This is a genomic window from Candidatus Kaistella beijingensis, assembly GCF_020084865.1.
Taxonomy (GTDB): Bacteria; Bacteroidota; Bacteroidia; order Flavobacteriales; family Weeksellaceae; genus Kaistella; species Kaistella beijingensis.
In genome coordinates this window covers 2,018,500-2,133,842 of the sequence record NZ_CP071953.1, presented here as the reverse complement: position 1 = coordinate 2,133,842, position 115,343 = coordinate 2,018,500, and the positions used below count along the sequence as shown (strand labels likewise).

Sequence of the window (115,343 nt, the reverse complement as noted above, 5' to 3'; positions counted from 1 at the left end):
GGGATTAGATGGATTGCTTCATTTTTATTCTGATTATCAATTTGAAAATGAGTTTTCTAGAAACTTTTTGGAAAAATTCCCATACGAAAAAATTAAACCGATGCTGTATTTTTCAGATTGGGCAGAAGAAATTTCGGATTATTACAAGGACGCAAAATACCACGGAAATACGGCAACTTTTCCAGGATTTTATGCGCCGCAGGGAAGACAGTTACGCTTAAGAGCAATCGATGACCAGTTTTTGGAAACTTTGAATGATTTAGGCGTAACCAATTTTGAAATGGAAACTTCTGCGATTTATGGACTTTCCAAATTATTGGGACACAAAGCTTTAACCGTTAATTGCGTCATTGCCAACAGAAGGCGTGGCGAATTTTCTGCGGATCACCACACTTCGGAGAAAAATATGATTGAATGGGTTTTGGAGCGGATCATCAAATAAAAAAAAACTTAAAAATAAAATGCGGCTTAGTTTAGCCGCATTTTTTATTGATTTCTCACCCAGCATTCCTGAAGGTGATCATTCACCATTCCCGTAGCCTGCATGTGTGCATAAACAACAGTAGAGCCCAGAAACTTGAAACCGCGTTTCTTTAAATCTTTTGCCAAAGCATCGGAAATTTCTGTCGTCGCCGGAACCTGTTTTAATTCTGAAAATTGGTTAACGATTGGTTTTCCGCCGACAAAACTCCAGATGTATTCTGAGAAGGTTCCGAACTCTTTCTGAACTTCCATAAACCTTCTCGCATTATTAACTGTTGCCAAAATTTTTAGGCGGTTACGGATAATCCCGGAATTTTGCATCAACTCTTCCACTTTTACGTCGTCATACGCTGCAATTTTTCGATAATTATACCCATCAAAGGCTGTCTTGAAATTTTCACGCCGTTTCAGTATCGTGTACCAGGACAATCCTGCCTGGAAACTTTCGAGCACCAAAAATTCAAAAAATGTTTTGTCATCATAGACGGGCTTTCCCCATTCATTATCATGATAAGCTCTGTACAAATCATCCTTTTCGCACCACGCACAACGAATTTTTTCCATGAACCAAATATAGTTTTTGATCGGCTTACTTCAAAATTATCTGCTTATTACAACTCGCAATTGGACAATTAAGAAAAATTTATAGAAAATTTAACATCTATTTAAAAGTTTAGGAACAGATGTTGCAAATTAACATAATATCAAATTAATTTTTCACCAATTGCTAACTAAAAAAAAATATTATTATGGACAGACAAGATTTCAACAAAGCAGAAGATGCAGTGAACGACGTAAAATGGACTGTAAACGATTATGCTGATAGAGCAAAAGATTATATCCGCGAGCAAAAAGAAAAAAACGCTAAACCTACCGCTGAAGGTTGGTTAGAAAGAGCGAAAGAAAATGTTTCCGAGGCTTGGGAAGATACTAAAGATGCTGTTTCTGATGCTTGGGAAAAAACAAAAGATTTGGCAGACAATACTTGGGAGAAAACCAAAGATGCTGCTGAGGATGCAAAAGCCGAAGTAAGAAAGGCTACCAATTAACAGAGAAATTCAAAATAAAAAAGAGAAACCTAAAGAAATTTGGGTTTCTTTTTTTATGCTGAAAACAATAAATATTTTAAATTTGTGAAAAATAATAATATTATGTCATACGGATTATTAAAAGGCAAAAAAGGAATTATTTTCGGTGCGCTGAACGATCAGTCGATTGCATGGAAAGTTGCCGAAAAATGCCACGAGGAAGGAGCTGAATTTATCTTATCAAACGCTCCTATCGCAATGAGAATGGGAGAAATAGATGAGTTGGCAAAAAAAACAGGTTCAGATGTTGTTCCGGCAGATGCCACATCAGTGGAAGATTTAGATAAACTTTTTGCACATGCTGAAGAAAAGTTCGGAAAAATCGATTTCATCCTGCACTCCATCGGTATGTCCGTAAACATTAGAAAAGGAAAACCATATACCGACCTAAATTATGATTTCCTTGAAAAAGGCTGGGACGTGTCTTCTGTTTCTTTTCACAAAGTAATGAAAGCAGCTTGGGACAGAGACATCATGAACGAATGGGGTTCTATCCTTGCTTTAACTTATATCGCTGCACAAAGAACTTTCCCGAATTACGGAGATATGGCCGATAATAAATCGTATCTTGAAAGTATCGCAAGAAGTTTCGGATACTATTGGGGAGAAAGAAAAGTGCGCGTAAACACTATTTCTCAATCTCCTGTAATGACTAAAGCAGGTGCCGGGGTGAAAGGAATCAGCGGATTCTTCAATTTCGCGGACAGCATGTCTCCACTGGGAAATGCCGATGCCTCGGATTGTGCAAACTATTGTGTAAGTCTTTTCTCGGATCTTACCAGAAAAGTGACGATGCAGAACCTTTTCCACGATGGAGGGTTTAGCAGCACTGGAGTTTCACAGAAAATCGTTGATAAATTTGAAGATTTATAATAGAAACAATTGATCAAATGAAAATCCGCCCTTTTTTTGGAGCGGATTTTTTTATTAAAATCTCCAATTTTTACAATTCCTCAATCTCCTTTACAAACAATTGCGTGATTTCATCCGTAGTTGCCCAAGAAGTGATAATTCGTATCGCTGTATGTTCTTCATCAATTTTTTTCCAAACGTAAAAATCAAAATTTTCAGAAAGTTTGGTTATTTGGTTTTGATTTAAAATCGGAAAGATTTGGTTGGTGTAAGTTTCCGATAAAAATTCACAACCGATTTCTTTAAAAGCAGATTTTATCTTCATCGCCTTTTGATTCGCGTGCTTTGCCAAATCAAAATAAAGATGGTCCTTTAATAATTCCTGAAACTGAATTCCAAGAAGTCGACCTTTTGCGAGCATCGCTCCTTTTTGCTTTAAATGAAAACCGAATTCTTTTTGAAGATTTTCGTTATTAATAACAATTGCTTCACCAATCAAAGCTCCGTTTTTAGTACCGCCGAGATAAAATGCGTCGGTATATTTTGCTATATCTTCTAAAGTCAAATCATTGGTTTCGGCAGTTAAAGCATGAGCTAATCTTGCGCCGTCCATGAAAAGAAAAAGATTTTTTTTCTGACAGAACTGATGTAAATCCTGCAATTCTTTTTTGGAATAAATTGTCCCAACTTCCGTGGAATTTGAGATGTAAACCAATTTCTGTTTCACCTGATGCGGAATATTTTGGTGAACATCAATCACTTTTTGAATATCTAAAGGTCGAAGTTTCCCATCCACAGTTTCCACACCGTGAACTTTATGTCCGGTCGCTTCAATCGCACCGCTTTCGTTGGTGAAAATATGTCCTGTTTCGGCAGAAACCACACTTTCATGTGGACGAAGAAAAGCTGACATGACAATCAAATTCGCTTGCGTTCCGCCCGAAACAAAATGAACTTTTGCCTTTGGATTGTTGATTATTTCCTGAATCAAATTTTCAGCGTTCTTGCAGTAATCATCTAATCCGTAACCATTCTGCTGTGTAAAGTTACTTTGAACCAAAGCCTCCAAAATTCTTGGATGTGCTCCTTCTGCATAATCGTTTTTGAAAGAATATTTCATGTGCTAAAATTAGAAAAAAACGGTGATTTCACTCATAATTTACCGTGAAAACACCCGTACTTTAATGTAAAATTATTACAACCTTTGTAGTGTAAAACTAATAACCGAAACTAATAACCATTAAAACATTAAAAGATTATCACCCGCAATTTTCCCATCGAATTTTCATAGCATTTATTTTTTTCAGGTAATTTTTTAATGAAATTCGAAACGCACATAGCTCAATGTGCGTTTCTTGCTTTAAGATTTTATTGTTAGATTTGCATTCCTCACAATCTAACTTTATGGTTTCTCTTACCGAAGAAAATTATTTAAAAGCAATCTTCCATCTTATCAATGACGAAAACACCGTCACGATTAATGAATTAAGCAAATTTTTAAATGTGAAAATGCCGAGTGTAAATAACATGATGAAGAAATTTGCCGATAAAAAATGGGTTATTTACGAAAGTTACAAGCCTTTAAAGATTACTGATTCAGGAAAAAAAGAAGCCGCTTTAATTGTAAGGAAACACCGATTGACTGAAATGTTTTTGGTGGAAAAAATGAATTTCGGTTGGGAAAACGTGCACGAAATTGCGGAACAGCTCGAACACGTTCACTCTGAAATTTTCTTCGACAAGATGGATGAAATCCTCAACTATCCTAAATTCGATCCACATGGTGAACCAATACCCGATAAAGATGGAAACATTATCTCGCAAGATTTGCAGAAATTGAGCAACTGTAAAATAGGTGAAAAGGTAGTTTTTGCTTCTGTGACAAGTTCGGATGATGATTTCCTGAATTATCTCAACACAAGAAATTTGGAGTTAGGCAAAAAAATAGAAATTCTGGAAATTGAAAAATACGACAAATCAATGGCGGTGAAAATTGATAAAAGCCAAGTTGTTTTAAGCAAAATCGTCTGTGAAAAAATTCTCGTGAAACCGTAAAAGTGATTTTTTGGAACATACCATTAATTCACTTAACTTTGTAACATTCACAAAAAAATCAATAAAAATTAAAAATATGTCAAAAGCACTTTCACAAGTTCCTTATGCCGTAAACGAGCCGGTTAGAAGTTATGAACCAGGTTCTGCGGATGTGAAATCCCTTATTTCTACCTACAAAAAAATGTGGAAAGAAAAAGTGGAAATCCCAATGTACATCGGTGGTAAAGAAGTAAAAACCAAGGAAAAAGTACGAATTGAATCTCCACAAGATCATCAGCACGACCTCGGTTTTTATTATCAAGGAGACATGAGTCATGTTGATGCTGCGATTGAAGCTGCATTGGCCGCAAAGAAACAGTGGAATGCTTTAGGTTGGGAACAAAGAGCTTCTATTTTCCTGAAAGCTGCAGATTTATTGGCAGGTCCTTACAGAGACAAACTAAACGCTGCAACCATGATTGGACAGGGAAAAAATGTAATGCAGGCTGAAATTGATTCCGCTTGTGAACTGATTGATTTCCTTCGTTTCAATGTGGAATTCATGACAGAAATGTACGCTGAACAACCAATTTCTGCGGAAGGAGTTTGGAACAGGGCAGAATATCGTCCGTTGGAAGGTTTTTGTTTTGCGGTGACTCCCTTTAACTTTACCGCAATAGCAGGAAATTTGCCGAGTTGTATGGCGATGATGGGAAATGTGGTGGTTTGGAAACCGTCTCATTCTCAAGTATATTCTGCACAGGTGCTTATGGAAATTTTCAAAGAAGCTGGAGTTCCGGATGGCGTGATTAATCTAATTTATACCCCCGGCGCAGAGACTGCGAAAAAAGTTCTTGCTCACCCTGATTTTGCTGGACTTCACTTTACCGGCTCCACTTCCGTTTTCCAGGGAATGTGGAAAATGATTGGCGACAATATCCACAAATACAAAACTTATCCAAGAATTGTAGGTGAAACTGGTGGAAAAGATTTCGTGATGGCTCATCCAAGTGCAGATGCTGCGGCGGTTGCAACGGCTTTGGTTCGCGGAGCGTTTGAATATCAAGGACAGAAATGTTCGGCTGCTTCCAGAGCTTATGTTCCAAAATCTTTGTGGAAAGAAGTTCAAAAAATTATGGGAGATCAATTGAAATCTATCAAAATGGGTTCACCTGAAGATCCTTCAAACTTTGTGAACGCGGTTATTCATCAAGCATCTTTTAATAAATGTAAATCTTACATCGAAGCAGCGCAAAAATCTAAAGACGCAAAAGTAATTTTCGGTGGAAAATGTGATGATAAGAAAGGATGGTTTGTAGAACCTACAGTGATTGAAACTTCAAATCCTCAATATTCATCGATGTGTGAAGAGATTTTCGGACCGATTTTGACGATTTATGTTTACGAAGACGAAAAATGGGCAGAAACTTTGAAACTGGTGGATGAAACTTCACCTTATTCTTTGACAGGTTCTATTTTCGCAAAAGACCGTTACGCAATCGATGAAGCTTATCACGCTTTGGAAAACGCAGCAGGAAACTTCTACATCAACGACAAACCAACGGGAGCTGTTGTAGGACAGCAACCTTTCGGTGGAGCAAGAGCTTCCGGAACGAATGATAAAGCAGGTTCAAAAATGAATTTGTTGAGATGGGTTTCTGTACGCTCGATCAAAGAAACTTTTGTGAGCCCGAAAGATTATAGATATCCTTTCTTAGGCTAAGGTTTAGGTTAAGGTTGAAATAAATCCGTGGAAATTTTCTGCGGATTTTTTTCTTTAAGCAAAGATTATTTTATGTAATGTTAATTTTTAGTAATATTCAAAACAAAACAAAAATTCTGCATACAATTTTCATTAAAACAATTCCGTAAAACCTTTCTGTTACAATGAAAAAATTAATCATCCCTGTACTAATCGCAGGACTTGCGTTGACTTCATGCAAAAAAACTGAAGAAGTGAAAACTGATGACACATCGGTAAACGCAGCTACACCAAAAACTTCTTCTGTTGACAGCACTGCAGTTGTTTCAACAGGAGACACTACAGAAACCTCGGTAGACTGGAACGGAACCTACACTGGAAAAATTCCGTGCGCAGATTGTCCTGGAATTGAAACAAAATTGATTTTGAACAATGACAAAACCTACACTTTAGACGAAAATTATCTTGAGAGAAAAGATGGTAAATTTTCTGAAAAAGGTACTTTCACTTGGAGCATAGACGGTTCTTTCATCACTTTAAACAATGGTGAAAAAGACGCAATGCAGAAAGTATTTTTCGTGGGAGAAAATCAAGTTTTCCAAGCGGAAAAAGTAGGCGACCGTTCTGTAAAACCAGAATATAAATTAGAGAAAAAATAATCTATCTCCAAATAGATCTTAGTAAGTTCCTGCAAAAGCCGGAACTTTTTTCTTTTGAATATTTTAGGCAAAATATTTTAACAAAAATTTATATGACAAACTTGGTTTGTGGCACGCTTTTTACAATTATAAGACTATCAAACAAATTTTTAAAATAACTTAAAACTTAAAATTATGAGCACTAAAAGAAACGGCTTATTAGCATTGTTAGGACTTGGAGCATTGGCTTGGTGGAAATACAAAAACTCAACGCCAGAAGAGCAACAAGCAGTAAAAGACAAAGTAAATTCTGCAAAAGACAATTTCAACAAATGGGGAAATGACTTGAAAAATAAAGCAAACGATTTATCACAACAAGTTCAGCAGAAAGTAGATCAGGCAAAAACAACTGCTGAAAATTCAATGAATCAAAACTAAGAAATCTCACATTCATATAGTTTTTAAACTGCGGCACAATTTGAGTCGCAGTTTTTTTGTTCAGTTTGCTTTTATTTGGTTCAAAAAAATCCCGAAAAATTAATTCGGGATTTTTTGGTATAATTAAAGCTTTAAATTATTTCAAAAGCGCATTGAAAGTATCACCTTGTCGAATATCTCCGGTATTATAACCCTTCATGAACCATTCTTTTCTTTGGGCAGAACTTCCGTGGGTAAACCCTTCCTGATTCACATAACCTTGTGAGCGACGCTGAATATTATCATCTCCTACAGCTTCCGCCGCTGAAATTGCGGATTCAATATCTCCTGGTTCTAAAAAATTTTCTCTATTGTCGGTTTGTCTAGCCCAAACTCCCGCATAGAAATCCGCCTGAAGCTCGGTCGCAACAGAAACTCGGTTCATTTCCGATTCAGAATATCTTCCGCTTGCTCTCAATTGATCCACTTTTCCGGTTGTTCCCAAAAGTGTTTGTACGTGGTGTCCGATTTCATGTGCCATTACATACGCAATGGAAAATTCCGTAACCTGCGCTCCAAATCTTTGTTGAAGTTCACGGAAAAAACTCATGTCCATATAAACGGTTTGGTCTGCAGGACAATAAAAAGGCCCCATTGCTGCTTGCGCAGTTCCGCATCCGGATTGAGTTACGCTTTCGAACATTACCACTTTAGGATCGCGGTATTGCATTCCGTTTTCTTGGAAAATTTTGCTCCAGGTTTGTTCATTTTCTTTGGTAATCATAGAGACGAAATCTCTAACTTTCAGTTCGTCTGGAGTTAGATCACGCTGTTCGGTTTGTGCTCCGCTGCTTCCCATCCCAGAAGAAAGAATCGCAGAAGGATCACCTCCTAAAAAAAATATAATTGCAGCGATAATGAGCGTTCCAAGTCCGCCCCCAACTAAAAGTCCGCCTCCTCCACCGGAACCGCGTCGGTCGTCAACATTTTCGCTTCTGTCGTTTGTCCATTTCATAGTCTAAAAATTTACTTTTTTAAAAGTACAAAATATTTTATTTATTCAGTTTATTTTCTTTCAGCCAATAGGAAACACTTTGATACGCTGAAACACAATCGTCGACCAAATTTTGTACCGATTTCTGCACCGGAATTTCATCGTAATAAAGTTTAAAATTATCCTGTAATTGAGAATTTTGAAGCTTTAATGAATATTGTTTCACTTTTTTTGTGGGTGAAATTATAGTTAGGTAATTGTCTTTAATTAAACCTAAATCCTGATAAGTGGCGATGTACGCTTTCGGTTGGAAATTTTCTTTAAAAACATCCTGACCCAAAAATTTAGTTTTATAATTAAAGTTGAGCAATCCTAACAAAGTAGGCATCACATCGATTTGCGACATGGTGGGGTTGAATTGCTGTGGCTGAATAAATCCTTCCGAAAAAATCATGGCGGGAATTCGGTATTTATCCATCGGAAGTTCAGTTTTTCCGGCACTGGAAGCGCAGTGATCGGCAACAATAACGAAAACAGTATTTTTGTACCAATCTTGTTTTTTTGCCAATTCGAAAAACTTCTTGATGGAGTAATCGGTATATTTTACCCCGCCTTCTCTTGATTTTGCTGTCCCGGGAATATCGATTCTTCCTTCAGGATACGTAAATGGGCGGTGATTGGAAACCGTCATCCAATGATTAAAAAAAGGTTTTCCCGATTTCGCCTCTTGGTTCATCACCTGAATTGCCTTTTTCGCCATATCTTCATCGGCAACTCCCCAAACGTTGGCAAAAGAAATTTCTTCGGTTTTGAAATTATTTCTGTCGATAATATCGTAGCCGTTTCCTTTGTAAAAATCTTCCATATTGTCGAAATAACTGTAACCGCCGTACAAAAATTTTACATCGTAACCTTTTGATTTAAATACACTTCCTGTGGTGAATTTATTTTTATTGTTTTCTCTTTTAATGATACTTTCCCCTGCCGTTGGCGGAATACAAAGCGTTAAAGCTTCCAAACCGCGAACGGTTCTGTTTCCTGTTGCGTATAAGTTGGTGAACATTAAAGATTTTGTCGCCAAACTGTCAAGAAAAGGGGTGATTTTTTGAGTGTTTCCATAATGTTCCATAAAATCTGCTGATAAACTTTCAATGGAAATTAAGACTACATTTTTCTTGAGTTCAGGGTTTTCAGAAACGATTTCTCTTTGTAACGTGGGCGGTTGAAACTGTTTCAGAAAATTTTCTTCTGCAATTTTTTGATTTAAAGTTGGGTAAAACTGAAAATAATCGAGCTCGTTATGGGTGAATGCGTGATAGAATTTCGGCAGTCCATTCGCCTGAATCTCCTGTGCAAAAGTGTTGTCGGATTTAATTTTGTCAAATTGAGGAATTGCAAATAAACTCAATCCGCACAACAAAAGAAAACTTCCCAATAAAATTAATTTCTGTTTAAAATTCAGAAGCGTTAAAAGCTCGTTTTTAGTGTTTTTAAAAATAAACCAAGTAACGAATAAAGTTAAAGCCAAAATCGCCGAAAACAAAGGAACTACAGGATAAGATTCCATGATATTTCCGATGACTTCGTTGGTATAAATCAAGTAATCAACGGCGATAAAATTGTAGCGAACCCCAAATTCATTCCAAAAGAAATATTCGCTCACCGCGTTGAAAATTATCAGTAAGACATACAAAAACAACGTGATGAAGTAAAGGATATTCCGAATCCTGATTCTTTGATTCGGCAAAAACAACATCAACCCGAACAGCAAAGTTTTTAGTCCAACAAATGCAATCGCGACTTCCGGAAATGACCCGCCATATTGCTTGAAAATATTTCCGGGAACAAACGCCGTGTAAATAAAAGCCAAAACAAGCACCCCAAAAATTAAGTACCCGTAAGGCTTTTTGTATTTCGAATTGGAAAGAAAAAGAAAGTAAACCGCCAAAAAACTACTTGCCAAAATAAAGACGAAAATATCAGTTAACAATCCGACACTCAAAATTTTTAAACTTTCTAAAATCCCAAAACTTGCAGTAGTAATCGGATGGAAAATGAAGATAATCCTTAAAATCAAGGAAAGGATGATGTAGAAAATTCCGAGATAAAAGAAGGGTTTTAATTTGGATAGCATGGTGTTTTGTTTGGGGGAAACCTCATAGGTTTCGGAAACCCATGAGGTTTTATAGGTTAAAATTACAAATTTCCGAAACCGATATTTCCCTTTTTCTTTGAAAGATTTCTTTTAAAATCGATCATCTGCAATGCGGTTACGGCGGCTTCAATTCCTTTGTTGCCAAGATTTCCGCCGCTTCTTGCGATGGATTGTTCTTTGGTGTCATCGGTTAAAACACAGAAAATAGTGGGAACATCCGTCAAAATATTACAGTCTTTAATTCCTTGCGCCACTGCGGAACACACGTAATCGAAATGTGGCGTTTCCCCACGAATCACGCAACCGATTGCAATTACCGAATCAAACTTTCTTTCTTTGCACAACTGCATCGAAGCGTAATTCAATTCAAAAGCTCCCGGAACTTTGAAGATTTGGATGTTTTCTTCTTTTACACCTTCCATTTTTAAAGTTTCCAAAGCCCCGTCGCGAAGATTGTATGTCACGAAATCATTCCATTCTGAAACAACAATACCGATTCTGAAAGAACCGGCATCATTGATCTGTAATGGTTTGTAATCTGAAAGATTTACTGTTGCCATTTTTAAAATTCAATATTCAAAATTCTGAATTCAAAATTCAAAATCATTGGTTTTCAATTAGTAATACTTAACCATTTCGATGTAGGAATCCGACATTCCGTTGTCGTAATCCTGATATTTTTCGTCGATGGTAGTGAAGTATTTTTTTGCTTCGGCATTTTTCTTTAAAGCCAATGCAACCAATCCTGCTTTTCTTGTGAAGTAGTAGGAAGTGTAGGGATCGTCTGAAGCCGAAGTTGCTTTATCTAACAAAGAAAGTGCGTCGTCGTTCTTGTTCAAATTTGATTGACAATCAGCCATTGCTCCATATTTTAACGCCATCAAAGTTTTGTTGTCGGAAGAAAATTTATCCAACAAATCATACGCTTCCTGATATTTTCCTTCTTTGAATTTGATTAATCCCGCATTGTAAGCAGAAAGTTTTCCTACTTTAGTTCCTGAAAAATCGTTGTATGTTCCAAGGAAACCTGGATTTGCAGCAGTTTTTCCACCTAAAGCCAAATCATCTTTTCCGTCGGCAAGATTTTTTTGTGCAGCAAGATAACTTAAAGTCGCCTCTTCGTTTCTTGGTCCCACATAAAACTGATTGTAGGCGAAGTATCCCAAAACTGCCACAACCAAAGCTCCGAAAACCATCATTAAGGTTTTCGCATGTTTCTCCAAAAACTGCTCTGTATCGAGTGCGCCCCTATCCAAATCCTTGAAAACTTCTACCGTTTCCTTTCCTTCCATTTCTTTATTGTTCCCGTGCGGTCTATGTTTTGCCATAATCGTATTAAAAATTGAAGTGCAAATTTAACTGTTTTTGAGGGATATACAAAATTATGATGAAAATAAATGGTGTGGGTGAGTTGGTGTGTTTGAGAGTGGGTGAGTTTATCTACTTCTCAATTTTCACATCCACATTAATCGCGGGAACGATACTTGCGGGAAGAACTTTCCACGGTTCAAGGTAACTTCTTTGAAACGCTTTTCCTAAAAATCCTGCACTCACAAAGAAATTGCCATCAAAATCCCTGTCCAACGGTTGGAAGCTGATAAAGTATTTTCCTTTCAGCCAAATGTTTTTTCTTGAAACATCAAATGTGAAAACACCGTCTTTTATCGCACCCTTCGAAATTTCAAAAACAAGGTCTTCTGAATTAACCAATTGATTGGGTTTCCCATCCTTTTCATCATAAATATTGAATCTTGCAGGAATTGGTTCCTCTAAAGTGAATTGCGCAAAATTCAAATTAATTTTCATCAGTTTCGTATTTTTCTTAGTCTCAATCGAAATGGCGATTTCACTTTGCGGCTGGTTGAGTTCTTCTTCGGAATAGCGTTTTTTGGCATTCTTCGAGTTTTTCGAAAGATAATCGATATGAATGCTTTTGGATTTTGAGTTGTAGCCCAAATTTGCATCTTTGAATTTTTTAGGTGTAATCACGATTTCAGGAATATCGCTGATTCTTTCTTCCAAGAAAATCTGATGACTGTTTTGTGAAATAAATTTACCCACCGAAATTTGAAAAGGTTTAAAACCTGCGACTTCTACAATTAAGTTTCCGCTTTTATTCACGTGGGTAAAATCCAAAGAAAAGTTTCCTTTTTCATCGGCAATCGCTCCCAAAGTTTCGTTCAGAATTCCGATTTTGGCGAAAGGAACGGGTTGTTTGGTTTCGTTGGAAATGATGGTTCCGTGAATAGTTTGGGAGGAAAACCAATTGGAAAATAGAAAGAATATTATTAAATAATAAAGGTGTTTGAATTTCATTGTCTTTAGTGTTCAAGTTATTTAATTTAAGTTTTGAGTCAACAAAACCTCAAGTTCTTTCTGTGAAATATTCTTCTTGATAATTTTCCCATTTTCATCTAAAAGAAAATTGGTTGGAAAAACCTTAATCGTCCATTTATCAGATTGTTTAGAGTTTTCGTCGAGATAAATTGTCCAAGGAATTTCAAATTCTTCAATTGTTTTCTGAAGATTAGGTAATGCGAAAGTTTTGTCCGTTGCGATTCCTACCATTTCAAAACCTTTCGGATAAAATTTGCCATAAAGTTCTTTGTATTTAGGAAGTTCTTCTCTACACGGTTTGCAATGGCTGAACCAAAAATCTACTAAAGTATATTTCGCCTTTGGCACTTGAAATTTGACCGACTTTTTCTGTAAATCTGTAATTTGAGGAATTGGAAACTGATTGCCGACGGAAAAAAATTTGGCTTCTTTTATAGCAGAAAAAAGAACTTCTGCAGAATTCTTAGACTTAATATTTCTAGAGAGATTGTTGTGTGTTTTCTCGTAAATTTCTTTGTATCCGTGTTGTTCAAATTTTTCCACCAATTTCCAAAAAGCAACAAAAGATTCGGGATGTTTTTTTGTATATTGAAATAATAATTCATCTTCTTTTGCCGAAATATTTGCGTCAAATTTTGAATTTTCCTCCCAAAATTCTTGTGGAAATTTATCAACACTTCCATATTTCTCAAAAGTGCTTTTACTATAAAGTGCTCTTTTTTCAATCTCTTTATTAACAAGTGAAAAGAAATTAGCAAACTGCTTAATCTCCTTCTCAATGCTTTTATCAGAAGTTGTAACTGTAAATTCCTTTGAATCCTTTGAACCTAAAATGACTTTTTGATTCTTATTATTCAAGAAATAATTATCACTCATGAAAAATGAGTTTTCTTCAATTCTCTCAATAAAAATGTAGGGATAGAAAAAGTTGTCACCAAATTTTTTTATTTTAAAATCAAAATTTTTGTCTTTAACAGAAATCGTGTCTATCAAAGTATTTGATGAATAATATTTTGGGGCAAATTTTGGGGCTAATAAAAGTTCATTAGATTTTCTAAACGAAATTCCTTTGATTGAATAAGCTTGCGAAATACAGATTACGGAATAAAATAAAGCGATTAATAATAATGTTTTTTTCATTTAAGATTCTTTCAAAATCAAATATAAAAACATTTCATCACTCCATTATTTGAAAAACGTTAAACTTTTCACAATAGTGTAAATAGCGGAAAATTCTGTGAAATCGCGATTAGTACCGAGGAAGGCGAGAAAACTTTTGAGAAAGCGTTGGATTTGGTGTATGAAAAATAAAAATTTTAAACTTAATAAATCAATACTCCAAAATCTGATGTACTTCCGCATCAAACTGCTTCAATCGTTCCGTTCCGTGAAGTTCTTTCAAACCAATTAAAAAACTGAACTGAGTTACTTTTGCGCCTTGCTTCTCCACTAATTTTGCGGCGGCTTCTGTCGTTCCTCCGGTTGCGAGAAGGTCATCGTGAACCAGAACTCTTTGTCCGGGTTTTAATTGTCCGGTGCGCATTTCGATTTCAGCGGAACCGTATTCCAAATCATATTTTTGGGCGACGAACGGTGGCGGCAATTTTCCTGCTTTTCTGATGAGGATGAACGGAACTTCCAAAGCAACGGCAACCGCGATTCCGAAAAGGTAACCCCGACTTTCAATTCCACAAACTGCGTCGATTTTTCCATGGCTGAAATTTGCCAAATCTTCAATCACTTCTTCGTACAGTTTCGGATTGAGGAAAATGGGTGTGATGTCTTTAAACTGAATTCCGGGTTTTGGGAAATCAGGGATGTTTTCGATGGTTTGTTCTAACTTTTTGATCAGTTCGGGATTCGACATTCTAATTGATTTTATAGCTTGAGATTTTCCACTCACCGTTTACATTTTTCAGTCCGAAGGTAACTTGCAAAGCGGTTGTTTTTCCTTCCTTGTCTGTTACATCGTAAGTTGCGTTCACACTTGCCGAGTTTGCTGAAGAACTGTTGGTGGAAATATTTTTCACATTAATATTTTTTACGGCTCCAAATCCTGATGTTGGATTAGAAAAGGTTTCATAAGAACCCCAACTAGGATTTTCAGCGGTGTCATAAGCTCCACGAAGATTTTGTGAACTTAGGTTGTTCAAGAATCTTGTCACACTTGCTTTCGGATCTGCTGCAGGTTTTGTAGGATTTGTACCCGAATTATCTGTTGGTAGAGTTGGATCAACGGGAACAACTGTTGGATCGCTTATCGTAGAATTTGCTGGATTTTGATCTGGACTTCCTGAAGGCATTAAAAGAGCTTTAGGATTAACAGGAACTCCGATTTTAGACATTTTAAAAGTCTTTTTGGTGGTTTTTACGGAAACCGTGATGTCGATTTTATTATCTATAATTTTCTGTGAAGGAAGTGAGGCAAATCTTAAATTAAAACCTTTGAAATTATTGTCCTGCATTAAGTTTTTGGAAGTAAGAATTCTGTTTCCGTTACTGAAAACTTCAAGAACGGCTTCCAAACCTGCTCCTGTGAAGATAACAGGCTTCCCTTGAGAATCCACCAATCTCGGAACAATTTGAAGTGCCTGTGTTCCCAAAACATTGTCGGTTGGAACTTCGGTTGCTTCTAGACTTAAAGAACTTGCTGAAACATCATTTGGATCGGATTCTTTTGCCGATTCATTGCCGAAAATATTCATTTCACCCAATGAAGGTGGACCTGTACTTGACCATTCAATTCCATTCTTTTGAGCAACTTGGTCGGCTAAAGAAAGGATTCCCGGAACTTTTAGTCCGTTGATGAGTTTTCCCAAAGCATTCAGTTCATTTACATCGCCATCTGCTTCCACCCCAAAAGTCTTTAAGATATAGAGTGCCTCATTGAATTTCACCTGTTGCAAAGTGCTCAAACTTGAAGCCATATCATTGATGCTCGATTGCAAAGTTTTGGGATTGGTTGCATCCACTTTATCTTTTTTGCAGGCCGCAAAAAGAAAACTTAACAGGAACAGAAAAAGAATTTTTTTCATTGTATTTCGGTTTACTACAAATTTATGAAAATTCCGAATATTGGCTCGTAGGTAAGTTAGTAAGTGTTCTTAACTTCCACAAATTTCCCCCCATTAAAATTACTGATTACTTGCAGCAATTGCGGAAAGTTATCTTTCTCCCAATATTTTTCGCTGTAGTAACTGTTTCCGGTTTTGAATTTTACTGATGTTTTGATTTCATCATTCCCGTAACGAAGATTAGTGGGGAAGAAGTTCTGGTAGACTTTCAGATCATTGAAATCTGGTTCTGAACGAAATTTCATTTTTGCTGAAATCAGAAGTCGAGCTTCCAGGAAATCGCGCAGTTTTTTTTCAGAATCTTTTTCAAAGGCAAGGATATAATCGCCTTTGGCTTGGGTGATCCAAATTCCGAGTAGTTTTTTCACTTTGTCATCAAATCTTGTCGCCTTCATCTCAATCAAATCCTTATTGGTAGTTGTAACCTGGCGCACAGTATAGTTTTTAGAATCTTTCTGATAGTAGCTCAGATCTTTGGTAAGCATGGTTGGTGTAAGGATTCCCAGATTGCCGGTCATTGTATGACTTGCAATAGTTTTGGTAATCTTTTCTGGTTTTGTACGTTCGTAAATACGGTATTGGTAAACAACCGTGTACAGAAATTTTTTGTTCTTATTATCAAACACATGAGTGGCAATTCCATCTGCGTAGCAGTTTGTAATTCCGTTTAAGGTTACGGTTGAGTTAAAGTTGCCTTCGAGGAAAATATATTTTGCGTTGGAATTATCTTGCAGAACAACGGGTTCAATCGTTTTTACGCGATCTTTTAATTTTACTATTTCCCGGTTCAGATCACTAAAAGTTAGTTCTCCAATTTTCTCATTTTCGTAAATGAGCGAATATTTTTCCTGAACCGGCTTCAATGACTCTGAAGTAATTTTTCCTTCAATATCAGATTCTGCGAGTAATTTTCCGGATTGGTCATAAACGAAAATTTGCGGAAGAGGTGTTCCTGAATTTTCCGAAATAAACTGCATCGTCTGCGCATTTACCAGCGAAAAGAACAGTCCTAAAACTAAAGATAGAATTTGTGTTTTCATAAAAAAGACTGATTAATTAAAGAATCAGTCTTTTGAAAAAAATATTTGTTACAAAATCTAGAAAGGATATTCGTAAATCTCTGATTCTTTCAAGAATGGATTTCCTGTTGGGATCAGCTTCAATTTGCTCAATGCCGTCATTACTGCGAAAACAAATAATCCTGCAAAGAATAGCAAAGCACCAACCGTTAATAATAAAACTTCAGGTGTTTTCCAGTAAGGGCCAACTGTTCCCGGCATTACCATGTTGAAATAATTTACCCACTGTCCTAACAGAACGATTACCGCCATAGTTGTTACTACTTTGTAATTTCTCTTGATGCTTGAGCTTACCAAAACCAAAAGTGGAAGCAAGAACACAAAAATCATTACCGGCAAGAAAGTCCAGCTGTAATATTCAAATCTACCAAAGAAATAGTTAACTTCTTCTGGAATGTTTGCGTACCAATACAACATAAATTGTGCGAACCATGTATAGGTCCAAAGCATACTTGTTGCAAACAGGAACACCCCTAAATCATGTAAATGGTTGTCATTGAATTGTGGCAAGAAACCATTTTTCTTTAAATATACACTGATCAAAATGATTACTGCAATTGAAGAAGCTAAAGCACTCACCATCGCGTACCAAATGTACATTGTTGAATACCAGTGAGGGTCGATTGACATTAACCAATCCCATGCCCATGCTGCGGAACAGAACCCGAAGAAAGAGATATAACCAACACTCCAACTGTAATAGTTTGCGTAGATTTTTCTGTTTCCTTTGTTTTCATCAACTTTTTTAGACATTGACTTTAGTTTCCATGCGAAGAAGGATGCTCCAACAACATAGAAAATTGTTCTGAATGCATAGAATGGGATGTTCAAAAACTTTTTCTTCTCGTAAAGAATTGGGTCAAAGTGTGGATCTCCCGGAGTCGTTAAAGAAGAATCCATCCAGTGGAAAAGATGACCTTGATGAGTCACATTTAGTAACATTATGATAATCAATATCGCTCCTCCCCATGGAATATAAGAAGCGATTGCTTCCATCACTCTCAAGATGATGATTGGCCAACCTGCGTGTGCCGCATTTTGAATACTGTAGAAAAATAATGCACAGCAGCTCAAAGCGAACAAAAACACCGCCACCGAGTGAACCGCAGCAAGTGGCTGATTGTGAATCTGCATTTTTGCATGTTCCAAATGAGCTGCGTGATCTTGCGGACCAATTAATTCACTTGAATGCGTAGGTTTATTAAGACCTCCCGCATGAACCGCCTCCATCAAATGCTCAATTTTAGCATCATCAATCCCGTGATTCATAAAGTAGCCTGCTCCAAAAAGCACCAATCCCAGAACGATGAATATGATTGAATATAATCTTAATTTAGGTGAAAAACTATACATTTTTAATTCTTTTTATTTTTTTGGACTGGTTGTTACACTTGCTGCAGGTGTTGCAGGAGCTGTTTCAGCAGCCGGTTTCGCATCAGCTGCAGGTGCAGCTGCCGTTGCGTTTGCTGGAGTTGCAGCAGGAGCAGGATTAATTCCGCCTTTGAATGCATTCATCACATACATAGAAACTCTCCAACGGTCGCCTGGTTTTAGTTGTCCTGCATAAGAACCCATCGCGTTTCTTCCGTTTGTTAAAACATAATGAACAGAACCTACTGTAATTTGACGGTCAGCATACTTTGGAACTCCAGAATAAGCACCGCTTGCTACGATTGGACCTTGACCGTCACCTGCTGTTCCGTGACAAGCCGCACAAGTTTTGTTATATAAATCTTTTCCTCTTGCCAAATCTTTTTCCTGATTTGCTGGATCAAGTGGTGATGCAGTAACTAACTTAGATGCATCGTAACCCGCATTGTACTGATCGGGAGTCATTGCTACGTTTGCAGCTTCATCAGCAACTCCCTCTCTGTTTTGCGCAACGGTTCCGTTCACTGGGCTTAAACCAGTAGCTCCGTCATTTTTTACAAAAGCAGGAATCTCGTTCTCATGTTTTGAATAAGCATCTTGAGCTTTCATCAAAGGATCATAAGCAACCGGAAAATACATATCTGGAAAATAAACCAGAGGTGGATTTTCTTTGCTGCAAGAACTTAATGAAATTGCTGCAAAACCTAAAATAGCCGTGATTTTAAATATATTCTTTGTCATTTTAAGCATCTTTTACAGTTATTTCTTCAACCCCAGTATCAATCAGAACTTGTTTTACTGCATCAACATCATCGGTTACAAATTCCATCATAAACTTGTCATCGGTTGTTCTTGGATCTGGATTTTGTGGCGGACATCCTGGATACATTTTGTTTCTTGCCAAAAAAGTCAGCGACATCATGTGTGCAGCACAGAAAACCATTAATTCAAACATTGGAACCACGAAAGCAGGCATATTGTGCGCCCACAAAAATGCTGGTTTACCACCAATATTTTGTGGCCAGTCGTGATTCATGGTGTACCAAGTTACTAAAGTTCCTATGGTAATTCCGTAAACCGCATACAAGAATGCAGCATCAGAAATCCTAGTTTTTCTTAAACCTAAAGCTTTATCAAGACCGTGAACCGGAAACGGAGTATACACCTCGTTAATTTTAATTCCTTTGTCATTGCAAGCATGCACGCCGTTCAGTAAATCGTCGTCATCGGCGTAGATACCGTATATTTTTTTAGTGGTGCTCATCTTCTTCGTCTTTTGCTTTATAAGTTTCACCTGATATTTTCAAAATAGTCTTCAATTCAGCCTGTGCAATTACAGGGAATGTTCTTGCGTAAAGAAGGAATAATACCGAGAAGAACCCGATTGTTCCCAGGAATACACCTACATCAATGATGGTTGGTTTAAACATCGTCCAACCTGAAGGCAAGTAATCTCTTGCAATGTTGATAACGATGATATCAAATCTTTCAAACCACATCCCGATGTTGATTACCAAAGCGATGATAAACGTTGCGATGATGTTCGTACGGATTCTCTTGAACCAAAATAATGCAGGAATAACAAGGTTACAGATGATCAACGCCCAGAAAGCCCACCAATAAGGTCCTGTTGCTGCACCTGGAGAAAGATAAGTAAAGTCCTCATATCTTGAACCGGAATACCAAGCGATGAAATATTCAGTTGCGTAAGCTACAGTTACCATTCCACCAGTTACGATGATCACGATGTTCATGATCTCGATGTGATACATGGTGATGTAATCTTCAAGGTGACAAACTTTTCTTGCAACCAACAAAAGTGTCTGTACCATCGCAAATCCTGAGAAAATCGCACCTGCAACGAAGTATGGAGGATAAATTGTTGAGTGCCATCCTTTAATTACGGAAGTAGCAAAGTCAAAGGATACCGTGGTGTGAACCGAGAATACTAGTGGAGTTGCCAAACCTGCCAAAACTAATGAAAGTTCCTCAAATCTTTGCCAGTGTTTTGCTTTACCACCCCAACCGAAAGCCAGGAAGGTATAAATTCTTTTTGTCCAAGGCGTTTTTGCACGGTCTCTGATCATCGCAAAGTCAGGGATCAATCCCATAAACCAGAATACGGTTGATACAGAGAAATAAGTGGAGATTGCAAATACGTCCCAAAGTAACGGTGAGTTAAAGTTAGTCCAAAGTGAACCGAACTGGTTTGGTAAAGGGAATACCCAATATCCTACCCAAACTCTACCCATGTGAATTACCGGGAAAATTGCTGCCTGCACAACGGCGAAAATCGTCATCGCTTCTGCAGATCGGTTTACCGACATTCTCCATCTCTGTCTAAATAAAAGGAGAACTGCAGAGATTAAGGTTCCGGCGTGACCAATACCTACCCACCACACAAAGTTGGTGATATCCCATCCCCAGTTGTTGGTTCTGTTAAGTCCCCATGCACCGATACCGGTACCAATGGTGTACGCGATACAGCCAAATCCGTAGATGAATAGTGTTAAAGCTATCCAAAAGGAAACCCACCATAATTTTCCTGCGCGTTCCTCGATAGGTCTTGCGATATCATTTGAAATATCGTGATAAGTCTTATGACCAATAATTAAAGGTTCCCTTATCGGAGCTTCGTAATGTCCTGACATTTTTTACCTATTTATTATTTAAACATTTTGTTCTTTTCTGTTTCTTACTTTAGTGTGGTAGAAAACGTTTGGTTTCGTACCGATTTCCTCAAGTAAAGTATATCTTCTGTTGCTTCCGTAAAGTTCTCGCACTTTTGATGACTTGTCATTAATGTCACCGAAAGTCATTGCACCAGTTGCACAAGCGTTTACGCAAGCTGTTGAGAATTCGCCGTCTTTTACGGTTCTTCCATCTTTTTTCGCTTCAAGAATAACGTTCTGTGTCATTTGGATACACATTGAACATTTTTCCATCACCCCTCTTGTTCTTACTACCACATCTGGATTAAGAACCATTCTTCCTAAATCATTATTTTGATTAAAGTCGAATTTATCATTAAGATTGTAAGTAAACCAGTTGAATCTTCTTACTTTATATGGACAGTTGTTCGCACAATATCTTGTACCAATACATCGGTTGTAAGCCATTTGGTTTTGACCTTGTTTACCGTGAGAAGTTGCCGCAACCGGACAAACTGTTTCACACGGTGCATGGTTACAATGTTGACACATCACCGGTTGGAAAATCACATCTGGATTGTCTGCAGGGTGGTTCAAGATACCGCTGTCTTTGTCAAGGAAATGACCGTACATTCCTGGAACGTCTAAACCTCCGTCAACAGCTTCTGCCTGTGATAATTTTCCGTCCTTGTTCTTGTCAAGATTTTCAGGCATAATCGTTGTGTAGTAACGGTCAATTCTCAACCAATACATATCACGCGACATTCTCACCTCTTCTTTTCCAACAACAGGAACATTGTTTTCAGCTTGACAAGCGATTACACAAGCTCCACAACCTGTACATGAATTCAAATCTACTGAAAGGTTGAAGTGAGGACCATCGGTATCATCGAAAGCATCCCAAAGGTCAATTTTTCCTGCAGGAAGAGCTCCGCCAATGGTGTGGTATTCCAAAGGTTTGTTCCAGCCTAATTTTTCGTCATCGAATTTTACGTGTAAGAAATCATCCAAAGGAACTTCTCTCGCGATTTCGTAACGTCCCATCAAAGTATTTTGCAACTGAATTCCTGCAAACTCATGGTCATCACCTGTTTTTTCAATTTTTACATTTGAAAGAACCGTGTTTGAACCATCAAATAACGGGAACGCGTTCACTCCAGTTTCTGCAACTTTTCCTGAATCTTTCTTACCGTAACCCAGAGCAAGTCCTAAAGAACCTTCCGCTTGTCCAGGCTGAACAAAAACAGGAACATCTTTAATGGTTACTCCGTTTACTGTAAGGTTTACTTTAGAACCATCCAACTGCATTCTTGCATTCAGATTATTTTTGATTCCAAGTTGTTTTGCATCTTTTGGTGACATGGTCAAATAATTATCCCAAGTCATTCTGGTAATCGGATCCGGTAATTCCTGCAACCAAGGGTTGTTTGCCTGAGTTCCATCTCCCATTGAAGTTTTGGTATAAAGAACCAATTCCAATTCAGATGCTTTTAAATTTCCTAACTCGGTTGCAGCTTGAGCAGCATTTCCACCTGTGTAAGAAAGTGTTGCGGTATTTCCTCCTTCAAGAACACCATTATAAAGCGCTTTGTTGAAGGTAGTTTCACCTATTAAGGTAGCAGCATTTGCTTTTAAGTAATCGTAATAATTGTTTGCAGGATTTCCTTTTCCATTCATCCAAACCAATAAAGAATCTTCAATTTGTCTTGATTTGTAAATTTTTTGAATAGTCGGCTGCATTAAAGTATAAACACCAGTTTGTGGTGCCATATCTCCCCAAGATTCCAACCAGTTTGCTACAGGAATTACAGCTTTTGCAGCTTTGTACATTTCATTTTTCTTATCGGCAATCGCAACAATTGTTGGAACTTTTGCCAATAATTTTTTGAAATCTTCTCCTTTGTTGTTAGAATAAATTGGGTTTACATTGTTTGAAATCAACACGCCAACTTGACCAGCGTTCATCCAAGAAAGAAATTCCTGATATCTCGCTCCGTCAAATTCTTTTAAGAAGTTTGCTTTTCCTGTGAAAGCTGTTGAACCTAATTTTTGGTTGATCAAATGAGCCAAAACGTGCGCTCCTTTTGAACCGTCTGCAAAAACAACAGCATTGCTTCCTTTAGCCTGAAGTTCTTTTACAATTTCTGCGGCTTCTTTGCTTGTTGCTCCACCGTTTAAACCGTTATAAACTTCAACTAAAACTTTATTTACTGCACTTGGCTTTAACTTAATTCTTGTATCTGCGTTTGCTCCAGTTAAAGACAAATTTGATTCAATCTGAATGTGTCTCAACATATCTGGGCCTGGCTTTCTTGCAGCTGCGTAAGATGTTTCTAAAGTTCCGCCGTTGAATTCTCCCAAGAAATCTGCTTGGAAAGAAACCACCAACTGCGTTTTAGATAAATCGTAAACGGGCAAAGCTCTTTGACCGAAAACTTCCTGTGCTGCATCCAAAGCTGCTGAATAAGGAACCGCGTCGTACGTTACCAATTCTGCGGTAGGATATTTTGCCTTGAAATCAGCAAATAATTTTTTGAAAGTAGGCGATGCAAAAGAATGCGATAAAAGCACGATTCTTTTTCCCCCTGCTTGAGCATCTGTTAAACCTTTTAAAACGAAATCATCAACTTTGTCGAAAGTTTCGTCTTTCCCGTTTAGTTTTGGCTGTTTTACTTTATCGTTATCATAAAGCGAAAGAACTGAAGCCTGTGCTCTTGCATTGGTTTTACCCAAACCGTTTGCCATTGGATTCGGTTCAATTTTGATTGGTCTTCCTTCCCTTGTCTTTACTAAAACACTTGCGAAATCGTACCCGTCAAAATAAGTGGATGCGTAATAATTAGGAACACCTGGAATAATTTCGTGCGGTTTTACCACATACGGAATTGTTTTGATCACCGGCGCTTCACACGCAGCCAAAGTAACTGCAGCGGTAGAAAATCCTAAAAGTTTAAGGAAATCTCTTCTTGAAGTTCCTGTGGATTCCGACTCATTAGGTTTTAATTCACCTGTTTGTTCATCCACGGGAATTTCCTGAAGGAACTCCTTTTGAGCCAACCTTCCTGTCAAAGTTGGGTCTTCTAATTCGTGAATACTTCTGAATTGTATTTTATTTGAAGCCATTGATACTTCTAATTTTTCGTTATTAATAATGACATTTACCACACTCAAGACCTCCAATTGCATCTACTGTAATCTTACCTTCAGATTTTGGATACTGTTTTTTCAGTTTCTCGTGTAGATTTTTGAAGTACTCTTTATTATAACCGTTGTTCATATCAACTTCTGTTGTTCTGTGACATTCGATACACCATCCCATTGTGAAGTCGTTTGCCATTTGCACCACGTTCATGGTGTCCACTTGTCCGTGACAAGCTTTACAAACCACATCGATTTTAGCCTCAGGATTTTTTTTGTTGTATGAATTGATAATCGCCTGTTCACCTGCAACAACGTGTTGAGCGTGATTAAAGTACACGAAATCAGGCATATTGTGAATTCTTACCCATTCCACTGGTTTGGTTTTTCCAGTATATTGCTGTGTAGCTGGATCCCAACCTGTTGCAGCGTATATTTTTTGAATTTCACCGTCGTAGAAAGCCTTGTCTTTTCCTGGCTCCATGTATTTTCCTTTGTACTCGGAAATATTTCGGTGGCAGTTCATACAAACATTCATGGAAGGAATTTCAGAAACCTTACCATATTTTGCTGATGAGTGACAAAGTTGACAATCGATTTTATTCTCACCTGCGTGAATTTTATGAGAGAAATAAATAGGTTGTTCAGGTTTGTAGCCTTTGTAAACACCAATCCACATCAACCAGTTCCAAATTCCGTATGCAGCAAAGATTCCAAGAAGAACGAGGATTCCCTTTCCTACATAATGGTATTTTTTGTAAAGATCTGCGAATGAATAAGCTCTTGTAGCATTAAGACCCGCTAATTCATCCGTTTGCTGAAGTTTTACGAGCTGTCTTAATTTAAGAAGCAACCAAAGAAGAAGTCCGCCAATCGCAGCCAAAGAAATCAGGATGATTTTAGAATTCATCGACTCTTTTTTAGCCGCTTCAATTGCCTGAACTGAATTTGCGTCAGTAGCAGTTGCAGCATCTGCAGCTGGTTCTGGTGCAGGTGGATTAGTAGTGTACTCTAAAATATCGGTAATATCCTGGTCGGAAAGACTAGGAAACGGAGTCATCGCCGTTTTGTTGAACTTTTCAAAAACTTCGTTTGCATATTTATCTCCAGATTTACGGAGCGCTTCGTTGTCTTTGATCCACTTGTGCAGCCAGTCTGTATCCAGATTCTGCTCTTTTTTGAGTCTGTCTACTACGCCGCCTAAAGCAGGTCCCACAAGTTGTTTGTCTAATGCGTGACACGCCGTACAGTTCGCTTTGAAAAGCTTTTCACCGTTTTTGGCATCTCCTTGAGCGTAAATAGAAGCACTGGTCGATAACAACAGTCCTATTGCAATCAGACCCCTTTTGTAATGCTTTCTCCAACTAATCATTTATAAAATCTTGGGTTGTTAAAATGTATTGAGTTTACTTTTCAATTTGGCAAAAATAAGACTTTTAACAGAAATTTAACAGCAACAGCGTCTGCTTTTCGTCATTTCATTTAATTTGTAACCGTTCTAAATAACAAAGATTGGTATAAATTTTATTTGTATTAAATTTGCCCAAAATAAATAGTTGATGAAATATATTCTTAAAATAATTGCAGTTCTATCCTTATTCTCCATTAATCAAATTGACGCACAGCAAGTTGTAAAAAACGACACGATTGCGGGAACGCCTCTTTCCATTTCTATGGATAAAAGAATTGACGATTTGATAGGCAATATTGAAGATAAATGCGCCACTAAAACCAGCAATACAGGTTCAGGAAAAACTTGGAATGACGATTCGGATTCTACACCTAGAACAACTACACCTAAAATTGTTGTTCCAGAAAGAGAACTTTCCCAAGCTGAAATTTGCCGTAGAAACCCAAGAATTATGGGCTACAAAATTCAGTTAGCGGTGGTAAAAAGCAATGAGGAAGCTAGAGAAGTTGGGATGTATTTCAGAAGAAGATTCCCAAACATGAAAGTGGAAATAGACGCTTCTTTAAGACCAAATTATAAAGTAATGGCTGGAAGTTACCTTACCAAACAAAGTGCGGCAGGAGATTTGTCAAAAATCAGACAGTACTTCAAATCCGCTTTGGCAATTCAATACCGAGTTTTCTGCGTGGAAGCAAAATAATTTGAAAATTACTTTTTATTAGAAATAAAAAAGTTCGGAAAATTTCCGAACTTTTTGTTTATGTTGTGATTACACTAATTCTTCACCAACAGTCTGAAACCTTCACCATGAACGTTGATGATTTCCAAACCGTCATCTTCCTTCAACAGTTTACGGAGCTTCGCGATGTAAACATCCATACTTCGTGCGGTAAAGTAATTTTCCTTTTTCCAAATTTTTCTCAGTGCCAAATCTCTCGGCATGAAATCATTTCTGTGCATGCACAGAAGTTTCAACAATTCGTTTTCCTTTGGTGAAAGTTTGTACTCGTTATCTCCTACTCTCAACTGTCTCAACATCGAGTCAAAGAAAATGTTGCTGATTTTGAACTGTTCCTGTTCGTCATCTTCAACCACTGTACTTCTTTGAAGAATCGCCTTGATTTTATACAGCAAAAGCTCTGTGTCAAAAGGTTTCGTAATATAATCATCGGCTCCGATTTGGTAACCTTTCAAGATATCTTCACGCATATTTCTTGCGGTGAGGAAAATAATCGGGGTGTTTTTATCAATTCTTTTCACGTCTTCCGCCAAAGAAAATCCGTCTTTTTTAGGCATCATCACATCGAAAATACAAATATCGAATTCGTTTTCCGTAAATTCTTTCAACCCTTGTTCGCCGTCTGTAGCGAGGGTAACTTCAAAATTATTTATCGTTAAATAATCTTTCAAAACCGCACCAAAACTTTGGTCGTCTTCTACTAATAAGATTCTGTTGCTCATATCTTTTTTTTTGTTTAAAGTTTAAAATTTGCTTTCGGCGTTCAGCAATAAAAATCGCTCTAACTCTTGTGGAAAATTCACCATTCACCGCGAAGCGAATTCACTATTCACATAATCAACCCATCGGAAGTTTCACCACAAACGTACTTCCCTTCCCTTTCGCGGATTCCACTGAAATCTGACCTTTATGGAGCTCGATGATTTTCTTCACATAAGACAAACCAAGTCCTTGTCCTTTTACATTATGAATATTTCCCGTTTCCTCGCGGAAGAATTTTTCAAAGATTTTGTTTCTATTCTCAATGTCCATTCCCATTCCTTTGTCGGAAATTTCTATCACGTACCAATTACCTTCGTTTCTTGTTCTAACAGTGATTTCGGGATTTTCAGGGGAATACTTATTCGCATTATCGAGCAAGTTCACCAACGCATTTGAAAAGTGAAATTCATCAATTTTAAAAACATATTTCTGCGTGTTGAATTCTTGCGTTAAAGTTCCGTTTCTTTGAGCGACAATCAATCCGAAAGATTCCGTGATTTCTTTGATTAAAGAACGAACATCGGTTTCCTTCAAGAAAAGTTTCACCTCATTTCGTTCTAATTTGGACATGTTCAGGACGTTTTCCACCTGCTTTTTCATGCGCAAGTTTTCCTGTTTAATGAGTCCTGAATAATATTTTACCTTTTCGGGATTGGTCGCGATTTTGTCGTTCGCCAAAGAATCCGTCGCCACAGAAATCGTTGCTAAAGGCGTTTTGAACTCATGCGACATATTATTGATGAAGTCTGTTTTCACCTCAGCAATTTTTTTCTGTCGCATCATGTAATTGATGGAGATGATGTAAATCCCTAAAATCGTAAGAAGCGACATAATGGTTCCCAACAACATTGGCAAATTGTTCTTCGCCAAATAATAATCATCATCCGGAAAAACTAAAGCAAGCGTATAAAGTGTTCTGTCTTTACTATCGGTAAAAAGTGGATACGTGTAACTATCTTTATTTTTTTTCTCATTGAAAATCTTACTGGTAATTTTAGTGAGTTCATTTTTATTGTTCATTACCGCGAAACCGAATTTCGTATTTAAACCATTTAATTTCAATTCTTGGGTTAAAACCGAATCCAATGTTTTTTCGTCCACCCTTTTTTCAATCGGCAAACTGGACGCGCTCAGCTTTGCAAATTCCCTCAACGCATAAGTATTGTTGTTGATGTCTTTGCTCAGTTGCGCCGTCAAAGGTTCGGAAGTATTTTCTTTTTTGATTTTTAAAATTCCTTCATCAGTATAGAGTTTGGTCAACTTCAAACTGTCGCCTCTTCTTGAAATCGGAATGTTTTGACTTTCCACAATACTTTTCTGAAAAGTAATCGTAGAACGGTTTGCCGAATCCGTATTCTGCTGAATATAGGTTTGCGTTGGCTGGGTTCCGTTTCCTGCAACTACGTTTTTACCAAAATTTTTGTATTCCTGATTCAAATATTTATCAACTTCCAGTTGCGCCACTTTTTGGGTGGAAGATTCCATAGCGGAATACACTTTATTAGAAAATTCCTGGTTAAGCGCGGTATACAATTCCTTTATCCAATAAAACTGCAATACAACGAACACAATAAGTGAAATCGTCATCAGCACAGAAATAAACGGAATAAACTTATTATTCATCTCCTATTTTAAATTTCAATTGTTAAAATTACTGATTTTAAGAATATAAAAGCAAATTTAAAACCAATATTTTATTAAATATTTCTTAAAAACGTGACTTTTAACATTTTATTGTAAATAATTGAAATTTCTTTGATTAATGGAAATAAATGTAAATTTGAAACTATAAAATCGCCAATATGAATTCACCAATCACCTTTACCAAAGACGAAGAACAGCTTTCTTTGTACATCATGAAAGTTTACCCAACCGATGTGTCGGTAATTTGGGAAAATTACACCAAAGTAGAATTACTCGAAAAATGGTGGGCTCCAAAACCATGGAAATGCGAAACCCAAAAAATGGATTTTAGAGAAGGCGGAAGCTGGAACTACGCCATGGTAAGTCCCGAAAACGAAAAACATTTTGCGGGATTGAATTATCAGGAAATCAATCCTCACCGAAGCATTGCCGTTTCAGATTTTTTCACCGATGAGAACGGAAATATCAATACCGACTTGCCAAAACTGAATTGGTTGATTGGTTTTACCGGAATCGAACAGGGAACAAAACTGACCTTCAATATTTATTTCAATTCGTTGGACGATATGAAACAGATTTTAGAAATGGGTTTTGAAGAAGGCTTTAAAATGCAGCTCAATCAGTTGGAAGAGATTGTAAGAGGAAATTAGGAGAATTTATTTAGCAGACTGCTTCCTGATTTTTTCTGACAATGACTTCAAAACAATCCTTCATCCATAAAGTATTGAATTACCGCTTTTTTCATTAAAATTTGTTGCTCGTTCGGTTTCAGTTCAGGCAATTTTTCTACCTCATCGAAATGCGGATAACCATCTTCGTCGTAATGAGAAAATTTATAGTAACCAAACGGCTCAAGCAACCTGCAAACTGCGATGTGCAGGATGTTTAACTTGTCGTCTTTCGTGTATTTTTGTTGGCCGCTTCCCAATTCCTGAACGCCGATTAAAAATAAAATCGTGTCAATTTGCGGATGTTTGTCGGTATCGAAATTTTCAACGAAAAATTCTTCAACCTTGCTCCATAATTCTGCTTCAGTCATATACTTTGCTGCCACTAATGCACTAATCATTATAATAAGTGAAAAATTCGTGCATTCGTGGCGATATTAATTATAATTTGTTTTCCAATTTCATCAAAAACGCATATTCCAACGCATCTTCTTTCAGCGACTCAAATCTTCCACTTGCTCCACCGTGTCCTGAACTCATATCGGTTTTGAAAACTAAAATATTTTGATCGGTTTTCAACTCCCGAAGTTTCGCCGTCCATTTGGCGGGTTCCCAATATTGAACCTGTGAATCGTGCAATCCTGTGGTAATCAAAATATTGGGATAGTTTTTCGCTTCTACATTGTCATACGGCGAATACGATTTCACGTACTCGTAATATTTTTTCTTTTTCGGATTTCCCCACTCGTCGAATTCTCCTGTAGTTAACGGAATTTCTTCATCCAACATCGTTGTCACCACATCCACAAAAGGAACTTGCGCTACAACTCCGTTAAAAAGATTGGGTTCATAATTAATGACGGCTCCAACCAAAAGTCCACCTGCAGAACCACCCATTGCGTAAAGATGTTTCGACGAAGTGTAATTTTCTTCCACCAAAAATTTCGCAGCATCGATGAAATCAAAAAAAGTGTTTTTCTTTTTCAGCATTTTTCCGTCTTCATACCATTCTCTTCCCAAATATTCCCCGCCGCGAATATGTGCAATTCCGTAAATAAAACCTCTGTCCAAAATCGACAACCGAACATTGGAAAAACTTGCATCCACTGTATGCCCGTAACTTCCGTAGCCGTAAAGTAGAAGCGGAGTTTCAGCAGATTTTTTGGTGTCTTTGTGATAAACCAAAGAAATCGGAACTTTTGATTTTCCATCTCTTGATGGCGCCCAAATTCTTTCGGAAACATAATTTTCGGGAAGGAATTTTCCGCCTAAAACTTCTTGTTGTTTCAAGAGTTCAGTGGTTTTTTCCTTCATATTATATTCGAAAGTTGAATTGGGTTTTGTCAAGGAAGTGTAACCGTAACGCAATTTTTCGGTGTCGAACTCTAAATTCAAACCGATATATGCGGTATAAGTTGGGTCTGAAAACGGAAGATAATGGGAAGTATTTGTTTGATTATCAATAATTTTGATTTGTAAAAGCCCTTCTTTTCTTTCCTCAAGCACCAAATAATTTCTAAAAATTTCAAACCCTTCCAACAAAACATCTTTTCGGTGCGGAATCACATCTTCCCAATTTTTCATTTCGGGAGTTGCGACTTTGGTTTTCACGATTTTGAAGTTGGTTGCTAGATCTGCATTGGTAATGATGTAGAATTCGTCCTCAAAATGTTCCACCGAATATTCCAAATCATCCATTCTTGGCTGCACGATTTTCCATTCTGCCAAAACATCGTCTGCTGGAATAAATCTCTGTTCGTCGGAAATCGTGCTCGAACTCGAAATAAAAATATATTCAAGCGACTTCGATTTAAAAATATTCACATCAAAAGTGTCATCTTCTTCATGAAAAACCAAAACATCTTGCGAAGAATCCGTCCCGAGTTGATGCATAAAAACTTGAAAAGCGCGCAGATTTTTATCTTTCCTGATGTAGAAAATATGTTCGTTATCATTCGCCCAAACTGCTTTTCCCGTTGTGTTTGCGATTTGGTCCTGAAGAATTTCGCCCGTTTCTAAATTTTTGAACTGAATGTTATAGATTCTCCTTCCCATATTATCCGTGGAAAAAGTCATCAGTTTATTGTTGGGAGAAACTGCGACACTTCCTACTTCAAAGAATTTTTGTCCTTCCGCTAAAATGTTTACATCCAACAAAATTTCTTCCTCCTGTTCTAAAGTCTGAAATTTTCTGCTGAAAATGGGATATTCTTTCCCAATTTCAAAACGAACGATGTACCAATATTCATTGAAAAAATAGGGCAAAGATTGGTCGTCTTCTTTATATCTGGACTTCATTTCATCGAAAAGTTCCTGCTGAAAATTTTCGGTATCCTTCATCACGAAATCACAGTACGCATTCTCCTCTTCCAAATATTGGGTGACTTCGGGATTTTCTCTTTCATTCATCCAAAAATAATTGTCGATGCGCTGATCACCGTGGATTTCTAGAATTTTTTCTATTTTTTTTGCTTTGGGAGCGTTCATTAGTTATAATATTGTTGCGATTTTAAAAATAAAATCCCGTAAAGTTAACATTTAATTAAAATAAAAAACCGTTCTTCAGAACTGAAAAAACGGCTTTTAAATATTTTTATCGAGAAATTATTTATTCATATTTCTGATGTATTTCTCAATCGCCATCGTCATCGACGGAGTTTCTTTGCTTGGAGCCATCACGTCCACTCTTAAACCTGCGTCTTTTGCCGCCTGTTCTGTCGTTGCACCGAAAACGGCAATTTTGGTGTCGTTTTGCTTAAAGTCTTTAAAATTTTGACCTAAAGAACGAATACCTTGCGGACTGAAGAAAACCAACATGTCGTAATCGCTCACTTTTGTATCGCTCAAATCGCTGCAAACTGTTCTGTACATCGTCGCTCTCGTCCAATCAATTGGGGAAGATTCAAGCACTTTTACCACATCGGGACTTAAAACGTCTGCAGCAGGCAAAAGATATTTTTCGCTTGGAAATTTCTTGAAAAGCGGCATTAAATCAGCAAAATTTTTCTCACCAAATGCAATTTTTCTCTTTCTGTAAACGATGTGTTTTTGAAGATAATTTGCAATCGCTTCCGACTGACAAAGGTATCTCATTGAATCAGGAACGGCGAAACGCATTTCCTCTGCAAGACGAAAATAATGGTCCACCGCATTTTTGCTTGTGAAAATCACCCCCGAATATTGCGAAAGGTCAATTTTTTGTGTTCTCAATTCCTTTGCATCTACACCTTCAACGTGGATAAAAGGTTTAAAATCAATCTTGATTTTTTCTTTTTTAGCCATCTCCAGATACGGGGAAGATTCGTTCGGTGCAGGTTGTGAAACCAAAATAGACTTAATTTTCATCTGTTTTACTTACTGTTTTTATTTTCAGATGAGCGTCTCAAATTCCAAATCTGATTTTATACAGAAGGTTTTCGATGCGTTCAATCATCAATAATCATTAAAAAAATAATACTTTCCAAAGCACCAAAACAGGTATAATTTGGAGGGTGCAAATATACAAAAATTTATAATACCATTTTTGAGGCAATATGTTGTTCTTGTTGAAGATATAAAACATCTGTTTGAAAACGAAAAACAATAAAATAACGCCTGCAAAAAAGTCAAAAGCAATAATTTTATCAATATTGTAGAAATAGTTAATCAGACAAAAAATCATCAAAACTACCGAAAAGACAAAGTAAAATTTTGAGGCTGTGAAATAAAAAATCTCCCATTTTTTTACCGTTCCCGTTCCTGCATAGAAAAGGTAAGATAAAATATTTTTGATAAAATAAAATCCAAGAACTGTGATAAAGGTGAATCCAAATTTGTTCAGTTCAAAACCTAAAACTTGTATGTCGCTGATTTTTTTCGGGACGATCGGAATATATTGTGAAACAAAAGTGGAAAAAACAAGCACAAATACAAAGCTGATAATCAGCCAACTCAAAAAATTATTAGAGGCATCAGCAAATTTCTGCAACAAGAATTCCTTCACCGAAGAATCCCTCTGCAACGAAAGAAGCATGAAAATATAAAGGAAAATACAGCCGACCAAAATGAATACCACCCAATCGTTTTGCTGCGTAATTCTTACCAATTTGTAATTTTTTGCAAAAGTAAGGAAAATTCGCTTTCTGAAATCTGCTTTCACTTTCAGTTAAAAATTTTACAAAATATTTAACACAACAAAGCGATTTGCACCCAACTTCCCGCATTCAACATCCCGCATATTTATTTATCTTTGCAAATTAAATTTCAAGTGAAAAAACTCGTCATCATCCCAACTTACAACGAAAAGGAAAATATTGAAAATATTATTTCCGCAGTAGTGGCGTTGAACGAGGATTTTCATATCCTGATTGTGGACGATTCTTCTCCCGACGGAACTGCAGAAATCGTAAAAAGATTACAAAACCTTTATCCAACCCAACTTTTTTTGACCGAAAGAAAAATTAAAGATGGTTTAGGAAAAGCCTACATCCACGGTTTCAAATGGGCGCTTGAAAGAGATTACGACTACATTTTTGAGATGGATGCCGATTTTTCGCACAATCCGAAAGATTTGATTCGCCTTTATGAAGCCTGTAAAAATGCGGATATGACCATCGGTTCAAGATATTCCAAAGGGGTAAATGTGGTGAATTGGCCAATGGGCAGAGTTTTGCTTTCTTATGGCGCGTCGATTTATACGCGAACCATTTTGGGATTTCCCATTCATGATACAACGGCGGGATTTGTCTGTTTTTCAAGAAAAGTTTTGGAGGAAATCGGTTTGGATAAAATTGAATTAAAAGGGTACGGCTTTCAAATTGAAATGAAATTCAGAGCTTTTGCGAAAGGTTTTAAAATCGTTGAAGTTCCCATCATCTTCACCAACAGAGAATTGGGCGAAAGTAAGATGAACGGGGGAATCATTCACGAAGCCGTTTTCGGAGTATTAAATTTAAAATGGAAATCGCTGATCGGAAAATTATGAGAAATTGGATGTTGATGATTTTTTCGTTTTTAATAATGAGTTGTTCTCAATTGATTGATGAACCAAAAAATTTGATTCCGAAAGATAAAATGTCGGAAATTATCGCAGAATTCGCGATGAATGAACAGATGGGAAACATCAATCCGCAAACCGACATGGAAAACGCGACCCGATTTACTTTAAAAAAATATAAAATTAAAGGGATCGATTTCAGCGAGAGTTATAAATATTACACCGCGACAGGAGATTTAGAAAAAATCCTGAACAATGCACAGGAAATTATTTTAGAAAAAGACCCCGCCGCAAAAATGTACATCGAGAAAAAATTAAAAGAAACCAAAAACGTACCTGCATTTGCAAGATAAATATATGTCCAAATTTTTCGAAATCAATAAAACTACCACAGGAAAAGCGAGAGCAGGAACCATTTCTACCAACCACGGTGAAATTCAAACGCCTATTTTTATGCCTGTAGGAACGGTGGCTTCCGTGAAAACGGTTCATCAAAGAGAACTGAAAGAAGACATCAAAGCGCAAATTATTTTAGGAAACACCTATCATCTTTATCTCCGTCCAAAAATGGAGGTGATGCAAGAAGCGGGCGGACTTCACAAATTCATGAATTGGGATTTGCCGATTCTTACGGATTCGGGTGGTTATCAGGTTTTTTCGCTTTCTGCAAGTAGAAAAATGAGCGAGGAAGGTGTGAAATTCAAATCGCATATCGATGGTAGTTTCCACTTTATCTCACCCGAAAAATCAATGGAAATCCAAAGGCAAATCGGTGCAGATATTTTCATGGCTTTTGACGAATGTACTCCTTATCCTTGCGAATACAATTTAGCAAAAACCTCCATGGAAATGACGCACCGATGGTTGAAAAGATGCATCGATTGGACCAATGAAAACCCTGAAATTTATCGGCACAAACAAAGACTTTTTCCTATTGTTCAAGGTTCCACTTATTCGGATTTAAGAAAAATTTCGGCGGAATTTATTTCCGAACAAAACGCAGAAGGAAATGCAATTGGCGGACTTTCTGTTGGTGAACCCGAAGAAGAAATGTACCGAATCACCGATGAAGTCACCGATATTTTACCTAAAGAAAAACCACGATATTTAATGGGAGTTGGAACGCCGTGGAATATTTTGGAATCCATTGGTTTAGGAATCGACATGATGGATTGCGTGATGCCCACAAGAAACGCGAGAAACGCAATGCTTTTTACCTGGAAAGGCGTGATGAACATGAAAAACGAAAAATGGAAAAATGATTTTTCACCTTTGGACGAGTTCGGAACGAGTTATGTAGATTCGGAATATTCCAAAGCGTATGTTCGTCATTTGTTTGTAGCCAAGGAATATTTGGCAAAACAGATTGCTTCGGTTCACAACCTTGCATTTTATTTGGATTTGGTAAAAGTAGCGAGAGAACATATTTTGCAGGGAGATTTTTATGAGTGGAAAGACTCGGTTGTTCCTGTTTTAAAACAAAGGCTTTAAATCAATTGAGAATTAAGAAGGGATAATTAATAATTCCATTGAATAATCAAACTTTAAAATCACCGAAAACCCGACCAATTATCATTTATCAATCATCATTTATAGTATTGTGAAAATCATCGACTTATATATCATCAAAAAATACCTCGGAACTTTCGGGTTCATGTTGGGTTTGTTGACGATTATTGTTTTGGTGATTGATGTTCAGGCAAAAGCTCCAAGAATTGAGTCCAACGGATTTACGGTAAATGAATTCCTCATCAATTTTTATCCGTATTGGATTATCAATCTGATCATTACGTTCATGTCGATTCTAGTTTTTATTTCGGTGATTTTCTTCACTTCGAGGATTGCCAATAATACAGAGATTGTCGCGATTATCAGTTCGGGCGCAAGTTTCCACCGATTTGCGAGACCTTATTTAATTACGTCGGGATTTATTGCGATAGTTGCGTTACTACTGAATCATTTTGTTCTTCCTCTGGCAAACATCAAGAAAAATGAACTTGAACCCTACACTTATAGCGCTCTAAACAGGGATGAATTTACGGGAAGTTCAGAAGTTTCCACACAACTTTCAAAAACCGAATATATTTTTCTGAAGAGTTATAACAAAAAAGAAAAACGCGGTTCAGGATTTATCTATCAGAAATTCGACAAAAACCGAAGATTAATTTACCAACTCAACGCCAACGATTTTTATTGGGAAAACAAAAAAAATCATTTTGTTCTGAACAATTACCTCGAAAAAACCATCAACAAAGACGATACAGAAAAACTCGGAAACGGAAATACCATGAACAAAGGTTTCGGGCATCCTCCTGAAGAACTTTTTCCCGATGTTTTATTAGGTCAGAACAAAACCACCCCCGAACTTATCAGATTTATCGACCGTGAAAAAGAAAAGGGTAACGCAAATTTGAACAATTATTTGAATGAGCTTTATCAAAGGACTTCAATGCCTGTTTCGGTAATCATTCTCACGTTTTTGGGACTGTCTTTATCGTCACAAAAAAAACGTGGCGGACTTGGTCTGAATCTCGCAATCGGAATTGCGTTGGCATTTGTTTTTGTGTTTTCTTTTGAGGTTTTAAAAGTAGTTTCAGCGAACAAAACTTTAACTCCTCTTTTTGCGATGTGGCTTCCCAATTTGGTTTTCGGGCCTGTTGCGCTGTATCTTTATTTTAAGAGAGCGAATCAGTAAAGAAGTTCAATTTCCTTGTGAAAAAATCTCTTTAATCCTTCATTCTCCAAATCCACCCACAAAAATCCGTTTTCGTCTACATTTTGGATGATGCCATTTTGTCTTAATCCCTTAATTTCAAAAACGGAAACCAAATCTTTTCTGAATAAATTTTCATTGAGTTTTGCTAAAAGATTTTCATCAGTAATTCCTTCTGAAATATGATTTAAAATAAACTCATGAAGTTGATTCGTTAAATCTTCAAGATTAAACTGAATTCCCGTCTGCGTCAGTAGAGAACCCGCTTTTGGAAGATTTTCAAAGTTTTCCTGCAGAACATTCAATCCAATTCCGATAATGAAATAAGATTTTTCGTTCATCGTTTTCTTTTCAATTAAAATCCCCGAAACCTTTTTATTTTTAATAATCAAATCATTGGGCCATTTAATTGCAGCCTCCGTTTTTGTCAGATTGGCAAGAAAATCTCTCAGAATTATCGCGGTATGAAAATTGAGTAAATTTCCGCGTACTTTAATTTTTTCCGAAGGAATGGCTAAAGAATACGCAACGTTCAAATTTTCGGGCGATTCCCAAGAATTTCCGTACTGTCCTTTTCCTTGGGTTTGATTAAAAGTACAAATTGCCTGAATTTCTGACTGCCCGTAAAGTAAAAACGATTCTATTTCGTCATTCGTAGAAGCGCATTCTTTAAGGTATAAAACCGAAGCCATTTTAGGAAAACTTTAAGAGTTAGAAACGGTAAATTTGGGATAAATTAAATAAAAAAACAATAAATTTGCAGATTATACAAAATTTTTAATGAGTAAAACTATAGAAAAGCAACTGCTTATCGATAAAATCGTAGACGCAATACAGGATACAAAAGGGGAAGACATTATGGTTTTCGACCTCTCTAAAATAGAAAATTCCGTGGCGGAAACCTTCATTATCTGCAGCGGTAACTCCAATACACAAGTTTCTGCAATCGCAGGAAACATCGAAAAAAAGGTAAGAAACGATTTACAAGACCGTCCATGGCACGTAGAAGGAACAGAAAACGCAATGTGGGTTCTTCTTGATTACGTTTCCGTTGTGGTACACGTTTTCCAACGTTCAATCCGTGAATATTACGAGATTGAGGAACTTTGGGGCGATGCGCAAATCACCAAAATAGAAAATTAACAATTTGATATTTGACGGAAGTTTTTTTCGTCAAAAATTTTATAAAAAAGATATGAACAACAATAAAGGATTTAATTGGTTTTTCCCGATAGCGATTGGCGCGATTCTGCTCTTTTTCTTCTCGAACATGAATAGCGAAACCGCGCTGAACACTATTGATGAGGAAGGATTCTATAAACTGATGAGCGAAGGAAAAGTTCAGGATGTTTTAATTTATAAGGACACCGAAAAAGCAGACGTTTTCCTGACCAAACAGGCAAAAGCTGCAGAAGCAGTACAAACGACTAAAAAAGATAACAGTCCGATGTCGGCTTTCGACTTCAATTTAGGCCCAAAACCTGATTATACTTTCAGCTATGGCGACATCAAATTATTCCTGGAAAAATTTGATAAAATTAAAGCGGAGAACCCACAAATCACCACGACCAAAGATTATGGAATGGGTAAAAATCCAATGACGGAATTGCTTTTCACCGCTTTGTTTTGGATTGCAATTATGGCATTATTCTACTTCGTTATTTTCCGAAGAATGATGGGCGGAAGCGGCGGTCCCGGTGGACAAATTTTCTCCATCGGAAAATCACGTGCAAAACTTTTTGACGAGAAAGATAAAGTACAGGTTACTTTCAAAGATGTCGCAGGTTTAGAAGGGGCAAAAGAAGAAGTTCAGGAAGTGGTGGATTTCCTTAAAAATTCTGAAAAATACACGAAACTCGGCGGTAAAATTCCGAAAGGTGTCTTGTTAGTCGGTCCTCCCGGAACAGGAAAAACATTGTTGGCAAAAGCGGTTGCAGGTGAAGCGAAAGTTCCGTTCTTCTCACTTTCTGGTTCCGATTTCGTTGAAATGTTTGTGGGAGTTGGAGCATCGAGAGTTCGTGATTTATTTGCACAGGCGAAAGCAAAATCCCCCGCAATCATCTTTATTGACGAGATTGACGCGATTGGTAGAGCAAGAGGAAAAGGTAATTTCACGGGCGGAAACGATGAAAGAGAAAACACTTTAAATCAGTTGCTTACCGAAATGGACGGTTTCGGAACCGACACCAACGTTATCGTAATGGCAGCAACAAACCGTGCCGATATTTTGGATAAGGCATTAATGAGAGCAGGAAGATTTGACCGTTCAATTTATGTGGATTTACCGGAACTTCACGAAAGAAAACAAATTTTTGACGTTCATTTAGCGAAAATAAAATTAAGTCCCGATATCGACCGAGAATTTTTGGCAAAACAAACTCCTGGATTTTCGGGTGCAGACATTGCGAATGTTTGTAACGAAGCTGCATTAATCGCTGCAAGAAACGGCCACGAATCCGTAGACAAGCAAGATTTCCTTGATGCAGTTGACAGAATTATCGGCGGACTTGAGAAGAAAAATAAAGCCATAAAACCTTCCGAAAAAAGAAGAGTTGCTTATCACGAAGCAGGTCACGCAACCATTTCTTGGTTGGTGGAACATGCCGCTCCACTTTTGAAAGTGACGATTGTTCCAAGAGGACGTTCACTTGGTGCAGCATGGTATCTTCCTGAAGAAAGACAGTTGACGACGACGGAACAAATGAATGATGAACTTTGTGCAACTTTGGGAGGAAGAGCCGCAGAACAAACGATTTTTGGTAATATTTCTACAGGTGCGCTTTCTGATTTGGAAAGAGTGACGAAGCAAGCTCAAGCAATGGTAACGATTTATGGATTGAACGATAAGCTCGGAAACATCTCTTATTACGACAGTTCGGGACAATCGGAGTACAGTTTCGGGAAACCATATTCTGACCAAACCGCGAAAATGATTGATGAAGAAATTTCAAAAATCATTGAAACCCAATACCAAAGAGCATTACAAATTCTTGCTGAAAACAAAGATAAATTGGATGCTTTAGCAGGTAAACTTTTAGAGAAAGAAGTAATTTTCCGTGAAGATTTGGAGGAAGTTTTCGGACAAAGAGCATGGGATCCTGAATTGACGGAACATCCTGTTTCTGCAACGCAAGACGAAGAACTTTCTGTTCCTGATGAAAGTCCTGCTCCGGAAACGGTTCAGGCTCCAGAATCGAATACACAACTTTAACTAAAATATATTCCTGACTGTTTTCGTTTTACACAAACAGTCAGGATTTTTTTATTAAATTTAATCTATAAGCAAATATTTTCTATTTTTGTATAACTTTCGCATAAAAAGCAGAAATTGAGTCTATTTAAGAAAATTGTCGGTAAAATTTTAAATCAGCCTGAAGAAGAAGAAAATCAGGACCTGATAAAATTGGGGGATCAGTTGAAAAATGCCGATCTTGACTATAAGTTTGCGCAACTTTTTACGCATTCCGGCGGTTTCTTTAATTATTGTGCGGATGAAGCTGAAGCGCTTCAAACACTTAATCATATTCTGAAAATTGAGGACATCAAGTCGGTTTTCTGTTGGGATCACGATTTAAAAAATTTCCTCGATGTGGTGAAAGTTCCTTACACCAAAGAGCTCGAGCTTTTCAACGATTGCGCTTTCATCACTTGCGAATATCTGATTGCTTATGACGGCAGAATTATGCTTTCACACAACAATATTCTTCATTATCATTCCTCGAGATTACCTGAAAAAATTATCATCATGGCGAATGTTTCACAGATTGTGACGAATCTGAACGATGCGATGGGAAAAATCAAACGAAACGGTAACATCAGAAATCTCACGTCAATCAGCGGAAGCAATTCAAAACTCGACACGCCGAATAAAGACAATACCAAACTTTTCTTACTTTTGCTCGAAGACTAATCGCTTTGGGCTTTTTATTATCACCTAAAGCAATGATATTTCTTAACTTTTAATCATTAAAATTTTGGACAAAAATTTAATTCAACGAACTTTTGGTGGACTTCTTTATGCGTTCGTCGTTATATTTTGCACCACTCCACTTGGTTCGGAAATGTTGGGGAAAATTTCACCAAACCTTGTTCAGCAGCAAAATCTTTATTACGGATTGATTACTCTTTTTCTTTTTGTAGGAGCGTGGGAATGCGTGAAGATGATGAAGTTCGATCCAAAAAGTTGGGAAAAATGGCTGGTTTTTCCGGTGATTGTTTTGGTTTTTTACCGGTTTTCAAAAAGATATTTTCAGCATGGATTTTATTTTGATTTTAACTTATCCGAGATACTTGCACTTTCTTTAATCCTCATCGCAGTTATTACGCTTTTCAGATTTCCAAAGGAATTATACTATGATAACGGAAAATTGATTTTTACAGTTATATACACAGCGCTTCCTTTTGGTTTTGCTTTGGGATTACCAAAATTTTATAGTGTTGAAAATACTTTCACCTTAGAAGTTTTCTTTTTATTCATATTGATTTGGAGTAGCGATACATTTGCTTATTTAACCGGAAGATTTTTGGGGAAACATAAAATGGCACCAAAAATTTCACCTAAAAAAACTTGGGAAGGTTTTGCAGGCGGCGTGATTTTAACTTTAATCCTTTCTTTTTTCGTTGAAAAATTTCATCCCGATTTGCGTGGAAATTGGATGGTTGTAGGATTTTTAGTTTCCGTGTTCGCTCCGCTTGGTGATTTGGTGGAAAGTCAGCTGAAGAGAACTTTCGGTGTAAAAGATTCAGGAAACATTATTCCCGGTCACGGTGGAATTCTCGATCGTTTAGACAGTTTTATTATCGTAGCTCCTGTTGTATATTTGTACTTTATTTTAGAAAAATTTATTTAAAAATTTCATGAAACTACATAAAGAATCCAAAGGAACCATCATCGTTGCAAGTATTATTTTTGCTGTTGTAGCTTTCCTTTCCGTTCATTTTCTTCAAAATTGGTCGCTTTTAATCATCATTCCGTTGCTTATTATTTACGGCTTGGTTTTTTGGTTTTTCCGAGTTCCAAACCGTGATATTCAGGACCACCGTGAAAATGTGATCGCACCTGTTGACGGAAAAGTGGTGATGATTAAAGAAGTAGATGAAGACGAATTTCTAAAAGAGAAAGCGATTCAGGTTTCTATCTTTATGTCACCTTTAAATGTTCATATTTGTCGCTTCCCTGTTTCCGGAAAAGTGATTTACAAGAAATATCATCCGGGGAAATATTTGGTTGCATGGCACGAAAAATCCTCTACCGAAAACGAAAGGACAACGGTTGCTGTGGAAAGTTTGACCAACCATAAAGTTGTGTTCCGTCAAATTGCGGGTTATGTGGCGCGAAGAATTGTTTTCTATTGCAAAGAAGGCGATCAAGCTAAAGCAGGACACGAATTTGGTTTCATCAAATTCGGTTCGAGGATGGATGTTTTTCTTCCTTTAGACACGGAAATAATCTGCAAAATTGGTGACAAAACAAAAGGCGGAATTGATGTGATTGCGAAGATGAAGGAATAATTCTCAAGAAAAAATGGCCGCAAAAACTTATCAAAATAATAAAGTCAAGATTTTTCAGTCTTGACTTTTTTTATTATTTTTAAAAAATTCCAAATTCAATCAGAAAATTCCAACATTATGAAATATCCGTTTCTTATATTTTTTGCATTAAGTTTATTCGTTTTTTATTCCTGCGACTTTAATAAAAAAAATGCAGAACTTACCGAACGGGAACAAAAACTTTCACAAAAAGAAAAGAAATTCGCCTTGAAAGAAAATGAATATCAGAATCTTATCAAAATGCGCGACAGTCTGTATTCTAAAAAAGATTCGGTTGAATATGTAATTCTTCCACCAAATATTTTAGGAAAATGGAACGGAAAAATCATCTGCACAGAATCCAACTGTCCTGAAAATAAGATTGGTGACATTAGAAACGATACTTGGGAATTCTCTGAAAACGGTTCTGTAGTTTCCGCAAAAGTGACCAATAAAGCAGGAAACATCAGAATTTACAACGGAATTTACAACGGTTCTGAAATGCGCCTTACATTTAAAAGCGATTCCGCCGCAGCTAAAAAAACTGAAATCAATATTGTTTTGAACGACATTCAAGACACAAAAATAAAAGGAACCCGCGAATTAATTGGTGACAACAACTGTGTTTCAAGTTTTTCTGTTGATTTAGACAAATCTAAAAACTAATTTATGCTGACCATTCTAAGTCTTGCAAATCTCTCATTACCGCTCGAAGACCCCGTTTTGAAGTTTCTTGTGGTATTGATTATCATCCTTTTTGCCCCGATTTTACTCAATAAAATCAAGGTTCCGCATCTTTTGGGATTGATTATTGCAGGTGCGATTATTGGTCCGAACGGATTTAATATTTTGGCGAGAGACAGCAGTATCGTGGTTACGGGAACGACGGGTTTGCTATACATTATGTTTTTGGCAGGTTTGGAAATCGACCTCGCAGAATTCAAGAAAAACAAGTGGAAAAGCATCGGTTTCGGATTTTACACGTTTGCAATTCCCTTTGTGATGGGCGTGATGACCTCACATTTCTTGTTCGATTTTCCTTGGTTGACTTCCATTGTTTTTGCGAGTATTTTTTCCTCACATACATTAATTTCCTATCCAATTGTGAGCAAATTGGGAATTTCGAAATCGCTTCCTGTAAACATTACCGTTGGTGGAACGATGATTACGGATATTCTTGCGTTATTGGTTTTGGCGATTTGCGTTGGGGTAACTCAAGGTGAGGTTAATGCAGCATTTTGGACAAAAATTTCCGTTTCGATGGTGATTTTTTCCATCATTGTTTTGTTTGGATTTCCGATTTTGGGAAGGTGGTTTTTCAAAAAAGTGAGCGATAATATTTCGCAATATATTTTTGTTTTGGTGATGATTTATTTGGCGGCACTTCTCGCAGAAATTGCAGGAGTAGAAGCAATTATCGGAGCTTTCTTTGCAGGACTTGCTTTGAACAGATTGATTCCCCACACTTCCGCTTTGATGAATCGGGTTGAGTTTGTAGGAAACGCGATTTTCATCCCTTTCTTCTTAATCAGTGTAGGAATGATTATCGATTTTAAAGTTTTCTTTAAAGACATTAAAACCATTGAAATCGCAGTATTAATGACGGTTATCGCCGTTTTTGCAAAATATCTTGCGGCGGTTGCAACACAGAAAACGTTCCGTTTGACAAAAGAGCAAGGCGGCGTTATTTTCGGTTTGAGTGCAGCGCATGCTGCAGCAACTTTGGCAATCGTGATGGTGGGATACAATATTATTATTGGTGAAACAGATTCCGGAGAACCAATCCGTTTGTTGGATGAAAGTGTTTTGAACGGAAGTATTTTGCTGATTTTGGTTTCCTGTACTGTTTCCTCTTTTGTCACCCAAAAGAATGCTAAAAAATTGGTCAAAGCAGAAAACGAAAACACCATTACCGAAACAAATCCCGATGACGAAAACATCTTACTCGCTGTAAATCATTTGAATACAGTTGACCCGATGACGAATCTTGCATTACTTTTAAAATCAAAAAGCAATAAAGAAAATCTCTACGTTTTAAATATCATCAATGAGGAAAAAAATGAATCCTCGAAGAAAAACGCAGAAAAATTGTTACACTCCTCGCAAAGTATTGGTGCAGCTGCAGATGTCAAAATTACGCCTTTGACGCGTTACGATGCAGATGTAATCAACGGTGTGAACAATGAAATTAAAGAATATGCCATCACCGATTTGATGATTGGTGTGGATTCTGAAAAGGGATTTTCGCCGAGTTTTGTATATAATCTGTATAGCGGTTATTTGAGCAATCCTTCTGCGAATGTCTTGGTTTATCATTCTGCTCAACCTGTTTCTACGATTCAAAAATATGTCGTGGTTTTTCCGCACGATGCACATTTGGAGGCAGGATTTTTCCATTCTTTGCTAAAAGTTTGGAATATTGCACGAAATTCGGGTTCAAAAGTAGAGTTTTACGGAACTGAAGATACTATTAAAGTTATTGAAAACATCAGGAAGAAAGTCAATATTGATGCAACCGTAATCATTTTCAACGATTGGTCGGAAATGAAAAAGATTTTCGATAAAATGAAAGAAAACGATGCATTCATTTTATTTATGGCAACACGAGAAATGACCTCCTATCTTCCTGAAATGCAGCGTGTTCCTGATTATCTGAATGAAAATTTCAAAAACAGAAATTACTTGCTCATTTTCCCAAATCGTGTAGAAGAAGGCGACTACAGAAAACACACAAGAGACATCGGAAATGCCGCAGATTTCGTAGAAATTGGAAATATTGTGGGGCGGATTTTTAAATAATCCAAAAAAAAGAATCACTTGAAATGGTGATTCTTTTTATATCTGTTTTTTTTGAAGACTAAATCGGCACGAAAATTACCGCAGCAATCGCAGCAACACCAATTGCAATCGTTGAAAGCAAGTCTAATTTTTTCACTTCGCGGATGTCGCTTTTGTTGATGACCACTTCTTCGCCGTTTTTCGTTTTGCCGTAGATTTTTTCGTCGTCCTGTTTCAGCACCTCCATTTTCACTTCTTTGGCGTCATTGGTTTGAATCGTGTATTTTTGATACAGCTCGATTGAATTTTTCTGCAAGGGTTTCACTTGGCTTACTACACGAACCTGACAAGAAGTTGCGGTGAGAACCAAAAGCATAATGAATATGGAAAAGAATTTTTTCATTTCAAAAAGATAATTTGTCAAATTTAATAAAATAATGTTTACGCACTGAATTTATACCACTAAATTTCTTTCAAGTTCAAATCCTGCGCAATTAGCCACGCTTCACTCCAACATGCCTGAAAATTAAAACCGCCTGTAACTGCGTCGATATTTAGAACTTCACCTGCAACATAAAAATTTTCCAAAATTTTGGAAGACATATTTTTAAAGTTAATCTCCTTTAAATCAACTCCGCCCGCTGTTACAAATTCGTCTTTGTAAGTGGATTTTCCTGAAACTTTCATTACGTTTTGACATAAGTTTTCAAGTATTTTGTGCAGTTCTTTTGCTGAAATATTGGAGATATTTTTCTCTAAGTCCACTTTTGAAAGCCAAAGAATTCGGTGCCAAAATCGTGAAGTAATAGCGAAAATTTTTGAACTTCCGATGCTTTTTTTTGGATTTCCTTGCCTAAATTTTTTGAAGATTTCTTCAGCCGATTCTACGTTGATCCCTAAAAAATTAACAAGGACTTCAAACTGATATTTCAACTCAGCCAATTCTACCGCTTTCCAAGCCGAGATCTTCAAAATTGCAGGTCCGGAAAGTCCCCAATGTGTAATCAGCATCGGTCCCGATTCATCCGTTTTCAATTTCGGTATGGAAATTTCGGCATTGTTAAAACTTGTTCCAGGCAAATCTTTCAGCGTTTCATTTTTAATATTAAAAGTGAAAAGTGATGAAACAGGATCGATAATTTTATGTCCTAGATTTTGGATAAGTTTTAAAGATTTCGGCGAACTTCCTGTGGTGTAGATGATGTAATCAGCAAGAAACTCTTCGGAATTGGTTTTCACCAAATATTGATTTTCAATCTTTCCAATTTCTAAAACGACCGATTTAGTTTTAACCTCAAAGTTTTTATTAGAAACCTCTTCAACTAAAGTATTGATAATGGTTTGCGAAGAATTACTTTCAGGAAAAATTCGGTTGTCGTTTTCAATCTTTAGCGGTACATTTCTCTGTTCAAACCAATCCATCGTGTCTCCCGGCTGAAATTTGTGGAAAACACTCAACAATTCCTTATTTCCGCGCGGATAAAAATTTACCAATTCTCGAGGGTCGAAACAAGCGTGAGTAACATTGCATCTTCCACCGCCGGAAATTTTCACCTTTTGTAAAACATCAGAATTTTGTTCGAGGATGGTCACCTCAAATTTTGATTCGTCAAGATTTGCAGCACAGAAAAAACCTGCCGCTCCACCGCCGATGATAATGATTTTCTCTTTCATATTGATCAGCGTTTTTAGCGCTTAAAGCGCTAACAAAGCTTTTTGCAAAAATACGATTTTTCTACCCCATTAATTATAGTTAATTTTGCGCATCCCAATTATTAATTTTTCATTTTTACTTATTCATTAAAATAATATGTCAGATTATCACTATAAATTCGATGTTCGTTGGAGCGACATCGATGCCAACAAACATCTTGCAAATTCAGCGTATGTGGAATATTGTGCACAAACGAGAATGGCTTTTATGAACACCCATAAAATGGGACTTAAAGAACTTTCTAGATGGGGAATTGGTCCGGTTATTTTGCATGAGAGGTATTCTTTTTTCAAGGAAATTTATGCAGACCAGACGGTTTTTGTTTCATTAGAAATTGCGGGAATGTCAGAAGATGCGAGTATTTATCAGTTCATCCACAAATTTTATCTTCCTGATGGAACGCACATGGCAACTGCGGAAGCAACCGGAGTTTGGATTGATATGATGCTTAGAAAAACGACTACTCCACCCGATGACATTTTGGAAGTAATGCAGGAATTCAGCTCGGAAAGTATAAAAATTTTGACTAAAGAGGATTTGCGAAAGCTGCCTTTCAAACCTGAAAACGTAGAGCCTTTTCACAAAAGAAATACCTTCACCTGGCGAAAAAATAAGGAAGAAAATTCTGAAGAATAAATTTGGTTTGTAGCATCATTCATCCATTATCAACCATCATTCATAACTTATGAGCATCCTCGAAGATAAAAACCCACAACTTACCCCAATTTCTGCTTATGGCGAATTTGGACTGATTAAACACCTCACCGGAAACTTTAGTTTTAGTAATGAATCTACGGAAGTTTCCATTGGTGATGATGCTGCAATTATCAATCCCGAAAATAAAAAAGTAGTTGTTACCACCGATGTTTTGGCAGAAGGAGTTCACTTTAATCTGGGATATGTTCCGCTAAAACATTTGGGTTATAAAGCGGTTGTGGTGAATGTAAGTGATATTGCCGCAATGAATGCAACGCCGACACAGATTTTGGTTTCACTGGCGATTTCTAACAGATTTCCTGTGGAAGCTTTGGAGGAAATTTATGAGGGAATTGCTTTGGCGTGCAAACATTACAAAGTTGATTTGGTTGGCGGTGACACAACGAGTTCTACTTCAGGTTTGGTGATGAATATTACTGCAATTGGACTTGAAAACTGTGAAAATTTAGTAAAAAGGAGCGGCGCAAAACCAAACGATTTACTAGTGGTGACGGGAGATTTAGGCGGTGCTTATCTTGGTTTGCAAATTTTGGAACGGGAACATTCCGTATTTCTTGCCAATCCAAATATGCAGCCCGAAATGGAAGGTTACGACTATATTTTGGAAAGACAATTAAAACCCGAAGCAAGAACCGACATCAAAAAAACTTTAGCGGAACTCAACATTCAACCAACTTCGATGATTGATGTTTCCGATGGTTTGTCATCTGAAATTTTGCATTTATCCGACCAAAGCAAAGTGGGTTTCAGAATTTACGAAGATAAAATCCCAATGGATTCTTTGACAATTTCCACCGCGGAAGAGCTGAATTTAAATCCAGTGATGTGCGCTTTAAACGGTGGTGAGGATTATGAATTACTGTTCACGATTTCTCACAAAGATTTTGATAAAATTAAAAATCATCCCGATTTCACGATTATTGGTCACGCTGTAGATTTGGAGCAAGGAAATTTTTTGGTTGCAAGGGGAAGCAATGAATTGGTAGCGCTGAATGCTCAAGGTTGGGATGCTTTTTTGAACAAATAGCCAAGAAACGAGCAAAAAGAACCAAGTAAAAAAGACCTAAATGCTTTCTGTCATTTTGTTGCCAACGAAAGCGGCAAAAACGTGAGGATGAATTAATTCTTCCACATTTACTGAAACATCGTTGGTTTCGATAATAGGTTTTTCAAATTTGGATTCATCGAAGAAAAGGAGTTGCCATGTTCCTTTATCGTATTCTAAATAAGAAAGATTTTCAATCCAATCTCCCGAATTAAGGTAATGTACGGAACCTTTTTCCTTGGTCACGATTCTATCTGCAGGTTGATGGATATGGCCGCAAACGACGTAATCATAATGATTTTCAATGGCGAGTTCAATGGCTTTTTCTTCAAAATCGGCTATAAATTTTACTGCATTTTTCACCGAATTTTTAATTTTTTTCGAAAGTGAAAGTTTTCTCTCTCCAAAACTTTCCAGAACAAAATTGATCGCACGATTCACTAAAATCAGCCAATCATAACCGATTCCGCCAATTTTTGCGATAATTTTTGCTCCGCCTTTCGTGGTATTGTCGAAAATATCTCCGTGGAAAAACCAGGTTTTCTTTCCGTCGATTTCTACCAAATATTTATCGGTGAGAAAAAGATTTCCCATGGTTAAATCTGAATATTTTCTCAAAAATTCATCGTGATTTCCTGTGATATAGATGATTTCGGTGCCGTTCTTCATCATCTTAAAAAACTCGCTCAAAACCGCCATGTGAGAATTGGGAAAATACGTTTTGGAAAAAGCCCAACCATCGATAATGTCGCCATTAAGAATCAATATTTTTGGATTGATGCTTTTCAGGTAAGCCACCAATTCTGTTGCATGACAACCGTAAGTTCCAAGATGAATGTCTGAAAGAACTACAATCGGGATTTTTCGTTTTTCCATTTTAGTTTTTTCAAAGTTAGGATTTCAATATGAAATAAAGGTGTATGGAATATTAATTTTTAGGAGTACAAAAAAATCCCAACCGAAAGATTGGGAAAATTATTAAATGTAGTTGCTTAGAATATAAAAGGACCGGCCCAATCTCCACTGTTTCCGTTCGCGCAATTTGCTTTCACATAAAATCCTTTCCAATTACAATACATGTTTGAAATGGCGATGGAAGTATTTGAAGTAGTAAAAATCTGCGAACTTGGCGGATCGGTGACATTTTGAATAAGAGAAATCGTATAGCTTTGCGGCGAACCGTACGAACTCCACGAAAATCCTCTCGTAGCACCCATTCCAACATTACATGCGCCGGAAATGATATAGCTGTTTAAATTAAAAGGCTTCGGACAAATTACCGCTGCAGTATAGGTGAATTTTTTGTATGGATTTGCATCACCTTCACTACAATATGTTCTCACATAAAAATCATAGGATTGGCCGAGCTGCAAATTGTTGAAATACAGAATACTTTCTCCGTTTCCTCCTTTCAACCTTGTTCCGGATCCAAATACAAACCCAGTTGGCCCAAATTCCACTTCATGATAAGAGAAAGTCCCGCCGCTGTAACCAAGCTGCATAATCATTTGAGTCGGTTCATACTGAAAAAATTGTGCGCTGGTTGTACCTTTGCAGTTGCTTGGTTGTGTGGTAACACTTGATAATTTATAGGGTGCGCTAGTTTGTGAGCTGCTGCAAATTCCGGTGATGTAGAAATCATAAGTTGTTCCGGGATTTAAATCCTGAATAACCAAATAGGTTTTTGAAGTAGTGACCGATTTTCCTGTTCCCGCCAAAAAGCCAGATAACCCATATTCAATCCTAAATGAATTGGCATTGGTTCCGGCCCCAAAATTTAAAGATACATTTGTCGCAAACGATTGGAAACTAACATTGTTCACGATTCCGCAATTGTTTGCGGGAGTTTCATTTTGATCTCTGGAACAACCAAGCAGCACTACTAATGAAAGAATGATAGGTAAAAGTGTAGATTTTAGATTCATATTTTTTTTTTCGGAAAGTAAAATAAATGAAAAATCCTGACTGGAAATGCAATCAGGATTAATTTTATGAAACGCAATCAATTATGCGTTTGGTTCGATAGATACAAAAGATCTGTTATTTGCTTTCTTTCTGAAAACTACTTTACCGTCAACAAGCGCGTGCAAAGTGTGGTCTTTACCCATTCCCACGTTTTCACCTGGGTGGTGTTGAGTTCCTCTTTGTCTCACGATGATGTTTCCCGCGATTGCTTCCTGTCCACCGAAAATCTTAACACCTAATCTTTTAGAGTGCGATTCTCTACCGTTTTTGGAGCTACCAACTCCCTTTTTGTGTGCCATTTCTTGGAATTATTTTTTTGGAGTTAATTTTTCAATATTTTCCTTGATGTAAGCATCGAAATCTTCCGTTGCCAAAACTCTCTTTTCAGTTTTTTCTTTCAACTCTTTACCAAGTTCTACAAGAACTTTTCTGTTGTCTGCAGATTCGGACATACCGTGTTTTTGAAGAAGATAGTTCAATTCGTGTTCTTCGCTGAAGTTTACCGTTGCAGCATCACCTTTTGAAGAAGCTTTTTTCTCCTCTGTCTTTTCAGCTTTTGGAGCAGCCGCTTTTTCAGCTTTAGGTTCTGCTTTTACCGTTTTTGCTTCAGTAGATTCAGCTTTAGCGGTTTCTTTTTTCGCCGTTTTTTTAGCTCCGTCAAATCCGGTGATTCCGGTGATTTGAATTTGAGTTAAAGATTGACGGTGACCGTTTTTCTTTTCGTAACCTTTTCTTCTTTTCTTTTTGAAGACGATTACTTTATCCGCTTTCACGTGGTCAAGGATTTCAGCATCTACAGTGATACCGTTTACAGCCGGGGCGCCGATTGATGTAGTACCGTTCACAGTAAGAAGAACTTTGTCGAAAGAAACTTTCGCTCCTTTGTCTCCTTTCAAACGGTTTACAAACAACTTTTGGTCTTGCTCAACTTTGTATTGAAGCCCTGCTATTTCTACAATTGCAAACATTGTCTATAAATTTTGTTAGTTAATTCGAGGTGCAAAAGTAAGAAATTTTTCTGAAATACAAATAGTTATCCACAAATTTTTGTTGGAAAATGATGTTGGATGCTGGAAGTTTTACAAAATTACTCCCAATTCCTCCCAAACGCTCTCAGTATCAAACCCTCAAACTAAAAATTAGGAGCCGGGAACCTGCTTTCACTACTCGCTTTTTTTCGGCGGCGGCTTCGCCGCCGCCGAAAAAAGAGCTCAAACACGCCGTTCAATCAGGCCTAAAAGTTTTCGCTCCTTTTGAAACCTCAAACAAAAAACAGAAGCCTGATAAAAAACTTCCGTCTTCCATCTTCCATCTTCCATCTTTTTCCTACTTTTGATTTTCAAATAAACTGTATGAAAAGAGACCTCTACATCGATTTTGCAAAGGGTTTTGCCACACTTGCCATTATTTTTATCCATACCGTTTTTTGGTCGGGACAGTTTTACGTTCCAACAGAATGGCGCGTTGCTTCACTTTTGATTGACGTTCCTTTATTTTACGCATTAAGTGGTTTAACTTCGGGCGGAAATGTGGAAAAAACGCTTTATCGACTACTGAAGTTGCAAATTACCTTCATGATTTTCGTGACCTTTCTTTTCTTCCTCGATTATTTTTTCAAGGTTTTCGGATTAAACATTTTCGGGCTCGATTGGATGAAAAGTTTCTACTCCACTTTCGGGGCGAAATATATTCCGCAAAATATTTCGGATGTCCCACAATGGCAAAATCTAGGGAATTGGTATCTTCATCAATACACCAATGCAGATACTTTTCCTGTGGTGATGGGAAGTTTTTGGTATTTAAAAGTATATTTCATCCTTACCGTTTTCGGCGTATTAATTTTACGATTTTTTCCGAACCACCTCAAGTGGTTTATCGCCCTTTGTTTTGGATTGACTTTGATATTCAATTTATTGCCACAATTTTATCCAACCGGACAAGTTGGTTACGTCGCTTTTTACCTCGGATTATTTTTAGTAGCACATCAACTGAAAGGAAAAAAAATTCCGACGAACGCAATTCCGATTCTTTATGGAATCCTCTTCATTATTTTAATATTCCTGTTTTGGAATTTCGGGAAAGAACTCTTCATGAAAATGAACAAGGCCAAGTTCCCACCAAAATTATTATACATCTTTTGGTCGTCTTTCTCTCTTCTAACTTTGTTTGTTCTTTACAACCGATTGAAAATCACTAAAAACAACTTCATCACTTATATCGGAAAAAATGCAATCTTTTATTATTTTGCGCAGGGAATGAGTTCATCACTCGTCTATTTCCTTGTGGTACCTTTAAAAGACAAAATGGAATGGTGGATTTTGATGGTTTTAATTTTCGTTATCAACATCTCGCTTGCCGTAATTATTGCGGAGGGATTGAAAAAATTAGACGCTTTCAGTTGGAGAATTTTAGAATTTTTACGAAAAAAAACCGCTTCAGCTCGATAACTGAACACGGTTTTTAAATTTTTTGGCAGTGGAAAAATTAGTCTCTTTTTCCGTTTCCTCTTGCAACTACAGCAATCAAGATGATTAACAAAAGCGCTCCGATTACCCAATAAACAGGGTTTGTAAACCACTCTTCAGTTGTAGTAGTGGTTTTTGTGGAAGTTGTAGTAACATCAACTTTTGGCGTTGCTTCCTGTGCGAATGCTACGATGCTGAAGAAGAAAGTTAAAAGGAAGATTCCTAATTGTTCCGCTTTTTTTGAAAATAGTGCAGTGTTCATAATTTTATTTTTTTAAATGTTATGTAAGTTAGCTTTCAAGTTTTATGCCATGAAATTCATTTATCTTAAAAAAATCACAACAAATAGAAACCTTAACACCATTATTTATAGTTCACCTATTAAATTTTTGCGTTAAGAAAAATTGAAATTTCTTTCAGCGAGATTTGTCTTAATTATAAATGGATAAAAATTTCCATTGTTTGAGTGGCGGCAATACATTTTCTTAAATAGTAACTTGACTTTCCGCCCGAGTTTTGGAAATTTTCTTGAAAGAAATTTCGATTTTTTAGCAAAAATATCCAGTCTTGATTTTTTGGTTACTTTTGTATCAAAGTAACTACGATAACAATACTTCTTTTTTCAAAAATACAACATGTTCAAACTGAAATTACTTACCGATCCAAGATGGGCCAATATCGCCGAAGGAAATTTAGAGGAAATCCTCACCGACCATGCGTGGTGCGAACAAAAAGCAACAACCAACGCCATCACTTTAATCACGATGCTTCCCGAATATCCTGAAATCGTAACCGAACTTTTGGAAATCGCGCAAGAGGAACTCGACCATTTTCAGCAAGTTCATGAAATCATCAAAAAGCGCGGCTACGAATTCGGAAGAGAAAGAAAAGACGATTATGTGAATCAACTTTTCAAATTCATTGTTCAGGGAAGTCGCGAAGATTATATTATCGACCGAATGCTTTTCGCGGCGATGATTGAAGCGAGAAGTTGCGAACGTTTCAAAGTGTTGACGGAAAACATTAAAGACGAAGAACTGAAAACTTTTTACAAAGAACTGATGATTTCCGAGGCGAATCATTACACGACCTTCATTGGTTTTGCCAGAAAATTGGGCAATCCCGAAAAAGTGAACCAGCGTTGGGAAGAATGGTTGGAATATGAAGCAGAGATCATTAAATCGTACGGTACGAAGGAGACCATTCACGGGTGAAGGATTTTAGTTTAAGGTTTGACGTTTAAAGTTTTTAAGAATTTTCTTACTTTTACTGAATCACATTACAGTTAAAATCTCGAATTTCGAAACCAAATTAAACAATGACCAAATCACGTATCGAACAGAACCTGAACCTATTGGCAAAATCCTTTTTTCAGGGTTTGCTGATAATTGGTCCGTTTGCTTTAACGGTTTGGATTATTTGGTATATCGTTTCGAGCATCGACAATATTATTCCCGCACTTTCAGAAAAAACCTACCCCGGAATTACCTTTCTCATAGTCATTGCAAGCACCACTTTGATTGGTTATCTTGGGAATAAATTCATTATTGGACGAGTTGTTGTGGACAGTTTCGATTACCTCCTCGAACATACTCCCGGAATAAAATTCATCTACACCTCGCTGAAAGATGTGATGACTTCTTTCGTGGGTGATAAAAAGAAATTCAACCAACCAGTTCTCATTAAAACTTCTGAAAACCCCGAAATTTGGCGTGTCGGATTTTTAACGCAGAGTGATTTATCTTCCGTTGGTTATCCCGATTATGTTGCGGTATATTTGCCGCATTCTTACGCCGTTTCAGGTTGGGTGGTTTTTGTTTTGGCGACCAACATCGTAATTCTTGAAAATGTGAGCGCTGCACAAGCAATGAAATTTGCGGTAAGTGGCGGTGTTGCAGGTTTTCATTCGGATGATAATGTTTTTAAAGCACCGGAATGAGAGTTTAAAGTTTACTCACGGAATCAACTTTTATTTGAGTTCGTGAATGCTTCGTATTTGAAGTTTAAGGTTTAAAGTTTTAAACCACTTCAAATTTATTTCAAAATTAACTTTAAACATCAACCTTAAACGGTAAACAAAATGCAACTCCCTTACGCAGAACCCTACAGAATAAAAATGGTGGAAGAAATTCGCCAATCCACCCGTGAACAAAGAGAACAATGGCTGAAAGATGCCAGTTACAATTTATTTAACCTAAAATCCTCGCAGGTTTTCATCGACCTTTTAACCGATTCCGGAACGGGAGCAATGAGCGACAAACAGTGGTCTGCTTTGATGACCGGTGATGAAAGTTATGCGGGTTCGAGAAGTTTTGAGCAACTTCAAGAAACTGTTCAAAATATTTCAGGCTACAAATATCTGCTTCCAACTCACCAAGGAAGAGCCGCAGAAAATGTGCTGTTTTCGGTTTTGGTAAAAGAAGGAGACGTTATTCCAGGAAACTCCCATTTCGACACCACCAAAGGACATATCGAATTCCGAAAAGCTCATGCGATCGACTGTACTGTGGGTGAAGCTTTCGATATTGAAAACCTTTTCCCTTTCAAAGGAAACATCGATTTAGAAAAACTGGAAAATGTTTATAAAACCTATCCTAAAGAAAAAATACCTTTTTGTTTAATTACCATTACGTGTAATTCCTCCGGCGGACAACCTGTTTCACTGGAAAACATGAAAGCGGTGAAAGAACTTTCAGACCGTTATGGGATCCCGATTTATTTCGATTCTGCCCGTTTTGTGGAGAATGCTTACTTCATCAAGAAAAGAGAAAAAGGTCAGGAAAACCGCACCATCAAAGAAATTTGCAAAGAAGTTTTTTCTTATGGAGTTGGGATGACCATGAGTTCCAAGAAAGACGGCCTTGTCAACATCGGTGGATTTATCGCCTTGAATGACGAAAATGTTTTTAATATCGCTTCCAATTTTACCATTATTTACGAAGGCTTCATTACTTATGGTGGAATGGCAGGACGAGATATGGCTGCTTTAGCGGTTGGTTTAAATGAAGCTACAGAATTTGAATATTTGGAAAGCAGAATTTCTCAAGTCGAATATCTCGGAAATAAACTAATAGAATTCGGAATCCCAATTCAGAAGCCTATTGGTGGACATGCGGTGTTTATCGATTCATTAAAATTTTTACCTAATATTCCGCGTGAAGAATATCCAGCGCAGACTTTGGCCAACGAAATTTACAAAGAAGCCGGCATCCGCACCGTTGAAATCGGCACTTTATTAGCCGACCGTGATCCACAGACGAGAGAAAACCGCTACCCAAAACTAGAATTGGTTCGTTTGGCGATTCCGAGAAGAACTTACACGAACAATCACATGGATTATATTGCGGTTGCCATAAAAAACGTTTACGACCGAAGAGAAGAAATTCTGAAAGGCTACAATATTACTTGGGAATCGGAGATTTTACGACATTTTACAGTGAAGTTGGAAGAAGCGTAAAGTTAATCTACCGCGAATGTCTTTGAAAAAAATTTACGATTTTTGGAATTGAAGATGCAGGGAATTCATGTCCGGCATTTTTTTCTTCAATGACTAACTCTGTGTTTTCGATTCCTGTGAAAGTTGTGGTGTCGCCATTGTGAACTGCAGAACTTTCGTCAATCTGCAAATTTTTTTTCACGATGGGAATCGACATTTTTTGTGTGTCGTAAGGAACCAGCGGATCATTTTTTCCCATACTCATCCAAATGGAAACGGGTTTCGCATTTCTTGCCATCATTCCACCTTGTGCGGCGGCTGAACATATTGCCGCAATTTTTTCACCGCGTTCCTTCCATAAAACATTTACAAATCGCGCTCCGTTGGAATGACCGACCAAATAAATTCTACGCTCATCGATGGAGAATTTATTCTGTAAATTTTTCAAGACCTCATCAAAGAACAGCACATCACGATTTCCGTTTTCATTGGGAAACATTTGCCAACCGTTCAAAAGTCCTTTTTTATCGATAACATAACCTGAAGTTCCGGGAATTCCCTGCATGAAAACCACCATTGCTTCTGGAAACTCATGTTGGAAGTTTATTTTTTGCGAGGCATTTTTCGCGTTCCCGCCATGTCCATGGAAGATGAAGACCACTGGAATTTTTTGTGATTTTTGAGATGGTTCAAAAACTAAAGCTTTCCGTTCAACATTGTTGATATTGAAAGTAAATTCTTTCTGAGCGAAGAAACAGGTAGAAACACAGAGAAAAAGTAAAATCTTGAAATTTTTCATCATTCCGTTTTTAATGAATACTAATCGGCTTTTTGAGGTTATTATTTTTTCCAAAACTCGTCTTCGTAATTTTCAACGGCGAAATGTTCTTCACCGTGTAGAATTTCACCGATTTTTTCTAATTCATCTTCTGAAAATGTTTCTTCGAGATATGGGAAAAGCTGCCGTTCTTCAAATCTTGTGTGACCATCAACCAAATCTGCAAGTTCGTTGAATAAAACATAACTATTTTCCTTAGCTTTCACATTAATTTCGTTGATTTTTGCGAGAATTAATTGATGTTCATTCAAAGCACGTTTTACCATTTCATCATTAAAATCTGTAAAAAGCAGCTTTTCTTCGGTTTTAAAATGATGCTGAATATGATTTTGATAAAACCAATTGACGTATTTTGTAATTCTTTCGGGATTGATTTCAGCTTTTACGCCGTTTCGCAATTTCCAACAAAAAAGTAATGTGGCGTGATGTTCGCGAGAAACAGGAACCAGGTTTTCGTTTCTTTTTATGGGTTTGTTCATATTATAATTTTGACTTCAACAAAGTTAAGGATAATTTTTAATCGGACTTTATTATCTTAATATCAATTTAAATGAAAAATCCTTCAAGGTTAATTTTCTTGAAGGATCTTTTAAAACTTTGTCAAAGATTTTAACTTTGACAAGGTGGATGCAAAGTGGGTTTACATTTCCACAGCTTCAGCAGCGTGTTTTTTCACCAATTCCTGCTGAACATTTGGCGGAACGAGTTGATAATCAGAAAAACGCATTGTGAATTTTGCCTTTCCTCCGGTGATGGATCGCAGATGTGAACCGTAGTCGTTCATTTCTGCCAAAGGAACTTCTGCAAGAATTTTTTGATAATGTCCTTCCGTATCCATTCCGGAAATGATTGCGCGTCGTGTTTGCAAATCGCCCATTACATCGCCGGTTGAATCGTCCGGACAAAGAATTTCCACGTGATACATCGGTTCCAAGAGTTGCGGATGCGCTTTTTGGAAGGCTTCTTTAAACGCTCCTGCTGCTGCCAATTGGAAGGAAATATCGTTACTGTCCACACTGTGCATTTTTCCATCATACACAGAAACGCGGATGTTTTGACAAGGAGAACCCGTGAGTGGACCGTTTTTCATTTGCGACATAATTCCTTTTTTTATCGCGCCGATGTAACGGTTGTCTATAGCGCCACCAACGATGCACCAGTAGAATGCAAATTGTCCGCCCCAAGGTAAATCTTCCACGTCTTTTTGGCGGATGTTCATTCCGGTTGGTTCTTCCATTCCCTCGTAGAAATTTTCTACGCGCATATGGATTTCACCGAATTGTCCGGCTCCACCCGATTGTTTTTTGTGGCGATAATCGGCGTCGGCTTTTCCGGTAATGGTTTCTCGGTAGGAAACTTTTGGATTTTTCATTTCCATTTTTACGCCGAATTCTTTTTCCAACCGCTGTTTCACCAAATCAATGTGCAGTTGTCCCTGTCCTCCAAGAATGGCTTCGTGTGTTTCGTGATCGATATCCACTTTCAGCGTCGGGTCTTCTTCTTTAATTTTATTCAGTGCAGCAAAAAGTTTCTCTGTTTCGGCGGAAGATTCTGCGGAAACCGCTTTTCTTACACGGCTTTCAGGAAATTCCATCGGGCGAATTTTTCTATTCAAACCTTTGGAATTTAGTGTATTATTGGTGTGTCCAGATTTTAATTTCACGGTAACGCCCAAATCCCCTGCTTCCAATTGTGCAACTGGCGTTCTGTCTTTACCTTCGGCTACAAAAAGTTGGGAAATTCTTTCCACTTCACCATTATTGGCGTTGATCAGTTCGTCGCCCGGTTTTATAGTTCCGCTCAAAACTTTGAAGTAAGAAACCATTCCAACTTGTGGTTCTGTGGTGGTTTTATAAATGAAAATCGTGGTTTTGTCGTTCGGGTCGTAGGCAACTTCACTACCATCTTCCATCACACGTTTTGGTCTGTCCAAAGGAGACGGAGCAATTTCATTAATGAAGCCCATCAATCTTCCAGTTCCCATATCTTTCAAACCGCTTGTTACGAAAACCGGGAAAAACTGTTGTTTTGCAATGGCAATGGTAATTCCTTTCGCAAGCTCTTCTTCGGAAAGATTTCCTTCCTCAAAATATTTTTCCATTAAACCCTCCTCATTTTCTGCAGCAATTTCTACCAAAGCGTTGTGCATTTCGTTTGCTTTTGACATTTCGCTTTCAGGAATTGGTTTCTTTTCAGGTTTACCGCCGTTTGCAGGGAATTCGTACATCACCATTCTCAACGCATCAATAATCTGATTGAAATTTGCTCCTGAATTATACGGATACTGAATCGGAACCAATTTAGAACCAAATCTATCTTTCGCCTGCTCCAAAGTTTTATCGAAATCAGCTTTCTGATGATCCATTTGATTGATCACGAAAATTGTTGGGGTCTGATTTTTTTCCACGTATTCCCAAACGAGTTCAGTTCCTACTTCTACACCGTTTGCAGCGTTTAACACAATTACAGCGGTATCTGCAACTTTTAACGAAGAAACGACTTCGCCAACGAAATCGTCAAATCCGGGAGTATCGATAATGTTTATTTTGTTATTGCGCCAATTCACGAACATTTGGTGTGAGAAAATGGTTTTTCCTTTCTCATGTTCAATGTCGGTATTGTCACTCACCGTGTTCTGTGATTCTACAGTTCCACGGCGTTTAATCTCTCCGCCTTCGAATAACATGGCTTCAATGAGCGTGGTTTTGCCACTGTCGGAATGACCGAGCATCACCACGTTTCGTAAATTTTGGGTATTGGTACTCATATCTCTATTTATTTAAGTTTCACGTTTGATATGATTTAAAGTTGTTTGATTTTGTTTGATTTAAATTAAACGATCAAATCTTCCTTTTTTTTCGGAAACTAAAGTTACAAAAGATTTAGATTGGTTTTGAGAAATTTTAAATTTTGAAATAATGATTTTTGGCAGTAAAATTTTAACAGCAAACAATCGGATCTAGAATTTTAATTATCAGTAAATTTGCCTATCAATTTTAATCATGAAGCAATTTTCTTCCAAGCGAAGCATCCAGATTTTAGCACATCTTCTAAAAGAGTACGGAATTTTCAACTTTGTAATCTCTCCAGGTTCAAGAAACGCACCTTTAGCAATTCATTTTTCGGAAACAGATGAATTCAATTGTTACAGCATTGTGGATGAAAGAAGTGCGGGTTTCGTAGCTTTGGGAATGGCGAAAAGCGAGAAAAAACCTGTAGCAATAACTTGTACAAGCGGTTCTGCGGCGGCAAATTATTATCCTGCAATTACAGAAGCGTTTTATCAGAACGTTCCTCTTCTGGTTTTAACAGCAGACCGACCAACCGATTTTGTTGATATTTTTGATGGACAAACCATTCGTCAAAAGGATTTGTATTCGCAGCACTCTTATGGAGACTTTCAGCTATTGGAGGATGGAAAAGAAAATGCGGATGAACAAAATTTTGATTTAATCAAGAAAGCCATCGAATTGTGCTTCGAGAAAAAAGGTCCGGTTCACATCAATATTCCTTTGGAAGAACCGCTTTATGAAATGGTTTCTGAACTTCCGACTTTTCCGCCTGTTGAAAAAACGATTCAGAAAAAATCGTTTGAAATTCCATCAAATCTTGTGGCGGAATGGAATACTTCAAAACGAATCATGATTTTGGTCGGAACTCGTGATTACAGCGAAGAACTGGAAATGCAACTCTCACAATTGGTTAAAAATCATAGCGCTGTTGTTTTGTGTGAGGCGAATTCCAATTTAAGAAATGAAAATTTTTTCTCTCATATAGACCGATATATCTATAATTTCAGCGAAGAAGACTATAAAACGTACGCTCCAGAATTGTTGATTACGGTTGGACAAAACGTGGTTTCAAAAAAAATAAAACAGTTTTTGAGAAAGGCAAGACCGAAAAATCATTGGCATATCGATGAAGTTTGGCAACCCGATACTTTCTTTTCTTTAACCGAAAAAATTGAAACTTCCGCTGAAAATTTTTTCTCTAAATTGCTGAATTTCGCGAAATTAGAACCACAACCTTTTTATAATTTGTGGGATGTTTTACGGGATAAAAAAGATTTGAAACATCAGGAATATTGCCTTTTAACCAATTTTTCGGATTTCAAATTTTTTGAATCGCTTTCTTCTAAATTGCCAGAAAATATCAATCTTCATTTCAGCAATTCGTCCGCAATTCGTTATGCGCAACTTTTCGACTTCAACAAAAACAAAGTCTATTGCAACCGAGGAACGAGCGGAATTGACGGCTCCACTTCCACTGCGATGGGATTTGCGATGCGCAATAAAAACCAAACGGTTTTGGTGACGGGAGATTTGAGTTTTTTCTACGACATCAACGGTCTTTGGAACAATTACATCCCACCTTATACCAGAATTATAATTTTCAATAATGGCGGTGGAGATATTTTTAAAATTATTCCAGGACCGAGTTCCACAAATGCTTTGGACGAATTTATTTTGACCAAACATCACAAAAACGCTGAACTTCTTGCGAAACATTTTGGCTTCGGTTACACGAAAGTTGATGAGGAAGACACGCTTTTACGTGTCCTTGAAAATTTCTTTAAACCAGATCTAAAAGCGAAAATTTTGGAAGTAGATACTTCTGCGGTGGAAAATGCGGAAGTTTTGAAAGGATACTTCGAGTTTTTGAAGTAATTGATTTCTCTCGCAGATTTGAGCAAAAAAACCTCCAGCATCCATCTTCCAGCCTCTAAAAATTCATCTGCAAACCAAACTTCACCCCAAATTTTGAAACTTCGGGACGGTCGAGGTAATTTCCGCGCCAGTTGAAATCGAGTCGAAGTAATTTGAAGTTTCCGAAACCAATATTCTCCAAACCAAATCCGTATTCGTAATAAATTTGTTGGTCAGGAGCGGAGTATAGCGTGTTTTCAAAATTGATATTTTTGGATACTTCGCTCAAAGTTCCATACGCACCACGGAAAAAGACGAGTTCCCTCATTTTCAATTTCTTGATCAAAGGAAGATAAGAAATCAACTTTCCGTTAAAATGATGTTCAATATTCAACGTAGAGTAAGCATCTGCAACAAATTCGTAATACTTCAGCAACGCAAAAGTTCCGGGAATCAAGTTGTAGGATTGGTTTCCAGGAATAATATTTTGTAAAGCAAGCGGAACGGTGTTGAAGTTTTTCCCTGCCTCGAAATTGATAATGGTTTTTCCGTAATTCCCTAAAATAATTGGTTGCGAATACAAAAACTGAAGTTTGTTATAATCAAAATCTCCTTTCAAAACATTCTCAAATCCGTGCGTAAATTTTAGAACAAAAACTGGAGAAAGCGTGGTAAACTCATATCGGTCAACGCCATACTGTGAATACTTTGCGCCCGGTTTTGCAATTAAACTGAAAGTCGTGTGAAAATCATTGGTTTCTGATTTCAACTCGCCTTTTTTGTAAAAATCCAAATTGAATTTTGTGGGATTAGCCGACTTAATATTTTGTAAAGACGCATCCAAACGAACCTGAAAATTTTTCACAGGTTCTATGGAAAAAAACAAATTATTCTGTCGCAACCAGCTCAAAGAAGAGTTACTCCCTGAAGAAAAAATCGAGGAAGAAGCGAACGAACGGTTCATAATTCCATCGTCATTGGTTAATTGTGCGCCAAGCTGTATCACGTCATTTCTTCCGCCAAAACCAATTGTGGCGCGGTTTTCACGATTGAACATGTATCTACCTTCAAAACCGTATTTCCATTTTTGGTCTCTGAATCCATACGCAGTGTAACCTTCGATTCGCCAAAGATCGTTGTGTGAAAAATACGTTCTTGCACCCGCTCTCAAACGAAAACCTTCCACCTCGTTATAACCAAAAACGGAAAAAATGTCACCAAAATCAATCGCTTTCCAAGCGTTAATGTAACCTGAATTAACAATTTCCACCGCATTAACAATCCGTTTGAATTTTGGAACCTGCTCCAATTCCGACACCATTTTATAGATGTTCTTTTCAGTTTCTTCCAATGGTTCCGTTCTTTCTTTGTCCCAGAATTCATCGGGTTTTTTCAGGTTTTCGTCACTTAAAGTCTGATTGTTTTCAGCCAAATGTTGGTCATCAAAATCAGTATTGAATAAGTAGTCGCTAAAAACCTGCGTCCTTTTGAAAACCGCACCTTTCGCATCTTTTTTCTTGCTGAAAATTGACATCTCCAACTCGGAATAAGTCCGTTTAGCAATGAAAACCGAATCATTTGGTGCGTCATATTCTGTTTCGAGATAGATTCCATTCACGAAATTCATATTGATTTTGTTGGTCGATTTCAAGGTTGCTTTTACAATATTATACGTGTCTTTCGAGATGTATAAAACCCCTTGAAACGCCAAAACCTCCTTTCTTTTCGGGAAATATTTTATTTCATAGGCATCTGTTCCGTCCACGACAAGCGAATCCGACAAAGTATAATCATAGGTTGCAAATCCATCGGTTCCAACCGGACTTGGAAATCCTATATTAAAGAAATTGAGCGTGTTATCATATAAATTCACTTCCTTGAACTGGTTTTTCGCCGTAGAAGCAATGAGTTCATTATTATTGAATCCCGAAAATTTGTTGGCAAGAATTATTTTGTTTTCCTTTTTTTCGGGCTTGTTTTTTCCGTAGATTTTGTAAAGCGTTTCGTTCAGGAAGACGGGTAAATTCAACTTTTTATCAAAGTCGGAAGAATCGGCATATTTAAAGACAAACTCCAATTTGTTGAAAATTTTCTTGTCCATGAACGCCGAATCAATATTGCTTATCCCGATCTCAATTTTTTCATATTCTTTGAATTGATAATCGTCGTAATTAGCCAAGCCATTGGTTTTCTTTCGTTTCCAAACTTCCTGCATAATGGCGTAAGCTGGATTTTCTTTTTTGTTTTTGTATTTTTTTTTGTTACCGGCGACCAAAACGACCTCCTGAATTTGCTCCACTTTTTCAGGCTGCATTTTCACGGTTAAATTTTCGAAAATTAAATTTTGAAAATTTACAATTTCTGTCTTAAAATTTTTCTTTACAAATGTTGCCGTTGCAACTCCAGAGTCAGATTGTATCTGAAATTTCCCGTCCGCAGAAATCATCTCCGATTTTTCCTTATTATTAATGAAAATCTCAACTCCCGAAATCGGTTTTTGAGTGTTTGCATCAACAATTTTCCCAGAAATCTTATTTTGGGAGTATGAAAAAGTAGCAGTAAAAACTAAAATTAAAAGTTGTAAAACCCGAGCAAAAGGCTTTATTAACTGAATTTCTTTCATTATAAATCAGCAGCAAAAAGTGGGAAAGTTAAAAGCGAAAATCAGACCAAATCGCTGATTTTAAGCGGATTTCAATCAAATCTCAAGATATTCTCCGCTTTCAGGCAGATTGGTGATTTTAGAAATCGGATAAATAAACATGTCGTCGAAATCGTTCATCGAATTAATAATCTGAAAGTGAGAGAATTGCTTAAGATTCTGCGGGGTAATTTCCACTTCTTTAATCTTTTTGTTTTTCAGCAAATGTTGTCGCTGAACACCATTCAGAAGAAATGTATTTGGCGTAAACCATTCCTTTCCCTTTTTGAAAAGCAGATTTGAAAACGAGGTGTCGGTAATATGATTATTTTTTACGATGATGATTTCGTCAGCTTTTGCCTTGATCTTCATTCTTTCAAACTCTTTTCGGTCTTCAAATTTGAAGGAATAATCGTACAAATTATTTTCAACCAACTGGAAATCATTGATTTCCGAAATCGCATACGGAATCATTTGCGTTCTAAAACTTTTATCCAAATCATAAGAAATTCGGAGTTTGAACAAACCGTCTTCATCGTGATTTAAACTTTTGAAAATCTTACCCAAATCGATGGAGCCTTCTTTCCCAAAATTGGCGAAAGTCTCATTGACACGCTTTTGGTGAAGGTCGAGAAGAAATATTTTTTGGTCTTCTATTTTAATGCTTTCAAAGAATTGGGACATAAATTTTGTTTTTCATTTCTTGATATTCGTCGACTAAATTACTCAAATGTGTGATTCCGCCACCACTTTTGAAGTACATTTTTCCATTTTCTTTTTCGATGAACCGAATCATCACACAGGAATCGAGATTTTTCCCGTCAAACCAACCGCAAACTCCAGTATAAAAACCACGTTCGTAAGTTTCCGCCTCCAAAATAATTTCCAAAGTTTTTGCTTTTGGCGCACCGAGAATCGAACCTGCAGGAAGTAAAGTTTTTATCACGCTTCCAATTTTATTTTGAAAATCCGGTTTCAATTTTCCCGAAATTTCAGAACTCATCGCATACAGATTTTTCTGTTTGGTTTTAATGAAGTCTATTCGTTGAAATTCAATCACTTGAACTTCATCGGCAACCATGCTCAAATCGTTTCGCAGTAAATCGACGACAGTGTAGTGTTCCGCTTTTTCCTTCACATCATTCTTTAAAACCTCCACTGCGTTTTCTTTTGTAGCATCAATTGTTCCCTTCATTGGATGCGTAAAAATTTCATTTTCAATAATTTCAACAAAAGTTTCAGGGGAAAAAAATACGAATTTGTCTGGATACAAAACTTTGTATTTCGCTTTTGAAAAATGAAAAATTTCTTCTAAAGAAAAATTGGTTTCAATTTCGGTTTTGCAGGTATAATTGGTGAGATAAGAATTTCCGAGTTTAAGGTTTTTTTGAACAACATCAAATCCTTTTTTATACGTTTCCTTTGATTGCGGGAAAGAATGAAGTTCAAGGATTTTATTTGATTTGTGTGGGAAACTGAAGTTTGTAAACTTTTCAAAATCAATTAACAAGCTCGATGCTGATAATTCATTTTCTGTAAAAACTTCCACTTTTTCCATTAAGAAATCCACCATAAAAAAGAAAGGAACTTTCTGCTGTGAAAGTTCATCCATTCGATTAAAATTCGGGTGAAATATGGAATTCATTGGTGCAAAAATACAGCTTTTAGAGTTTAGCCAAGTTCTTTTCCTTACTTTTGCCGCATGGAAAAAAATTATCCTCAACAATCTGGAATCAAGGCGATACTTTTAGACGCTTTTAATTATTGGAACAGAACCATCTCGTTTCAGGTCATGTACAGTTTGCTCTACTTCTCGCTGTTTTTTCTTGGCTATTTTTACCTTTTCAGATATTTTGGACTTTGGGATGAATTTGCACAATATCAAGATTTGGCAAGAACCGATTTCCCCGCCTTCAACCAAAAAATGCAGGAAATTGCCCAACTTCCACAAACGAGAAATTTTGCGTTGGCTGTGTTCGGACTTTTCGCACTTATCAATCCTTTAAATGTGGGTTTTTACAAAATTTATAGAAAACTCGATTTAAAAGAAAAACCTCAAATGAACGACCTTTTCGCCGGTTATCTAGGTTTCGATTTTTTCAAATTTTTTGGATTTTACCTGTTTTGGATGATTATTTTCACTTATGCCAATTCATTGCTGATTTTGGGAATTGTTTGGGTTTTCATTACCCTATTCTCCATTCCCCTGATGTTTTTTATGGATGTGAAAACCTTTGAGGGAATTGGTTTGACCATTAAAGGTTTGAAGCGTGATTTTGTAACAATTTTAATTTCAGTGATTGTTGCTTTGCTCTTTAGTTTAAGCGGAATTCTTCTTTTCGGATTTGGTTTCCTGTTCACTTTCCCGTTTTGGAATGCGGTGATTTATTCTCTTTACAAAAATTATTATCACGAAAATGAAGGAAATTTAAAGCAGATTTAATTCATTATTTCAGTAAAAATTCTAAATTTGAGCAACATTAAAAAATATAAACGATGGACTTTCAAGAATTTAGTCAACAAAATCAGCCGCAGAAATCCACTTCGGAAATAATTTCCCACGCTTTTGAAACGTATAAAGGCGTCTTCCTGTACGCAATTTTGGCGATGGTGCTTTACTTTGTGGCATCAATGCTTATTCAGCCGATTTCAGGATTTGATTCTCGTGCATTTTCGGAAGAAATTACTTCTGCAGATGGGGATTTCACTTCAATTGATATTTGGTCGATTCCAGGTATGAAGCTTTATTATGGTCTCTCAGGACTTTTGGGATTGCTCTTGGCGCCGCTTTATGTAGGTGTGATTTATGTGGCGAACAAATACAATTTTAAACAACCTGTCAACTTTTCGGATTTATTTATCGGTTACAAGCAAAATTTTTTAAACATTGTTATTTACAGCTTGATCTCTAGTATTATATTTACGGTTACTTTCATGATGTGTTTACTTCCAGGATTATTGGTAATGCCGTTCCTGATGTTGGGTTACCCAATCTTGCTGTTTGAGAACGCTAGTTTTGCCGACGCTTTAAGCAAATCTTTCAACATTGCCAAAGAAAATTATGGAACCTTTTTAGGTGTTTCGTTACTTTCTTTATTAATCAGTATTTCAGGAATTTTACTTTGCGGAATTGGAATTATTGCAACAATGCCTTTCTTTTTGGTAGCGATGTACTCCATTTATTGCGCATTTTTAGGAAGACCGCGACAAATTGAATTCAAAAATTAATTTTAGGCAACAAGTCAATAATTATCGTACTTTTGAAAGCAACAGAATTTCCTGTTGCTTTTTTTAAATAGAAAATATGCCGAACCGAAAACACCAAATCAGCGGAGTGAAAATAAAGCAGATTTTTTTGCTTCTCGTCATCATCGTACTTATCGGGTTGATTTGCACGAACCTATCGATGTTTATCCCATCGGTTTTGGGAGCGATTACGCTTTATATTATTACACGAAAATACAATCTTTACCTACAAGAAGTCAAAGAATGGAAACCGTGGCTTGCTTCCACCGTTTTAATTTTGGCGACTTTATTTATCTTGATTTTGCCAATATATTTCATCGGAGATTTGCTGATTGAAAAATTGGGAAATGCTTCAGCTTATATGCAGAAATTCAATGTTTTTGTAGATAAAATTCATGATTTCGTTTACCAGAAAACGGGCTTTGATATTTTAAGCAAAGACAATTTAGACGAGCTTAAAAAGAATGTTGGAAAACTCTCCACGAATGCATTAAGTGGAACTTTCAATACGTTGACCGTGGTGATGTCAATGTATTTCATTCTCTACTTCATGTTAGAGAAACCAAGGCTTTTTGAAAGATTGATCAAAACTTCTGCTCCATTAAAAAAAGCAAACGTAAATTTACTGGGGGAAAAAATTCAAAAAATGGTCATTGCAAACGCGATCGGAATTCCGGTTGTGGCGGTTGGACAAGGTTTGGTTGCGTTGATTGGTTATCTGATTTTTGGTGCACCAAGTGCGGTTTTACTTTTCGCTTTAACCTGCGTTGCATCAATGTTGCCCATTGTAGGAGCTGCGATTGTTTACGTTCCGGTTTGTATTTTTATGATTGCGGAAGGAAATATTGGTCCCGGTTTAGGTTTGGCTGCCTATTGTTTGATTGCAGTTGGATTAACCGATAACTTATTGAGATTCACTCTTTTGAAAAGATTAGAAAACATTCATCCTTTAAATACCGTTTTTGGAATTATCATGGGAATGAATCTTTTCGGTTTTATGGGTTTGATTTTCGGACCGATTTTGATTTCAATTACCGTTCTTTTAATTCAGGTTTATCGGGACGAATTCAGCAGCGACGAGAATGAATTGATTATGCCGGAACCGAAGGAGATTGAGAAAAAGATTGATTTAACTATCTAATTGGTGCAAATTGGCGCAAGGTGCAATTGTTGCAAAGGTTAGAAGTAGAATTTTTTAAATTTTTCGAACTTTTAAAATACTTCGATTAAATCTCCGAAAACAAAATCAAATTAAATCAAACCAAATCAAATAATGTCAAACGAATTTCCGAATCCCGAAATACTAAAAGAAATCTGCGAAGTTGAAATGCCTTTCGGAAAATATAAAGGTACCATTCTCGCCGATTTGCCTATCAATTATTTGGAGTGGTTTCAGCGCGAAGGAATGCCAAAAGGAAAATTGGGAATGCAACTTTCAACAATTTATGAAATAAAATTAAATGGTTTGTTGGATTTGTTGACACCAATTCGTGGAAAAGTAGATTATGCAAAACCGAAGAAGAGGGTTTATAAGTTTTGATGTAATTTCTCACAGATTTAAACAGAAATAATCAAAATCTGTCAATCGCATTGTGAGCAATCAACCCTTCAACACCGAAATCTCATCCCTTAATTTCGCAGCCGTAATAAAATCCAAATTTTTTGCTGCTTTTTCCATCGCTTTCTGTTTTTCGGCAATCACTTTTTCTAAATCTTCGCTTCCGTAACTTGCTCTTTCTTCTGCCACTTTCTGCAAAATTTCTTTTTGGGTATATTTTGAATCCGGGAAATCTTTGCTTCTTCCCACCAAAACTTCGGAGATTTTTTTGTTTAAAGCCGTTGGAACCAATCCGTGTTTTTTATTGTATTCCATCTGCTTTTCACGGCGGTAATTGGTTTCGTCAATCGTTGCCTGCATTGATTTGGTGATTTTGTCGGCATACATAATCGCTTTCCCATTGATATTTCTTGCAGCTCGACCAACCGTCTGAATCATCGAACGGCGCGAACGAAGCATTCCTTCTTTATCAGCATCCAAAATCGCCACCAACGAAACTTCCGGTAAATCGAGACCTTCACGCAAAAGGTTTACTCCAACCAACACATCGAAAAGTCCGACACGCAAATCCTGCATAATCTGAATGCGTTCCAAAGTTTCGACATCGGAATGAATGTAACGTGTTCTGATTCCGAATTTTGTAAAATATTTGGTAAGTTCTTCCGCCATTTTTTTGGTTAAAGTCGTCACCAAAGTTCGTTCGTCAACTTCCGCTCGTTTTTGAATTTCTTCCATTAAATCATCAACTTGGTTTAAGGAAGGTCGAATTTCAATCACAGGATCCAAAAGTCCTGTGGGACGAATAATTTGCTCGATATATTCACCCCCGCTTTTTTCAAGTTCATAATCAGCGGGAGTTGCGGAAACATAAATCACCTGATTTTGCATCCCTTCAAATTCCTCAAATTTCAAAGGTCGGTTATCCATTGCCGCAGGAAGTCGGAAACCGTGTTCCACCAAAACTTCTTTTCTGCTTCTGTCTCCGCCGTACATCGCATGAACTTGTGGAATCGTTACGTGACTTTCATCAATCACCATCAAATAATCCTTTGGAAAATAATCGAGAAGACAGAACGGACGCGAATCGGGAAGTCGTCCATCAAAATATCTTGAATAATTTTCAATTCCGCTGCAATAACCGAGCTCCTTCATCATTTCCAAATCGAGTTCGGTTCTTTCCTGCAAACGTTTTGCTTCAAATGGTTTTTCGATTTCATTAAAGAAATCCACCTGTTTTACCATATCGTCCTGAATTTCACGAATCGCATTTTGTTGCGTTTCTTTAGAAGTCACAAACAAATTCGCGGGATAAATTTGAATTTGGTCAAAATTCGCCATCACATTTCCGGAAACAGGGTCGAAACTTTGAATGGTTTCAATCTCATCGCCAAAAAACTGAATTCGAATCGCATTGTCCGCATAAGCTGGATAAACATCCACAACATCGCCTTTTACCCGAAATGTTCCGCGCTGAAATTCGTTTAAAGTTCTCGCATACAAAGCATTCACCAAAGAATGAAGCAAATTCGTGCGCGACATTTTCTGATTTTTCTCAATGGAGATCAATGACTTATTAAATTCGGTCGGATTTCCGATACCGTAAATGCAGGAAACCGAAGCAACAATCAAAACATCTCTTCTTCCAGAAAGCAAACTCGCCGTTGCCGAAAGTCGCAGTTTTTCTACTTCTTCGTTGATGGACAAATCTTTTTCGATATAGGTGTTTGTCGAAGCGATAAATGCTTCCGGTTGATAGTAATCGTAATAACTCACGAAATATTCCACGGCATTTTCAGGGAAAAATTCTTTAAATTCCATGAAAAGTTGCGCCGCCAAAGTTTTGTTGTGCGCCAAAACTAAAGTTGGTTTCTGCACATTATTCACCACATTTGCTACTGTAAAAGTTTTCCCGGAACCGGTCACGCCGAGAAGCGTTTGGTATTTTTCGCCAATTTCGAGACCGTTTGTCAATTTTTCGATTGCTTGCGGTTGGTCGCCGGTTGGTTGATATTCTGATTGAAGTTGGAAGTGCATCATTTTTTTAACGTAAAAAACACAGAAGTAGTTTGTGATTGAGTCTCACAAAAATACAAAATTGTAAATGGAAATTTACTACACTTTTCCTCGGAACAATTTTTGATACCACTAAAACCAATCACAACCCATTTTATATGAAATCTCTATTCAGCAAAGGCATTCCGCTTTTCGGCTTAATTCTTTTAATTTCATGCGGCGGAAATTCGAAATCTCAAAATACTCAAAACGAAACCGTTGTCGAAAACGGCAAACTTCCAAATCCCGAAACTTCAACCCCAAATTCACCCGAATATAAACCGGCATTTTCAGGGCAAACAAGAATTGAAGGCATTAAAACCTCAACTCCATATCAAGTTGAAGCCATTAATTCTGAATTAGGAAAACCTTGGGGAATTACCAATTTACCCGACGGAAGATTTTTAATTACAGAAAAATCGGGCTTTATGAATATCGTTTCTGCGGATGGAAAAACCATTTCTAAAGTCGAAGGTTTTCCAAAAGTAGATTCTCGCGGACAAGGCGGACTTTTGGATGTTGCGCTTGACCCTGATTTTAATAACAGTCGAATGATTTTCTTTAGCTTTTCTGAACCTGTTTCCGGTGGAAATCACACTGCAGTTGGAAAGGGAAAACTTTCAGCGGACGAAAAAAATATTGAAAATCCAACCGTGATTTTCCAGGCAACGCCAACTTATTGCGGAAGATTGCATTACGGAAGTCGATTGGTATTTGATAAAGACGGAAATCTTTTCGTGAGCACCGGTGAACGTTCAGATTTGCAGACACGGGCTTTTGCCCAGAAACAGGATTCTTATTTAGGAAAAGTTTTAAAAATCACCAAAGACGGAAAACCTGCTCCCGGAAATCCAAATATTTCAGGATGGAAACCTGAAATTTATTCCACCGGTCACCGAAATCCGCAAGGAATGGCGATGGATGAAAAGGGACAACTTTGGGAAGCGGAAATGGGACCGAGAGGCGGCGACGAACTCAATTTGATCCAACCCGGAAAAAATTACGGATGGGGCGACGTAACCTACGGAATTGAATACAGCGGCAAAAAAATCAACAACGGAACCACGCAAAAAGCAGGAACAGAACAGCCTGTTTATTATTGGTATCCATCGATTTCCATGAGTGGAATTACTTTCTATACCGGGAACATTTCGGAGTGGAAAAACAATCTTTTTCTTGGCTGTTTAGGTGGTGAGAAAATTATCCGACTAGTTATTAACGACAATAAAGTTATTGGTGAAGAATGGCTTTTGGAAGATAAAAAAGACCGAATTAGAGATGTTCTCAATGGAAACGATGGAAATCTCTATGCTGTTTCCGACAGTGGAAAACTGTATAAGATTTCTAAAAAATAAAGTTTTATCTTTGCACCCTTAAATTTTAAATAACAATTATGAAAAAATTAGTAGTTGCTTTGATGATTGGTGCTTTCGGTTTTGCTAATGCACAAACTGACGCTTTCAAAGGTTCAGGTGATTTAAAGGCACAGGTTGGTGCAAACTTCCAAAAATGGGGAACTGGAATTCAAGCTTCTTTGGACTATGGTTTAGGTGAAAGTTTCTCCATCGGAGCAGTTGGTGGATACGTTTTAGGATTCAAAGAATTTACAGGAGTTGATAAACCATCTGCTGATCAAAGATTTGACTTGAAAGCAAGAGCAAGCGCTCATCTTGGTGACGTGATTGGACTTCCTCAAAATGTTGATCTTTACCCTGGTTTGGATTTAGGTTTGAAAAACTTCGGTGGTCACGTTGGAGCAAGAGTTTTCTTTGATAAAGGATTTGGTCTTTTCACGGAAATCCAATTCCCAATCGCTAAGTTCAAGAAAGAAGCCGCAGTTTACGAACTGTTAAACAACCAGTTCAATGTTGCTGTAGGAGCATCTTTCGACATTTCTAAAAAATAATTCTGTGCGAATTTTGTATAAAACCATCAGCAAAAGTTGATGGTTTTTTTTATTTTTAAACTGTAAATTGCTTTAATACAATTTAATATTCTTTTAAATAAACCAATTCATTCCCAAATTCATCATTAAGGTTTTTAAGAACTTTTGCGGTTTTTGTTTTCTCGAAAAGTTGGTCAACGAAAAAGTTAGTTTCAAAAAACTGACGGTGAATTCCTTTCAGCATTTCCATGAATAAATCCATTCCCACTTTGTTATTGTGCAAATCCATTTTGGTTTCTAATGGTTCGTTTGGGAAAAGTTCTTCGTGCAAATCGGTCATTCTTTTACAGAAGTCCAACGATTTTTTTGGCGACGAAATTTTGCAGCAATACATCATAATCAAACAACTCCAAAGTGCGTGACGAAAAGCATTCCCGATTCCGTTGTTGGAATTGGTTTCGGGAAAATACTTTTGTGCAATCGCAAAGCTTTTTACAGTTGCATAAAATCCCAAAATTGAAAACAAAGGATGAGGAACTGTCAATCTTAGAAGTTTGACAATCTTAGCAAAACTCAATGTCTTTAAAGTGTTGATGAAAATTCTTGCTATCCTCATAAAAGAAATCCCACCTAAATTAGGTGAGATTTTTATGGTTTTGTTACAAATAAATCAAGCGTTGGTCAACAAATTCACGGTTTGTGAAACTTTTTGTTTCATATCGGTTCTTTTCACAATGAAATCTACGAAGCCCTTTTCCTGCAAAAATTCTGAAGTTTGGAAACCTTCCGGCAAATCTTTTCCAATGGTTTCACGGATTACTCTTGGTCCCGCAAAACCAATCAAAGCTCCCGGTTCTGCCATGATAATATCGGCGGTCATTGCGAAAGACGCGGTAATTCCACCGAAAGTTGGGTCACACAAATAAGCGATATATAAAAGTCCAGCTTCTGAAAGCTGCGCCAATTTCGACTGAACTTTCGCCAACTGCATCAATGAATACGTCGCTTCCTGCATTCTTGCTCCACCTGACTGACAAATAATCATGTAAGGAAGTTTGTTTGCGATACAGTAATCCACCGCTCTTCTAATTTTTTCGCCCATCACAGAACCTAAAGAACCACCGATGAATGCGAAATCCATACAGGAAACTACCATTTCGGTTCCGTTCACTTTTCCGACAGCATTTCGGATGGAATCGTTCAGTTTGGTTTTGGCTTTTACTTCCTTTAAACGGTCGGAATATGCTTTTGTATCTTTAAAGTTGAGCATGTCCACACTTTCCACGTTGGCGTCGAGCTCAGTGTATTTATTGTCATCAAAAAGAATCGAATAAAACTCGTTGCTGCCGATTCTCACGTGGAAACCGTCTTCCGGAGAAACGTAATTGTTGGCTTTGAGTTCCTCGTGCTCAATAATTTTTCCGGTCGGAGTTTGATGCCAAAGTCCTTTTGGAACGTCCTTTTTATCTTCCGTGGAAGTAGTGATATTTTTTTCTTTTCTTCTAAACCAATCGAATGCCATGGGAAATTTTGTTTAAAGTTTAAAGATCCACTTTATAGGTAGAATCTAAATAATTTCAGGTTCAAAGTTAAAAAAAGAAATCTTCTCCGAGAAGAAAATTTCTTTTTAAATGTATCAAAAATTCTTATAGAGTATTGATGTTGTTCAAATCTTCAAACGCCTGAACTAATCTTGCGCCGAAAGTTTCCTCACCTTTTCTCACCCAAACTCTTGGATCGTAATATTTTTTGTTTGGTTTATCGTCTCCATCAGGATTTCCGATTTGCGATTTTAAAAATTCGATATTATTGACCATGTAATCTCTAATTCCCTCAGTATAAGCGAATTGTAAATCGGTGTCGATATTCATTTTAATTACGCCATAATCAATTGCCTCTCTGATTTCTTCCAAAGACGAACCTGAACCACCGTGGAAGACGAAGTTAATCGGCTCTTCTCCTGTTCCGAATTTTTCCTGAACATATTTTTGAGAATTATCCAAAATCTTCGGCGTCAGTTTCACGTTGCCCGGTTTGTAAACGCCATGTACGTTTCCGAAAGCTGCAGCAATCGTAAAGTTTGGAGAAATCGCTTTCAATCTTTCATAAGCATAGGCAACTTCATCGGGTTGTGTGTAGAGTTTGGAAGAATCTACACCTGTGTTATCAACGCCATCTTCTTCACCTCCGGTTACGCCTAATTCAATTTCCAAAGTCATTCCCATTTTTGCCATTCTTTCGAAATATTTGCAGGAAATGTCAAGGTTTTCTTCAATCGGTTCTTCCGACAAATCCAACATGTGCGATGAATAAAGAGATTTTCCTGTTCTTGCAAAAAATTCTTCGTTGGCATCCATTAAACCATCAATCCATGGGAGAAGTTTTTTGGCGCAGTGGTCGGTATGAAGAATTACGGTTGCTCCGTAAGCTTCAGCAAGCGTGTGAATATGTTGTGCACCCGCGATTCCGCCAAGAATTGCCGCTCTTTGTCCGTCGTTGTTCAAACCTTTTCCTGCGTTGAAAGCTGCACCACCATTTGAAAACTGAATAATAACCGGCGAATTGAGTTTTGCTGCGGTTTCCATGGTCGCGTTCACATTGCTCGAACCGATAACATTTACCGCCGGAAGTGCAAATTTATTTTCTTTGGCGTACTGAAAGATATCTGTAACCATTTGTCCTGTGGCAACACCTGCCGGAAACTTTCTGCTCATAATTGAAGTTTTTTAATAGAATTATTTTTTGTTGTTTTTAGAAACGTAAAGTTACGGATTTTGCGGGAATTAATTTGGATTCTGAAGCATGAAAATTATTCTGTTGAGATTTCTCAATTCGTTCGAAATGACAATTGTCTTTTATATGAGAAATGCGGCGAGGATTGGCGCGGCTTCGCCGCACCAATCCTCGCCGTCGACAAATAATAATTGAACTGTCATTTCGAACGAAGTAAGAAACCTTTAAAATGAAAAAAATGAAAAGAAAATAAGCGACTAATTTCTCTTGTCATTTCCCCAAAGCAGTTTTTGACGAATGGTTTCGTAAAAACTTAAGTTGTTTGGATGAATTAATGAAATCTGAAACTTCGCCTTCCTTAAGATGACTTCCACATCCGTTTCCATGTGAAAAAGGCGGGAATCGAGCGAGAGTGTGTATTGCGGAACACGGCTTCTTACTTTCAAACGAATTTCCACTTTATCGTTGACGATGAGCGGACGAACATTCAAATTATGCGGAGCAATAGGCGTGATGACAAAATTTTCATTATTTGGCGTGATGATAGGACCGCCGCAACTTAAAGAATACGCAGTAGAACCTGTAGGTGTTGAAATTATGACGCCGTCTCCCCAAAAAACATTCAGAAATTCGTTGTCGATGTAGGATTCCACGGTAATCATTGCGGTGGTTTCTTTTCTGGAAATCGTTAAATCATTCAATGCAAAAGGAAAAAACATTGATTTATTGGGCGATACAATTTCTATGACAGAACGTTTGCTGATTTTTACTTCACCTTTAATAATATCGTCGAGTTCAAGGAAAACTTCTTCTTTGGTAAAACTTGCGAGAAAACCGAGTCGTCCCGTGTTCACTCCAACCACCGGAATTTCCAAATCCTGCACGAAAAGTAGCGAGTTGACAATCGTTCCATCTCCCCCGAAAGTGAAAAACAGATCCACTTTCTTTGTCTTTAAATCTTCTTTTCCTGCAAAGGTTTCGAAAATTTTCGAAAACTGCATCGCATTCGCCATCTCCTCATACAAAACCGCCTGAACTCCACGTTTTTCGAGTTCAGAAACGAATTTGCTTAAATACAGAAAAGTATCTAAATCGCTTTTTTGTGAATAAATGGCAGCTTTCATTAATTACAATTTTCTAAATTTTTATTAACCCAATGAGCGCAAAATCATTTTAATCAAAACTCTAAATATTTTTGGAAAAAGCCGAAACGGTCTTTCAGCAGTTCTTCTTTTTCGTCGTCGTAATATTTGTGAACCACGTTGTAGCCGTATCTTTCAAAAGTTTCATCAATGGAACTTAAATTGTCGCTGCTAATTTTCAAAGTCACCTGAATATCGTCCTCAATAATTGAACTGATGTAGCAACCATAAATTTTGGCGTTGTTCGACTCCACAATTTTGCAGATTTCAGTCATGGAATAATTCTTCTCATTCACCTGTACCACCAACAATGCTCCGTTCTCCGAGAACAAAGGATATTTCGAAAACTCGCTGAAAATATCGTCGCATGAAAGGTAGCCTCTGTATTTTTCGTCTTTGGAAATAATGGGAACCACATTCGCATTGAAAGTATGGAAAAGCTTGATGGAATCTAAAATATGGCCATCGTCAAGAATTGCAAATTTCTCGAAATGAATGGCAAGAGAAGCCAAATTCCCTTCCGGACTTTCCTCCAAAAACGACTGACTTATCGCACCTTGATAAATTCCCTTCTTCTTCACGAAAACATGGGTGTAGCCAAATTCTTGGGCAATTTCGTTGGCTTCTTCTATGGAATCGCTGATGTTGAACGCGGGGTAATCTTTGGAAATATAATCTTTGATAAACATTAGTCAAATTTAGGAAAAATCTTAATTAGAGCGGCATTAATAAAAATAATTTAAAATTTAAAGGAAAAAATTTGCAACATAATAAAACAATTATATATCTTTGTCGCCTTTCATTTTTACTTTTTATTAGATTTATTTCAAACTGCGCTGTCTTTTGACAATGCAGTTTTTTATTTTTCGTCTAAAGGTTTCGCTCGTAGAAATATCAAGCCCGCCAAAATGATCATGCCACCAAAACCTTGCATTAATGTTAGTTTCTCTCCATCTAAAACGCCCCAAATTACAGCAACAATCGGCATTAGTAAAGTTACCGTGGACGCGAAAAGCGGCGTGGAAATGTTGAGCAATCTGTAATTCATCATCATTGCTAAACCCGTCCCGAAAATGGAAAGTAAACTGACAAATCCAAGTCCCACTAATAAGTTTTTATCCGCTTTAAAATCATTAAAAAATCCTGCAAATACCAGTGAAATTAGCGATGGCAGAATTAAGACAAAAGAAAAAACAAATGCGGAAAGAGTTTTTGCGGGAATAGCGTTCAGTTTTGACTTCACCGTTGTCGTACTAATCGCGTAACAAAGCGTTGCAAGAAGAAGCAGTAAAATCGGAATCAATTTGATTTCTCCTCCTTCACCACCTGAAATCGCCAAAATGCAAGCTCCTGTAAAACTAATGGCAACTCCGAATAATTGGCGTTTGGTGGTTTTAAATTTCCAAATTAAAGCGCCTACAATAATGACAAAAATAGGCATCATTGAATTGATAATTCCCGCAATGCTACTGCTGACTTTGGTTTCCGCAATCGGGAAAAGAAACATCGGGATGAAATTTCCTGTTAAAGCGGCGAGAATCAACCATTTAAAATGCTTTTTCGGGAATTTTTTGATGTTCATTATGGCGAGTGGAAGTAAAATAATTCCTGCGATCAAAACCCGTAAAGCACCGACTTCATAAGGGTTGAAATGGTCGAGTGATTTTTTGATTAAGATGAATGAAGAACCCCAAATAATGGAGAGTATCGCAAGCAAAACCCATTTTTCTTTTTCCGGATTCATTGGTTTTCTTTTAAAATTTTTAAATAGTCCAGTTTGGGAATCATCGTTGCACCGAGACTTTCCAAATGTTCGGTATGAATTTGACAATCAATTAATTGCAGTTCTTCTGAATTTTTTTGCACGAAATTGATAAAGCCCGCTTTCGAGGCGTTACTTACTTTTGAAAACATACTTTCTCCGCAAAAAACTTTTCCGATTTGAACGCCGTAAAATCCACCGACCAATTCTTTATTTTGCCAAATCTCCACACTTTTTGCGATTCCGTTTTGGTGAAGAATTTCGAACGAATTAATCAACTCATTGGAAATCCAAGTTCCATCTTGGTCCTTTCTATAAGCGTTCTTGCATTCTTCCATCACTCTTCTGAAACATTGATTTTCGGTAAAAGTGAAAACTTCATCGCGTAGAATTTTCTTCATGGATTTAGAGACCTTCAATTGGTTCGGAAAAATGACAAACCTCGGATTTGGACACCACCACAGAATTTCTTCACCTTCATTAAACCATGGAAAAAGCCCAAGTTGATAAGCAAAAAGTAATCTTTCTGGTGATAAATCGCCGCCAATTGCCATCAAACCACTTTCTGATTCTAGAAAGTGCGGGTCTGGAAAAGAAATTTCGTTGGGACTCAGATAAACCATTTTTAAAAAAATTAAATCCTGTTTTAGAAACAGGATTTACAATATTTTGTTTGAATTTTAGAAAGGCAAATCGTCTTCCTCTTCCTCAAAAACATTTTTCTCTGCAACAGGTTTTGTTTCAGTTGGTTTCGCATCAACAGGTTCGTTGAAATTTGCTGCACCGTCTAATTTTTCAACCCTCCAACCGATAATGGAGTTGAAATATTTTACCTCACCTTGCGGCGAAGTCCATTCTCTTCCTCTCAAATTAATTCCGACCTTTACTTTATCGCCTTCTTTTAGGTTGTTGAGCAAATCTCCTTTCTCTTGTAAGAATTCGATATTAATAGGTTGCGGATACTGTTCTTCGGTGGTAAGTACCATTTCTCTCTTTTGAAATCCACTTGCAAAGGTCTGAATATCAGTGATTTTTTTTACTGTTCCCTGTAGTTCCATAATAAATTGTTAAAGATGTAAAAGTATGAAATTAAGCAGAGAAAATGAAGCGTGATTTTTAAAAATTTCAAAAAAGATAAAAAATGCGGAATTTTTTTGTTTTAAACGGTAAAAAGTTTTTATATTTGCACTCACTAAAAAAGAGAAGAAGATTTTTGCGGATGTGGTGTAATTGGTAGCCACGCCAGACTTAGGATCTGGTGCCGTGAGGCGTGGGGGTTCGAGTCCCTTCATCCGCACTTTTAAAATATAAATTTCTAAATTTTTTTAGAAATTTTTTTGCGAAAATAGCTCAGCTGGTAGAGCACGACCTTGCCAAGGTCGGGGTCGCGGGTTCGAATCCCGTTTTTCGCTCATCTACTTTTGCCTTGGTGGTGGAACTGGTAGACACGCAGGACTTAAAATCCTGTGTCCGCAAGGACGTACGGGTTCAAGTCCCGTCCGAGGTACACAAAACCCTCTGAATCGTTTGATTTCAGAGGGTTTTTGTTTACTACTGCGTTAAAATATCCAAAATTAACCGATTCTATTTTCAAAAATTTCACTTTTGGAATTATTCTTGAAGTTTCCTTAACTTTAAAATCCATTAAATCACAATATTATGACAGCACATAACTTAAAAACACTATCAGAAGTTCTAAACGTTTTGCGCGATAGAGGAATTACCAAAGAAATCCGCATGAACGAACAAAAACAAATGGTTTTGCAAGACAGCAAAAAAATTTATCAACCTCAAGATTTGTGCATTGTGAAATCATACCGTTTTGAAGGAAACAGCAGTCCAGATGATAACGCAGTGCTTTATGTTTTGGAAGACAAAGACGGTGAAAAAGCAACTATCTTAGATTCCTACGGTTCTGAAAGCAATTATACCGGTCCGGAATTCGATAATTTTTTACGGGAAATTCCCGTTGAGGAAAAAGAAGAATATAACATCGACTAAAACAAAAAGGTCTGTCTGAAAAGCGCGATCTGTTCTAGTTTTTTGTTATTATTTTGTAGGCATTTTTTGAAAGTTCTTATTTCATTCCTTATTGATGGAAAGCAGTCGCTTCTTCGATAAAATCCAATAAATTTGGCAGGAAAAGAAAATTTTGCTCGAAATTGTATTTTACAAAGGTTATCTTTTAACCGAATAACATTCAGTAATTTACCAAAAATGTTGGAATTGGGAAAATCATTATGACTTCCCGTTTTACATTCCATATAAAAAAGGCTGCATCATTTTTGAGACAGCCTTTTTATATTAATTTGTAAAAAATTCTTAGTAGCTTTCTTCTTCTCCTTTCATTTTCTCCGCATTTTCCGCCATGATTACCGCATCGATCATTTCCTGCAAATCGCCATTCATATAAGCATCCAAATTATAAATGGATTTGTTGATTCTGTGGTCGGTAACTCTTCCTTGAGGATAATTGTACGTCTTAATTTTTGCGGAACGGTCGCCCGTGGAAACCATCGATTTTCTTTGTGCGGCAACATCACCCTGAACTTTTTGAAGCTCGATATCGTATAATTTTGTTCGGAGCATTTCCATTGCCAATTCGCGGTTTGCCAACTGAGAACGTGCTTGCTGACAAACAACCACCAATCCTGAAGGTTTGTGCGTCAACTGAACTTTTGTTTCTACTTTGTTTACGTTTTGTCCGCCTGCTCCTCCTGAACGTGAAGTCTGCATTTCGATATCTGCAGGATTCAATTCAAAATCAACTTCCTCTGCTTCCGGCAAAACTGCGACTGTAATTGCAGAGGTGTGCACTCTTCCTTGAGATTCAGTTTCCGGAACACGTTGAACACGATGAACGCCGGATTCAAATTTCATGATTCCGTAAACTCCGTCACCTTCAACTTTCAAAATCAATTCTTTGTAACCTTTTGAAGCTTCATTGGAATCGGTAATTTCGTGTTTCCAACCTTTTGATTTAAAATACATTGCGTAAGCTCTGTACACATCTTCCACAAAAATTGCGGCTTCGTCTCCTCCAGTTCCAGCTCGTAATTCCACAATCACGTTTTTGTCGTCTGCAGGATCTTTTGGGATTAAAAGGACTTTTAATTCTTCTTCCAGGCCGGGAATTTTTTCGATGGCTTCGTTTTTTTCGATTTTGGCGAGTTCCACAAAGTCCTTATCAGACCCGTCTGCAATTATTTCGTCGGATTCTTCAATCGTATTTAAAGCTTGTTTGTATTGATCGAAAACAGCAACAATTTTTCCAAGGTCGCTGTATTCCTTATTTAATTGCCCATATTTTTTCTGATCAGAAATTACGTCGGGTTGAATAATCAAATCTGCTACTTCATTGTAGCGCTGCTTTATGGCTTCTAATTTTGGAATCAGTGACTTTGACATTGTGGAATTTTTGTGGGTGCAAAGATACGGAAAAAGATGGAAGATGGAAGATGGAAGATGGAAGTCGGAAGTCAGAGGGTCTTGTTAAAATTTTGTCTCAAATAAAAAAATGAACTTTTAATTTAGCCCCGATCGCAACGGCATCCTTTTTTGTTTTTGTCGAAGGGAATTGGGTTGGGAAAAACAAAAAAGATAGAGTGAAGAGCGGGACGGGTTTTGAAAAGAAGCGAACAGGTGTTGCTCCTTTTTTGCACGAAGCAAATGAACATCTTTGCAATTGTGGAATAGACACCTCGTCTTCTCCAAAGGCGAATCCACCCCTCTGGAAGAGGGGAACAAAAAATCAGTTCCTGAAATTCAGAAACTGATTCTAATATATTGTTTTGCTTTGTGACCGCAATTCCCAAAATTAAGGCGGGAACGCAGTGACATCAACTAGTGATGACCGTGATTGTCGTGGCTGTGTAAAAATGGGCCGCTTCCTTGTGGATTGCTGTAGATAACTTCTGCGCCTTGTTCCGGCAAAGTTTTTCTTCTTACTTCTTCTGGATCGAAAGCTTTAGTTTTTCCAAAATATTCTGCCAAACCTGCAGTAAGCCAGATTGGGATTACATATCCGAAAAACATAAAAATACACCAAAATCCTACGAGGAACATGATTAAGAAATAAACGGTCCAAAGGAACTGGTAAAATGGAAAAAATGCTGATAACATCATCTTTGTATAGATTTTAGGCAAAAATAGGATAATTTTCTGTTTGCGCAAAAGTTTTCTCCGTGATTTTTATTATTTTTTAAGCTGCGTGATGGATTATGAAAGCTGGAAGTTATAATTATACCAAAAATTAATGCGCAATTGATGCAAAAAAATCATTCCCCTTATCATCGGTAATGATGAATGCAGGGAAATCTTTCACTTCAATCTTTCTCACCGCTTCCATCCCAAGTTCTGGGAAATCAACCACTTCTACACTTAAGATGTTTTCTTTTGCCAAAATTGCAGCAGGACCACCAATGGAACCTAGATAAAATCCACCGTATTTAGCGCAAGCGTCTGTAACTTCTTTGGTTCGGTTTCCTTTTGCGAGCATTACCATACTTCCGCCATTTTTTTGGAATTCATCTACATAAACATCCATTCTTCCGGCTGTTGTTGGTCCGAAACTTCCTGAAGGCATTCCTTCCGGTGTTTTTGCGGGACCGGCGTAATAAATCGGGTGGTTTTTGAAATATTCCGGCATTGGTTGTCCGGCATCCAACAATTCTTTGATTTTTGCGTGCGCGATATCTCTTGCTACAATTAAAGTTCCGTTCAATTTCAAACGTGTTTTGATTGGATATTTTGAAAGTTCCGCAAGGATTTCCGGCATTGGTCTGTTCAAATCAATTTCTACGGCTTTTTCCAAATGCGGTGGAGTTTCTGGTAAAAATCGTTTTGGATTTTCCTCCAATTGTTCCAAGAAAATTCCCTCTTTGGTAATTTTCCCTTTAATATTTCTATCCGCAGAACAGGAAACTCCCATTCCAACAGGACAACTTGCAGCATGACGAGGAAGTCGGATTACACGAACATCATGTGTTAAATATTTTCCGCCAAATTGCGCTCCAATAGAACTTTCCTGACAAATTTTCTGAACACGTTTTTCCCACTCCAAATCACGGAATGCTTGTCCGCCCATATTTCCTTCGGTAGGAAGATGATCGTAATAACCTGCACTTGCTTTTTTCACCGCTGCCAAATTTGCTTCCGCCGAAGTTCCGCCAATGACCAAAGCTAAATGATAAGGTGGACAAGCCGCAGTTCCCAAATCGAGAATAGTTTTTCTTACAAATTCATCCAAAGATTTTTCGTTGAGGAGCGATTTTGTTTTTTGGTAAAGGAAAGTTTTGTTGGCAGAACCACCGCCTTTCGCTAAAAATAAAAATTTGTATGCGTCACCTTTTTCCGCATAAATATCAATTTGCGCGGGAAGATTGGAGCCCGAATTTTTTTCTTCAAACATCGTCAAAGGAACGATTTGGGAATATCTTAAATTGCGATTTTGGTAAGTATTGTAAATTCCTTTGGAAATCCATTCTGCGTCTTCAACTCCGGTGTAAACATTTTCACCTTTTTTGGCTACACAAATCGCGGTTCCCGTGTCTTGACAACTTGGGAGTGCGCCTTCCACAGCAACTGCCGCATTTTGCAAAAGATTGTAAGCAACGAAACGGTCGTTATCGGTTGCTTCCGGATCGTCGATAATTTTTCTTAGTTTTTCGAGATGTGAAGAACGCAACATAAACGAAACATCAGCCAAAGCGTTTTCTGCAAGCAGTTCCAAACCTCTTGGATCAACGGTGAGAATTTCCCTGTCGCCGAATTTTTCAACTTTCACGAAATCGGAACTGAGTTTTTTGTATTGGGTGTCGTCTTTTAGAATTGGATAAGGTTCCTGATAATGAAATTCCATTTTTGATTTTTTAGAAGTGTAAATTTAAGGAAATATTGATGTTTAATAAAATGTATCAGTCTTTAAAATCGATATTTAAAATGGTTTTAAATTGTATTCGAAATTTGAATTGACTAATTTTATAAAATTAAAAAGAAAAAAATGAAATTCCGTACAGAACACGACACCATGGGTGAAGTTCAGGTTCCTGCAGATAAATTTTGGGGTGCACAAACCGAACGTTCACGAAATAATTTTAAAATCGGTCCCGAAAGTTCGATGCCACACGAAATCATTGAAGCATTTGCTATTCTGAAAAAAGCCGCTGCATTTACAAACTGCGATTTGGGAGTTCTTTCTGTTGAAAAGCGCGACATGATTGCTAAAGTGTGTGACGAAATTCTGGAAGGAAAACTTAACGATCAATTTCCACTCGTGATTTGGCAAACCGGAAGCGGAACGCAAAGTAATATGAATGTCAATGAAGTGATTTCCAACAAATCACATGTAAACAATGGCGGTGTTTTAGGCGAAAAATCAGAAGTTCATCCGAATGATGATGTCAATAAATCCCAATCTTCCAACGATACTTTTCCAACCGCGATGCATATTGCGGCTTACAAGAAAGTGGTGGAACACTCAATTCCTGCCGTTGAAAAATTACGTGATACTTTAGAGAAAAAATCTAGAGAATTTGAAAAAGTAGTGAAGATTGGAAGAACGCATTTGATGGATGCAACACCTTTAACTTTAGGTCAGGAATTTTCGGGATACGTTGCTCAACTCAATTTTTCGTTGAAGGCGATTAAAAACACTTTGCCACATCTCTCAGAACTGGCTTTAGGCGGAACTGCGGTTGGAACCGGATTAAATACACCAAAAGGCTACGATGTTTTAGTCGCAAAATATATTTCAGAATTTACGAAACTTACTTTCAAAACTGCGGAAAATAAATTTGAAGCACTCGCCTCTCACGACGCAATCGTAGAAACTCACGGCGCTTTGAAACAACTTGCAGTCGCTCTTTACAAAATTGCACAGGATATTCGTTTGCTCGCTTCCGGACCGAGAAGTGGAATTGGCGAAATCTTAATTCCTGAAAACGAACCTGGTTCTTCTATTATGCCTGGAAAAGTGAATCCAACGCAAAATGAAGCAATGACGATGATTTGCGCACAGGTTTTAGGAAATGACACGACAATTTCTTTTGCCGGAACTCAGGGAAATTTTGAACTGAACGTTTTCAAACCAGTAATGGCGTTTAATTTTTTACAGTCCGCACAACTCTTGGGAGATGCTTGTATTTCATTTAACGACCATTGTGCCATTGGAATTGAACCCAATTTTGACAGAATTAAAGAACTTTTAGATAAATCTTTAATGTTGGTAACGGCTTTAAATCCTCACATTGGTTATGAAAATGCAGCAAAAATTGCAAAAACCGCACACAAAAACGGAACGACTTTGAAAGAGGAAGCGATAAATCTAGGTTTTTTGACTGCAGAACAGTTTGATGAATGGGTAAAACCTGAAAATATGGTTTAAAAATGATACGAAAAATCCCAATTCTAGAGCTGAATTGGGATTTGATTTTATAAAAATTTCGCGATAAAATTTACATTTCCTCCTGATTTTTCAACCATTCTGAAGAAGACAAATATTGAGGGTCGGGATAATAAATAAAGAAACAGTTTTTTCCTTTAATGGTATTGATAATCGGTTCAGCCAAAGCTCGCGGGACTGCAGGACAACCCCAACTTCTTCCGATTCTGTTTTGCGTTTTGATAAAATCCTCACTCACATAATCTGCACCGTGCATTACGATTGCGCGCCGTAAAGCGTTGTCGTTGAAACCTTTATCCATCCCCAAAAGCTTTAGGGAATAACCATTTTCGCCGTTGTAAGTAGTTTCTGTAATGTAAAAACCGAGACTGCTTTGATAAGAACTTTCGGTATTTGAAAATTTTTGCGCGAATTCCTCCCCTGTATTTTTTCCGTGGGCAACCAAAGAATTGAAAAGGACTTTTTTCTCGTTCAAATCAATGACCCAAAGTCTTTTGTGCGTCGAAGAAAGTGAGAAATCACAGATGCTTAAGATATGCGCGTTTTCGTCAAGCTTTCCTGCCTTCTTTAAATTATTAAAACCTAAAAATGCCTTGTTGAAAACTTCCGAATTAAGCTTGTTGATGGATTCGAAATTGATAGAAGCGTAAATTTCTTCAGCATTAATGGCGTTGTTGGTCTTTGAACTTTTTTCGCCGTTGGTAACTGATAATTGAGGTAGAGTTTTTAATGGAACTGTTGAATTTTGTTTGGGTTGAATTTCGCTTTTGTGAAAAGAAGTTGCAAAAAACATCACGAAACTCAACATCACAAAGATTTTCTTCATTCTATATTATGTTAAATAAATTTGGTGGGGCAAAATTACAAAGTTTTAATTATCAACAAATTATAAGTGAAACTTTTAACGCTTTTTTAAGAAAGTTTAACGCAAAGCTTTCGATTAAAATTTAATTTACTAATTTTGCAGAATCATGTTCAGAACGATTAAAATATTTCTGATTATTTTCGGTTTGGGAATTTTCATTTTGCCAAAGCAAATGATTTTTGCGCAAACTACTGAACAGTGCTGCGACAAAAAATCTGAAAAGGACAACTGTTGCAAAACCGAAAAAACAAAACCTTGTCACTCGGAAAACTCCAAAAAAGATTCTGACAAAAACAATTGCAAAGACGACTGTGCAAACTGTCATTCCTGCGCTTCTCATTTTGTTTTCAATTACATTTCATCCGAAATTTTCAAGTCTGCAAAGAATACTTTTGAGATGAAATCGGTTAATTTCGGTTATGGAATTTCTTTTTATCCATCTAATTTTCTAAACATTTGGCAACCGCCGAAAATAGCTTAATTTATTGATTTACAGCCGAAAGTGTGTTCTTTCGGAAAACTATTTTTAAATTAAATTATTTTCAACAATGAAAACTTTATTGAAAAGTCTTTTGACTTTCTCACTATTATTTACCCACTTTTTATTTGCTCAAACCATCACCAAATCGACATTTTTGGTAAAAGGAGATTGCGGAATGTGCAAAGAACGAATAGAAACCACCGCAAAAAAAACAGGCGCATCCATCGCAAATTGGAATGCTGAAACTCAAAAATTGTCAGTGGAATTTGACTCTGCAAAAACTTCAGCAGAAGAAATTTTAAAGAACATTGCAGCGGTTGGTCACGACAACGAAATGTTTAGCGCACCAAACGACGTGTATGAAAATCTTCCCGGTTGTTGCCATTACGAAAGGGAAACTTCTATTTTAAAAACTACACCAACAGAAACTCCACAGAAAGCGGAGAACGAATATTTTGTTCGTGGGAACTGCGGTTCCTGTAAGGCTAGAATTGAAAAAGCGGCGAAAGAAGCCGGTGCAATTTCTGCAAATTGGGACGCTGAAACGCAAAAAGTAAAACTCGATTTCGACCCTGCAAAAACTTCTGCAGATTTGATTTTAAAGAGAATTGCCGATGTTGGTCACGACAATGAAAAATTCACCGCTTCCGATGACGTTTATAAAGAACTTCCAGATTGTTGTCTTTACGACAGAAAGCTTCCTTTAGGCGTGAAAAGCGATTTGGTTCATCACGAGGAAACTCCAAAACCAAAAAAAGATTTCACCCAATTTTCTGACCATGTCGACAAAAGTATCGAGGAAGTGAAGCTCTTTAAAATGCAGGAAGCAACAGCTTTGAGCAAGAAAAATGCAGATTTAACTTTCAATATCAGTTCCAAGGAACTTTTGAAAGCGGCATGTTGTAATTTGTCCGAAAGTTTTGAAACTAACGCAACCGTAGATGTATCTTTCAGCAATGCAGTTACAGGAACCAAACAATTGAAAATGTTGGGTTTAGACCAAAAATACACAAGTTTGACCAAAGAACTTTTGCCTTCAATTCGTGGTTTGGCTTCACCTTATGGAATGAATTTAATTCCGGGAAGATGGATCGGTGGAATTCAGCTGACAAAAGGTGGAAGTACCGTAACGAACGGTTACGAAAGCATTACAGGACAAATCAACACCGAACTTTTGAAACTTCAAGATAAACCGGAAACTTCTTTGAATATTTTTGGAGATCTCAACTCAAGATTTGAAACCAACATCACTTCCACCAACAAATTGAATGACCATTGGAATCAATCGGTTTTACTTCACGGAAACGCGACTTTGGCGAAAATGGATACCAACAATGACGGTTTTCTCGACCAACCCACAGGAAATCAAATTAATGCAGCTTATTTATTGAATTACAATGATTTAGAACATTCAGGTTTAGGCACACATTTCGGAATTAGTTTTGTGAAAGATGAAAGATTTGGTGGCCAAAAGGATTTTAATCACAAACTCGACCACACCCAACAGAATTTGTACGGCGTGGGAATCAAGCTTGCAAAAGTTGATGTTTGGAATAAAACGGGTTACGTTTTTAAAGACAAACCTTACCAAAGTATCGGTTGGATGAATCAGTTTACCTATCATCAACAGGACAGTTTTTTCGGTAAAAGAAATTATTTGGGAAATGAAAAGACCTTTTATTCGAACTTAATTTTTGAGAGCATTTTCGGAAATACCAACCATAAATATAAAGCGGGTGCGAGTTTTTTGTATGATGATTTCAATGAAGATTATTTAACTCAAAATTTTAAAAGAACGGAAACCGTTCCGGGATTATTTTTCGAATATACTTTGACAGGACTGAAATATACCTTGGTTGCCGGTGCAAGAACCGATTTCCACAATTTGGCGGGAACGCAATTCACGCCGAGATTAAACTTTAAATATGACCTATCACCGAATACAATTTTGCGACTTTCTGCGGGTAGAGGTTTCAGAACTGCGAATATTTTTGCGGAAAACCAACAATATTTTGCATCGAATCGAGAAATTGAAATCTTGGGAAATGGTGGAAAAATATATAATTTAAAACCTGAAATCGCTTGGAATTACGGCGTAAGTTTGCAACAGGAATTCAAATTGTTCAACAGAAAAGCGACTTTGGTTGCTGATTTTTTTAGAACCGATTTTCAGGACCAAGTTTTGGCAGATTTGGACGTTTCACCACACAAAATCGTGTTATATAATTTGGATGGAAAATCTTATGCGAACAGTTTCCAAACACAGCTTGATTTTGTTCCTGCAAAAAATTTGGAGTTGAGATTGGCCTATAAATATTATGATGTTGAAGCAGATTTTGTTGGTGGCAAAAGAGAAATTCCATTTATGGCGAAACACCGAGGATTTTTCAACGCTTCATACACTACCAATAAAAATGACAAAGGTGGATTTTGGAATTTCGACACCACCCTTCAACTTGTTGGAAAACAGAAACTTCCAAACTTAAATTCCAATCCAACGGAATTCAGACTTCCGGAATATTCGGATTCTTTTGCGACATTGAATGCGCAGATTTCAAGAAATTTCAATAAAAATATTCGTGTATATTTGGGAGGAGAAAATCTCACAAGTTACATGCAGAATAACCCAATCATCGATGCAAAAAATCCTTTCGGAAATTATTTTGACGGCGGAATGGTTTATGCGCCTATAATGCCTGCCAATGTGTACTTCGGGTTGGATGTAACTTTTTAACAAAAAATAATCAATAGATATGAAAAAAATTTCATTAATCATTTTTGTTGCCGCACTTGCAATTTCTTGTGATAAAAAGCAAAATGAAACCACAGAAACTGCCACAGAAACTGCGGTAAATCAAACAAAAGATTCTGCAGTGGTTGCCGCAACAGAAAATCCTTCAGTACAAACTCAGGAAGTTCAAGTGAATGCTCCGCAACCAGCTCAAAATGGGCAAGTAGTTCCCCAAACTACAGCAGCAGCAAATCCTTCAGGAAAAAAACCTGCATTAAATCCTGCACACGGCGAACCTTTCCACCGTTGCGATATCGCAGTTGGTGCTCCGATTGACAGTGCTCCGGTTCCTCAAAATCCTGCGCCGCAACCTCAAGCTCCTGTAAATAATAACTTCAACACCAATCCAATTCCTGCAGCGCCGCAACAAACGGCTCCGGTTACGCAAAACATCGGACCTAAACCTGCGGTAAATCCACCACACGGTGAACCTCATCACCGTTGTGATTTGCAGGTTGGAGCACCTTTGATTTAATTTTTAAACCGCAAAAGTCACAAGAGTTTTGTTTGTTGGGTAAAGTATGAATATTTAGATTTGTAAAGCTCACAAAGATGAAATCAAAGTTTATTTGATTTGCAATATTTTTACAGTTATTTCTCCTGTAACTTTTGCGGTAAAGAATACAAAAAATTGCGGAACTTATGATTCCGCAATTTTTTTATTTTTTTTCTGAATCCGGAACGAAATCCAAACTCACCGAATTCATGCAGTATCTCATTCCTGTTGGAGGTGGACCGTCATTAAAAACATGACCGAGATGCGAATCGCAACGTTTGCAAACCACTTCAATTCGTTCCATTCCAAAAGAAGAATCGCGGTGATAAGCAGTTCCCTGTTTATCTGCTTCAAAAAAACTTGGCCATCCGCAAGTGGAAGAAAATTTTGCATCCGAACGGAACAGATGATTTCCGCAAACCGCACAATAATATTCTCCCAATTCATCAAAATCATTGTATTTTCCCGTGAAAGGTCTTTCTGTGGCAGCTTCTCGAGCAACTGCATACAAATGTTCAGGCAGTATTTTTTTCCATTCAGAATTGGGAACGTTCAGTTTTGTTCGGTCGGTTCTTGAGTAATATGGATTGTTTTTTGTTATAGGATTTTCCATTGTGGCGGTGTTTATAGGTTTTTTGGTCTGCGAACAAGTTTGCAGAAAAAGGAACGTAAATATGAACGAAATTAATTTCATTACCTCCAAATTTAGTAATTTTGATTTAAATGAACGACGAACTAAAACGCAAACAGCTGCGTAAATATAAAGCATTCGCTACAGGACTTTTTGTTCTGATGACTGTTATTTTTATTATAACGACCATTCTTCAAAAAAATGATAACTCGCATTGGATTGGCTATATTCGAGCTTTTTCCGAAGCGGCGATGGTTGGAGCTTTGGCGGATTGGTTTGCAGTAACTGCTCTTTTCAATTATCCTTTAGGTTTAAAAATTCCACACACGAACTTGATTGAAAACAGCAAGGAAAGAATCGGTGACAATCTCGGGAATTTTGTGGTTTCTAATTTTCTTTCGCCGCAAAATATTCGTCCGTATATTCAAAAATTAAAAGTTTCTCACTTTGTGGGAGATTGGCTTTCGAAGGAAAGAAATCAAGATAAATTGGTGAACGAAGTTTCCAATATTGTGCTCGATATTTTGAATAAACTGGATGATTCTGCGGTGGTAAATTTCATCGGAAAAAAGGCAAAAGAAATGTCGGATGATTTGAAAATCAATCAAATCGTGGGAAACGGAATCGAATATGTTTTGAATAAAAACGACCATCAAAGACTCATCACCAATCTTTCCAAACAAATTAAAGATTATGTTGTAAATAATCAGGAAATGGTGAAAGAACGCGTAAAAAAAGAAAGTTATTTCCTGGTTCCGAAATTTGTGGATGATGCAATTGCCGAGAAAATTACTTCCGGACTTTCGAAATATTTTGACGAAGTGGAAAACGATGAAAACCATTCACTTCGCAATGAAATCACCAAAAAACTCTATTCTTTTTCACAGGAAGTTCAGACCGAACAAAAATGGGAAGACGAATTTCGTGGTATTAAAAATGATTTCTTGAAAGAGGAAAAACTTCATCAATATTCAAAAGACATTTGGATCTCTATTAAAAAATCTTTGTCGAAGGAATTGGAAGAAGAACAATCTGCGTTGAAAACTTATCTCAAGAAAAATCTTTCTGAGTTATCACAAAATCTACAAACCGATGAGAAATTTCAACATAAAATCGACCATTGGGTTCGGGTAACTGCTTATAAATATATTTTAAAAAACACGCATCAATTCGGCGATTTAATCAGTTCAACCGTTGGAAATTGGCAAGGAAAAGAATTGAGCGAAAAATTGGAATTGGAAGTGGGAAAAGATTTGCAGTTTATTCGAGTGAACGGAACTGTAGTCGGCGGTTTGGTTGGGTTGATTATTTATACGGTGGCGAATTTCTTTATTTAAATTTAAATTTGTTAAAAAAAATATGAAAAACATTTTTACAATTTTAGCCGTTTTCTTTTTTACATTTTCTTTTTCACAGGAAATTAAGCTCAATAAAAGCGCTACAAAATTTGAGAAAGACGGCGTTACCTACAAACTTTCTGAGTACAAAACGCAATTTACCAATCTTGTTGCTAAAGACTATATTAGTAACGGCAGAAGCTCCCGAACTTTGGCGAATATTTTAGGTTTTGGTGGCGGATTATTAATTGGTGCAGGTTTACCAAACGCTTTGTCCAGCAATAAAGATTCTGTGTACATCGATCCCTACACTGGCTATTCCACAAAAATAAAAACTAAAAAACCAGGATGGACTTTGGTTGGAATTGGACTTGGTGTTGTAGCAGTTGCTGTTCCTTTTTCGGTGGTTGGAAACAAGAAAATTAGAAAAGGAGTGGAAACTGAAAATAAATTCGAATCTTCTTCAAATGCTAATTTTTTGCAATTTAATGTGAATGACAATGGAATTGGGTTGAGTTATAACTTCTAATGGAGGGAGCGTTGTTAGCGCTTAAAGCGCTAACAACGCTTTGTTGATATCGGAAATCAAATTTGGTCCTTCATAAATAAATCCGGTATAAAGTTGAATTAAACTTGCTCCCGCTTCCAATTTCTCTAGAGCATCTTCTGCTGTGTGAATTCCACCAACGCCGATAATTGGAAAAGCTTTTCCGCTTTTTTCGGAAAGAAATCGGATGACTTCTGTGGAACGTTTTGTTAAAGGTTTTCCCGAGAGACCACCTGTTTCTTTTTTGTTTTCTGAAACTAAATTTTCTCTTGAAAGTGTTGTATTTGTGGCGATAACGCCCGCAATTTTTGTTTCGTTTACAATTTCGATGATGTCTAAAAGTTGTTCATCGGTTAAATCGGGTGCGATTTTTAAAAGAATTGGTTTTGGTTTTTCCTTTTCTGAATTGAGTTTCTGCAAAGTGCCCAAAAGTTCTTTCAAAGGTTCTTTCTCCTGCAAAGCCCGAAGATTTGGCGTGTTTGGAGATGAAACATTTACCACAAAATAATCCACATGATTGAATAATTTTTCGAAGCAAATGATATAATCATTGACGGCGTCTTCATTTGGGGTGACTTTATTTTTGCCGATATTTCCGCCGATTAAGACGTTTTTGTTTTTCTTCAACCGTTCTACAGCCGCATCAACTCCGCCATTGTTAAAACCCATTCTGTTGATGATGGCAGAATCTTCTATCAATCTGAACAACCTTTTTTTCGGATTTCCCTCTTGAGGTTTTGGCGTTAAAGTTCCGATTTCAATAAACCCGAATCCTAATTCAGAAAGTTCGCTGAACATTTTCGCATCCTTGTCGAAACCTGCCGCCAAACCAACGGGATTTTTAAACTTTAAACCAAAAACTTCACGTTCCAATCTTTTGTCTTCCAAAGGTTTTGGAAAAAGTAATTTGTTCAGAAAGCCGAAATTTTTAAGAATATTAAAGGTGAAATAATGAACTTCTTCAGGATCGAATTTGAATAGAATGGGGCGAATCAGTGATTTGTACATCAGGAAATTTTGTTGCGTAAATTTAAGAAAATCGAAGACAAAATAAAAATGTCAATAAAATCTTAATTTTTTGTTAAAAAATGTTAAAATCGGTATAACATATTACAACAATGAAAAAACTTTCAACTTTCGCTTTGCTCTTTTGGACCATTTTTTTGTTTTCGCAAATTAAAGAAAAACAGGATTACGTTTATCTAAAAAGACCAACGGACTCTTCTAGAACATTTAAAGTAACCATTGCGGGAAAACCGTTTTATACCGAATTCAGACCTTATAAAACTGCCGTTAATCTAGAGCAGTCTTATATTACCCGAATTAATCTATAACGATCATTGAAGATTTATTTTGCACAATTAATTGCCAAGAGTAAATAGGGAAAATTTCCCTATTTTTGCACAAATTCTAAAAACGATGGCAAAACAGGAAGATGTTTTCAAGAAACTGATTTCACATGCGAAAGAGTACGGATTTATTTTTCCTTCAAGTGAAATTTATGACGGACTTTCGGCGATTTACGATTACGGACAAAACGGTGCGGAACTGAAAAACAACATCAAGCAATATTGGTGGAAAGCGATGGTTCAGCTCAATGATAATATTGTGGGAATCGATTCTGCGATTTTCATGCATCCAACCATTTGGAAAGCGAGCGGTCACGTCGATGCTTTCAATGATCCTTTGATTGACAACAAAGATTCGAAAAAACGTTTCAGAGCCGATGTTTTGCTTGAAGATTATTGTGCGAAATTAGAAGACAAAGCGCAAAAGGAAATTGAAAAAGCGGAAAAAAGATTTGGCGACGCTTTCGACAAAGCACAGTTTGAATCGACCAATCCAAGAGTTTTGGAATACCGTGAAAAACAGGACACCATTCTGAAAAGAATGGCTCGCTCGTTGGAAAACAATGATTTAGCCGATGTAAAAGCTTTGATTGAAGAACTCGAAATTGCCGATCCGGAAACTGGTTCAAAAAATTGGACCGATGTTCGTCAGTTCAACTTGATGTTCGGAACCAAATTAGGCGCCGCTTCTGAAAACGCGACTGATTTATATCTTCGTCCGGAAACTGCACAAGGGATTTTTGTAAATTTTTTGAATGTTCAAAAAACTTCCCGCCATAAATTACCTTTCGGAATTGCTCAAATCGGTAAAGCATTTAGAAATGAAATCGTTGCAAGACAGTTCATATTCAGAATGCGTGAATTTGAACAAATGGAAATGCAGTATTTTGTTCCACCGGGAACGGAACTTTCTTTCTATGAAGAATGGAAACAAAAACGTTTGAATTGGCATTTGGCTTTAGGTTTAGGTTCCGATAACTACAAATTCCACGATCACGAAAAATTGGCGCATTACGCAAATGCTGCTGCAGATATTGAATTCAAGTTTCCATTTGGATTTAAAGAATTGGAAGGAATCCATTCCCGAACCGATTTCGATTTGGCGGCTCACGAAAAGTTTTCGGGAAGAAAATTACAATATTTTGATCCGGAAAGAAACGAGACCTATGTTCCTTACGTGGTAGAAACGTCGGTTGGATTGGACAGACTGTTCTTGGCAATTTTCTCTAACTGTTTGAAAGATGAGGTTTTAGAAGACGGTTCAGAAAGAACGGTTCTTACACTTCCACCTGCTTTAGCTCCTGTGAAAGCGGCGATTTTACCTTTAATGAAAAAAGATGGACTTGGTGAATACGGCGAAAAAATCTTCAACGATTTGAAATACGATTTCAACGTGATTTACGAAGAAAAAGACAGCATCGGAAAACGTTACAGAAGGCAAGATGCAATCGGAACACCTTTCTGTATCACTGTTGACCACGATTCTTTGACAGACAACACGGTAACTTTAAGAGACCGAGATACGATGAAGCAAGAAAGAGTTGCTGTTGCAGATTTAAGAAGAATTATTGACGAGAAGACCAACTTTAGAAATTTGTTGCAGAAGATTTAATGCTCAGACAAAATAAAACTATAATAGCCTCGGAGAAATTCGAGGCTTTTTTTTCCTTCAGTTTAAGATGAAAAATGAACTTCACCGATTTTAATCACACTTCAAAAAAATTCATATTTAAAAAGCATCAATTTTTTATCTTTGATAAAATTAATTAATGCGAAAAAAATCTACATTCTGCTATTTTGTATTTTTCAAACTTTAGCTTCTGCACAATCGCAGGATTTGGCGACACTTGCGAAAGGCGATTATCTGGGTTTCAACGCCTTGTTTGACCAGAAAGATAATCTTTTCGGTTACTTCACGCTTTTCGGTTACGGGAAATCGGGTGACAAAACCAAAAAATTCCAGTACGTCATCTTAGATAAAAACCTTAATCCCATCGCTAATAAAAATCAAAAAGTGTTTTTAAATATGATTTTAACTGTGGTTTATAAACATTAAATTTGTTCTAAAGATTTTGCAAATGGTTAAGAAAGTTTTTCGAGGATTCGCTGCTGTTTTGGCGTTCATGATTGCGCTTACTTATGGTTTTGGTTACGACTATTTATTCAAAGGAATTCGGGAAACTTATCTTCGTGGAGAAACGGGCTCTACCATTGATGATGGCAAATATTTCCCTTCACACCTCATTGCAAAGGGAAATTCTAAACCATGGATTAAAGATTCCCTTTACAATAAAAAGCTTTTACCGAAAATTTTAGTTGAAGATTTAAAAAAATCTCATACCGCTTCATTTCTTATTATTAAAAACGGCAAATTGCTTCACGAGGAATATTGGGATAGCTATAATCAAACTTCAAAAACCAATTCATTCTCCATGGCAAAAGCGGTTACGGTGATGTTGCTCGGAAAAGCCATTGAAGAAGAAAAAATCAAAAATTTGAATGTAAAATACGCTGATTTTTACGAAAACTACAAAAATGTGGAATTTGGGAAAGACTTAACCATCGGCGATTTGGCAAAAATGGAGGCGGGATTGGATTGGACTGAAAACTACAAAAACCCGTTCCTTCAAAACGCAAAAGCCTATTACGGAAAATCATTAGCAGAAGCGGTTTTTCTACGCGGATTCAAAAACAAACCTGCCACTAAATTTGAATACCAAAGTGGAAGTACGCAGCTTTTGGGATTTGCAGTTCGAAAAGCCGTAAACAAACCACTTGCAGAATATGCGTCCGAAAAATTGTGGAAACCCCTCGGAATGGAACAAAATGCAGACTGGACTGTTGATGAAAACGGAATGGAAAAAACCTTTTGCTGCATACAATCCAATTCGCGGGATTTTGCAAAATTAGGTCAATTGTTTCTGGATAATGGAAAAGTAGGCGATGTACAATTACTGAATTCTAATTTCCTGGAAGAAATGAGAACACCAACCAAACTTTCGAACGGAGCTTATGGAATGGGACTTTGGATTAATTATGATGCCGCGATTAAACATTATTATTTTTGGGGACTTTACGGACAATATATCATTTTAATTCCTGAAAAACAGATGGTTATCGTGAAAACCGGCACTTACAAAGATCAACCAAAAGACGTAAAAGGAAGACCTGAACAGGTTGGATTTATTGTGAATGAAGTTTCGAAAAACTTTTGAGGCAATTCTTTTCACATCTATAAAATTCTCGAATTATAATTCCATAAATTTGAACCATTCTAAATAATAAAAATGTTCGATATACAAAATATTCGCAGTCAGTTTCCTATTCTCTCACAAAAAATAAATGGTAAGGATTTGGTTTATCTCGACAATGCGGCAACCTCGCAAAAACCTTTATTGGTGCTTGATTGCTGGATGAAATATTATACAGAAATTAATGCCAATGTTCATCGGGGAATTCATACTTTAAGTCAGTTGGCAACGGAAGAAATGGAACTGTCGCGCAGAAAAATTCAAAAATTCATTAATGCGAAACATGATTTTGAAGTAATTTTCACCAAAGGAACAACGGAAGGTTTGAACCTTATCGCCTACTCTTTAACGAATCTGATAAAAAAAGATGACGAAATCATCATTTCGTATTTAGAACACCATTCTAATATCGTTCCGTGGCAAATGCTCTGCCAAAGAACCGGAGCAAAATTGAAAGTGATTCCTATGGATGAAAACGGAGTTTTGCAAATCGACTTTTTGGATAAAAATTTAAGCGAAAAAACGAAAATTGTCTCTGTGAATCAAGTTTCCAATGCTTTGGGAATTGTAAATCCAATTGACGAGATTATTTCTAAAACCCGGGCAAATTCAAATGCGCTGATCGTGATTGACGGCGCACAATCTGTTCCACATATGAAAATAGATGTGCAAAAAATGGATTGCGATTTCTTTGTGTTTTCCGGGCATAAAATGTACGCACCCATGGGAACAGGGATTCTTTATGGAAAAGAAGAAATTTTGAGAAAAATCCAACCTTTTCATGGCGGTGGTGAAATGATTGCATCGTGCTCTTTCGAAAAAACGACTTATGCAGATTTGCCCTTTAAGTTTGAAGCAGGAACTCCCAATGTAGGCGGAAATATTTCTTTAGGAGCAGCAATCGATTTTATGGAAAACATCGGTCACGAAAATATTCAGAATCATGAAAACGCTCTGTTGGATTATGCGCAGAAAAAACTTTTAGAAATCGATGGCTTAAGAATTTACGGCGAAAAAGCCAAAAGAACAGGCGTAGTATCTTTCAATCTCGAAGGAATTGGAATTGCCTCCGATGTTGGAATGATTCTCGACAAACTCGGAATTGCTGTGAGAACCGGACATCACTGCACGCAACCGATTATGGATTTCTTTGACATTGCAGGAACCGTTCGCGCGAGTTTTGCGGTTTACAATACTTTTGAAGAAGTTGATATTTTGGTTGAAGGCGTGAAAAAAGCGCAGAAAATGCTTTCTTGATCTATTTCTCGCAGATGACGCAGATTAATCATGCACAAAAAATCTGCGGGATTTGCGTAATCTGCGGGAGAAAATTTTATGCATTTTCCAAAATTTGTTCCGCCGCAATTTTAGATTTTACATCAGAAATTACTCGGCTACAAATTCCGTTTTCATCGAAGAGAAATGTTGTTCTTACAATTCCCATATACGTTTTTCCGAAAGTTTTCTTCTCTTGCCAAACTCCGAATTTTTCAATCACCTCATTATTTTCATCCGCAAGTAAATCATATTTAAAACTAAACTTTTCGTGGAAGTTTTTCTGCCTTTTCACTGAATCTGCTGAAATTCCCAACAATTGATATCCTTCTTTCTTTAATTTGGAAATGTTGTCATTCAAATTACACGCTTCAACCGTACATGTTGGTGTATTCGCTTTTGGATAAAAGAAAATCACCAATTTCTTTCCCATAAATTCTGAGGATTTGATGGTTTTTCCTTCTTGGTTTTTCAATTCGAATTCAGGTATTTTATCGCCAACTTTTAACATATTGATTACTTTTGTGTAAAGTTACCCCAAAAATGACCAAAAAACAAAGAGCCGAAACCATTTTGCGTGAACTCGAAAAACTATATCCCGAAGTTCCGATTCCTTTAAATCACAGAGATGCTTTCACACTTCTTGTTGCAGTAGCACTATCTGCACAAACCACCGATAAAAAGGTGAACGAAATCACCCCAAAACTTTTTGAAGCAGCCGACACGCCTTTTAAAATGGCTAAACTTGAATTTGAAGAAATCCGAGACCTCATCAAAGAAATCGGTTTAACGAATCAAAAGGCAAAAAATCTGAAAAGAATGTCTGAAATTTTGGTCGAAAAACACAACGGCATCGTTCCCCAAACTTTCGAAGAATTGGAAGAACTTCCCGGAGTTGGGCACAAAACTGCAAGTGTGGTGATGAGTCAAGCTTTCGGATTTCCCGCATTTCCTGTCGATACCCACATTCACCGACTTATGAAACAATGGAAATTGACAGAAGGAAAAAACGTGGTTCAAACAGAAAACGACGCCAAAAAATTGTTCCCAAAAGAAACATGGAACAAAGTTCATTTACAAATTATTTTCTACGGCAGGGAATATTCACCCGCAAGAGGAAATCAGGAAAGGGATTTTTTGACGAAGATGTTGTTTTAGTGAATTCGCTTTATGGTCAATTTGCTTCGCAGTGAATTTCTTTTAGAGTGAATATTAATGATGTAGTTGAGAGAATTCACAATTCACTTTCCGAAGGAAATATTCACCATTAACCTTTCATCATTTCAACAATTTCTCCACCTTTTTCACCAAATCATCAATCTCAAAAGGTTTTGACAGAAAATCGTCAACTCCCACATTTTCACTGATTTTCACTGCGTCGGGATGTGCGGACATCATCATAATTTTGATGCCTTCAGTTTCTGGATTTCCTTTCACTTCCTTGGTTAAAGTTCGCCCGTCAACTCCCGACATCAGCATATCGGTGATGATGAGTTTGGGTTTGTTGCCCTCAATAATTTTTCCAAATTCTAATGGATTACAGCAGGATTCCACGTTGTAACCTTCGGCGAGCAGAATGTTTTCGATGAGTTCGCAAATGTCGCGATTGTCATCTACCACTAATATTTTCACAGTTTATTTTTTTAATCTTTGTAAAGAGAAAGAGCGAAATAGAATTTGCTTCCCACATTTTTTTTGCTTTCCACCCAAATTTTTCCGTCGTGTCTTTCTAAAATATCTTGCACGATAAAAAGTCCGATACCGAAACCAGGGTAGGTTTCTTCGTCGTCGCCTGAAACCCTGTAAAATCTTTCAAAAATTTTCGTCAGTTCGTCATGTTCCATTCCAATTCCGAAGTCTTGAACCGAAACTACGGCGCTTTCTCCATCGACATACATTTCCACGTTCACTTTGTCAGATTGTGGGGAGTATTTAATGGCGTTCGTTAAAAGATTATTCAGAACTTGGGTTATTCTTTCCTTGTCGGCAAAAACTTCGATATCTGAAGCGTGTTTCAACTCAAAATTTATTTGATGACTTTGTTCAGAAGCTTTGATGTCTTCGATGGTTTCGGTAACGAGTTCCAGAAGCGAAAATTCTTTTTTATTGAGTGGAAGTTTCCCCGATTCTATTCTTGAAATATCCAATAAATCACCAATTAAGGCCGTCAATTTGTTGACCTGCTTTTCAATGGTGTTTAATGAATTCACCAAGAATTTATCATCCGATTCACCACGCATTTTTTTCAGTAACTGAACATATCCTTTTATTGTTGTAACAGGAGTTTTCAGTTCATGATTCGCCATTTTGATGAAGTCATTTTTCTGCTTTTCCTGCTTCTTCATGTCATCGATATCCGTACTTGTTCCGACCCATTTTTTTACGTTTCCGTTTTCGTCGAGTTCGGGATAGGCGCGGCTCATGAACCATCGGTATTCGTTTTCCTTATTTCTGAAGCGGTGTTCAAAGAAAAACGGTTTTTTCGTTTTTACACTTCTCATCCAAAGTCGGATATTCTCCTCCTGTTCATCGGGATGCACGATTTCTGTCCAACCGTTTTCCTCAATGAAGTCGTTGTAATTTTTCCCCGAATAATCCAGAGTTTCTTTGTTAACATACGTCAAAGTCCCATCGGGTTCGGCAATCCAAACGATTTGCGGCATGGAATCGGCGAGAAATCGGTATTTTTTTTCACTTTCGCTGATATTTTTTTCGAAATCTTTATGTTCGGTAATATCACGGATTGTTCCAGAAATGTAGGATTTTCTTCCATCGGGAGACGGCATTAATCGACCATAAATTTCAATCCATTTTACGGTTTTGTCACGTAGAACAATCTTGGTCTGATAATACAAATCGCCCGTTTCTTTTGCTTTTTTTAAAGCTTCAAGACGAATCGGGATAAATTTGTGATGAATATGTTTCTCGAATATTTTGGAATCAATCGTTTCGGTATTTACATCATACCCGAAAATCTCCAAAAATCTTGGTGAGAAATTAAATTTTTCCAACGTTTCGGGATCCATATCGAATCTGCCGAGTTTTGTGGCATCCATCGCGGTGTTTAACTGATGGTGGCTTTGCTGCAAGAGAATTTCGTTGTTTTTCTTCTCCGTAATGTCGCGCATAACGCCCAACATTCGGTAAGGATTTCCTGATTCGTCAAAAAACACTTTTCCTTGGGTGGCAATCCATTTTTCAGCAACTTTCTTGTCGATTAAGCGTGATTCGTATTGATAGATTCCTGTTTTTAACGCTTTTTCGAAGGCTTTTTCCACCACATTTTTTCGGTCTTCCTCAACGAGATGTTCGCGCATGGTTGCATGAAGAATTTTCTCGTCTTTATCGTAACCAAAAATTTCTGCGAGATACGGTGAATGAACAACTTCGAAGGTTCTGAGATTCAAATCCCAAGTTGCGGTTTGGGTGCTTTCTGTCGCCAAACGAAGACGTTCCTCCTCTTCCTTAATTTTATTCTTAATGCCGATTAAATCTGTGATTTCGATAACAACCGTCGCAAAATATTGGAAATTTCCATCTTCATCATAAATCGGATGATAGACAAAATTAAAGAAAACATCCTGCAAAATCCCGTTGCGAATCATTTTGATGCTGTATTCGGGAGCGTAAAATTGTTCGCCTGTTTTTTTGATATTTTCAAAAATAGGAAATAACTGTTCTTTTGTTTCAGGAAAAACTTCAAAAAGATTTTTGCCGACAACTTCTTCCCTTGTCTTTTGAACAATCTGAAGCCAAAAATCATTAACGGACTCAACGAGGTAATCGCCCGTCATCAATGAAAAACCGAACGGAATATGATTTAATAAATTTTCAAGAACATCCCCTTTTAAGCCCGAAATTGATAGCGGAAAATTCTCTTGCATTCAACATAGTTTTTTGAAGGGTAAAAATAAAGAATATTTTTCATTCCTTATTACTATTTTTTATTTTATGGTTAAAATATACAACCATAAAATAAAGATGTTTTCATTTCGGCAACAAGTTTTAATTATTTATAAATTATTCTAAAATACAAAACGAATCCACCAAATTCGGTGGATATTACTTGTTTTAATCCTGTAAATCGTCAAAAAATTACTGCTTTTTCGCCCAATTGTCCATCTTTCTTTCAAGAACGTCCAACGGAAGACAACCTTGATTCAAAACCTCATCATGAAATTGGGCTAAACTGAATTTTGAACCCAACTGTTTTTGGTATTTATCGCGGAGTTCCCGGATTTTTAAAGCGCCGATTTTGTAACTCAAAGCTTGTCCCGGCATCGCCATGTACCGCTCTATTTCAGCGGTTGCTCCTGCTTCATCGTACGCAATATTGTTTAGGAAATAGGCAATAGCCTCTTCTCTCGTCATTTTTCCGGTGTGAATTCCGGTGTCCACAACAAGGCGAACCGCACGCAACATCGCATCGCTCAACGAACCCATTTTTTGGTAAGGATCGGTGTAAAGTCCAAACTCTTTACCGAGTGATTCGCAATATAAAGCCCAACCTTCTCCATAAGCTCCAAACCAACCGAAACGCATAAATTTTGGAAGTTTTGTATTTTCCTGCTGCAAAGAAATCTGATAATGATGTCCCGGAATTGCTTCGTGAAGAAACAGCGATTCCATCCCGGAAGTCACATTAAATTTTTCAGGATTTGGAAGGGGAATGTAAAAAATTCCCGGTCTTTTTCCGTCGGGAGTTCCCACCACATATTCTGCACTTGCGCTCGCTTCACGGAATTTTTCGGTCTGTCTAATTTCGAAAGGTGTTTTCGGAGTGATGGAAAACATGGTTTTCAGTTTTGGGGTGATTTTGGTTAAGATTCCATTGAAAGCTGCCAACACTTCTTTGTTGGTTTTGTAAGGCATTGCTTTCGGGTCTTCTTTAACGTGAGAAATAAACTGTTCTAATGTCCCATTAAATCCCACTTGTTGCTTTACTTTCTCCATTTCGTTTCGCAGCATCGCGACTTGTTCTAAACCAATTTTATTAATTTCTTCAGGAGTTTTTCCGGTCGTCGTCCAACTTTTTGCGTAGTAGGTGTAAATTTCGTTTCCTTTTGGTAAAGCGTTGATTCCATCGGTATTTCTCGCTTTCGGTAAATATTCTGTTTCAAGAAAGTTGCCCATTTTGGTGTAAGTCGGAATGATTTTTTTGCTAATCATATCCTTATACAAAACGGTGAATTTATCTTTTTGAGCAGCGTTAAAACTTTTTGGGAAATTTTTAATGGGTCCGTAAAAAATATTTTTATCAAAATTAGTCGTGATGATTTCATCTGCTTTCATCTGCGGAATCATTTTCACTACCAATTTTTTAGGCAACACATAATTATTGGCAATTCCTGTTCGGAAATTTTCAATCGCGGTATCCATCCAATCCGGAAATTTTTCGGCTCTCTTCAACCAATCGTCGTAATCTTTTTCGGTTTTGAAAGGTTGGCTTCCCTGCCCGCTTCCCAACAGTGGAAAATCGAGCGGCAATCCACCAAACTGCGTGAACGGAATGTATTCAGGATGATAAGCGTAACGTTCTATCTTGTCTTTTAAAGCATAATCCAAAACATCGTAAACGGTTTTCTGATCGTCGCTCAAGTTTTTATAATCCACCTTTTTCAATTGCTTTTGAACAGAATTGTAAAAAGAAATTTCACCCGAGATAAAATCCTTGTCAATATTAATCGGCAATTGGTCATTGTAGCGCAAATCGCCTTGAGCAGTGGCTTCAAGAGGATAAAGCTTTAAATATTGTTCATAATAATTAGAAGCAATGGAATCCAATTCTACTGGAGTAACTTTGGTTAAAGGCGAATCTGATTTTTTGCACGAAAAAATCATTGCAAAAACCGACAATGCAAGAATTACTTTAAAAAACGTTTTTTTCATTTTTAAAATTTTGTGATTGCTAAATTATAATAAAGTTTCGAGATACAGTATGTGAGGTTCGAGGTTCGAGGTGCGCGCTGCGGAATTCCAAATCTGGAAAACAATTTTCAGCACTTAATAGATTTCTCACATCGTTCGAAATGACCAATTCTCCTTATGTGTAAAGATTGCATTTTGAAACCTTGCATCCCGTAACTCGTAACTCGTATCAAAAAAAACTCAAAAAATTTTGCACATACAATCTATTTTTTATCTTTGTTCAATCAGTTTAATTATCAAACATTTAACACATTTTTTTCTACCGAAATGAAAGGGATTTTAAAAATCTACCACCCCGAAGAAACCCTTAAATACCACATCAAAAGCACTTACTGCAAAGCGGTTTACACCAATAAAGAACATTTTTTGGAAGTTGAAATCATCACGGACGATTCTTTGGACCATGTTGATGATGATTCTTTGCAATACAATTTTCCGCAACTTTCGATGAATATCTTCGATTTCCCGATTGAAGATGCCGAACTTGCAGGAAAAACTTTAGTAATCAATGATTCCAATGAGGAAACTTACACCAATGTCGACCTTTTCGATGATGAGGATGCCTATCTTTATGACAGCGAACTTGCTTTTGAACAAGATGGTGAAGGCGAGCTAAATCTTTATTGGAAGGGAAATATTGATGATTTCTACACCGGCTCCGATGAACCGATTCCCTTTAAACTGAAATGCAATTTCAAGCAGGATGAAATTGTGATTGAGGAAGACTAAAATCCTTTTCAATTTTTACTTTCATACGGGATGATTTTAATTTAAACCTTCTAAACATCGGCATTTCAACAATATTAAGTTGTTTTTGCCGTTAAATTTTAACATCAAAAACTAGAAAATGTTTTTACAGACCCCTACTCAAGTTGTAAATACGGCTACAGAAAAACACGTCTTTTCGCTTTGGGAAATCCTTTTCAGCGGCGGAATCATTGGAAACACGATTATGATTGCTATTTTTCTCACGGGAATTTTGGCGCTTTATATATTTTTAGAAAGATACTTTTTCATTAAAAGAGCTTCAAAAGAAACTCCGAACTTTCTTGAAAACATTAAAGATTTTGTTCAGGAAGGTAAAATCCAAACCGCAGTAGATTATTGCAGAACCATCGATTCTCCCGAAGCTAGGATGATTGAAAAAGGTTTGGCAAGAATTGGAAGACCTATTTCCGACATTTCGAACGCGATGCAAAACCAGGGACAACTTGAAGTTTCTAAATTGGAAAAGAACCTGAATATTTTGGCTTCAGCTTCAGGAGCAGCGCCGATGTTGGGTTTTTTGGGAACAGTGGTCGGAATGATTATGGCGTTTTTTGAAATTTCAAATGTTACAGGAGCGGTAAGTCCGAAACTTTTAGCATCAGGAATTTATACGGCGATGGCGACCACTGCAGTTGGTTTATTCGTGGGAATTCCCGCCTACTTCTTCTACAATATTTTGGTGACGAATGTGGACCGATTGGTTTTGAAAATTCAGACGCATGTGAACGAGTTTTTGGACACGTTGAATAAGCCATTGTAAAAGAGCCAAGTAAAAAGAGCCAAGAACCAGGTGTGAATGGTAAATTTTCCTTCGGAATTGAATGGTGAATTTTTTAACCGAAAACCTGAAACAAAACAATAAACCCTTTAAACAAAATTGTCGCAATGGAACTGAAACGAAGAAACCGTGTAAACGCCGAATTCAGCATGGCATCGATGACGGATATTATTTTCCTGTTATTGATTTTCTTTATGATTACGAGTTCCGCCATTTCACAAAGCGCAATTGATGTTAAACTGCCAAAAGCAGATGCTTCAAACCCAAGCGTTCAAGATCCATCGACAGTGACGATAAAGGAAGACGGCAAGTATTTTGTGAACGATAAGGAAATTCCAAAAGAACAACTTGAAAATTATTTAGTAGAAGCTTTAAAGGGAGAACAAAACCCTTCATTTACAATTAGAGCAGACCAAAACACCAAACATAAAGACGTAGTTTTCGTGATGGGAATTGCGGAAACTCACAAATACAATTTAGCGATTGCTACTACGCAAACAGACTAATGGATTACGCAGCACAGCATATCAGAAACGAACGAAAAGACAAAACGAAAAGTGCGATAATTACTTTTCTGGCTTCATTGTTGGTTTTTTTGCTGATTTTTTTCTACACTTTCACAAAAACCATCCAAAAACCTGAACAGATTACCACGATGCTCATCAATTTCGGTGACAATCAAAACGGAGCTGATTTAGAAGAACCCGCAACACAGGAAGGAAGCTTGGCTGCAAATAGTGAAGTTACTGTTCCGGAACCCGTTAAAGAAGAAGTGAAGGAATCAAAACCTGAACCTGTAGCTGAACCTGCAAAACCTGTAAAAGAGAAAATCTTAACAGGAAACAACAGTAAAGCTTCCGCACCAAAAGTCGAAAACGTTACCAAAACAGAAACAAAAACCGCATCCAAAGCAACGGAAAAAACACCTACAAAAACAATTTCTACTAAAGCTGCCGCAACAAAAGCAGCAACACCCAATTCAAAAACTGGGACCGGTGATGGAAAAGGAACTGCCGCAATTGGAAATTTAATTAAAGGGCGAGGAACCAAAACCGGTACTCAAGGAACCAATGGGACAACAGGAAACACGGGAGATCCATTGGGAGGCGATGGAAACGGCGACAGCAAAATCGGAGTTGACCGAAAATTAATCGGTTTTATTCCCGGAACCATGGGGAGAGGCGGTGCTCAACCTTCGCACAACTGTTCTGCAAGCGGAACCATTAACATTTCATACACGGTAGATAAAGCCGGAAATGTGATTTCTGCGCGTCGTTCGGGCGGAATATCCGATAATTGTGTGGCAACAACTTCGGTGGAATGGGTGAAAAGGTATGTGAAGGCGGAAAAAGCGAATACTTCCTCAACCGGGACTTATCGCATTACTTTTTAATTTGATAGGATTTTTTTAATTTCTACAACAAGTTTATTTTTTTTACAAAATTTGGACCTTATAGGTTTCCGAAACCTAATAGTTCTCCAAAAATTGTAGATTCAAAAAAAAATCAAAATTCCAAAAAGTTTTAAGAATTTTGCGTCATGACAAATCAGCAGTATCAGGAAGCAATCGAATGGCTGTTCGTACAGATGCCGAATTATCAAATCGACGGACAAAAAGCGTACAAACCAGGACTTGACAACATCAAAAAACTATGCGAATTTTTCGGAAATCCACAAGATAAAATCAAAACCATTCATATCGGTGGAACGAACGGAAAAGGCTCTACAAGCAATATGCTCGCTTCGGTTTTGCAGGAGTGCGGTTATAAAATCGGTCTCTACAATTCCCCACATTTAATCGATTTCACGGAAAGGATTAAGGTGGATGGGGAAAATTGCGACAAGGAATTTGTCTATCATTTCATTCAGAAATTAAAAAATTTACCGGGAGAAATTCGTCCGTCTTTTTTCGAATTCACCACGATTATGGCGTTCGAGTACTTTTATCAGCAAAAAGTTGATTATGCGATAATTGAAGTTGGTTTAGGCGGAAGACTGGATTCCACAAACATTATCAAACCTTTGGTTTCTGCGATTACGAATGTTCAGCTGGACCATCAAAATATTTTGGGCGACACTATTGCACAAATCGCAGTAGAAAAAGCGGGGATCATCAAAGAAAAAACTCCGATTATTTCAGGCGACGAGAATGACCTCGTAAAAAAAATCATTAAAGAAAAAGCGGAGAAGCTTCATTCCAAATTTTTAGATGCTACTTTAATAAAAACCGATTTAAGGTCTGATTTACTAGGAAACTACCAAGAAAAAAACATTCGTGTTGTTCTGGCCCTGGTCAATGAGTTACAAAAATTAGGTTTAAAGATTTCTGAAAAGAATATTGAAACAGGATTGATGAACGTCCATAAAAACACTAACTTCATTGGTCGGTGGTTTGAGTTTTCAGATAATCCTTTAACAATTTGCGACACCGCACATAATCAAGCGGGATTGGAAATGGTTTTTTCACAACTGAATGAGATTCCAAAATTTAAGCATATTGTTTTAGGCTTTGTTAATGATAAGAAAATCGATGAGGTATTGAGGATTCTACCTGAAAAAGCTACTTATTATTTTGTAAAACCGTCTATCAATCGTGGCAGAAATCCGTTGGAGTATGAAGAATTGCTGAAAAAATCAAAAATAAATTATAAAATTTTTCAAGACGTCAATTCAGGATATCTTTCTGCAATACAGAATGTTAGAGATGGTGAAATGATTTTCATCGGTGGAAGCAACTTTGTCGTGGGAGAATTTTTAGAAAAAAATTTGCAGAAATAAAAAAACCTCGTATATTTGCCGAACGAAAATTTGAAAAATCAAATTGATCGGGTTCTTAGCTCAGTTGGTTCAGAGCATCTGGTTTACACCCAGAGGGTCGGGGGTTCGAATCCCTCAGGACCCACAAAACAAAAATCTTTCAGGAAACTGGGAGATTTTTTTGTTATGTACCTAAAGACTCTTCCAATTTTTTCGACAACATTCAGTAATTTTTCCTAATTTTACTCAAAACACGAATCATGTTAGTCAAAATTTACGGGAGTGCTATCCACGGCGTTTCTGCGCAAACCATTACCATTGAAGTCAATGTGGATACTTCCGGTGTTGGTTATCATGTGGTCGGACTTCCAGATAGTGCGATTAAAGAAAGCAGCTACAGAATTTCAGCAGCGTTAAAAAACCAAGGCTTCAAAATCCCCGGAAAAAAAGTGACCATCAACATGGCTCCTGCCGATATTCGTAAAGAGGGAACTGCCTATGATTTGAGCATTGCTTTAGGTATTCTTGTGGCATCCGAACAAATTAAAGCGGAAAACATCGGCGATTATGTCATCATGGGCGAACTTTCTTTGGACGGAGGTTTGCTTCCCATAAAAGGTGTTTTGCCAATTGCCATCAAAGCGAGGGAAGAAGGTTTCAAAGGAATAATTTTACCGAAACAAAACATTCGTGAAGCTGCAATCGTTGATCAGCTAGAAGTTTATGGGATTGAAAACATCAAGGAAGTCATCGATTTCTTTAATAATGGGATTCCTTTAGAAAGAACTACTATTGATACTCGAAAAGAATTCCAGGAAAAAATTAATTTCTTTTCCACCGATTTTTCTGAAGTCAAAGGACAAGAAACCGCAAAACGAGCAATGGAAGTCGCTGCTGCAGGTGGTCACAATATCATTTTAATCGGCCCTCCCGGAAGTGGAAAAACCATGTTGGCAAAAAGAGTTCCCAGTATTTTGCCGCCCTTAACTTTAAAGGAAGCTCTAGAAACCACAAAAATTCATTCTGTGGCAGGAAAAATCGGGACGGAAACTTCTTTGATGACCGTTCGTCCCTTTAGAAGTCCACATCACACCATTTCGGATGTCGCACTCGTTGGAGGCGGAAGTTATCCGCAACCTGGAGAAATTTCTCTGGCTCATAACGGCGTTTTGTTTTTGGACGAAATGCCCGAATTTAAAAGAACCGTTCTAGAAGTAATGCGTCAACCTTTGGAAGATCGAGAAGTCACTATTTCCCGGGCAAAATTTACCGTAAATTATCCTGCAAGTTTCATGTTGGTCGCAAGTATGAATCCAAGTCCAAGCGGATATTTCCCCGACGATCCCAATAATACTTCCTCACAAATTGAAATGCAGCGTTACATGAACAAACTTTCCGGACCGCTTCTCGACAGAATTGATATTCACATTGAGGTTCAGAAAGTAGAATTCGAACAGCTTTCCGATAAAAGAAAAGGCGAATCGAGTGATGAAATTAGAACCCGCGTTTTAAAGGCAAGAGAAATTCAGTCGAAAAGATATGAGGATTTCGAAATTCATTACAATGCTCAAATGGGACCGAAAGACATTGAAAAGTACTGCGAACTTACCGAAGATTCACAAAATCTCATTAAAAACGCCATGGAAAAACTCAATCTTTCAGCGAGAGCTTATGATCGAATTCTGAAAGTCGCAAGAACCATCGCAGATTTAGAGGAAGCTGAAAACCTCAGTTCTGCCCATATTTCGGAAGCCATTCAATATAGAAGCTTGGATCGGGAGTTTTGGAATGTATAAACAAAATGCCACCTCAAATATGAAGTGGCAAATTTTTTAATTTTTATTGAAAATTTATTTCCAAGTCTGGTTGCTCTTATTATCAGAACGTTTTATACCGTTGTTAATATTATAAGCGAAGCAACACCCAAAGTTTGCTTAACCTGCGTTTTCCAGATTTGCTTGTGATCGTACAACAAATCCAATGTAATCACAGAAGAAACATATTTGTTGATTTTCATGTTTAAAACCCCTCCATAAGAAAGAACCAATCTTTCCAGGTGATCCAAATAATTTGAGAAAACTGAAGCAGTGTTGACCAAAGTTACATTTTCCATCAATTATTTTTTTAGCTAATTTACAATGAAAGGCTTAATAAGTTTCTTGTTTTTTTCTTTGTTCTCAAAACCGAGGTTGTAAGAGAAACCAATTCCTAAAGTCTGCTTCATTTGAAGCTTCTGCAATTGGTCATGGTCATAAAGCAAATCGAAACTCACCACCGCAGAAATAAATTTATTGAATCTGATGTCCAAAGTCCCGTTGTAAGACACATCGATCCGTTCGGGATGATCAATGTAGCTGCTGAAAAAATTAACCTGATTGGTGAAATTAATGTTTTCATAAATTTTTAACCGGTAAAGAATATTCAGTAACGCTCCCAAATCCGCTTTTACATTTTGTCCGTCTTGCTCCAAACCATATTTCCCCGCATATTGTAAATGAGGATCCATCACTAAGGTAAATTTACCATTGATTGGGCGAAAAATCACCTGAAAATTTTCACTCGGATTATACGAAACACCGACTCCGACATTCAAATAACCCGGTGCCATAAATCGGGAAACGCGGTCGTCATAACTTGGATCCGGCGTTAAAGAATAATTGTATCCCGGCGCAAATTGGGATAAAAATTGAAAACCTGTAGAAAGATAGAAGTTCTTCCCAATATCATAACCGTAGTTCGACATGAGGTTGATGTAGTCTTCGGTTTTTCGGGCTGCTTCACCACGGGACGAAACAAAACCGTAGCCTAATTTCAGCGTATTGTCAAGAAAATGCTTCCCATTTTTATACGTCAAATTATAGTTGATTTTCCCGATGACGCCGATACTGTTATTCCCTCCCGAATTCCAATTGGAAAATGATGACTGGTTAAAAACCAAATTATGTTGCCCGTAGTAAAACCATTTGATGACGTCATTCTTTTTCAGAATATTATAAGGCGTAACCGGAATTTCGCCCGTAATATTCGCAATCACAACCTTATCATGAATCACAATCGTGTCTTTGAAATGCGCTTCAAGATTGATTAGTTTTGGATTTGCCAAGCTGTCCAGATCAAGAGCAATCGAATTCCATTTGCTTTGCGAAATTGAATCTATTTGTTTTTGAACATCATTTCTGATCTGCGAGAAAGAAAGTACAGAAATAAAGCTTAAAACAAAAACCCAAATTTTTCTCATAGCTGCAAATTTAAGACAATCACAAAAAATATAAAAACATGGATATTGAACTTTTATTACTTTTTGTCTGCATTTTTTATAGATTTTCAAAAAGAAATAGCCATATTTACTTAAATATTGATTTGGCTGCATTTTCGCTGAAAAAGAAATTATGTTCAAACAAGCCCTAAATTATAAAGCGGTAATCTACGCAGCCATCATGGTTTCCTTGATGTGGCTTGGTTTTTTGGCACAGAACATCGGTTTGCTTGAAGGTTGCAACGGTGCCATTATTCCACTCGTTCCTTCAGGTTTGAAAGGGGTGATTTTTTCGCCTTTCCTTCACGGAAACACGGAACATATTTTCAGCAATTCCGTTCCCATTTTTGTTTTAATCTTTTTACTGTTTCAATTTTATCCTTTCATTGCTAAAAAGGTTTTCTTTTTGGGTTGGATTCTCACCGGACTTCTTGTTTGGCTGCTTCCTCCGATTGATGTTTTTACAGGCGACTATAATTATGTCTGCATAATTGGCGCAAGTGGAATTGTGTATGTCCTCGCGTTTTTCCTATTCTTCAGCGGCGTTTTTCGCTGGAACATGAAGTTACTCACCGTTTCAATGGTGGTCGCACTTTATTATGGGGGATTGGTTTGGGGAATGATGCCGGAAGAACTTTTCTCAACCCTTGAAACACCGAGCAGAATTTCATGGCAGTCGCATCTTTCCGGCGCTGTGATTGGCGTAATGATGGCGTTTATCTTTAGAAAAACAGGCGAAGAAAAGCAAAAATTCATCTGGGAATACCCTAATTATTACAACGAAAAAGACGACAAACTTTGGCAGGAATACCGAGAAGCGCATCCAGAAGATTTTCAGGAACTGCCGTACAAAAAGAAGGACAATGTTTGGGAAAGACTGGATGAACTTCGCAAAAACGGATATTCTGAACTTCCTTAAATGATTCTAATGAAATGAATTTTTTTCAATAAATTTGAAAAAAATAACCATGTTTTCCGAAGAAACCCTTTATACCATCGCGCTTCGCCATTGCCCTTTAGTTGGCGATATTATCTTCCGGAAACTGGTTAGTGAAATAGGTTCTGCAAAGGAAGTTTGGTTGCTTTCTAAATCGGGATTAAGAAACATTTACGGCATCGGCAAAAAAATTTCACATGAAATCGGAAACGATGAACATTTGAAGTTTGCAGAAAAAGAACTCAAATTTTGTGAAAAGCACCATGTCAAAATCAACCTTCGTCATCTTGGACATTTGCCCAAATTTTTGAATGAATGTGATGATGCTCCTGCAATTCTTTATCAAAAAGGAGATTTAGATTCTTCTCTAAAACCCATAAGCATCGTAGGAACAAGGAATGTCACGACATACGGAAAACATTTTATCCAAGATTTTTTAGAAGCGGTAAAAAACAAAAACTTAGTCACAGTCAGCGGACTTGCTTTAGGTGTTGATACAGAAGTTCATGAAGAGTCGCTTAAAAACAACATTCCTACCATTGCAGTTTTGGCGCATGGTTTTCACACGCTATATCCAACAAAAAACAGAAAGCTTTCTGACAAAATTTTAGAAGAAAACGGCGTTTTGTTCACCGAATTCAACACGTCCCAAAAACCGGACCGCGAGAACTTCATTCAAAGAAACCGTGTTATTGCAGGACTTTCTCCCTCTACAATTGTTGTGGAAACTGCTTTTGGAGGGGGTTCAATCAGCACGGCAACTTTTGCCAGCAATTACAATCGCGAAGTTTTTGCTTTACCCGGAAAAATTTCCGACAAATACAGCCAAGGTTGCAATCAGTTGATTTTTCAGAATAAAGCAGCAATCATTTCTACAGTATCTTCGCTTATAGAACAGCTTGGTTTTCAAAAAGATAGTTCCAAAATTGGCGAACTTTTTCCAACTTCGGAAATTAAAATTCAGTTACCGGAAAGTCAGCAAATTATTTTGAACTCCTTGGACAAAGCCGTACCTTTATCTCTAGACGAAATTGCTGGAAAAATAGATTTACCCACCTTCAAAATTTTGCCAGATTTGCTTCAACTGGAAATTTCTGGTTTTGTGAAGGCGCTTTCTGGGAGACAATATCTTGCACTTTAGGAATTTTTAATTTTTAATAATTTATTGATATTCTGTTAACATTCAAGAATTCATATTTTTAAAGTTAAAATTATCAATTTAATAAAAATATTACGTGTTTTTGTTAAAATTTTAGCAAATTGCAAAAAAAAACTTGCAGTATTTGTAAAAAAAATTAAATTTGTTATCAATAATACTCACCCTTTATGGAACATTACAATGTAGAGCAAAAAATTCAGGAATTTATTGCGAAAATCGAAGCCAAGAACCCAAATGAACCCGAGTTTCTCCAAGCGG

At 37.2% G+C, this 115,343-nt stretch carries 112 protein-coding genes, 4 tRNA genes and 1 pseudogene (2 of these 117 only partly in view); 59 read left to right on the top strand and 58 right to left on the bottom strand.

Annotation, left to right across the window (positions count from 1 at the left end):
• Positions 1 to 442, top strand: the 3' portion of a protein-coding gene (locus J4771_RS09985; protein WP_224134872.1) for a nucleoside phosphorylase. It extends 413 nt beyond the left edge of the window; 442 of the gene's 855 nt are visible here — the last part of the coding sequence; its start codon lies off the left edge, out of view; the stop codon is at positions 440 to 442.
• Between the two features lie 44 nt (positions 443 to 486).
• On the opposite strand, the gene J4771_RS09980 is transcribed toward J4771_RS09985, so the two are convergent.
• The gene (locus tag J4771_RS09980; protein ID WP_224134871.1) at positions 487 to 1,047 is read right to left on the bottom strand and encodes a DNA-3-methyladenine glycosylase I; all 561 of its coding nucleotides are present in this window, start codon (positions 1,045 to 1,047) and stop codon (positions 487 to 489) included.
• Between the two features lie 185 nt (positions 1,048 to 1,232).
• Here J4771_RS09980 and J4771_RS09975 point away from each other — a divergent pair, with 185 nt between their 5' ends.
• Together J4771_RS09975 and J4771_RS09970 are read left to right on the top strand one after the other, a co-directional pair.
• Positions 1,233 to 1,532 carry a hypothetical protein gene (locus J4771_RS09975; RefSeq protein WP_224134870.1) on the top strand — a complete coding sequence of 100 codons (300 nt, stop codon included), beginning with the start codon at positions 1,233 to 1,235 and terminating at the stop codon, positions 1,530 to 1,532.
• Positions 1,533 to 1,634: 102 nt separating this feature from the next.
• Positions 1,635 to 2,444: an enoyl-ACP reductase FabI gene (locus J4771_RS09970; protein ID WP_031501880.1), complete on the top strand. Its 810-nt coding sequence runs from the start codon at positions 1,635 to 1,637 to the stop codon at positions 2,442 to 2,444.
• A gap of 70 nt (positions 2,445 to 2,514) precedes the next feature.
• On the opposite strand, the gene J4771_RS09965 is transcribed toward J4771_RS09970, so the two are convergent.
• On the bottom strand, positions 2,515 to 3,543 hold the full coding sequence (locus J4771_RS09965) for a threonine aldolase family protein (protein WP_224134869.1): 1,029 nt from the start codon (positions 3,541 to 3,543) through the stop codon (positions 2,515 to 2,517).
• A 284-nt stretch (positions 3,544 to 3,827) separates the two neighbouring features.
• Between J4771_RS09965 and J4771_RS09960 the strand changes: the two genes are divergently transcribed.
• The 4 genes from J4771_RS09960 (at position 3,828) to J4771_RS09945 (ending at position 7,235) form a co-directional block, all read left to right on the top strand.
• Positions 3,828 to 4,478, top strand: a complete 651-nt coding sequence (locus tag J4771_RS09960) for a metal-dependent transcriptional regulator (protein ID WP_224134868.1) — start codon at positions 3,828 to 3,830, stop codon at positions 4,476 to 4,478.
• 76 nt (positions 4,479 to 4,554) lie between these two features.
• On the top strand, positions 4,555 to 6,180 hold the full coding sequence (pruA, locus tag J4771_RS09955; protein ID WP_224134867.1) for an L-glutamate gamma-semialdehyde dehydrogenase: 1,626 nt from the start codon (positions 4,555 to 4,557) through the stop codon (positions 6,178 to 6,180).
• Between the two features lie 164 nt (positions 6,181 to 6,344).
• A complete protein-coding gene (locus tag J4771_RS09950; protein WP_224134866.1) occupies positions 6,345 to 6,818 on the top strand; it encodes a copper resistance protein NlpE in 474 nt (157 codons plus the stop codon).
• Positions 6,819 to 6,992: 174 nt separating this feature from the next.
• On the top strand, positions 6,993 to 7,235 hold the full coding sequence (locus J4771_RS09945) for a YtxH domain-containing protein (RefSeq protein ID WP_224134865.1): 243 nt from the start codon (positions 6,993 to 6,995) through the stop codon (positions 7,233 to 7,235).
• 136 nt (positions 7,236 to 7,371) lie between these two features.
• Here J4771_RS09945 and ypfJ read toward each other — a convergent pair whose 3' ends face one another.
• From ypfJ to J4771_RS09870, 15 genes are all read right to left on the bottom strand, one after another.
• Positions 7,372 to 8,229, bottom strand: coding sequence for a KPN_02809 family neutral zinc metallopeptidase (ypfJ, locus tag J4771_RS09940; RefSeq protein WP_224134864.1), 858 nt, complete (start codon positions 8,227 to 8,229; stop codon positions 7,372 to 7,374).
• 37 nt (positions 8,230 to 8,266) lie between these two features.
• Positions 8,267 to 10,342: an LTA synthase family protein gene (locus J4771_RS09935; RefSeq protein ID WP_224134863.1), complete on the bottom strand. Its 2,076-nt coding sequence runs from the start codon at positions 10,340 to 10,342 to the stop codon at positions 8,267 to 8,269.
• Between the two features lie 62 nt (positions 10,343 to 10,404).
• Positions 10,405 to 10,923 carry a 6,7-dimethyl-8-ribityllumazine synthase gene (gene ribH, locus J4771_RS09930; protein ID WP_224134862.1) on the bottom strand — a complete coding sequence of 173 codons (519 nt, stop codon included), beginning with the start codon at positions 10,921 to 10,923 and terminating at the stop codon, positions 10,405 to 10,407.
• Between the two features lie 57 nt (positions 10,924 to 10,980).
• Positions 10,981 to 11,691, bottom strand: coding sequence for a YfgM family protein (locus J4771_RS09925; protein ID WP_224134861.1), 711 nt, complete (start codon positions 11,689 to 11,691; stop codon positions 10,981 to 10,983).
• Between the two features lie 112 nt (positions 11,692 to 11,803).
• The gene (locus J4771_RS09920) at positions 11,804 to 12,679 is read right to left on the bottom strand and encodes a carboxypeptidase-like regulatory domain-containing protein (RefSeq protein WP_224134860.1); all 876 of its coding nucleotides are present in this window, start codon (positions 12,677 to 12,679) and stop codon (positions 11,804 to 11,806) included.
• Between the two features lie 21 nt (positions 12,680 to 12,700).
• Positions 12,701 to 13,840, bottom strand: coding sequence for a TlpA family protein disulfide reductase (locus J4771_RS09915; RefSeq protein ID WP_224134859.1), 1,140 nt, complete (start codon positions 13,838 to 13,840; stop codon positions 12,701 to 12,703).
• A 190-nt stretch (positions 13,841 to 14,030) separates the two neighbouring features.
• Positions 14,031 to 14,567, bottom strand: a complete 537-nt coding sequence (locus J4771_RS09910) for an adenine phosphoribosyltransferase (protein WP_224134858.1) — start codon at positions 14,565 to 14,567, stop codon at positions 14,031 to 14,033.
• Between the two features lies 1 nt (position 14,568).
• Positions 14,569 to 15,735 (bottom strand): hypothetical protein, encoded by a 1,167-nt coding sequence (locus J4771_RS09905; RefSeq protein ID WP_224134857.1) that lies wholly within the window; start codon positions 15,733 to 15,735, stop codon positions 14,569 to 14,571.
• 56 nt (positions 15,736 to 15,791) lie between these two features.
• Positions 15,792 to 16,814, bottom strand: coding sequence for a hypothetical protein (locus J4771_RS09900; protein WP_224134856.1), 1,023 nt, complete (start codon positions 16,812 to 16,814; stop codon positions 15,792 to 15,794).
• Between the two features lie 57 nt (positions 16,815 to 16,871).
• Entirely contained in the window at positions 16,872 to 18,206 is a 1,335-nt protein-coding gene (locus J4771_RS09895; protein WP_224134855.1) for a quinol:cytochrome C oxidoreductase, read from the bottom strand.
• 12 nt (positions 18,207 to 18,218) lie between these two features.
• A complete protein-coding gene (locus tag J4771_RS09890) occupies positions 18,219 to 18,974 on the bottom strand; it encodes a c-type cytochrome (protein WP_224134854.1) in 756 nt (251 codons plus the stop codon).
• Entirely contained in the window at positions 18,967 to 19,488 is a 522-nt protein-coding gene (locus J4771_RS09885) for a DUF3341 domain-containing protein (RefSeq protein ID WP_224134853.1), read from the bottom strand. The genes J4771_RS09890 and J4771_RS09885 overlap by 8 nt, the downstream gene beginning before the upstream one ends.
• Positions 19,475 to 20,875, bottom strand: coding sequence for an NrfD/PsrC family molybdoenzyme membrane anchor subunit (gene nrfD, locus J4771_RS09880; RefSeq protein WP_224134852.1), 1,401 nt, complete (start codon positions 20,873 to 20,875; stop codon positions 19,475 to 19,477). Before nrfD ends, J4771_RS09885 begins: the two co-directional genes overlap by 14 nt.
• An 18-nt stretch (positions 20,876 to 20,893) precedes the next feature.
• Entirely contained in the window at positions 20,894 to 23,998 is a 3,105-nt protein-coding gene (locus J4771_RS09875; protein ID WP_224134851.1) for a TAT-variant-translocated molybdopterin oxidoreductase, read from the bottom strand.
• A gap of 22 nt (positions 23,999 to 24,020) precedes the next feature.
• Positions 24,021 to 25,385, bottom strand: a complete 1,365-nt coding sequence (locus J4771_RS09870; RefSeq protein ID WP_224134850.1) for a c-type cytochrome — start codon at positions 25,383 to 25,385, stop codon at positions 24,021 to 24,023.
• A 187-nt stretch (positions 25,386 to 25,572) separates the two neighbouring features.
• Here J4771_RS09870 and J4771_RS09865 point away from each other — a divergent pair, with 187 nt between their 5' ends.
• Positions 25,573 to 26,124, top strand: coding sequence for an SPOR domain-containing protein (locus J4771_RS09865; RefSeq protein ID WP_224134849.1), 552 nt, complete (start codon positions 25,573 to 25,575; stop codon positions 26,122 to 26,124).
• A 74-nt stretch (positions 26,125 to 26,198) separates the two neighbouring features.
• Here the strand turns inward: J4771_RS09865 and J4771_RS09860 are convergent, their stop codons facing one another.
• The gene (locus J4771_RS09860; RefSeq protein ID WP_224134848.1) at positions 26,199 to 26,885 is read right to left on the bottom strand and encodes a response regulator transcription factor; all 687 of its coding nucleotides are present in this window, start codon (positions 26,883 to 26,885) and stop codon (positions 26,199 to 26,201) included.
• Positions 26,886 to 27,000: 115 nt separating this feature from the next.
• Positions 27,001 to 28,548: a sensor histidine kinase gene (locus tag J4771_RS09855; protein ID WP_224134847.1), complete on the bottom strand. Its 1,548-nt coding sequence runs from the start codon at positions 28,546 to 28,548 to the stop codon at positions 27,001 to 27,003.
• A 179-nt stretch (positions 28,549 to 28,727) separates the two neighbouring features.
• Here J4771_RS09855 and J4771_RS09850 point away from each other — a divergent pair, with 179 nt between their 5' ends.
• The gene (locus J4771_RS09850) at positions 28,728 to 29,219 is read left to right on the top strand and encodes an SRPBCC family protein (protein ID WP_224134846.1); all 492 of its coding nucleotides are present in this window, start codon (positions 28,728 to 28,730) and stop codon (positions 29,217 to 29,219) included.
• A gap of 47 nt (positions 29,220 to 29,266) precedes the next feature.
• Here the strand turns inward: J4771_RS09850 and J4771_RS09845 are convergent, their stop codons facing one another.
• The 4 genes from J4771_RS09845 to J4771_RS09830 all read right to left on the bottom strand — a co-directional run bounded on the left by J4771_RS09845 (position 29,267) and on the right by J4771_RS09830 (position 33,375).
• Positions 29,267 to 29,608, bottom strand: a complete 342-nt coding sequence (locus J4771_RS09845) for a hypothetical protein (protein ID WP_224137814.1) — start codon at positions 29,606 to 29,608, stop codon at positions 29,267 to 29,269.
• A gap of 70 nt (positions 29,609 to 29,678) precedes the next feature.
• Entirely contained in the window at positions 29,679 to 31,724 is a 2,046-nt protein-coding gene (locus J4771_RS09840; RefSeq protein WP_224134845.1) for a S9 family peptidase, read from the bottom strand.
• A 117-nt stretch (positions 31,725 to 31,841) separates the two neighbouring features.
• Positions 31,842 to 32,582 (bottom strand): uroporphyrinogen-III synthase, encoded by a 741-nt coding sequence (locus J4771_RS09835; RefSeq protein ID WP_224134844.1) that lies wholly within the window; start codon positions 32,580 to 32,582, stop codon positions 31,842 to 31,844.
• 97 nt (positions 32,583 to 32,679) lie between these two features.
• Positions 32,680 to 33,375 (bottom strand): DUF4271 domain-containing protein, encoded by a 696-nt coding sequence (locus tag J4771_RS09830; protein ID WP_224134843.1) that lies wholly within the window; start codon positions 33,373 to 33,375, stop codon positions 32,680 to 32,682.
• A 108-nt stretch (positions 33,376 to 33,483) separates the two neighbouring features.
• Here J4771_RS09830 and J4771_RS09825 point away from each other — a divergent pair, with 108 nt between their 5' ends.
• From J4771_RS09825 to J4771_RS09810, 4 genes are all read left to right on the top strand, one after another.
• A complete protein-coding gene (locus tag J4771_RS09825) occupies positions 33,484 to 34,200 on the top strand; it encodes a polyprenol monophosphomannose synthase (protein ID WP_224134842.1) in 717 nt (238 codons plus the stop codon).
• A 35-nt stretch (positions 34,201 to 34,235) separates the two neighbouring features.
• Entirely contained in the window at positions 34,236 to 34,565 is a 330-nt protein-coding gene (locus J4771_RS09820) for a DUF4296 domain-containing protein (protein WP_224134841.1), read from the top strand.
• A gap of 4 nt (positions 34,566 to 34,569) precedes the next feature.
• Positions 34,570 to 35,703 (top strand): tRNA guanosine(34) transglycosylase Tgt, encoded by a 1,134-nt coding sequence (gene tgt, locus J4771_RS09815; RefSeq protein ID WP_224134840.1) that lies wholly within the window; start codon positions 34,570 to 34,572, stop codon positions 35,701 to 35,703.
• Between the two features lie 109 nt (positions 35,704 to 35,812).
• Positions 35,813 to 36,907, top strand: a complete 1,095-nt coding sequence (locus tag J4771_RS09810) for an LptF/LptG family permease (RefSeq protein ID WP_224134839.1) — start codon at positions 35,813 to 35,815, stop codon at positions 36,905 to 36,907.
• Here J4771_RS09810 and J4771_RS09805 read toward each other — a convergent pair.
• On the bottom strand, positions 36,901 to 37,617 hold the full coding sequence (locus J4771_RS09805) for a biotin--[acetyl-CoA-carboxylase] ligase (RefSeq protein ID WP_224134838.1): 717 nt from the start codon (positions 37,615 to 37,617) through the stop codon (positions 36,901 to 36,903). The two genes, J4771_RS09810 and J4771_RS09805, sit on opposite strands and share 7 nt — an antisense overlap.
• An 88-nt stretch (positions 37,618 to 37,705) precedes the next feature.
• On the opposite strand from J4771_RS09805, the gene rsfS reads away from it, so the two are divergent.
• From rsfS to J4771_RS09770, 7 genes are all read left to right on the top strand, one after another.
• Positions 37,706 to 38,068: a ribosome silencing factor gene (rsfS, locus tag J4771_RS09800; RefSeq protein ID WP_224134837.1), complete on the top strand. Its 363-nt coding sequence runs from the start codon at positions 37,706 to 37,708 to the stop codon at positions 38,066 to 38,068.
• Between the two features lie 52 nt (positions 38,069 to 38,120).
• A complete protein-coding gene (gene ftsH, locus J4771_RS09795) occupies positions 38,121 to 40,136 on the top strand; it encodes an ATP-dependent zinc metalloprotease FtsH (RefSeq protein ID WP_224134836.1) in 2,016 nt (671 codons plus the stop codon).
• Between the two features lie 117 nt (positions 40,137 to 40,253).
• Positions 40,254 to 40,835, top strand: coding sequence for an LUD domain-containing protein (locus J4771_RS09790; protein WP_224134835.1), 582 nt, complete (start codon positions 40,254 to 40,256; stop codon positions 40,833 to 40,835).
• A gap of 64 nt (positions 40,836 to 40,899) precedes the next feature.
• Entirely contained in the window at positions 40,900 to 41,775 is an 876-nt protein-coding gene (locus tag J4771_RS09785) for a phosphatidate cytidylyltransferase (protein WP_224134834.1), read from the top strand.
• 7 nt (positions 41,776 to 41,782) lie between these two features.
• Entirely contained in the window at positions 41,783 to 42,436 is a 654-nt protein-coding gene (locus tag J4771_RS09780) for a phosphatidylserine decarboxylase family protein (protein WP_224134833.1), read from the top strand.
• 117 nt (positions 42,437 to 42,553) lie between these two features.
• Complete coding sequence (locus J4771_RS09775; protein WP_224134832.1) at positions 42,554 to 43,120, top strand: hypothetical protein; 567 nt, start codon at positions 42,554 to 42,556, stop codon at positions 43,118 to 43,120.
• Positions 43,121 to 43,123: 3 nt separating this feature from the next.
• Positions 43,124 to 45,253 carry a cation:proton antiporter gene (locus tag J4771_RS09770; protein ID WP_224134831.1) on the top strand — a complete coding sequence of 710 codons (2,130 nt, stop codon included), beginning with the start codon at positions 43,124 to 43,126 and terminating at the stop codon, positions 45,251 to 45,253.
• 58 nt (positions 45,254 to 45,311) lie between these two features.
• Here the strand turns inward: J4771_RS09770 and J4771_RS09765 are convergent, their stop codons facing one another.
• Both J4771_RS09765 and J4771_RS09760 read right to left on the bottom strand, forming a co-directional pair.
• Complete coding sequence (locus tag J4771_RS09765; RefSeq protein ID WP_224134830.1) at positions 45,312 to 45,635, bottom strand: bacteriophage spanin2 family protein; 324 nt, start codon at positions 45,633 to 45,635, stop codon at positions 45,312 to 45,314.
• A gap of 59 nt (positions 45,636 to 45,694) precedes the next feature.
• Positions 45,695 to 46,906, bottom strand: coding sequence for a BaiN/RdsA family NAD(P)/FAD-dependent oxidoreductase (locus J4771_RS09760; protein WP_224134829.1), 1,212 nt, complete (start codon positions 46,904 to 46,906; stop codon positions 45,695 to 45,697).
• Between the two features lie 136 nt (positions 46,907 to 47,042).
• On the opposite strand from J4771_RS09760, the gene J4771_RS09755 reads away from it, so the two are divergent.
• Both J4771_RS09755 and thiL read left to right on the top strand, forming a co-directional pair.
• Positions 47,043 to 47,582, top strand: coding sequence for an acyl-CoA thioesterase (locus J4771_RS09755; protein WP_224134828.1), 540 nt, complete (start codon positions 47,043 to 47,045; stop codon positions 47,580 to 47,582).
• Positions 47,583 to 47,637: 55 nt separating this feature from the next.
• Positions 47,638 to 48,690 (top strand): thiamine-phosphate kinase, encoded by a 1,053-nt coding sequence (gene thiL, locus J4771_RS09750; RefSeq protein ID WP_224137812.1) that lies wholly within the window; start codon positions 47,638 to 47,640, stop codon positions 48,688 to 48,690.
• Between the two features lie 36 nt (positions 48,691 to 48,726).
• Here the strand turns inward: thiL and J4771_RS09745 are convergent, their stop codons facing one another.
• The 4 genes from J4771_RS09745 to rplU all read right to left on the bottom strand — a co-directional run bounded on the left by J4771_RS09745 (position 48,727) and on the right by rplU (position 51,641).
• Positions 48,727 to 49,584 carry a UDP-2,3-diacylglucosamine diphosphatase gene (locus J4771_RS09745; RefSeq protein WP_224134827.1) on the bottom strand — a complete coding sequence of 286 codons (858 nt, stop codon included), beginning with the start codon at positions 49,582 to 49,584 and terminating at the stop codon, positions 48,727 to 48,729.
• 116 nt (positions 49,585 to 49,700) lie between these two features.
• The gene (locus J4771_RS09740; RefSeq protein ID WP_224134826.1) at positions 49,701 to 50,633 is read right to left on the bottom strand and encodes a hypothetical protein; all 933 of its coding nucleotides are present in this window, start codon (positions 50,631 to 50,633) and stop codon (positions 49,701 to 49,703) included.
• Between the two features lie 81 nt (positions 50,634 to 50,714).
• Positions 50,715 to 50,972, bottom strand: a complete 258-nt coding sequence (gene rpmA, locus J4771_RS09735) for a 50S ribosomal protein L27 (protein WP_055042030.1) — start codon at positions 50,970 to 50,972, stop codon at positions 50,715 to 50,717.
• A gap of 9 nt (positions 50,973 to 50,981) precedes the next feature.
• Positions 50,982 to 51,641, bottom strand: coding sequence for a 50S ribosomal protein L21 (rplU, locus tag J4771_RS09730; RefSeq protein ID WP_224134825.1), 660 nt, complete (start codon positions 51,639 to 51,641; stop codon positions 50,982 to 50,984).
• Between the two features lie 384 nt (positions 51,642 to 52,025).
• Here rplU and J4771_RS09725 point away from each other — a divergent pair, with 384 nt between their 5' ends.
• Positions 52,026 to 53,120 carry an acyltransferase family protein gene (locus J4771_RS09725; protein WP_224134824.1) on the top strand — a complete coding sequence of 365 codons (1,095 nt, stop codon included), beginning with the start codon at positions 52,026 to 52,028 and terminating at the stop codon, positions 53,118 to 53,120.
• A 37-nt stretch (positions 53,121 to 53,157) separates the two neighbouring features.
• Here J4771_RS09725 and J4771_RS09720 read toward each other — a convergent pair whose 3' ends face one another.
• The gene (locus J4771_RS09720; RefSeq protein ID WP_224134823.1) at positions 53,158 to 53,400 is read right to left on the bottom strand and encodes a hypothetical protein; all 243 of its coding nucleotides are present in this window, start codon (positions 53,398 to 53,400) and stop codon (positions 53,158 to 53,160) included.
• Between the two features lie 373 nt (positions 53,401 to 53,773).
• Here J4771_RS09720 and miaE point away from each other — a divergent pair, with 373 nt between their 5' ends.
• From miaE to J4771_RS09705, 3 genes are all read left to right on the top strand, one after another.
• Complete coding sequence (gene miaE / locus J4771_RS09715; protein WP_224134822.1) at positions 53,774 to 54,352, top strand: tRNA-(ms[2]io[6]A)-hydroxylase; 579 nt, start codon at positions 53,774 to 53,776, stop codon at positions 54,350 to 54,352.
• A 104-nt stretch (positions 54,353 to 54,456) separates the two neighbouring features.
• On the top strand, positions 54,457 to 55,077 hold the full coding sequence (locus J4771_RS09710) for a DUF502 domain-containing protein (RefSeq protein ID WP_224134821.1): 621 nt from the start codon (positions 54,457 to 54,459) through the stop codon (positions 55,075 to 55,077).
• A gap of 141 nt (positions 55,078 to 55,218) precedes the next feature.
• Complete coding sequence (locus tag J4771_RS09705; RefSeq protein WP_224134820.1) at positions 55,219 to 56,595, top strand: tryptophanase; 1,377 nt, start codon at positions 55,219 to 55,221, stop codon at positions 56,593 to 56,595.
• A gap of 7 nt (positions 56,596 to 56,602) precedes the next feature.
• Here the strand turns inward: J4771_RS09705 and J4771_RS09700 are convergent, their stop codons facing one another.
• The 3 genes from J4771_RS09700 to J4771_RS09690 form a co-directional block, all read right to left on the bottom strand.
• Positions 56,603 to 57,373 carry an alpha/beta hydrolase family esterase gene (locus J4771_RS09700; RefSeq protein WP_224134819.1) on the bottom strand — a complete coding sequence of 257 codons (771 nt, stop codon included), beginning with the start codon at positions 57,371 to 57,373 and terminating at the stop codon, positions 56,603 to 56,605.
• A gap of 41 nt (positions 57,374 to 57,414) precedes the next feature.
• A complete protein-coding gene (locus J4771_RS09695; protein ID WP_224134818.1) occupies positions 57,415 to 57,891 on the bottom strand; it encodes a hemerythrin domain-containing protein in 477 nt (158 codons plus the stop codon).
• A 161-nt stretch (positions 57,892 to 58,052) separates the two neighbouring features.
• On the bottom strand, positions 58,053 to 60,179 hold the full coding sequence (locus J4771_RS09690; protein WP_224134817.1) for an elongation factor G: 2,127 nt from the start codon (positions 60,177 to 60,179) through the stop codon (positions 58,053 to 58,055).
• Between the two features lie 235 nt (positions 60,180 to 60,414).
• Here J4771_RS09690 and menD point away from each other — a divergent pair, with 235 nt between their 5' ends.
• Complete coding sequence (gene menD, locus J4771_RS09685) at positions 60,415 to 62,079, top strand: 2-succinyl-5-enolpyruvyl-6-hydroxy-3-cyclohexene-1-carboxylic-acid synthase (protein WP_224134816.1); 1,665 nt, start codon at positions 60,415 to 60,417, stop codon at positions 62,077 to 62,079.
• A 55-nt stretch (positions 62,080 to 62,134) separates the two neighbouring features.
• On the opposite strand, the gene J4771_RS09680 is transcribed toward menD, so the two are convergent.
• From J4771_RS09680 to J4771_RS09670, 3 genes are all read right to left on the bottom strand, one after another.
• On the bottom strand, positions 62,135 to 64,681 hold the full coding sequence (locus tag J4771_RS09680) for a DUF5686 family protein (protein ID WP_224134815.1): 2,547 nt from the start codon (positions 64,679 to 64,681) through the stop codon (positions 62,135 to 62,137).
• 75 nt (positions 64,682 to 64,756) lie between these two features.
• Positions 64,757 to 65,383 (bottom strand): aminotransferase class IV, encoded by a 627-nt coding sequence (locus J4771_RS09675; RefSeq protein WP_224134814.1) that lies wholly within the window; start codon positions 65,381 to 65,383, stop codon positions 64,757 to 64,759.
• On the bottom strand, positions 65,367 to 66,344 hold the full coding sequence (locus J4771_RS09670) for an aminodeoxychorismate synthase component I (RefSeq protein ID WP_224134813.1): 978 nt from the start codon (positions 66,342 to 66,344) through the stop codon (positions 65,367 to 65,369). The genes J4771_RS09675 and J4771_RS09670 overlap by 17 nt, the downstream gene beginning before the upstream one ends.
• A 57-nt stretch (positions 66,345 to 66,401) precedes the next feature.
• Between J4771_RS09670 and J4771_RS09665 the strand changes: the two genes are divergently transcribed.
• The 4 genes from J4771_RS09665 to J4771_RS09650 all read left to right on the top strand — a co-directional run bounded on the left by J4771_RS09665 (position 66,402) and on the right by J4771_RS09650 (position 69,485).
• Positions 66,402 to 67,142 carry a hypothetical protein gene (locus J4771_RS09665; protein ID WP_224134812.1) on the top strand — a complete coding sequence of 247 codons (741 nt, stop codon included), beginning with the start codon at positions 66,402 to 66,404 and terminating at the stop codon, positions 67,140 to 67,142.
• A gap of 53 nt (positions 67,143 to 67,195) precedes the next feature.
• Complete coding sequence (locus J4771_RS09660) at positions 67,196 to 67,927, top strand: beta-carotene 15,15'-monooxygenase (RefSeq protein ID WP_224134811.1); 732 nt, start codon at positions 67,196 to 67,198, stop codon at positions 67,925 to 67,927.
• A gap of 76 nt (positions 67,928 to 68,003) precedes the next feature.
• Entirely contained in the window at positions 68,004 to 69,086 is a 1,083-nt protein-coding gene (locus J4771_RS09655) for an AI-2E family transporter (RefSeq protein ID WP_224134810.1), read from the top strand.
• 132 nt (positions 69,087 to 69,218) lie between these two features.
• The gene (locus J4771_RS09650; RefSeq protein ID WP_224134809.1) at positions 69,219 to 69,485 is read left to right on the top strand and encodes a DUF3820 family protein; all 267 of its coding nucleotides are present in this window, start codon (positions 69,219 to 69,221) and stop codon (positions 69,483 to 69,485) included.
• A 60-nt stretch (positions 69,486 to 69,545) separates the two neighbouring features.
• Here the strand turns inward: J4771_RS09650 and uvrB are convergent, their stop codons facing one another.
• Positions 69,546 to 71,537 (bottom strand): excinuclease ABC subunit UvrB, encoded by a 1,992-nt coding sequence (gene uvrB, locus J4771_RS09645; protein ID WP_224137810.1) that lies wholly within the window; start codon positions 71,535 to 71,537, stop codon positions 69,546 to 69,548.
• 137 nt (positions 71,538 to 71,674) lie between these two features.
• On the opposite strand from uvrB, the gene J4771_RS09640 reads away from it, so the two are divergent.
• Both J4771_RS09640 and J4771_RS09635 read left to right on the top strand, forming a co-directional pair.
• Positions 71,675 to 72,910: a PQQ-dependent sugar dehydrogenase gene (locus J4771_RS09640; RefSeq protein WP_224134808.1), complete on the top strand. Its 1,236-nt coding sequence runs from the start codon at positions 71,675 to 71,677 to the stop codon at positions 72,908 to 72,910.
• A gap of 38 nt (positions 72,911 to 72,948) precedes the next feature.
• A complete protein-coding gene (locus tag J4771_RS09635; RefSeq protein ID WP_224134807.1) occupies positions 72,949 to 73,461 on the top strand; it encodes a DUF6646 family protein in 513 nt (170 codons plus the stop codon).
• A gap of 82 nt (positions 73,462 to 73,543) precedes the next feature.
• Here the strand turns inward: J4771_RS09635 and J4771_RS09630 are convergent, their stop codons facing one another.
• The 8 genes from J4771_RS09630 to J4771_RS09595 all read right to left on the bottom strand — a co-directional run bounded on the left by J4771_RS09630 (position 73,544) and on the right by J4771_RS09595 (position 80,135).
• Positions 73,544 to 74,056: a DUF6973 domain-containing protein gene (locus tag J4771_RS09630; protein WP_224134806.1), complete on the bottom strand. Its 513-nt coding sequence runs from the start codon at positions 74,054 to 74,056 to the stop codon at positions 73,544 to 73,546.
• 54 nt (positions 74,057 to 74,110) lie between these two features.
• Positions 74,111 to 74,962, bottom strand: coding sequence for an acetyl-CoA carboxylase, carboxyltransferase subunit beta (accD, locus tag J4771_RS09625; protein WP_224134805.1), 852 nt, complete (start codon positions 74,960 to 74,962; stop codon positions 74,111 to 74,113).
• A 124-nt stretch (positions 74,963 to 75,086) separates the two neighbouring features.
• Positions 75,087 to 76,154 (bottom strand): class II fructose-bisphosphate aldolase, encoded by a 1,068-nt coding sequence (fbaA, locus tag J4771_RS09620; protein WP_224134804.1) that lies wholly within the window; start codon positions 76,152 to 76,154, stop codon positions 75,087 to 75,089.
• A gap of 276 nt (positions 76,155 to 76,430) precedes the next feature.
• The gene (locus J4771_RS09615) at positions 76,431 to 77,297 is read right to left on the bottom strand and encodes an NAD kinase (protein ID WP_224134803.1); all 867 of its coding nucleotides are present in this window, start codon (positions 77,295 to 77,297) and stop codon (positions 76,431 to 76,433) included.
• A gap of 53 nt (positions 77,298 to 77,350) precedes the next feature.
• Entirely contained in the window at positions 77,351 to 78,004 is a 654-nt protein-coding gene (locus J4771_RS09610; protein ID WP_224134802.1) for a CBS domain-containing protein, read from the bottom strand.
• Positions 78,005 to 78,174: 170 nt separating this feature from the next.
• The gene (locus J4771_RS09605) at positions 78,175 to 79,059 is read right to left on the bottom strand and encodes a DMT family transporter (protein ID WP_224134801.1); all 885 of its coding nucleotides are present in this window, start codon (positions 79,057 to 79,059) and stop codon (positions 78,175 to 78,177) included.
• Entirely contained in the window at positions 79,056 to 79,700 is a 645-nt protein-coding gene (gene aat / locus J4771_RS09600; RefSeq protein WP_224134800.1) for a leucyl/phenylalanyl-tRNA--protein transferase, read from the bottom strand. The genes J4771_RS09605 and aat overlap by 4 nt, the downstream gene beginning before the upstream one ends.
• A 57-nt stretch (positions 79,701 to 79,757) precedes the next feature.
• Positions 79,758 to 80,135 carry a DUF3127 domain-containing protein gene (locus J4771_RS09595; RefSeq protein ID WP_224134799.1) on the bottom strand — a complete coding sequence of 126 codons (378 nt, stop codon included), beginning with the start codon at positions 80,133 to 80,135 and terminating at the stop codon, positions 79,758 to 79,760.
• 157 nt (positions 80,136 to 80,292) lie between these two features.
• On the opposite strand from J4771_RS09595, the gene J4771_RS09590 reads away from it, so the two are divergent.
• The 4 genes from J4771_RS09590 to J4771_RS09575 all read left to right on the top strand — a co-directional run bounded on the left by J4771_RS09590 (position 80,293) and on the right by J4771_RS09575 (position 81,078).
• Positions 80,293 to 80,374 (top strand) — tRNA-Leu (locus J4771_RS09590).
• Between the two features lie 42 nt (positions 80,375 to 80,416).
• Positions 80,417 to 80,489 (top strand) — tRNA-Gly (locus J4771_RS09585).
• Between the two features lie 11 nt (positions 80,490 to 80,500).
• Positions 80,501 to 80,584, top strand: a tRNA-Leu gene (locus tag J4771_RS09580).
• Positions 80,585 to 80,736: 152 nt separating this feature from the next.
• Positions 80,737 to 81,078 carry a hypothetical protein gene (locus tag J4771_RS09575; protein ID WP_224134798.1) on the top strand — a complete coding sequence of 114 codons (342 nt, stop codon included), beginning with the start codon at positions 80,737 to 80,739 and terminating at the stop codon, positions 81,076 to 81,078.
• A gap of 321 nt (positions 81,079 to 81,399) precedes the next feature.
• On the opposite strand, the gene prfA is transcribed toward J4771_RS09575, so the two are convergent.
• The 3 genes from prfA to J4771_RS09560 all read right to left on the bottom strand — a co-directional run bounded on the left by prfA (position 81,400) and on the right by J4771_RS09560 (position 84,937).
• Positions 81,400 to 82,485, bottom strand: coding sequence for a peptide chain release factor 1 (gene prfA / locus J4771_RS09570; protein ID WP_224134797.1), 1,086 nt, complete (start codon positions 82,483 to 82,485; stop codon positions 81,400 to 81,402).
• 435 nt (positions 82,486 to 82,920) lie between these two features.
• Positions 82,921 to 83,202, bottom strand: coding sequence for a hypothetical protein (locus J4771_RS09565; RefSeq protein ID WP_224134796.1), 282 nt, complete (start codon positions 83,200 to 83,202; stop codon positions 82,921 to 82,923).
• A gap of 127 nt (positions 83,203 to 83,329) precedes the next feature.
• Positions 83,330 to 84,937 (bottom strand): fumarate hydratase, encoded by a 1,608-nt coding sequence (locus J4771_RS09560; protein ID WP_224134795.1) that lies wholly within the window; start codon positions 84,935 to 84,937, stop codon positions 83,330 to 83,332.
• A 141-nt stretch (positions 84,938 to 85,078) separates the two neighbouring features.
• On the opposite strand from J4771_RS09560, the gene fumC reads away from it, so the two are divergent.
• A complete protein-coding gene (gene fumC / locus J4771_RS09555) occupies positions 85,079 to 86,461 on the top strand; it encodes a class II fumarate hydratase (RefSeq protein ID WP_224134794.1) in 1,383 nt (460 codons plus the stop codon).
• 70 nt (positions 86,462 to 86,531) lie between these two features.
• Here fumC and J4771_RS09550 read toward each other — a convergent pair whose 3' ends face one another.
• Positions 86,532 to 87,305 carry a murein L,D-transpeptidase catalytic domain family protein gene (locus tag J4771_RS09550; RefSeq protein WP_224134793.1) on the bottom strand — a complete coding sequence of 258 codons (774 nt, stop codon included), beginning with the start codon at positions 87,303 to 87,305 and terminating at the stop codon, positions 86,532 to 86,534.
• Positions 87,306 to 87,450: 145 nt separating this feature from the next.
• Here J4771_RS09550 and J4771_RS09545 point away from each other — a divergent pair, with 145 nt between their 5' ends.
• The 3 genes from J4771_RS09545 to J4771_RS09535 all read left to right on the top strand — a co-directional run bounded on the left by J4771_RS09545 (position 87,451) and on the right by J4771_RS09535 (position 91,091).
• A complete protein-coding gene (locus tag J4771_RS09545; protein ID WP_224134792.1) occupies positions 87,451 to 87,825 on the top strand; it encodes a hypothetical protein in 375 nt (124 codons plus the stop codon).
• A 67-nt stretch (positions 87,826 to 87,892) separates the two neighbouring features.
• Positions 87,893 to 90,559 carry a TonB-dependent receptor domain-containing protein gene (locus tag J4771_RS09540; protein WP_224134791.1) on the top strand — a complete coding sequence of 889 codons (2,667 nt, stop codon included), beginning with the start codon at positions 87,893 to 87,895 and terminating at the stop codon, positions 90,557 to 90,559.
• 19 nt (positions 90,560 to 90,578) lie between these two features.
• The gene (locus J4771_RS09535; RefSeq protein WP_224134790.1) at positions 90,579 to 91,091 is read left to right on the top strand and encodes a hypothetical protein; all 513 of its coding nucleotides are present in this window, start codon (positions 90,579 to 90,581) and stop codon (positions 91,089 to 91,091) included.
• 184 nt (positions 91,092 to 91,275) lie between these two features.
• On the opposite strand, the gene msrB is transcribed toward J4771_RS09535, so the two are convergent.
• Positions 91,276 to 91,806 carry a peptide-methionine (R)-S-oxide reductase MsrB gene (msrB, locus tag J4771_RS09530; protein ID WP_394369765.1) on the bottom strand — a complete coding sequence of 177 codons (531 nt, stop codon included), beginning with the start codon at positions 91,804 to 91,806 and terminating at the stop codon, positions 91,276 to 91,278.
• A gap of 29 nt (positions 91,807 to 91,835) precedes the next feature.
• Here msrB and J4771_RS09525 point away from each other — a divergent pair, with 29 nt between their 5' ends.
• Together J4771_RS09525 and J4771_RS09520 are read left to right on the top strand one after the other, a co-directional pair.
• The gene (locus tag J4771_RS09525) at positions 91,836 to 93,080 is read left to right on the top strand and encodes a DUF445 domain-containing protein (RefSeq protein WP_224134788.1); all 1,245 of its coding nucleotides are present in this window, start codon (positions 91,836 to 91,838) and stop codon (positions 93,078 to 93,080) included.
• 22 nt (positions 93,081 to 93,102) lie between these two features.
• Entirely contained in the window at positions 93,103 to 93,609 is a 507-nt protein-coding gene (locus J4771_RS09520; protein ID WP_224134787.1) for a hypothetical protein, read from the top strand.
• A 21-nt stretch (positions 93,610 to 93,630) separates the two neighbouring features.
• On the opposite strand, the gene J4771_RS09515 is transcribed toward J4771_RS09520, so the two are convergent.
• On the bottom strand, positions 93,631 to 94,635 hold the full coding sequence (locus J4771_RS09515) for a quinone-dependent dihydroorotate dehydrogenase (RefSeq protein WP_224134786.1): 1,005 nt from the start codon (positions 94,633 to 94,635) through the stop codon (positions 93,631 to 93,633).
• 110 nt (positions 94,636 to 94,745) lie between these two features.
• Between J4771_RS09515 and J4771_RS09510 the strand changes: the two genes are divergently transcribed.
• The 5 genes from J4771_RS09510 (at position 94,746) to J4771_RS09490 (ending at position 99,484) form a co-directional block, all read left to right on the top strand.
• A complete protein-coding gene (locus J4771_RS09510) occupies positions 94,746 to 94,961 on the top strand; it encodes a hypothetical protein (protein ID WP_224134785.1) in 216 nt (71 codons plus the stop codon).
• An 85-nt stretch (positions 94,962 to 95,046) separates the two neighbouring features.
• Complete coding sequence (locus J4771_RS09505) at positions 95,047 to 96,588, top strand: glycine--tRNA ligase (protein WP_224134784.1); 1,542 nt, start codon at positions 95,047 to 95,049, stop codon at positions 96,586 to 96,588.
• A 141-nt stretch (positions 96,589 to 96,729) separates the two neighbouring features.
• Positions 96,730 to 97,032 (top strand): cyclic nucleotide-binding domain-containing protein, encoded by a 303-nt coding sequence (locus tag J4771_RS09500; protein ID WP_224134783.1) that lies wholly within the window; start codon positions 96,730 to 96,732, stop codon positions 97,030 to 97,032.
• A gap of 22 nt (positions 97,033 to 97,054) precedes the next feature.
• A complete protein-coding gene (locus tag J4771_RS09495; RefSeq protein WP_224134782.1) occupies positions 97,055 to 98,191 on the top strand; it encodes a serine hydrolase domain-containing protein in 1,137 nt (378 codons plus the stop codon).
• Between the two features lie 72 nt (positions 98,192 to 98,263).
• On the top strand, positions 98,264 to 99,484 hold the full coding sequence (locus J4771_RS09490) for an aminotransferase class V-fold PLP-dependent enzyme (RefSeq protein WP_224134781.1): 1,221 nt from the start codon (positions 98,264 to 98,266) through the stop codon (positions 99,482 to 99,484).
• 76 nt (positions 99,485 to 99,560) lie between these two features.
• On the opposite strand, the gene bcp is transcribed toward J4771_RS09490, so the two are convergent.
• Complete coding sequence (gene bcp / locus J4771_RS09485; RefSeq protein WP_224134780.1) at positions 99,561 to 100,013, bottom strand: thioredoxin-dependent thiol peroxidase; 453 nt, start codon at positions 100,011 to 100,013, stop codon at positions 99,561 to 99,563.
• Positions 100,014 to 100,045: 32 nt separating this feature from the next.
• On the opposite strand from bcp, the gene nth reads away from it, so the two are divergent.
• Complete coding sequence (gene nth / locus J4771_RS09480) at positions 100,046 to 100,660, top strand: endonuclease III (RefSeq protein WP_224134779.1); 615 nt, start codon at positions 100,046 to 100,048, stop codon at positions 100,658 to 100,660.
• Between the two features lie 120 nt (positions 100,661 to 100,780).
• On the opposite strand, the gene J4771_RS09475 is transcribed toward nth, so the two are convergent.
• The 3 genes from J4771_RS09475 to J4771_RS09465 all read right to left on the bottom strand — a co-directional run bounded on the left by J4771_RS09475 (position 100,781) and on the right by J4771_RS09465 (position 105,391).
• Positions 100,781 to 101,134, bottom strand: a complete 354-nt coding sequence (locus J4771_RS09475) for a response regulator (RefSeq protein ID WP_224134778.1) — start codon at positions 101,132 to 101,134, stop codon at positions 100,781 to 100,783.
• A gap of 11 nt (positions 101,135 to 101,145) precedes the next feature.
• On the bottom strand, positions 101,146 to 103,386 hold the full coding sequence (locus J4771_RS09470; RefSeq protein WP_224134777.1) for a PAS domain S-box protein: 2,241 nt from the start codon (positions 103,384 to 103,386) through the stop codon (positions 101,146 to 101,148).
• Positions 103,387 to 103,597: 211 nt separating this feature from the next.
• Positions 103,598 to 105,391, bottom strand: a complete 1,794-nt coding sequence (locus J4771_RS09465; protein ID WP_224134776.1) for a DUF885 domain-containing protein — start codon at positions 105,389 to 105,391, stop codon at positions 103,598 to 103,600.
• A 306-nt stretch (positions 105,392 to 105,697) separates the two neighbouring features.
• On the opposite strand from J4771_RS09465, the gene J4771_RS09460 reads away from it, so the two are divergent.
• From J4771_RS09460 to J4771_RS09430, 7 genes are all read left to right on the top strand, one after another.
• On the top strand, positions 105,698 to 106,159 hold the full coding sequence (locus J4771_RS09460; protein ID WP_224134775.1) for a hypothetical protein: 462 nt from the start codon (positions 105,698 to 105,700) through the stop codon (positions 106,157 to 106,159).
• Between the two features lie 118 nt (positions 106,160 to 106,277).
• On the top strand, positions 106,278 to 106,958 hold the full coding sequence (locus tag J4771_RS09455) for a MotA/TolQ/ExbB proton channel family protein (protein WP_224134774.1): 681 nt from the start codon (positions 106,278 to 106,280) through the stop codon (positions 106,956 to 106,958).
• 125 nt (positions 106,959 to 107,083) lie between these two features.
• Positions 107,084 to 107,482, top strand: coding sequence for an ExbD/TolR family protein (locus tag J4771_RS09450; protein WP_224134773.1), 399 nt, complete (start codon positions 107,084 to 107,086; stop codon positions 107,480 to 107,482).
• Positions 107,482 to 108,369: a ferric siderophore ABC transporter substrate-binding protein gene (locus J4771_RS09445; RefSeq protein ID WP_224134772.1), complete on the top strand. Its 888-nt coding sequence runs from the start codon at positions 107,482 to 107,484 to the stop codon at positions 108,367 to 108,369. The genes J4771_RS09450 and J4771_RS09445 overlap by 1 nt, the downstream gene beginning before the upstream one ends.
• Before the next feature lie 146 nt (positions 108,370 to 108,515).
• Positions 108,516 to 109,754 carry a bifunctional folylpolyglutamate synthase/dihydrofolate synthase gene (locus J4771_RS09440; protein WP_224134771.1) on the top strand — a complete coding sequence of 413 codons (1,239 nt, stop codon included), beginning with the start codon at positions 108,516 to 108,518 and terminating at the stop codon, positions 109,752 to 109,754.
• A 49-nt stretch (positions 109,755 to 109,803) separates the two neighbouring features.
• Positions 109,804 to 109,878: transfer RNA gene (locus tag J4771_RS09435), tRNA-Val, on the top strand.
• A gap of 115 nt (positions 109,879 to 109,993) precedes the next feature.
• Positions 109,994 to 111,529 (top strand): YifB family Mg chelatase-like AAA ATPase, encoded by a 1,536-nt coding sequence (locus J4771_RS09430; RefSeq protein ID WP_224134770.1) that lies wholly within the window; start codon positions 109,994 to 109,996, stop codon positions 111,527 to 111,529.
• 54 nt (positions 111,530 to 111,583) lie between these two features.
• Here the strand turns inward: J4771_RS09430 and J4771_RS09425 are convergent.
• Both J4771_RS09425 and J4771_RS09420 read right to left on the bottom strand, forming a co-directional pair.
• A pseudogene (locus tag J4771_RS09425) lies at positions 111,584 to 111,849 on the bottom strand (DUF3078 domain-containing protein); the annotation flags it as partial.
• A gap of 12 nt (positions 111,850 to 111,861) precedes the next feature.
• Entirely contained in the window at positions 111,862 to 112,971 is a 1,110-nt protein-coding gene (locus J4771_RS09420) for a DUF3078 domain-containing protein (protein WP_224134769.1), read from the bottom strand.
• A gap of 151 nt (positions 112,972 to 113,122) precedes the next feature.
• On the opposite strand from J4771_RS09420, the gene J4771_RS09415 reads away from it, so the two are divergent.
• The 3 genes from J4771_RS09415 to gdhA form a co-directional block, all read left to right on the top strand.
• A complete protein-coding gene (locus tag J4771_RS09415; RefSeq protein WP_224134768.1) occupies positions 113,123 to 113,908 on the top strand; it encodes a rhomboid family intramembrane serine protease in 786 nt (261 codons plus the stop codon).
• A gap of 49 nt (positions 113,909 to 113,957) precedes the next feature.
• The gene (gene dprA, locus J4771_RS09410; RefSeq protein ID WP_224134767.1) at positions 113,958 to 115,067 is read left to right on the top strand and encodes a DNA-processing protein DprA; all 1,110 of its coding nucleotides are present in this window, start codon (positions 113,958 to 113,960) and stop codon (positions 115,065 to 115,067) included.
• Positions 115,068 to 115,252: 185 nt separating this feature from the next.
• On the top strand, positions 115,253 to 115,343 hold the 5' portion of the coding sequence (gdhA, locus tag J4771_RS09405; protein ID WP_224134766.1) for an NADP-specific glutamate dehydrogenase. The gene runs 1,268 nt beyond the window's last position; the window shows 91 of its 1,359 coding nt (coding positions 1-91); its start codon is at positions 115,253 to 115,255; the stop codon falls past the right edge of the window.

Bases quoted from the DNA above. Each gene is read 5' to 3' on its own strand.
- J4771_RS09965 (WP_224134869.1), bottom strand. From the start codon at position 3,543: ATGAAATATTCTTTCAAAAACGATTATGCAGAAGGAGCACATCCAAGA.
- J4771_RS09960 (WP_224134868.1), top strand. From the start codon at position 3,828: ATGGTTTCTCTTACCGAAGAAAATTATTTAAAAGCAATCTTCCATCTT.
- J4771_RS09655 (WP_224134810.1), top strand. From the start codon at position 68,004: ATGCCGAACCGAAAACACCAAATCAGCGGAGTGAAAATAAAGCAGATT.
- J4771_RS09755 (WP_224134828.1), top strand. From the start codon at position 47,043: ATGTCAGATTATCACTATAAATTCGATGTTCGTTGGAGCGACATCGAT.
- J4771_RS09695 (WP_224134818.1), bottom strand. From the start codon at position 57,891: ATGAACAAACCCATAAAAAGAAACGAAAACCTGGTTCCTGTTTCTCGC.
- msrB (WP_394369765.1), bottom strand. From the start codon at position 91,806: ATGAAATTAATTTCGTTCATATTTACGTTCCTTTTTCTGCAAACTTGT.
- J4771_RS09870 (WP_224134850.1), bottom strand. From the start codon at position 25,385: ATGATTAGTTGGAGAAAGCATTACAAAAGGGGTCTGATTGCAATAGGA.
- J4771_RS09895 (WP_224134855.1), bottom strand. From the start codon at position 18,206: ATGTATAGTTTTTCACCTAAATTAAGATTATATTCAATCATATTCATC.
- J4771_RS09510 (WP_224134785.1), top strand. From the start codon at position 94,746: ATGAAAAAACTTTCAACTTTCGCTTTGCTCTTTTGGACCATTTTTTTG.
- J4771_RS09495 (WP_224134782.1), top strand. From the start codon at position 97,055: ATGGTTAAGAAAGTTTTTCGAGGATTCGCTGCTGTTTTGGCGTTCATG.
- prfA (WP_224134797.1), bottom strand. From the start codon at position 82,485: ATGTCAAAGTCACTGATTCCAAAATTAGAAGCCATAAAGCAGCGCTAC.
- J4771_RS09470 (WP_224134777.1), bottom strand. From the start codon at position 103,386: ATGCAAGAGAATTTTCCGCTATCAATTTCGGGCTTAAAAGGGGATGTT.
- J4771_RS09980 (WP_224134871.1), bottom strand. From the start codon at position 1,047: ATGGAAAAAATTCGTTGTGCGTGGTGCGAAAAGGATGATTTGTACAGA.
- J4771_RS09595 (WP_224134799.1), bottom strand. From the start codon at position 80,135: ATGGAACTACAGGGAACAGTAAAAAAAATCACTGATATTCAGACCTTT.
- J4771_RS09740 (WP_224134826.1), bottom strand. From the start codon at position 50,633: ATGAATCTAAAATCTACACTTTTACCTATCATTCTTTCATTAGTAGTG.
- J4771_RS09440 (WP_224134771.1), top strand. From the start codon at position 108,516: ATGACAAATCAGCAGTATCAGGAAGCAATCGAATGGCTGTTCGTACAG.
- miaE (WP_224134822.1), top strand. From the start codon at position 53,774: ATGTTCAAACTGAAATTACTTACCGATCCAAGATGGGCCAATATCGCC.
- J4771_RS09615 (WP_224134803.1), bottom strand. From the start codon at position 77,297: ATGAAAGCTGCCATTTATTCACAAAAAAGCGATTTAGATACTTTTCTG.
- J4771_RS09840 (WP_224134845.1), bottom strand. From the start codon at position 31,724: ATGAACGCTCCCAAAGCAAAAAAAATAGAAAAAATTCTAGAAATCCAC.
- J4771_RS09565 (WP_224134796.1), bottom strand. From the start codon at position 83,202: ATGATGTTATCAGCATTTTTTCCATTTTACCAGTTCCTTTGGACCGTT.
- J4771_RS09450 (WP_224134773.1), top strand. From the start codon at position 107,084: ATGGAACTGAAACGAAGAAACCGTGTAAACGCCGAATTCAGCATGGCA.
- J4771_RS09505 (WP_224134784.1), top strand. From the start codon at position 95,047: ATGGCAAAACAGGAAGATGTTTTCAAGAAACTGATTTCACATGCGAAA.
- J4771_RS09605 (WP_224134801.1), bottom strand. From the start codon at position 79,059: ATGAATCCGGAAAAAGAAAAATGGGTTTTGCTTGCGATACTCTCCATT.
- ribH (WP_224134862.1), bottom strand. From the start codon at position 10,923: ATGGCAACAGTAAATCTTTCAGATTACAAACCATTACAGATCAATGAT.
- J4771_RS09860 (WP_224134848.1), bottom strand. From the start codon at position 26,885: ATGAGCAACAGAATCTTATTAGTAGAAGACGACCAAAGTTTTGGTGCG.
- J4771_RS09465 (WP_224134776.1), bottom strand. From the start codon at position 105,391: ATGAAAAAAACGTTTTTTAAAGTAATTCTTGCATTGTCGGTTTTTGCA.
- pruA (WP_224134867.1), top strand. From the start codon at position 4,555: ATGTCAAAAGCACTTTCACAAGTTCCTTATGCCGTAAACGAGCCGGTT.
- J4771_RS09700 (WP_224134819.1), bottom strand. From the start codon at position 57,373: ATGAAAAATTTCAAGATTTTACTTTTTCTCTGTGTTTCTACCTGTTTC.
- J4771_RS09770 (WP_224134831.1), top strand. From the start codon at position 43,124: ATGCTGACCATTCTAAGTCTTGCAAATCTCTCATTACCGCTCGAAGAC.
- J4771_RS09660 (WP_224134811.1), top strand. From the start codon at position 67,196: ATGGACTTTCAAGAATTTAGTCAACAAAATCAGCCGCAGAAATCCACT.
- J4771_RS09850 (WP_224134846.1), top strand. From the start codon at position 28,728: ATGAATTCACCAATCACCTTTACCAAAGACGAAGAACAGCTTTCTTTG.
- J4771_RS09560 (WP_224134795.1), bottom strand. From the start codon at position 84,937: ATGGAATTTCATTATCAGGAACCTTATCCAATTCTAAAAGACGACACC.
- J4771_RS09910 (WP_224134858.1), bottom strand. From the start codon at position 14,567: ATGTCGAATCCCGAACTGATCAAAAAGTTAGAACAAACCATCGAAAAC.
- J4771_RS09670 (WP_224134813.1), bottom strand. From the start codon at position 66,344: ATGAATTCCATATTTCACCCGAATTTTAATCGAATGGATGAACTTTCA.
- J4771_RS09760 (WP_224134829.1), bottom strand. From the start codon at position 46,906: ATGAAAGAGAAAATCATTATCATCGGCGGTGGAGCGGCAGGTTTTTTC.
- J4771_RS09900 (WP_224134856.1), bottom strand. From the start codon at position 16,814: ATGAAAACACAAATTCTATCTTTAGTTTTAGGACTGTTCTTTTCGCTG.
- J4771_RS09535 (WP_224134790.1), top strand. From the start codon at position 90,579: ATGAAAAAAATTTCATTAATCATTTTTGTTGCCGCACTTGCAATTTCT.
- uvrB (WP_224137810.1), bottom strand. From the start codon at position 71,537: ATGCACTTCCAACTTCAATCAGAATATCAACCAACCGGCGACCAACCG.
- J4771_RS09545 (WP_224134792.1), top strand. From the start codon at position 87,451: ATGTTCAGAACGATTAAAATATTTCTGATTATTTTCGGTTTGGGAATT.
- J4771_RS09845 (WP_224137814.1), bottom strand. From the start codon at position 29,608: ATGACTGAAGCAGAATTATGGAGCAAGGTTGAAGAATTTTTCGTTGAA.
- J4771_RS09865 (WP_224134849.1), top strand. From the start codon at position 25,573: ATGAAATATATTCTTAAAATAATTGCAGTTCTATCCTTATTCTCCATT.
- J4771_RS09875 (WP_224134851.1), bottom strand. From the start codon at position 23,998: ATGGCTTCAAATAAAATACAATTCAGAAGTATTCACGAATTAGAAGAC.
- J4771_RS09525 (WP_224134788.1), top strand. From the start codon at position 91,836: ATGAACGACGAACTAAAACGCAAACAGCTGCGTAAATATAAAGCATTC.
- J4771_RS09805 (WP_224134838.1), bottom strand. From the start codon at position 37,617: ATGGCTTCGGTTTTATACCTTAAAGAATGCGCTTCTACGAATGACGAA.
- fumC (WP_224134794.1), top strand. From the start codon at position 85,079: ATGAAATTCCGTACAGAACACGACACCATGGGTGAAGTTCAGGTTCCT.
- J4771_RS09725 (WP_224134824.1), top strand. From the start codon at position 52,026: ATGAAAAGAGACCTCTACATCGATTTTGCAAAGGGTTTTGCCACACTT.
- J4771_RS09630 (WP_224134806.1), bottom strand. From the start codon at position 74,056: ATGAGGATAGCAAGAATTTTCATCAACACTTTAAAGACATTGAGTTTT.
- J4771_RS09520 (WP_224134787.1), top strand. From the start codon at position 93,103: ATGAAAAACATTTTTACAATTTTAGCCGTTTTCTTTTTTACATTTTCT.
- J4771_RS09415 (WP_224134768.1), top strand. From the start codon at position 113,123: ATGTTCAAACAAGCCCTAAATTATAAAGCGGTAATCTACGCAGCCATC.
- J4771_RS09835 (WP_224134844.1), bottom strand. From the start codon at position 32,582: ATGAAAATTAAGTCTATTTTGGTTTCACAACCTGCACCGAACGAATCT.
- J4771_RS09675 (WP_224134814.1), bottom strand. From the start codon at position 65,383: ATGTCCCAATTCTTTGAAAGCATTAAAATAGAAGACCAAAAAATATTT.
- J4771_RS09640 (WP_224134808.1), top strand. From the start codon at position 71,675: ATGAAATCTCTATTCAGCAAAGGCATTCCGCTTTTCGGCTTAATTCTT.
- J4771_RS09745 (WP_224134827.1), bottom strand. From the start codon at position 49,584: ATGGAAAAACGAAAAATCCCGATTGTAGTTCTTTCAGACATTCATCTT.
- J4771_RS09765 (WP_224134830.1), bottom strand. From the start codon at position 45,635: ATGAAAAAATTCTTTTCCATATTCATTATGCTTTTGGTTCTCACCGCA.
- nrfD (WP_224134852.1), bottom strand. From the start codon at position 20,875: ATGTCAGGACATTACGAAGCTCCGATAAGGGAACCTTTAATTATTGGT.
- aat (WP_224134800.1), bottom strand. From the start codon at position 79,700: ATGGTTTATCTGAGTCCCAACGAAATTTCTTTTCCAGACCCGCACTTT.
- J4771_RS09455 (WP_224134774.1), top strand. From the start codon at position 106,278: ATGTTTTTACAGACCCCTACTCAAGTTGTAAATACGGCTACAGAAAAA.
- ypfJ (WP_224134864.1), bottom strand. From the start codon at position 8,229: ATGAAATGGACAAACGACAGAAGCGAAAATGTTGACGACCGACGCGGT.
- J4771_RS09925 (WP_224134861.1), bottom strand. From the start codon at position 11,691: ATGGCAAAACATAGACCGCACGGGAACAATAAAGAAATGGAAGGAAAG.
- J4771_RS09515 (WP_224134786.1), bottom strand. From the start codon at position 94,635: ATGTACAAATCACTGATTCGCCCCATTCTATTCAAATTCGATCCTGAA.
- J4771_RS09820 (WP_224134841.1), top strand. From the start codon at position 34,236: ATGAGTTGTTCTCAATTGATTGATGAACCAAAAAATTTGATTCCGAAA.
- tgt (WP_224134840.1), top strand. From the start codon at position 34,570: ATGTCCAAATTTTTCGAAATCAATAAAACTACCACAGGAAAAGCGAGA.
- J4771_RS09710 (WP_224134821.1), top strand. From the start codon at position 54,457: ATGACCAAATCACGTATCGAACAGAACCTGAACCTATTGGCAAAATCC.
- nth (WP_224134779.1), top strand. From the start codon at position 100,046: ATGACCAAAAAACAAAGAGCCGAAACCATTTTGCGTGAACTCGAAAAA.
- fbaA (WP_224134804.1), bottom strand. From the start codon at position 76,154: ATGAGCAGAAAGTTTCCGGCAGGTGTTGCCACAGGACAAATGGTTACA.
- J4771_RS09650 (WP_224134809.1), top strand. From the start codon at position 69,219: ATGTCAAACGAATTTCCGAATCCCGAAATACTAAAAGAAATCTGCGAA.
- J4771_RS09635 (WP_224134807.1), top strand. From the start codon at position 72,949: ATGAAAAAATTAGTAGTTGCTTTGATGATTGGTGCTTTCGGTTTTGCT.
- J4771_RS09975 (WP_224134870.1), top strand. From the start codon at position 1,233: ATGGACAGACAAGATTTCAACAAAGCAGAAGATGCAGTGAACGACGTA.
- J4771_RS09610 (WP_224134802.1), bottom strand. From the start codon at position 78,004: ATGTTTATCAAAGATTATATTTCCAAAGATTACCCCGCGTTCAACATC.
- J4771_RS09445 (WP_224134772.1), top strand. From the start codon at position 107,482: ATGGATTACGCAGCACAGCATATCAGAAACGAACGAAAAGACAAAACG.
- J4771_RS09935 (WP_224134863.1), bottom strand. From the start codon at position 10,342: ATGCTATCCAAATTAAAACCCTTCTTTTATCTCGGAATTTTCTACATC.
- J4771_RS09690 (WP_224134817.1), bottom strand. From the start codon at position 60,179: ATGAGTACCAATACCCAAAATTTACGAAACGTGGTGATGCTCGGTCAT.
- J4771_RS09575 (WP_224134798.1), top strand. From the start codon at position 80,737: ATGACAGCACATAACTTAAAAACACTATCAGAAGTTCTAAACGTTTTG.
- J4771_RS09550 (WP_224134793.1), bottom strand. From the start codon at position 87,305: ATGAAGAAAATCTTTGTGATGTTGAGTTTCGTGATGTTTTTTGCAACT.
- accD (WP_224134805.1), bottom strand. From the start codon at position 74,962: ATGGCATTCGATTGGTTTAGAAGAAAAGAAAAAAATATCACTACTTCC.
- J4771_RS09420 (WP_224134769.1), bottom strand. From the start codon at position 112,971: ATGAGAAAAATTTGGGTTTTTGTTTTAAGCTTTATTTCTGTACTTTCT.
- J4771_RS09490 (WP_224134781.1), top strand. From the start codon at position 98,264: ATGTTCGATATACAAAATATTCGCAGTCAGTTTCCTATTCTCTCACAA.
- rsfS (WP_224134837.1), top strand. From the start codon at position 37,706: ATGAGTAAAACTATAGAAAAGCAACTGCTTATCGATAAAATCGTAGAC.
- J4771_RS09890 (WP_224134854.1), bottom strand. From the start codon at position 18,974: ATGCTTAAAATGACAAAGAATATATTTAAAATCACGGCTATTTTAGGT.
- J4771_RS09855 (WP_224134847.1), bottom strand. From the start codon at position 28,548: ATGAATAATAAGTTTATTCCGTTTATTTCTGTGCTGATGACGATTTCA.
- rpmA (WP_055042030.1), bottom strand. From the start codon at position 50,972: ATGGCACACAAAAAGGGAGTTGGTAGCTCCAAAAACGGTAGAGAATCG.
- rplU (WP_224134825.1), bottom strand. From the start codon at position 51,641: ATGTTTGCAATTGTAGAAATAGCAGGGCTTCAATACAAAGTTGAGCAA.
- J4771_RS09905 (WP_224134857.1), bottom strand. From the start codon at position 15,735: ATGAAAAAAATTCTTTTTCTGTTCCTGTTAAGTTTTCTTTTTGCGGCC.
- J4771_RS09970 (WP_031501880.1), top strand. From the start codon at position 1,635: ATGTCATACGGATTATTAAAAGGCAAAAAAGGAATTATTTTCGGTGCG.
- J4771_RS09705 (WP_224134820.1), top strand. From the start codon at position 55,219: ATGCAACTCCCTTACGCAGAACCCTACAGAATAAAAATGGTGGAAGAA.
- J4771_RS09915 (WP_224134859.1), bottom strand. From the start codon at position 13,840: ATGAAAAAAACATTATTATTAATCGCTTTATTTTATTCCGTAATCTGT.
- bcp (WP_224134780.1), bottom strand. From the start codon at position 100,013: ATGTTAAAAGTTGGCGATAAAATACCTGAATTCGAATTGAAAAACCAA.
- J4771_RS09540 (WP_224134791.1), top strand. From the start codon at position 87,893: ATGAAAACTTTATTGAAAAGTCTTTTGACTTTCTCACTATTATTTACC.
- dprA (WP_224134767.1), top strand. From the start codon at position 113,958: ATGTTTTCCGAAGAAACCCTTTATACCATCGCGCTTCGCCATTGCCCT.
- menD (WP_224134816.1), top strand. From the start codon at position 60,415: ATGAAGCAATTTTCTTCCAAGCGAAGCATCCAGATTTTAGCACATCTT.
- J4771_RS09720 (WP_224134823.1), bottom strand. From the start codon at position 53,400: ATGAACACTGCACTATTTTCAAAAAAAGCGGAACAATTAGGAATCTTC.
- J4771_RS09460 (WP_224134775.1), top strand. From the start codon at position 105,698: ATGAAAGGGATTTTAAAAATCTACCACCCCGAAGAAACCCTTAAATAC.
- ftsH (WP_224134836.1), top strand. From the start codon at position 38,121: ATGAACAACAATAAAGGATTTAATTGGTTTTTCCCGATAGCGATTGGC.
- J4771_RS09680 (WP_224134815.1), bottom strand. From the start codon at position 64,681: ATGAAAGAAATTCAGTTAATAAAGCCTTTTGCTCGGGTTTTACAACTT.
- J4771_RS09775 (WP_224134832.1), top strand. From the start codon at position 42,554: ATGAAATATCCGTTTCTTATATTTTTTGCATTAAGTTTATTCGTTTTT.
- J4771_RS09665 (WP_224134812.1), top strand. From the start codon at position 66,402: ATGGAAAAAAATTATCCTCAACAATCTGGAATCAAGGCGATACTTTTA.
- J4771_RS09920 (WP_224134860.1), bottom strand. From the start codon at position 12,679: ATGAAATTCAAACACCTTTATTATTTAATAATATTCTTTCTATTTTCC.
- J4771_RS09885 (WP_224134853.1), bottom strand. From the start codon at position 19,488: ATGAGCACCACTAAAAAAATATACGGTATCTACGCCGATGACGACGAT.
- J4771_RS09430 (WP_224134770.1), top strand. From the start codon at position 109,994: ATGTTAGTCAAAATTTACGGGAGTGCTATCCACGGCGTTTCTGCGCAA.
- J4771_RS09780 (WP_224134833.1), top strand. From the start codon at position 41,783: ATGAAACTACATAAAGAATCCAAAGGAACCATCATCGTTGCAAGTATT.
- J4771_RS09945 (WP_224134865.1), top strand. From the start codon at position 6,993: ATGAGCACTAAAAGAAACGGCTTATTAGCATTGTTAGGACTTGGAGCA.
- J4771_RS09950 (WP_224134866.1), top strand. From the start codon at position 6,345: ATGAAAAAATTAATCATCCCTGTACTAATCGCAGGACTTGCGTTGACT.